The organism is Providencia sp. PROV252, from assembly GCF_033676005.1.
In the GTDB taxonomy this organism is placed as follows: domain Bacteria; phylum Pseudomonadota; class Gammaproteobacteria; order Enterobacterales; family Enterobacteriaceae; genus Providencia; species Providencia vermicola.
Window position 1 is genome coordinate 4,144,538 of sequence record NZ_CP096294.1, and the last position, 115,343, is coordinate 4,259,880.

110 protein-coding genes, 5 tRNA genes and 2 pseudogenes (2 of these 117 running past the window's edge) are annotated in these 115,343 nt (G+C 42.7%); 44 read left to right on the top strand and 73 right to left on the bottom strand.

What is annotated here, in order from left to right; translation table 11 throughout:
• On the top strand, positions 1-287 hold the 3' portion of the coding sequence (locus M1F05_RS19085) for a GNAT family N-acetyltransferase (protein ID WP_206083274.1). The gene continues 208 nt to the left of window position 1, outside the view; only the last 287 of its 495 coding nucleotides appear in the window; its start codon lies beyond the left edge, outside the window; it ends in the stop codon at positions 285-287.
• A gap of 68 nt (positions 288-355) precedes the next feature.
• Here M1F05_RS19085 and rraB read toward each other — a convergent pair whose 3' ends face one another.
• The gene (rraB, locus tag M1F05_RS19090; protein WP_042845698.1) at positions 356-769 is read right to left on the bottom strand and encodes a ribonuclease E inhibitor RraB; all 414 of its coding nucleotides are present in this window, start codon (positions 767-769) and stop codon (positions 356-358) included.
• 162 nt (positions 770-931) lie between these two features.
• Between rraB and argF the strand changes: the two genes are divergently transcribed.
• From argF to M1F05_RS19105, 3 genes are all read left to right on the top strand, one after another.
• Positions 932-1,957, top strand: coding sequence for an ornithine carbamoyltransferase (gene argF / locus M1F05_RS19095; protein WP_206083272.1), 1,026 nt, complete (start codon positions 932-934; stop codon positions 1,955-1,957).
• Between the two features lie 422 nt (positions 1,958-2,379).
• Complete coding sequence (locus tag M1F05_RS19100; protein ID WP_206083270.1) at positions 2,380-2,883, top strand: fimbrial protein; 504 nt, start codon at positions 2,380-2,382, stop codon at positions 2,881-2,883.
• A gap of 103 nt (positions 2,884-2,986) precedes the next feature.
• Positions 2,987-3,499 carry a hypothetical protein gene (locus M1F05_RS19105; RefSeq protein WP_206083268.1) on the top strand — a complete coding sequence of 171 codons (513 nt, stop codon included), beginning with the start codon at positions 2,987-2,989 and terminating at the stop codon, positions 3,497-3,499.
• A 12-nt stretch (positions 3,500-3,511) separates the two neighbouring features.
• Here M1F05_RS19105 and M1F05_RS19110 read toward each other — a convergent pair whose 3' ends face one another.
• Entirely contained in the window at positions 3,512-3,772 is a 261-nt protein-coding gene (locus tag M1F05_RS19110) for a hypothetical protein (protein WP_206083266.1), read from the bottom strand.
• Between the two features lie 74 nt (positions 3,773-3,846).
• On the opposite strand from M1F05_RS19110, the gene pyrB reads away from it, so the two are divergent.
• From pyrB to nrdG, 5 genes are all read left to right on the top strand, one after another.
• On the top strand, positions 3,847-4,782 hold the full coding sequence (pyrB, locus tag M1F05_RS19115; protein WP_206083264.1) for an aspartate carbamoyltransferase: 936 nt from the start codon (positions 3,847-3,849) through the stop codon (positions 4,780-4,782).
• 13 nt (positions 4,783-4,795) lie between these two features.
• Positions 4,796-5,260: an aspartate carbamoyltransferase regulatory subunit gene (gene pyrI, locus M1F05_RS19120; RefSeq protein ID WP_206083263.1), complete on the top strand. Its 465-nt coding sequence runs from the start codon at positions 4,796-4,798 to the stop codon at positions 5,258-5,260.
• Positions 5,261-5,394: 134 nt separating this feature from the next.
• On the top strand, positions 5,395-5,781 hold the full coding sequence (gene ridA / locus M1F05_RS19125; protein ID WP_206083262.1) for a RidA family protein: 387 nt from the start codon (positions 5,395-5,397) through the stop codon (positions 5,779-5,781).
• Between the two features lie 378 nt (positions 5,782-6,159).
• Entirely contained in the window at positions 6,160-8,298 is a 2,139-nt protein-coding gene (gene nrdD / locus M1F05_RS19130) for an anaerobic ribonucleoside-triphosphate reductase (RefSeq protein WP_206083261.1), read from the top strand.
• A 4-nt stretch (positions 8,299-8,302) separates the two neighbouring features.
• Entirely contained in the window at positions 8,303-8,767 is a 465-nt protein-coding gene (gene nrdG, locus M1F05_RS19135) for an anaerobic ribonucleoside-triphosphate reductase-activating protein (protein WP_206083260.1), read from the top strand.
• Here the strand turns inward: nrdG and M1F05_RS19140 are convergent.
• Positions 8,764-9,201 (bottom strand): YhbP family protein, encoded by a 438-nt coding sequence (locus M1F05_RS19140; RefSeq protein WP_241016800.1) that lies wholly within the window; start codon positions 9,199-9,201, stop codon positions 8,764-8,766. The genes nrdG and M1F05_RS19140 overlap by 4 nt on opposite strands.
• Before the next feature lie 293 nt (positions 9,202-9,494).
• Complete coding sequence (locus tag M1F05_RS19145) at positions 9,495-9,746, bottom strand: DUF1471 domain-containing protein (protein ID WP_318825900.1); 252 nt, start codon at positions 9,744-9,746, stop codon at positions 9,495-9,497.
• Between the two features lie 270 nt (positions 9,747-10,016).
• Between M1F05_RS19145 and M1F05_RS19150 the strand changes: the two genes are divergently transcribed.
• Complete coding sequence (locus M1F05_RS19150; protein ID WP_206083258.1) at positions 10,017-10,355, top strand: GIY-YIG nuclease family protein; 339 nt, start codon at positions 10,017-10,019, stop codon at positions 10,353-10,355.
• On the opposite strand, the gene M1F05_RS19155 is transcribed toward M1F05_RS19150, so the two are convergent.
• Both M1F05_RS19155 and ubiT read right to left on the bottom strand, forming a co-directional pair.
• The gene (locus tag M1F05_RS19155) at positions 10,325-10,831 is read right to left on the bottom strand and encodes a GNAT family N-acetyltransferase (protein ID WP_206083256.1); all 507 of its coding nucleotides are present in this window, start codon (positions 10,829-10,831) and stop codon (positions 10,325-10,327) included. The genes M1F05_RS19150 and M1F05_RS19155 overlap by 31 nt on opposite strands.
• On the bottom strand, positions 10,825-11,349 hold the full coding sequence (gene ubiT / locus M1F05_RS19160; protein WP_206083782.1) for a ubiquinone anaerobic biosynthesis accessory factor UbiT: 525 nt from the start codon (positions 11,347-11,349) through the stop codon (positions 10,825-10,827). The genes M1F05_RS19155 and ubiT overlap by 7 nt, the downstream gene beginning before the upstream one ends.
• A gap of 375 nt (positions 11,350-11,724) precedes the next feature.
• Here ubiT and ubiU point away from each other — a divergent pair, with 375 nt between their 5' ends.
• Both ubiU and M1F05_RS19170 read left to right on the top strand, forming a co-directional pair.
• On the top strand, positions 11,725-12,720 hold the full coding sequence (ubiU, locus tag M1F05_RS19165; RefSeq protein WP_206083254.1) for a ubiquinone anaerobic biosynthesis protein UbiU: 996 nt from the start codon (positions 11,725-11,727) through the stop codon (positions 12,718-12,720).
• Between the two features lie 18 nt (positions 12,721-12,738).
• Positions 12,739-13,614 (top strand): U32 family peptidase, encoded by an 876-nt coding sequence (locus M1F05_RS19170; RefSeq protein ID WP_206083252.1) that lies wholly within the window; start codon positions 12,739-12,741, stop codon positions 13,612-13,614.
• Between the two features lie 39 nt (positions 13,615-13,653).
• Here the strand turns inward: M1F05_RS19170 and M1F05_RS19175 are convergent, their stop codons facing one another.
• From M1F05_RS19175 to M1F05_RS19195, 5 genes are all read right to left on the bottom strand, one after another.
• Complete coding sequence (locus M1F05_RS19175) at positions 13,654-13,971, bottom strand: type II toxin-antitoxin system YafQ family toxin (protein ID WP_206083250.1); 318 nt, start codon at positions 13,969-13,971, stop codon at positions 13,654-13,656.
• Positions 13,952-14,239: a type II toxin-antitoxin system RelB/DinJ family antitoxin gene (locus M1F05_RS19180; RefSeq protein WP_206083248.1), complete on the bottom strand. Its 288-nt coding sequence runs from the start codon at positions 14,237-14,239 to the stop codon at positions 13,952-13,954. Before M1F05_RS19180 ends, M1F05_RS19175 begins: the two co-directional genes overlap by 20 nt.
• Before the next feature lie 131 nt (positions 14,240-14,370).
• On the bottom strand, positions 14,371-15,525 hold the full coding sequence (locus M1F05_RS19185; protein WP_206083246.1) for an ABC transporter permease: 1,155 nt from the start codon (positions 15,523-15,525) through the stop codon (positions 14,371-14,373).
• Positions 15,525-16,670, bottom strand: coding sequence for an ABC transporter permease (locus M1F05_RS19190; protein ID WP_206083244.1), 1,146 nt, complete (start codon positions 16,668-16,670; stop codon positions 15,525-15,527). Before M1F05_RS19190 ends, M1F05_RS19185 begins: the two co-directional genes overlap by 1 nt.
• Positions 16,671-16,680: 10 nt before the next feature.
• Entirely contained in the window at positions 16,681-17,652 is a 972-nt protein-coding gene (locus tag M1F05_RS19195) for an HlyD family secretion protein (protein ID WP_318825901.1), read from the bottom strand.
• 592 nt (positions 17,653-18,244) lie between these two features.
• On the opposite strand from M1F05_RS19195, the gene M1F05_RS19200 reads away from it, so the two are divergent.
• From M1F05_RS19200 to M1F05_RS19215, 4 genes are all read left to right on the top strand, one after another.
• Positions 18,245-19,930 (top strand): sensor histidine kinase, encoded by a 1,686-nt coding sequence (locus M1F05_RS19200; RefSeq protein ID WP_206083781.1) that lies wholly within the window; start codon positions 18,245-18,247, stop codon positions 19,928-19,930.
• 18 nt (positions 19,931-19,948) lie between these two features.
• Positions 19,949-20,665, top strand: coding sequence for a two-component system response regulator BtsR (btsR, locus tag M1F05_RS19205; RefSeq protein WP_206083240.1), 717 nt, complete (start codon positions 19,949-19,951; stop codon positions 20,663-20,665).
• A gap of 153 nt (positions 20,666-20,818) precedes the next feature.
• A complete protein-coding gene (locus tag M1F05_RS19210; protein WP_094961647.1) occupies positions 20,819-21,088 on the top strand; it encodes a hypothetical protein in 270 nt (89 codons plus the stop codon).
• A gap of 15 nt (positions 21,089-21,103) precedes the next feature.
• Complete coding sequence (locus M1F05_RS19215; RefSeq protein WP_206083239.1) at positions 21,104-21,448, top strand: type II toxin-antitoxin system RelE/ParE family toxin; 345 nt, start codon at positions 21,104-21,106, stop codon at positions 21,446-21,448.
• An 81-nt stretch (positions 21,449-21,529) separates the two neighbouring features.
• Here the strand turns inward: M1F05_RS19215 and M1F05_RS19220 are convergent, their stop codons facing one another.
• The 16 genes from M1F05_RS19220 to rlmE all read right to left on the bottom strand — a co-directional run bounded on the left by M1F05_RS19220 (position 21,530) and on the right by rlmE (position 39,706).
• Positions 21,530-23,458, bottom strand: a complete 1,929-nt coding sequence (locus tag M1F05_RS19220) for a DEAD/DEAH family ATP-dependent RNA helicase (protein ID WP_206083237.1) — start codon at positions 23,456-23,458, stop codon at positions 21,530-21,532.
• A 171-nt stretch (positions 23,459-23,629) separates the two neighbouring features.
• Positions 23,630-24,547 (bottom strand): lipoprotein NlpI, encoded by a 918-nt coding sequence (gene nlpI / locus M1F05_RS19225; RefSeq protein ID WP_241016799.1) that lies wholly within the window; start codon positions 24,545-24,547, stop codon positions 23,630-23,632.
• A 94-nt stretch (positions 24,548-24,641) separates the two neighbouring features.
• Entirely contained in the window at positions 24,642-26,768 is a 2,127-nt protein-coding gene (pnp, locus tag M1F05_RS19230; protein WP_206083235.1) for a polyribonucleotide nucleotidyltransferase, read from the bottom strand.
• 275 nt (positions 26,769-27,043) lie between these two features.
• Positions 27,044-27,313 (bottom strand): 30S ribosomal protein S15, encoded by a 270-nt coding sequence (rpsO, locus tag M1F05_RS19235; RefSeq protein ID WP_004905890.1) that lies wholly within the window; start codon positions 27,311-27,313, stop codon positions 27,044-27,046.
• A 112-nt stretch (positions 27,314-27,425) separates the two neighbouring features.
• Positions 27,426-28,379 (bottom strand): tRNA pseudouridine(55) synthase TruB, encoded by a 954-nt coding sequence (gene truB / locus M1F05_RS19240; protein ID WP_206083233.1) that lies wholly within the window; start codon positions 28,377-28,379, stop codon positions 27,426-27,428.
• Positions 28,379-28,789, bottom strand: coding sequence for a 30S ribosome-binding factor RbfA (gene rbfA, locus M1F05_RS19245; protein WP_047755882.1), 411 nt, complete (start codon positions 28,787-28,789; stop codon positions 28,379-28,381). Before rbfA ends, truB begins: the two co-directional genes overlap by 1 nt.
• 86 nt (positions 28,790-28,875) lie before the next feature.
• Complete coding sequence (gene infB, locus M1F05_RS19250; protein ID WP_206083231.1) at positions 28,876-31,614, bottom strand: translation initiation factor IF-2; 2,739 nt, start codon at positions 31,612-31,614, stop codon at positions 28,876-28,878.
• A 23-nt stretch (positions 31,615-31,637) separates the two neighbouring features.
• Positions 31,638-33,146: a transcription termination factor NusA gene (nusA, locus tag M1F05_RS19255; RefSeq protein WP_206083229.1), complete on the bottom strand. Its 1,509-nt coding sequence runs from the start codon at positions 33,144-33,146 to the stop codon at positions 31,638-31,640.
• 23 nt (positions 33,147-33,169) lie between these two features.
• The gene (gene rimP, locus M1F05_RS19260; protein WP_206083228.1) at positions 33,170-33,622 is read right to left on the bottom strand and encodes a ribosome maturation factor RimP; all 453 of its coding nucleotides are present in this window, start codon (positions 33,620-33,622) and stop codon (positions 33,170-33,172) included.
• Between the two features lie 260 nt (positions 33,623-33,882).
• Positions 33,883-33,959, bottom strand: a tRNA-Met gene (locus M1F05_RS19265).
• Between the two features lie 59 nt (positions 33,960-34,018).
• Positions 34,019-34,108: transfer RNA gene (locus M1F05_RS19270), tRNA-Leu, on the bottom strand.
• A 115-nt stretch (positions 34,109-34,223) separates the two neighbouring features.
• The gene (secG, locus tag M1F05_RS19275; protein WP_206083227.1) at positions 34,224-34,568 is read right to left on the bottom strand and encodes a preprotein translocase subunit SecG; all 345 of its coding nucleotides are present in this window, start codon (positions 34,566-34,568) and stop codon (positions 34,224-34,226) included.
• A 220-nt stretch (positions 34,569-34,788) separates the two neighbouring features.
• The gene (gene glmM, locus M1F05_RS19280; protein WP_206083226.1) at positions 34,789-36,126 is read right to left on the bottom strand and encodes a phosphoglucosamine mutase; all 1,338 of its coding nucleotides are present in this window, start codon (positions 36,124-36,126) and stop codon (positions 34,789-34,791) included.
• Positions 36,127-36,130: 4 nt separating this feature from the next.
• Positions 36,131-36,967 carry a dihydropteroate synthase gene (gene folP, locus M1F05_RS19285; RefSeq protein ID WP_206083225.1) on the bottom strand — a complete coding sequence of 279 codons (837 nt, stop codon included), beginning with the start codon at positions 36,965-36,967 and terminating at the stop codon, positions 36,131-36,133.
• Positions 36,968-37,033: 66 nt separating this feature from the next.
• Positions 37,034-39,019, bottom strand: coding sequence for an ATP-dependent zinc metalloprotease FtsH (gene ftsH / locus M1F05_RS19290; protein WP_206083779.1), 1,986 nt, complete (start codon positions 39,017-39,019; stop codon positions 37,034-37,036).
• A 57-nt stretch (positions 39,020-39,076) separates the two neighbouring features.
• Complete coding sequence (rlmE, locus tag M1F05_RS19295) at positions 39,077-39,706, bottom strand: 23S rRNA (uridine(2552)-2'-O)-methyltransferase RlmE (protein ID WP_004905912.1); 630 nt, start codon at positions 39,704-39,706, stop codon at positions 39,077-39,079.
• Between the two features lie 135 nt (positions 39,707-39,841).
• On the opposite strand from rlmE, the gene yhbY reads away from it, so the two are divergent.
• Positions 39,842-40,135 (top strand): ribosome assembly RNA-binding protein YhbY, encoded by a 294-nt coding sequence (gene yhbY, locus M1F05_RS19300; RefSeq protein WP_047755891.1) that lies wholly within the window; start codon positions 39,842-39,844, stop codon positions 40,133-40,135.
• Positions 40,136-40,253: 118 nt separating this feature from the next.
• Here the strand turns inward: yhbY and greA are convergent, their stop codons facing one another.
• Entirely contained in the window at positions 40,254-40,730 is a 477-nt protein-coding gene (gene greA / locus M1F05_RS19305; RefSeq protein ID WP_206083224.1) for a transcription elongation factor GreA, read from the bottom strand.
• A 244-nt stretch (positions 40,731-40,974) separates the two neighbouring features.
• On the opposite strand from greA, the gene dacB reads away from it, so the two are divergent.
• Entirely contained in the window at positions 40,975-42,423 is a 1,449-nt protein-coding gene (gene dacB / locus M1F05_RS19310) for a serine-type D-Ala-D-Ala carboxypeptidase (protein ID WP_206083223.1), read from the top strand.
• A 60-nt stretch (positions 42,424-42,483) separates the two neighbouring features.
• Here dacB and cgtA read toward each other — a convergent pair whose 3' ends face one another.
• From cgtA to rplU, 3 genes are all read right to left on the bottom strand, one after another.
• Positions 42,484-43,659, bottom strand: coding sequence for an Obg family GTPase CgtA (cgtA, locus tag M1F05_RS19315; protein WP_206083221.1), 1,176 nt, complete (start codon positions 43,657-43,659; stop codon positions 42,484-42,486).
• Positions 43,660-43,823: 164 nt separating this feature from the next.
• Complete coding sequence (rpmA, locus tag M1F05_RS19320; RefSeq protein ID WP_004905922.1) at positions 43,824-44,081, bottom strand: 50S ribosomal protein L27; 258 nt, start codon at positions 44,079-44,081, stop codon at positions 43,824-43,826.
• Between the two features lie 19 nt (positions 44,082-44,100).
• Positions 44,101-44,409, bottom strand: coding sequence for a 50S ribosomal protein L21 (gene rplU, locus M1F05_RS19325; RefSeq protein WP_004905925.1), 309 nt, complete (start codon positions 44,407-44,409; stop codon positions 44,101-44,103).
• 335 nt (positions 44,410-44,744) lie between these two features.
• Between rplU and ispB the strand changes: the two genes are divergently transcribed.
• A complete protein-coding gene (gene ispB / locus M1F05_RS19330; RefSeq protein WP_206083219.1) occupies positions 44,745-45,716 on the top strand; it encodes an octaprenyl diphosphate synthase in 972 nt (323 codons plus the stop codon).
• 34 nt (positions 45,717-45,750) lie between these two features.
• On the opposite strand, the gene M1F05_RS19335 is transcribed toward ispB, so the two are convergent.
• Together M1F05_RS19335 and M1F05_RS19340 are read right to left on the bottom strand one after the other, a co-directional pair.
• Positions 45,751-46,113: a DNA-binding protein gene (locus M1F05_RS19335; RefSeq protein WP_206083217.1), complete on the bottom strand. Its 363-nt coding sequence runs from the start codon at positions 46,111-46,113 to the stop codon at positions 45,751-45,753.
• 119 nt (positions 46,114-46,232) lie between these two features.
• Positions 46,233-46,595, bottom strand: a complete 363-nt coding sequence (locus M1F05_RS19340; protein ID WP_206083215.1) for a DNA-binding protein — start codon at positions 46,593-46,595, stop codon at positions 46,233-46,235.
• A gap of 514 nt (positions 46,596-47,109) precedes the next feature.
• Here M1F05_RS19340 and M1F05_RS19345 point away from each other — a divergent pair.
• Positions 47,110-47,382 carry a helix-turn-helix domain-containing protein gene (locus M1F05_RS19345; RefSeq protein ID WP_206083213.1) on the top strand — a complete coding sequence of 91 codons (273 nt, stop codon included), beginning with the start codon at positions 47,110-47,112 and terminating at the stop codon, positions 47,380-47,382.
• Positions 47,383-47,470: 88 nt separating this feature from the next.
• On the opposite strand, the gene metC is transcribed toward M1F05_RS19345, so the two are convergent.
• Together metC and M1F05_RS19355 are read right to left on the bottom strand one after the other, a co-directional pair.
• The gene (gene metC / locus M1F05_RS19350; protein ID WP_206083211.1) at positions 47,471-48,643 is read right to left on the bottom strand and encodes a cystathionine beta-lyase; all 1,173 of its coding nucleotides are present in this window, start codon (positions 48,641-48,643) and stop codon (positions 47,471-47,473) included.
• A gap of 25 nt (positions 48,644-48,668) precedes the next feature.
• Positions 48,669-49,955 (bottom strand): amino acid permease, encoded by a 1,287-nt coding sequence (locus tag M1F05_RS19355; RefSeq protein WP_206083209.1) that lies wholly within the window; start codon positions 49,953-49,955, stop codon positions 48,669-48,671.
• 172 nt (positions 49,956-50,127) lie between these two features.
• Here M1F05_RS19355 and M1F05_RS19360 point away from each other — a divergent pair, with 172 nt between their 5' ends.
• Positions 50,128-51,102, top strand: coding sequence for a LysR family transcriptional regulator (locus M1F05_RS19360; RefSeq protein ID WP_206083207.1), 975 nt, complete (start codon positions 50,128-50,130; stop codon positions 51,100-51,102).
• Between the two features lie 77 nt (positions 51,103-51,179).
• Here the strand turns inward: M1F05_RS19360 and mdh are convergent, their stop codons facing one another.
• Positions 51,180-52,118 (bottom strand): malate dehydrogenase, encoded by a 939-nt coding sequence (gene mdh / locus M1F05_RS19365; RefSeq protein ID WP_047756324.1) that lies wholly within the window; start codon positions 52,116-52,118, stop codon positions 51,180-51,182.
• 495 nt (positions 52,119-52,613) lie between these two features.
• Here mdh and argR point away from each other — a divergent pair, with 495 nt between their 5' ends.
• A complete protein-coding gene (gene argR / locus M1F05_RS19370; RefSeq protein ID WP_206083205.1) occupies positions 52,614-53,084 on the top strand; it encodes a transcriptional regulator ArgR in 471 nt (156 codons plus the stop codon).
• Positions 53,085-53,169: 85 nt separating this feature from the next.
• Positions 53,170-53,592 (top strand): DUF6122 family protein, encoded by a 423-nt coding sequence (locus M1F05_RS19375; RefSeq protein WP_206083203.1) that lies wholly within the window; start codon positions 53,170-53,172, stop codon positions 53,590-53,592.
• A 41-nt stretch (positions 53,593-53,633) separates the two neighbouring features.
• Here M1F05_RS19375 and mpl read toward each other — a convergent pair whose 3' ends face one another.
• The gene (mpl, locus tag M1F05_RS19380; RefSeq protein WP_206083202.1) at positions 53,634-55,016 is read right to left on the bottom strand and encodes a UDP-N-acetylmuramate:L-alanyl-gamma-D-glutamyl-meso-diaminopimelate ligase; all 1,383 of its coding nucleotides are present in this window, start codon (positions 55,014-55,016) and stop codon (positions 53,634-53,636) included.
• A gap of 165 nt (positions 55,017-55,181) precedes the next feature.
• Between mpl and fbp the strand changes: the two genes are divergently transcribed.
• Both fbp and ppa read left to right on the top strand, forming a co-directional pair.
• Entirely contained in the window at positions 55,182-56,189 is a 1,008-nt protein-coding gene (gene fbp, locus M1F05_RS19385) for a class 1 fructose-bisphosphatase (protein WP_047756321.1), read from the top strand.
• A gap of 211 nt (positions 56,190-56,400) precedes the next feature.
• Positions 56,401-56,931 carry an inorganic diphosphatase gene (ppa, locus tag M1F05_RS19390; RefSeq protein WP_206083201.1) on the top strand — a complete coding sequence of 177 codons (531 nt, stop codon included), beginning with the start codon at positions 56,401-56,403 and terminating at the stop codon, positions 56,929-56,931.
• Between the two features lie 130 nt (positions 56,932-57,061).
• Here the strand turns inward: ppa and M1F05_RS19395 are convergent, their stop codons facing one another.
• The 3 genes from M1F05_RS19395 to tamA are packed head-to-tail and all read right to left on the bottom strand — an operon-like array spanning position 57,062 to position 62,928.
• A complete protein-coding gene (locus M1F05_RS19395; RefSeq protein ID WP_206083200.1) occupies positions 57,062-57,409 on the bottom strand; it encodes a gamma-glutamylcyclotransferase in 348 nt (115 codons plus the stop codon).
• Positions 57,410-57,412: 3 nt separating this feature from the next.
• Positions 57,413-61,189, bottom strand: coding sequence for an autotransporter assembly complex protein TamB (gene tamB / locus M1F05_RS19400; protein WP_206083199.1), 3,777 nt, complete (start codon positions 61,187-61,189; stop codon positions 57,413-57,415).
• Positions 61,186-62,928 carry an autotransporter assembly complex protein TamA gene (tamA, locus tag M1F05_RS19405; protein WP_206083198.1) on the bottom strand — a complete coding sequence of 581 codons (1,743 nt, stop codon included), beginning with the start codon at positions 62,926-62,928 and terminating at the stop codon, positions 61,186-61,188. Before tamA ends, tamB begins: the two co-directional genes overlap by 4 nt.
• Before the next feature lie 133 nt (positions 62,929-63,061).
• Here tamA and msrA point away from each other — a divergent pair, with 133 nt between their 5' ends.
• Together msrA and M1F05_RS19415 are read left to right on the top strand one after the other, a co-directional pair.
• Positions 63,062-63,703, top strand: a complete 642-nt coding sequence (gene msrA / locus M1F05_RS19410) for a peptide-methionine (S)-S-oxide reductase MsrA (RefSeq protein WP_206083197.1) — start codon at positions 63,062-63,064, stop codon at positions 63,701-63,703.
• Between the two features lie 409 nt (positions 63,704-64,112).
• Positions 64,113-65,480, top strand: coding sequence for a hemolysin family protein (locus M1F05_RS19415; RefSeq protein ID WP_206083195.1), 1,368 nt, complete (start codon positions 64,113-64,115; stop codon positions 65,478-65,480).
• A gap of 78 nt (positions 65,481-65,558) precedes the next feature.
• On the opposite strand, the gene M1F05_RS19420 is transcribed toward M1F05_RS19415, so the two are convergent.
• On the bottom strand, positions 65,559-65,765 hold the full coding sequence (locus M1F05_RS19420) for a DUF1107 domain-containing protein (RefSeq protein ID WP_047756348.1): 207 nt from the start codon (positions 65,763-65,765) through the stop codon (positions 65,559-65,561).
• Between the two features lie 291 nt (positions 65,766-66,056).
• Between M1F05_RS19420 and M1F05_RS19425 the strand changes: the two genes are divergently transcribed.
• Entirely contained in the window at positions 66,057-66,614 is a 558-nt protein-coding gene (locus tag M1F05_RS19425; RefSeq protein WP_206083193.1) for a YtfJ family protein, read from the top strand.
• A gap of 156 nt (positions 66,615-66,770) precedes the next feature.
• Here M1F05_RS19425 and qseC read toward each other — a convergent pair whose 3' ends face one another.
• Both qseC and qseB read right to left on the bottom strand, forming a co-directional pair.
• Positions 66,771-68,123 (bottom strand): quorum sensing histidine kinase QseC, encoded by a 1,353-nt coding sequence (qseC, locus tag M1F05_RS19430; RefSeq protein WP_206083191.1) that lies wholly within the window; start codon positions 68,121-68,123, stop codon positions 66,771-66,773.
• Positions 68,120-68,785: a quorum sensing response regulator transcription factor QseB gene (gene qseB, locus M1F05_RS19435; RefSeq protein ID WP_206083189.1), complete on the bottom strand. Its 666-nt coding sequence runs from the start codon at positions 68,783-68,785 to the stop codon at positions 68,120-68,122. Before qseB ends, qseC begins: the two co-directional genes overlap by 4 nt.
• 177 nt (positions 68,786-68,962) lie before the next feature.
• On the opposite strand from qseB, the gene M1F05_RS19440 reads away from it, so the two are divergent.
• The 4 genes from M1F05_RS19440 (at position 68,963) to mqo (ending at position 72,339) form a co-directional block, all read left to right on the top strand.
• Entirely contained in the window at positions 68,963-69,367 is a 405-nt protein-coding gene (locus tag M1F05_RS19440) for a YgiW/YdeI family stress tolerance OB fold protein (RefSeq protein ID WP_206083187.1), read from the top strand.
• A 129-nt stretch (positions 69,368-69,496) separates the two neighbouring features.
• On the top strand, positions 69,497-70,087 hold the full coding sequence (locus M1F05_RS19445; RefSeq protein WP_206083185.1) for a GDP-mannose pyrophosphatase: 591 nt from the start codon (positions 69,497-69,499) through the stop codon (positions 70,085-70,087).
• 358 nt (positions 70,088-70,445) lie between these two features.
• Entirely contained in the window at positions 70,446-70,835 is a 390-nt protein-coding gene (locus tag M1F05_RS19450; RefSeq protein ID WP_206083183.1) for a hypothetical protein, read from the top strand.
• Between the two features lie 10 nt (positions 70,836-70,845).
• On the top strand, positions 70,846-72,339 hold the full coding sequence (mqo, locus tag M1F05_RS19455; protein ID WP_206083181.1) for a malate dehydrogenase (quinone): 1,494 nt from the start codon (positions 70,846-70,848) through the stop codon (positions 72,337-72,339).
• A gap of 53 nt (positions 72,340-72,392) precedes the next feature.
• Here the strand turns inward: mqo and cysQ are convergent, their stop codons facing one another.
• Both cysQ and M1F05_RS19465 read right to left on the bottom strand, forming a co-directional pair.
• Positions 72,393-73,133 (bottom strand): 3'(2'),5'-bisphosphate nucleotidase CysQ, encoded by a 741-nt coding sequence (gene cysQ, locus M1F05_RS19460; protein WP_206083179.1) that lies wholly within the window; start codon positions 73,131-73,133, stop codon positions 72,393-72,395.
• A 129-nt stretch (positions 73,134-73,262) separates the two neighbouring features.
• Positions 73,263-73,883, bottom strand: a complete 621-nt coding sequence (locus M1F05_RS19465; protein WP_206083177.1) for a peptidylprolyl isomerase — start codon at positions 73,881-73,883, stop codon at positions 73,263-73,265.
• A 219-nt stretch (positions 73,884-74,102) separates the two neighbouring features.
• Here M1F05_RS19465 and M1F05_RS19470 point away from each other — a divergent pair, with 219 nt between their 5' ends.
• Positions 74,103-74,684, top strand: coding sequence for a LysM-like peptidoglycan-binding domain-containing protein (locus M1F05_RS19470; protein ID WP_206083175.1), 582 nt, complete (start codon positions 74,103-74,105; stop codon positions 74,682-74,684).
• A gap of 109 nt (positions 74,685-74,793) precedes the next feature.
• Here the strand turns inward: M1F05_RS19470 and rplI are convergent, their stop codons facing one another.
• The 16 genes from rplI to tsaE all read right to left on the bottom strand — a co-directional run bounded on the left by rplI (position 74,794) and on the right by tsaE (position 90,845).
• Positions 74,794-75,243, bottom strand: a complete 450-nt coding sequence (gene rplI, locus M1F05_RS19475) for a 50S ribosomal protein L9 (RefSeq protein ID WP_206083173.1) — start codon at positions 75,241-75,243, stop codon at positions 74,794-74,796.
• Positions 75,244-75,280: 37 nt separating this feature from the next.
• On the bottom strand, positions 75,281-75,508 hold the full coding sequence (gene rpsR / locus M1F05_RS19480) for a 30S ribosomal protein S18 (protein WP_000135199.1): 228 nt from the start codon (positions 75,506-75,508) through the stop codon (positions 75,281-75,283).
• A gap of 4 nt (positions 75,509-75,512) precedes the next feature.
• A complete protein-coding gene (gene priB, locus M1F05_RS19485) occupies positions 75,513-75,830 on the bottom strand; it encodes a primosomal replication protein N (RefSeq protein ID WP_206083171.1) in 318 nt (105 codons plus the stop codon).
• 8 nt (positions 75,831-75,838) lie between these two features.
• Positions 75,839-76,234, bottom strand: a complete 396-nt coding sequence (gene rpsF / locus M1F05_RS19490; protein ID WP_206083778.1) for a 30S ribosomal protein S6 — start codon at positions 76,232-76,234, stop codon at positions 75,839-75,841.
• 154 nt (positions 76,235-76,388) lie between these two features.
• Complete coding sequence (gene rlmB, locus M1F05_RS19495) at positions 76,389-77,138, bottom strand: 23S rRNA (guanosine(2251)-2'-O)-methyltransferase RlmB (protein WP_206083169.1); 750 nt, start codon at positions 77,136-77,138, stop codon at positions 76,389-76,391.
• Between the two features lie 87 nt (positions 77,139-77,225).
• Positions 77,226-79,694, bottom strand: a complete 2,469-nt coding sequence (gene rnr, locus M1F05_RS19500; RefSeq protein WP_206083167.1) for a ribonuclease R — start codon at positions 79,692-79,694, stop codon at positions 77,226-77,228.
• A 42-nt stretch (positions 79,695-79,736) separates the two neighbouring features.
• On the bottom strand, positions 79,737-80,159 hold the full coding sequence (gene nsrR / locus M1F05_RS19505; RefSeq protein WP_206083165.1) for a nitric oxide-sensing transcriptional repressor NsrR: 423 nt from the start codon (positions 80,157-80,159) through the stop codon (positions 79,737-79,739).
• Between the two features lie 330 nt (positions 80,160-80,489).
• Positions 80,490-81,791: an adenylosuccinate synthase gene (locus tag M1F05_RS19510; RefSeq protein WP_206083163.1), complete on the bottom strand. Its 1,302-nt coding sequence runs from the start codon at positions 81,789-81,791 to the stop codon at positions 80,490-80,492.
• 284 nt (positions 81,792-82,075) lie between these two features.
• On the bottom strand, positions 82,076-83,077 hold the full coding sequence (hflC, locus tag M1F05_RS19515; RefSeq protein WP_206083161.1) for a protease modulator HflC: 1,002 nt from the start codon (positions 83,075-83,077) through the stop codon (positions 82,076-82,078).
• A 2-nt stretch (positions 83,078-83,079) separates the two neighbouring features.
• Positions 83,080-84,288, bottom strand: a complete 1,209-nt coding sequence (gene hflK, locus M1F05_RS19520) for an FtsH protease activity modulator HflK (RefSeq protein ID WP_206083160.1) — start codon at positions 84,286-84,288, stop codon at positions 83,080-83,082.
• Positions 84,289-84,403: 115 nt separating this feature from the next.
• Positions 84,404-85,684: a ribosome rescue GTPase HflX gene (hflX, locus tag M1F05_RS19525; protein WP_206083159.1), complete on the bottom strand. Its 1,281-nt coding sequence runs from the start codon at positions 85,682-85,684 to the stop codon at positions 84,404-84,406.
• A gap of 91 nt (positions 85,685-85,775) precedes the next feature.
• Positions 85,776-86,072, bottom strand: a complete 297-nt coding sequence (gene hfq / locus M1F05_RS19530; protein WP_206083158.1) for an RNA chaperone Hfq — start codon at positions 86,070-86,072, stop codon at positions 85,776-85,778.
• 106 nt (positions 86,073-86,178) lie between these two features.
• Positions 86,179-87,120 carry a tRNA (adenosine(37)-N6)-dimethylallyltransferase MiaA gene (gene miaA, locus M1F05_RS19535; protein WP_206083157.1) on the bottom strand — a complete coding sequence of 314 codons (942 nt, stop codon included), beginning with the start codon at positions 87,118-87,120 and terminating at the stop codon, positions 86,179-86,181.
• Entirely contained in the window at positions 87,113-89,068 is a 1,956-nt protein-coding gene (gene mutL, locus M1F05_RS19540) for a DNA mismatch repair endonuclease MutL (protein ID WP_318825956.1), read from the bottom strand. The genes miaA and mutL overlap by 8 nt, the downstream gene beginning before the upstream one ends.
• Before the next feature lie 11 nt (positions 89,069-89,079).
• Positions 89,080-90,366 carry an N-acetylmuramoyl-L-alanine amidase AmiB gene (gene amiB, locus M1F05_RS19545; RefSeq protein ID WP_206083155.1) on the bottom strand — a complete coding sequence of 429 codons (1,287 nt, stop codon included), beginning with the start codon at positions 90,364-90,366 and terminating at the stop codon, positions 89,080-89,082.
• Positions 90,367-90,380: 14 nt separating this feature from the next.
• The gene (gene tsaE, locus M1F05_RS19550; protein ID WP_206083153.1) at positions 90,381-90,845 is read right to left on the bottom strand and encodes a tRNA (adenosine(37)-N6)-threonylcarbamoyltransferase complex ATPase subunit type 1 TsaE; all 465 of its coding nucleotides are present in this window, start codon (positions 90,843-90,845) and stop codon (positions 90,381-90,383) included.
• 280 nt (positions 90,846-91,125) lie between these two features.
• On the opposite strand from tsaE, the gene queG reads away from it, so the two are divergent.
• Positions 91,126-92,307, top strand: coding sequence for a tRNA epoxyqueuosine(34) reductase QueG (gene queG, locus M1F05_RS19555; protein WP_206083151.1), 1,182 nt, complete (start codon positions 91,126-91,128; stop codon positions 92,305-92,307).
• A gap of 691 nt (positions 92,308-92,998) precedes the next feature.
• Here queG and M1F05_RS19560 read toward each other — a convergent pair.
• The 6 genes and pseudogenes from M1F05_RS19560 to orn all read right to left on the bottom strand — a co-directional run bounded on the left by M1F05_RS19560 (position 92,999) and on the right by orn (position 94,737).
• Positions 92,999-93,074 (bottom strand) — tRNA-Gly (locus tag M1F05_RS19560).
• Positions 93,075-93,116: 42 nt separating this feature from the next.
• Positions 93,117-93,192, bottom strand: a tRNA-Gly gene (locus M1F05_RS19565).
• Positions 93,193-93,232: 40 nt separating this feature from the next.
• A tRNA-Gly gene (locus M1F05_RS19570) sits at positions 93,233-93,308 on the bottom strand.
• A gap of 224 nt (positions 93,309-93,532) precedes the next feature.
• A pseudogene (locus M1F05_RS19575) lies at positions 93,533-93,822 on the bottom strand (type II toxin-antitoxin system RelE family toxin).
• Positions 93,812-94,065: pseudogene (locus tag M1F05_RS19580) on the bottom strand (type II toxin-antitoxin system RelB/DinJ family antitoxin). The pseudogenes M1F05_RS19575 and M1F05_RS19580 overlap by 11 nt, the downstream one beginning before the upstream one ends.
• Before the next feature lie 126 nt (positions 94,066-94,191).
• On the bottom strand, positions 94,192-94,737 hold the full coding sequence (orn, locus tag M1F05_RS19585; protein ID WP_206083149.1) for an oligoribonuclease: 546 nt from the start codon (positions 94,735-94,737) through the stop codon (positions 94,192-94,194).
• Between the two features lie 104 nt (positions 94,738-94,841).
• Here orn and rsgA point away from each other — a divergent pair, with 104 nt between their 5' ends.
• From rsgA to M1F05_RS19605, 4 genes are all read left to right on the top strand, one after another.
• Positions 94,842-95,894: a small ribosomal subunit biogenesis GTPase RsgA gene (gene rsgA, locus M1F05_RS19590; RefSeq protein ID WP_206083148.1), complete on the top strand. Its 1,053-nt coding sequence runs from the start codon at positions 94,842-94,844 to the stop codon at positions 95,892-95,894.
• 181 nt (positions 95,895-96,075) lie between these two features.
• Positions 96,076-96,972: an archaetidylserine decarboxylase gene (gene asd, locus M1F05_RS19595; protein WP_206083146.1), complete on the top strand. Its 897-nt coding sequence runs from the start codon at positions 96,076-96,078 to the stop codon at positions 96,970-96,972.
• A gap of 33 nt (positions 96,973-97,005) precedes the next feature.
• Positions 97,006-100,347, top strand: coding sequence for a miniconductance mechanosensitive channel MscM (mscM, locus tag M1F05_RS19600; RefSeq protein ID WP_206083144.1), 3,342 nt, complete (start codon positions 97,006-97,008; stop codon positions 100,345-100,347).
• Between the two features lie 8 nt (positions 100,348-100,355).
• The gene (locus M1F05_RS19605) at positions 100,356-100,685 is read left to right on the top strand and encodes a hypothetical protein (RefSeq protein WP_206083142.1); all 330 of its coding nucleotides are present in this window, start codon (positions 100,356-100,358) and stop codon (positions 100,683-100,685) included.
• Positions 100,686-100,695: 10 nt separating this feature from the next.
• Here M1F05_RS19605 and M1F05_RS19610 read toward each other — a convergent pair whose 3' ends face one another.
• The 5 genes from M1F05_RS19610 to pldA all read right to left on the bottom strand — a co-directional run bounded on the left by M1F05_RS19610 (position 100,696) and on the right by pldA (position 106,421).
• On the bottom strand, positions 100,696-101,499 hold the full coding sequence (locus tag M1F05_RS19610) for a tetratricopeptide repeat protein (protein ID WP_206083140.1): 804 nt from the start codon (positions 101,497-101,499) through the stop codon (positions 100,696-100,698).
• 251 nt (positions 101,500-101,750) lie between these two features.
• Positions 101,751-102,560: a sugar/pyridoxal phosphate phosphatase YigL gene (gene yigL, locus M1F05_RS19615; protein WP_206083138.1), complete on the bottom strand. Its 810-nt coding sequence runs from the start codon at positions 102,558-102,560 to the stop codon at positions 101,751-101,753.
• 13 nt (positions 102,561-102,573) lie between these two features.
• A complete protein-coding gene (pldB, locus tag M1F05_RS19620; protein ID WP_206083136.1) occupies positions 102,574-103,569 on the bottom strand; it encodes a lysophospholipase L2 in 996 nt (331 codons plus the stop codon).
• A gap of 19 nt (positions 103,570-103,588) precedes the next feature.
• Positions 103,589-105,415 (bottom strand): ATP-dependent DNA helicase RecQ, encoded by a 1,827-nt coding sequence (recQ, locus tag M1F05_RS19625; RefSeq protein ID WP_206083134.1) that lies wholly within the window; start codon positions 105,413-105,415, stop codon positions 103,589-103,591.
• A gap of 112 nt (positions 105,416-105,527) precedes the next feature.
• The gene (pldA, locus tag M1F05_RS19630; RefSeq protein WP_206083132.1) at positions 105,528-106,421 is read right to left on the bottom strand and encodes a phospholipase A; all 894 of its coding nucleotides are present in this window, start codon (positions 106,419-106,421) and stop codon (positions 105,528-105,530) included.
• 156 nt (positions 106,422-106,577) lie between these two features.
• On the opposite strand from pldA, the gene M1F05_RS19635 reads away from it, so the two are divergent.
• The 6 genes from M1F05_RS19635 (at position 106,578) to prfH (ending at position 114,889) form a co-directional block, all read left to right on the top strand.
• Complete coding sequence (locus tag M1F05_RS19635; protein ID WP_206083130.1) at positions 106,578-107,048, top strand: thioesterase family protein; 471 nt, start codon at positions 106,578-106,580, stop codon at positions 107,046-107,048.
• A 169-nt stretch (positions 107,049-107,217) separates the two neighbouring features.
• Entirely contained in the window at positions 107,218-108,111 is an 894-nt protein-coding gene (gene rarD, locus M1F05_RS19640; RefSeq protein ID WP_206083128.1) for an EamA family transporter RarD, read from the top strand.
• 1,052 nt (positions 108,112-109,163) lie between these two features.
• Positions 109,164-110,516, top strand: coding sequence for an APC family permease (locus M1F05_RS19645; RefSeq protein ID WP_206083126.1), 1,353 nt, complete (start codon positions 109,164-109,166; stop codon positions 110,514-110,516).
• A 102-nt stretch (positions 110,517-110,618) separates the two neighbouring features.
• Positions 110,619-112,337 (top strand): amidohydrolase, encoded by a 1,719-nt coding sequence (locus tag M1F05_RS19650; protein ID WP_206083124.1) that lies wholly within the window; start codon positions 110,619-110,621, stop codon positions 112,335-112,337.
• A gap of 807 nt (positions 112,338-113,144) precedes the next feature.
• On the top strand, positions 113,145-114,278 hold the full coding sequence (locus M1F05_RS19660; RefSeq protein ID WP_206083120.1) for an RNA ligase RtcB family protein: 1,134 nt from the start codon (positions 113,145-113,147) through the stop codon (positions 114,276-114,278).
• A gap of 2 nt (positions 114,279-114,280) precedes the next feature.
• Positions 114,281-114,889, top strand: a complete 609-nt coding sequence (prfH, locus tag M1F05_RS19665; RefSeq protein ID WP_206083118.1) for a peptide chain release factor H — start codon at positions 114,281-114,283, stop codon at positions 114,887-114,889.
• Between the two features lie 52 nt (positions 114,890-114,941).
• Here the strand turns inward: prfH and M1F05_RS19670 are convergent, their stop codons facing one another.
• On the bottom strand, positions 114,942-115,343 hold the 3' portion of the coding sequence (locus M1F05_RS19670) for a hypothetical protein (RefSeq protein ID WP_206083117.1). 27 nt of this gene lie beyond the right edge of the window; the window shows 402 of its 429 coding nt (coding positions 28-429); its start codon lies off the right edge, out of view; its stop codon occupies positions 114,942-114,944.

The window sequence follows — 115,343 nt, forward strand, 5'->3', positions numbered from 1 at the left end:
GGGGTGGCGGCGTGTCACAACTGGCAGGCGGTGATGATAAAACAGCTGAACTACAAAAAATGTATTTGTCTTCGGTTCTACGTGGCAAAGGTTTAGCGAAGCAAATTGTGTTGATGTCATTAGAGTTTGCCAAATCACAAGGCTATACTCGCTGCTATTTGGAAACCACAAAAGAACTACAAGCAGCCATTAAGCTGTATGAAAAGTTAGGCTTTGAATTTATTGATGAAGCTCTCGGAAGCACAGGCCATAGCGACTGTGAAATTCGCATGTTGAAGGCGTTATAGTTCTGTCATAAACAAAAAAGGATAGTTTTTAGCTATCCTTTTAAGTATTTGAACGATGTGACTAATAATTAATGAACGCGGTCTTCTGGTTCGATATCGTCACCGTCTTCATCATCATATTCGGCATCTGGGTCTTCAAAATAAGTGCCCCAACCATCGTAGTTGACGCCCATTTTTTCAGCCAGTTTCATTAATTGCTCAACTTGTGCATCAATTAATTCTGCATTTAATGCACTTTCACTGATTACATCACAGCACATTAATGTTTCACCCGTTTCGATTTCGAGCTCTTCTGCGTCTGTCACTTCATAGCCCAGTTTGAACGCTTCAACCGCAGCTTTTTCTAATAACGCAAAGTTATCCGCTGAAAAGTGATGCTCAATGGCATACAATGCGTCAGGATCGCTGCCATCTTCCAGTAATTCTTCGATAATTAGACGAGTTTCTTCGTACTGCGCGTCGAGTTCCGCTTTATCAACCATATCCACACCCCTTATTCCATTATCGCTATTCTCTGCGCCATTCTCCCATAGGGTTAACAGTGAAACCATACTTTTCAGAATAATTCTTTTTCATTGGGGGTTGATTTTGAATTTTTATGAATATAAATTGAATATTAATTCAATCAAAAAAGGCTGCATTTTATGAATCCCCTCTATAGTAAGCATTTTCTAAGATTATTAGATTTCACCTCTAACGAAATTCATTCACTGTTAAAGCTTTCAGCATGGTTAAAATCAGAAAAAAAAGCAGGTACAGAGCAACCTCTGCTTGCGGGGAAAAATTTTGCTCTGATCTTTGAAAAAGACTCCACTCGTACCCGTTGTGCTTTCGAAGTCGGTGCCTTTGATCAAGGGGCTAGAGTCACCTATTTAGGGCCTTCAGGCAGCCAAATTGGCCACAAAGAAACCATGAAAGATACTGCAAGAGTCCTCGGTAGGATGTATGACGGTATCCAATATCGGGGCTTCGCACAAAGCACCGTTGACGTACTAGCCGCACACTCGGGAGTGCCTGTATGGAATGGACTAACTAACGAATTCCATCCCACACAGTTATTAGCCGACCTACTTACCGTACAAGAACACCGACCAAACACCCCATTTTCTGAAATCAAATTTGCATACTTAGGCGATGCACGCAATAACATGGGTAACTCTATGTTAGAAGCTGCCGCACTGACGGGGTTAGATTTACGTTTAGTGGCGCCTAAAAGCTGCTGGCCTGAGCAAGCGTTGATTGATACTTGCCTAGACGTTGCCAAAACCACAGGGGCAAAAATCACGCTCACGGAAGATGTTGCCGAAGGGGTTAAAGGTGCAGACTTTATTTACACGGATGTGTGGGTGTCGATGGGTGAAGCCAAGGAAGTTTGGGCGCAAAGAATTAACCTGTTAAAACCGTATCAGGTCAATATGGATGTAATTAAGTTAACAGGTAACCCGAATGTCAAATTCCTACATTGCTTACCTGCATTTCACAATGAAGACACCAAACTCGGCGCGCAATTGGCGAAAGAATTCAATATGTACGGCGGTTTAGAAGTCACCGAGGACGTGTTTGAATCCCCTTATAGCATTGTTTTCGACCAAGCAGAAAACCGTTTACACACGATTAAGGCCGTGATGGTAGCAACATTAGCACCTGAGTTACCTAATAATATTTTCTAAACTCCCCCCCTCAACGCCAGCTATTGGGTTGAGGGGATAACAACAACCGCATTAGGTCAAAAATCCCCTCTAAAAAAACTATAAGGTTTTTGAATTCTATTTTAATATCGTTTTCAGTTTAAATAAATTAACACATTTAACTTATTTTAAATAACCCATGAAAATTAACCATAAAAGATAAAAATAATACTTACGTAATTAAACGTGCAATTTAAAATTAAATTATTAAATTAAAAAAATATCATTAAGTACTTATGCTAGAAATTTAAACCAACTAATCTACTACAGTTTAAAAAAAGAATTTAACCTTGTATTGCTCATTAAACCAAAAATTATATCTTTATTTTCACTATCTCTCTTCAATAAAAATAATATATTGACTAAAATATTTAATCTTAATATTAATTAAAAGGAATTTTTTCATGAACTTGCTAAAAAAAAGTGGTTTAGCATTGCTTGTCTGTGTCTCTTTACCTGCTCTATCCGCTGTTCAAAATATGCCAATTAATATTAAAGGCACATTCTCTAATGTTACCCAACCTTGTACTGATGCTAAGCTTGAAAGTACCACGGCTTTCGGCGCGATTAACACGCTAGAAAAAGTGGGTGATGAAACATCCTACAGAAGCTCAGGATATTTAAACTTTACCTGCGAATTTCCTGCCAACGCAAAGTTAACGTTCAGTGCCAATAATGCACCAAATGCACCTGATGTATTTAAAACATCGAGTGATGCTTTTGGTGTTAAATTAAAATACAACAGCACTGAAGTAAAACCTGGTCAGTCTAATGATATTAAAATTAGTCAAGGTACTAACCATATTACTTTCCAGACAAGTATGAAACGCTTATCCGCCAACAGTCCAAATGATTTTGGTAACCATACTTTTGATATCATCGGTAATTTAGCTATTACTTACCAGTAATATATCATCTCTACATTTTGAACTGAGTAACATTATCACTCAGTTCAAAATGTTTGATACTAATAAATGAGTAATAACGCTTATTTTATTTGAGATATTTATAATGCATGCCATTAAATTAAAAATATTTATTCCATCTATATTATTATTCGGTATTACACCTTACTCTTTATCTGCAACACAAAATATGCCTATCCGTATTAATGGAACATTTTCAAATGCCCCATTATTGTGTCAAATTACCGATAACTCTTCTTTTTCAAACTTTACTCATGGGCCTATTTCCTCTAAAAAAATGGGGCAAGAAACTGGAACACACAAAATTCCGCTTTCGATTGACTGCAGAACAACAGTGAGTGCGCAGTTATCATTTACAGCCCCTGCAAGTGTCCATTCTAGTCAGCTATTCCAAACTTCGAGTAAAGCGCACGCCGTCAAACTGAGTTGGCAGGGAGAGGCAATCCTACCAAATAAAAGCGTTGCTATTACGATGACTCAAAACCAAAAAATTTATTATCTCGATGCAGCACTCGTGAGAATCGCTCCAAATACTGTTGGAGATTATGGCGAACACTCGTTTAACCTCGCAGGAAATTTGGCGATAGATTACCCATAAATAATTCCCCGACTATAACGACGGTGGAAATTTTTCCATCTTGCTGATTTTTAATTTTTTATCTGCTTGCTTAATTTTCAATCTAAAAACAAAAAATAAAAAAAATTTATTTTTCTTTATGCAAACGCTTGCGTCAGCGAGAGACATGCGTATAATGCGCCACAATTTGTCGGGAGAAACCATGAACGCTGCTGTTGTATTTTTTACACAGAACACCTCCAACGCACTGCCTTCGAGCGGTCTGGACAGCCTGTTTTTCCCCTCCGTATTCATAAAAAAGCCCCTCATTGAGGGGCTTTTTTTTGGCCTATAGACCTAACATGTCTTGCTGACAAAGGAGAACAACCATGCCGAATCCTTTATATCTTCGCGATATTATTTCGATTAACGATTTAGACCGCTCAGACCTTGAGCTTGTGCTCAACGTGGCTGCGTCATTAAAAAAACAGCCACAACCTGAATTTCTAAAACATAAAGTCGTTGCGAGTTGTTTCTTTGAAGCATCAACGAGGACCCGTTTATCATTTGAAACGGCGATCCACCGCTTAGGTGCTTCAGTCGTAGGGTTCTCTGATAGCACAAATACATCGTTGGGGAAAAAAGGCGAAACGTTAGCGGATACGATTTCGGTTATCAGCCAATATGTTGATGCAATCGTGATGCGTCATCCTCAAGAAGGTGCGGCACGTTTAGCTAGCCAGTTTGCTGGCAAAATCCCTGTTATCAATGCGGGCGATGGTTCTAACCAGCACCCCACACAAACGCTACTGGATTTATTTACTATCCAAGAAACACAAGGCCGCTTAGAAAACTTACAAGTGGCAATGGTCGGTGACCTAAAATATGGCAGAACAGTACACTCACTGACGCAGGCTTTATCTAAGTTTGAAGGCAATCACTTCTACTTTATCGCACCAGAAGCACTATCCATGCCAAACCATATCTTGCATATTTTGGAAGAAAAAGGGGCGACTTACAGCCTGCACAATAACATTGATGAAGTCATGCCAGAGTTAGATATTCTGTATATGACTCGCGTCCAAAAAGAGCGCCTCGACCCATCTGAATATGCCAATGTAAAAGCGCAATTTATCTTGCGTGCTGAAGACCTGCACTCGGCAAAATCGAATCTAAAAGTCTTGCACCCACTACCACGTATCGATGAAATCACAGTCGATGTTGATAGCACCCCTTATGCGTATTACTTCCAGCAAGCAGGTAACGGCATCTATGCACGCCAAGCGTTGCTATCACTGGTTTTAAATAAAGAATTGGCTATCTGAGGAGGACAACACCATGACACACGACCATAAACTACAAGTTGAAGCCATTAGCCACGGTACGGTTATCGACCATATTCCTGCTCAAATTGGTTTTAAGCTACTGAAATTATTTAAATTGACCAAAACAGATGAGCGCATAACTATTGGGCTAAATTTACCCTCTAGTAATCTGGGTAAAAAAGATATTATCAAAATTGAGAATACCTTTTTAACCCCTGAACAAGCCAACCAACTGGCGATGTACGCGCCTGAAGCGACCGTAAACCGTATTGAAGATTACCAAGTTGTTGAAAAATTAGAATTAACGTTGCCAGAGCATATTGATAACGTACTGGTATGCCCAAATAGCAACTGCATTAGCCACAATGAACCCGTTTCAAGCAGTTTCCGCGTGAAAAAAGTGGGCAAAGAAGTCGCTCTGACTTGCCGTTTCTGTGAAAAAGAGTTCGATAGAGACGCCGTGATCAATAATCAATAGGTTATTTCAGCGTAGACTTCGGTGTTGTCTGGGCGCAATCCGTGTTTTAATAGCGCCTAATAGCCATAAAAATGTGGCTCAGCCTAGGTTATATTAGGTGAGTCGCTTCTCTTACGTGATGAAACGGAGTAATTATGTCATACGAAATCAATACAGAAAACGCACCCGCAGCCATTGGCCCATACGTTCAAGGCGTTGATTTGGGTAGCATGGTTATCACTTCAGGCCAAATCCCTGTTGATCCAAAAACAGGGGAAGTGCCTGAAGATATCGCTGCACAGACTCGCCAATCACTGGCTAACGTCAAAGCAATCTTAGAAAAAGCAGGCTTAACCGCAGCAGATATCGTTAAAACCACTGTATTCGTTAAAGACTTAAATGACTTTGCAACAGTCAATGCAACCTATGAAGAATTCTTCAAACAACACAACGCACCATTCCCAGCACGTTCTTGTGTTGAAGTTGCTCGTCTGCCAAAAGACGTGAAAATTGAAATTGAAGCCATTGCCGTTCGCAAATAACGCTTAATTCAATATAGACACCCCATGATATCTGTGGGGTGTTGTTCTCCCCAATCCCCTTATTCCTGCTTATTGCCTTTCTCAAATACTGCGTCACATCCATTAACCGCATCGAAACTTAAGTGAAACTTTTTTATTACCCATAAAATTATTTATTTTCAGCGCCGCTTTGGATATTCAGGTACTTAATTATTTTCTTTGTTTTGGATCAAACTAATGTCAGCTAAAAAAAAGCAATAACCTATATATTGTGCTTTAATTACCAACATAGACACAATATGTAGTATTTATTCACATTTTATCCACAGAAAAACGCTCAGTAGGAAGATAACGGATAACGCCGTTATCACTGTGGATAACTTAAAAAGGAGAGAGACAGTGGGAACGGTTGTCATTAAAAGAGATGGTTGTCAGGTCAATTTTGACCTTCCGAGGATTCAAGAAGCCGTAAAGCGCGCTGCCGCTGCGGTGGATGTTAAGGATGACGATTATTGTCTTCAAGTTGCCTCTATCGTCACTGAGCAACTTTGCAACCGTAGCCAAGTGGATATTGGGGAGATCCAAGACGCTGTCGAAAACCAACTGATGGCAGGGCCATACAAAGATTTAGCCCGTGCCTACATCGAATATCGCCATGATAGGGACAGTGAGCGTGAAAAACGCAGTCAACTAACCCATGATATTCGCGGATTGATTGAACAAAGTAATGTTTCCTTGCTCAACGAAAATGCCAATAAAGACAGTAAAGTGATCCCAACTCAACGAGACTTACTCGCAGGGATTGTGGCAAAGCATTACGCCAAACAGCATATTTTACCTCGCGATGTCGTTCTAGCTCATGAAAGAGGCGAAATTCACTACCATGACCTCGATTATGCGCCATTTTTCCCCATGTTTAACTGTATGCTTATTGACCTAAAAGGTATGTTAACTGATGGATTTAAGATGGGAAATGCAGAAATTGAGCCTCCTAAATCTATTTCAACTGCAACAGCGGTAACAGCACAAATTATTGCTCAAGTTGCTAGCCATATTTATGGCGGTACAACCATCAATCGAATTGATGAAATTTTAGCCCCTTATGTGGCGATCAGTTACCAAAAACACTTAGAAGTCGCACAAGAGTGGGGAATTGCAGATGCCGAAGGTTACGCGCAAAGCCGTACCGATAAAGAATGCTACGATGCATTCCAGTCTTTAGAGTATGAAGTGAATACGCTACATACTGCTAATGGCCAAACGCCATTCGTTACATTTGGCTTTGGGTTGGGTACGTCAAAAGAAGCGCGTTTAATTCAGCAATCTATTCTAAAAAACCGTATTGCGGGCCTAGGTAAAAACCGCAAAACCGCCGTGTTCCCTAAACTGGTTTTCGCTATCAAAGATGGCCTAAACCACAAACTTAGCGATCCAAATTACGATATTAAGCAATTAGCATTAGAGTGCGCCAGCAAGCGCATGTACCCCGATATTCTCAATTATGATCGTGTTGTTGATGTCACTGGCTCATTTAAAACGCCAATGGGTTGCCGTAGCTTTTTAGGGATTTATGAAGAAAATGGCGAACAAATTCATGATGGCCGCAACAATTTAGGTGTCATTAGCCTGAACTTACCGCGTATCGCTATTGAAGCACAAGGTAGTGAAGATGCATTCTGGGCACTCTTAGATGAGCGCCTCGCTATCGCGAAAAAAGCCTTAATGACACGCATTGCCCGCTTAGAAACCGTAAAAGCCCGCGTAGCTCCTATCCTATATATGGAAGGTGCGTGTGGTGTAAGATTAAAAGCAGACGACAATGTCGCTGAGATTTTCAAAAATGGTCGAGCATCAATTTCCTTAGGCTACATTGGGTTACATGAAACGATCAATGCACTATTCGGTTCAGAAACCCACGTGTATGACAACGAAAAGTTACGTGAAAAAGCAGTCGCTATTGTCGCTCGCTTACGCCAAGCAACCGATGAGTGGAAAGCACAAACAGGCTACGGCTTCAGCTTATATAGCACGCCGAGCGAAAACTTGTGTGACCGTTTTTGCCGCATCGATACCGCGGAATTCGGCGTCATTAATGGCGTCACAGATAAAGGCTACTACACCAATAGCTTCCATTTAGATGTTGAAAAACAAGTCAATCCGTACGACAAAATTGACTTTGAAGCGCCGTACCCTGCAATCGCGAATGGCGGTTTTATCTGTTACGGCGAATACCCGAACTTGCAACATAATGTCAGAGCGCTAGAAGACGTGTGGGATTATAGCTATCAACACGTTCCTTATTATGGCACCAACACACCGATAGATGAATGTTATGAATGTGGCTTTTCTGGCGAGTTTTCTTGTACCAGCAAAGGGTTTACCTGCCCAGCTTGCGGTAACCATGACACCAACCGCGTTTCAGTGATCCGCCGTGTATGTGGTTATTTAGGTAGCCCAGATGCACGCCCGTTTAATGCAGGTAAACAAGAAGAAGTAAAGCGCCGTATCAAGCATTTAGGCAATGGTCAAATAGGTTAATGGTATGAATTATCACCAATATTACCCTGTTGATGTGGTTAATGGCCCTGGTACCCGCTGCACACTGTTTGTCGCGGGGTGCGTCCACCAGTGCCGCGGTTGCTACAATCAAAGTACGTGGCGAGTGGATTCAGGTGTGCCATTCACTCAAGAAATGGAAGACCAAATCATTCAAGATTTGCAAGATTCCCGCATCCGCCGACAAGGGCTCTCCCTTTCTGGCGGAGACCCTCTGCACCCAGCTAATTTGCCAGCGGTGCTCAAGTTAGTGAAGCGAGTGAAAACGGTTTGCCCAGATAAAGATATTTGGTTATGGACAGGATACATATTGAGTGATTTGACGCTTGAACAACAAAAAGTGGTGAGTTTAGTTAATACCGTGATTGACGGTAAATTTGAGCAGGATTTACATGACCCGCGCTTAATTTGGCGCGGCAGTTCAAATCAGGTGATCCACAAACTACGTTAAATTTGCTGTTCCCAATATAGCTTGGTGCCAAAACCTAATTTATTATCGACCATTTTAATATTCTGCAAGTGAAGCTGCCAAACAGGCAGTTTCGCTACTAATGCCACAGGGAAACGACGCCAGTAAAAACCGCGGGCAAGCCGTTCTTCCTCACCTTCTAATATTTTAATTTCACCTGTAAATTGAATACCTTGTATTGCATTAACAGCTTTGGTCTGCGCTGATATTGTGCCAGCAACTTGCGGGTTAGCCACCATCAATTGCCCATGCCTTGAATTCGGGTCTGTCATTAAAATCAGACACATCGTTTTCGCATCAAATGCATAGTAACAACTGGCAGGCCAAATATCATTGTTATGATGAGTAAAAAGAGAGAAAACGTGTTGGCGGGCAATATAGCGTTGGATGTGTTTTAAAGTTTGTTCAGGCGTCATAGCGGTTTCCATATAAACCCGTTCAGAACAAGCTTTTGGGGGATTCCCCTTAAGCTTGCTTAAACTGTTCTGAACGTAGGCATAAAATTCGCTATTACTATACTCTAACTAGCTGAAATATTAACCTAAATATTTTTAGGTCTATACGCCAACTAAATTCGAGTATTTATTCTAAATAATTCGTGGTACAGCTAGGCGGCAAGTGAACGAGACGCTAGGAGCATACATAAGTATGTGACTAGTGCGAGTAAACGTAGCCAACAACGCTGTAACGTGAATTATGACGAATAAAATTATTTATAAATAGCTGCAGTACCACTCATAGAATTCTCACCGCCAGCAGAAATCACACGGAAAGAAGTTGCACCAGCTTCATCAGCTTTTTTGGCTAATTGTGCTGTCAGGTCATTTACGCTAACTGCACCAGTAACTGAGACATAACCCGCAGCTGGTTGACTAGAATGTTGAACTTCATCAGCCGCCATTAAACCAAATGATACAGCACCCAAAGCTAAAGCAGCAGCAAATAATGTTGATTTTTTCATCGTATGTTCCTTTTTGTAAACTTGATTTTTAATCGGGGTTTTTACTGTCCCCCTGTGATATGGATCATATTATGCGCTTTAAATTAGAATGAAAATTAGCATATTTTGCTATAGTTGTTCAAATAAACTGAATGATAACCTATGTTGAGGTTACAGCTTTGTGACAACTTTATTGCCTTTTTTATTTATATATTAATGTGTTATAAATAACTCCCTTAACGAATATATTCGTCTTTAACCCATTGTTTTTAACTAAAAAAGCAGCACAAAATGACAAATATCACCTCAGAAAAAAGCGAGCTAAAGCAAAATAGCTGGTATATCTACCTAGTGCGAGAGAAAAATAACGCACTTTATTGTGGGATCACGACGGATGTGCAGCGCCGGTTTGAGCAACACAAAGCAGGAACGGGGGCAAAAGCATTGAGAGGGAAAATGCCATTAACATTAGCATTTTCATGTCTGATCGGTTCGCGTTCAGCCGCATCCCAAATGGAATATAAGGTGAAGCAACTGAGTAAAAAGACAAAAGAAAGGCTGGTCATCGACCAGCCCAGCGATTTGACCGCTTATTTAACTCAGGTCAAATTATCAAAATGTGAAGAATAGACCACATCACCTTGCTGCTCGCCTATCCCACCATTTTCTAACCCACAAATTAAAAAGTGAGCTTGTAGCTCTGGCCATTGGCAACGAATATGATGTTTAGAAGCAGGGACAAACCCAAAGCGTGAATAGTAACGTTCATCGCCAAGCACAACGACTGCAGCATAACCAAATTCATTCAGGCTATCTAACCCCTCATAAACCAGTTTCTCTGCAATGCCTTGCCCTTGATGAGCTTTATTAACAGCTAAAGGTGCCAACCCTACCCACTGTACATCTTCACCATTTAGGTCAACAGGCGTGAAACCAACATAACCTATCACTTCGCCATTATCATTCGTGGCAACAACCCCCAATGTCAGCAAACCATCTTCACGTAAATGCTGAACAAGGTTAGCTTCCGCTTCAGTTGGGAAGGTTTCACGCAGCAATCTATCAATGCCCATGGCATCAACAGGAATTTCAACCCGAATTAGCATGAGGTCAACACAGGCGTTTTATGCTCTGCGTCCTCGTTGTCTTGTACCGTTTTTATCACTCCAGCGAGTTGCAATAATGCAAACCGCAATGGCGCTGGCATATTTTCGAGCTCAAAAGCATCCATCAAGTTTTTCACGTATAACCCTAACTCGGTATCCCCTTCAATTACCAAACGGCGTTGAAAAAACAATGTATCTGGGTCTTCTTTGCGAGCCGCGATCAGTACTAAATCATTGGCATTACCGCTGACGCTGACATCTTCTTCTGCATGTTTCTTAACCACAAGCTGGCCGTCTTGCAAGCTGATAAACCACACCAACGCTAAATCGTAGATCTCGACTTTGAGCCATTTATCTTCTAGAAAATCAAGCTCCCCTTCTTTTACTGACTCACGAAACTGCCAACTTAACAGTTGTTCAAGTACCTGACGCTGCACAGCAAATGGGGTCACTTTTAAAGGCAATTTCAAAAGTGAAGGGCCTTTTGTGATGAGTTGAGAACGAATTTTACCTAACACAATACTGACTCCCGTATTCATTGTCTGCCCGTTTTCGTGTAACTACCTAATCAGAGTAGCAGCTCGAAGTAATTAGGGTAACATGTTGTCTATACACACAATTTAAAAAAATTCTAACAATCAATAATCACATTCATTGATATTATTGATGCGTTATTTGGGTTATGATAAGTATCTTGCCAAAAAATAGGGTCATGAGTCTGATCCTATATCAATTTTTGCCCATCTCGCCAATATTTATTTTTTATCTACCTGTTTTGCTATTTGCTTAACGAATACAAACATCCATTAACAATTTCTCTGCTCTAAATCAAAATCTATAACAGTTCCCTTGACTAAAATAGCGGCTATCAAAATTTATACAGGGATAGGTCAATGGAATTACTCTGCCCAGCAGGAAACTTACCTGCTTTAAAAGCCGCCGTGGATAATGGGGCTGATGCGGTGTATATCGGGCTAAAAAATGATACTAACGCACGCCATTTTGCAGGTTTAAATTTTACGCAAAAAAAACTGCATGAAGCAGAACGTTATATTCACAGCCGCAATCGCAAACTACATATCGCCATCAATACATTTGCTCACCCAGATGGCTACCAAAGGTGGCAAGATTCGGTAGATCTTGCCGCTGACCTTGGCGCTGATGCCCTGATTATCGCCGATATCGCGATGCTAGAGTACGCCGCCACTAAATATCCGCACATTGAAAGACATGTTTCTGTTCAAGCCTCTGCAACCAACACCGAAGCGATCCGCTTTTACCAACGCAACTTTGATGTTCACCGTGTGGTGCTGCCTCGCGTACTCTCGATTCATCAAGTTAAACAGCTGGCAAAAAATAGCCCTGTTCCCCTCGAAGTGTTTGCATTTGGCAGCCTGTGTATTATGGCTGAAGGGCGCTGTTATTTATCCTCTTATCTAACGGGAGAATCCCCAAATACCGTTGGAGCCTGTTCCCCTGCCCGCTTTGTGCGTTGGCAACAAACGGCTGATGGCATGGAATCACGCCTAAATAATGTACTTATCGACCGCTATAAAGCCGATGAAAACGCAGGTTACCCCACTTTGTGTAAAGGGCGCTATTTGGTGGATGAGCAGAAATACCATGTTCTCGAAGAGCCCACCAGCTTGAATACGATTGAATTATTACCTGAGCTAATGGCGGCGAATATTGCCTCCGTGAAAATTGAAGGTCGCCAACGTAGCCCCGCTTATGTTTCTGAAGTGGCACGTATTTGGCGCCAAGCCATTGACCGTTATAAAGCCAACCCCGATAACTTTGTCACCGATCCTAAATGGATGAAAGCGCTAGGAAAGCTTTCTGAAGGAAGTCAAACCACATTGGGTGCTTATCATCGCAAATGGCAATAATTAAAAGGTAAAACTATCATGCAGTACTCTTTAGGATCAGTGCTTTATTACTGGTCAAAACAGACATTAAACGACTTTTATCAACTCGCTATGCAAAGTGAAGCTGATATTATCTATCTCGGTGAAATGGTGTGTAGCAAGCGCCGTGAAATGAAACCCAATGATTGGATAGATCTTGCCCAGCAATTAGCTAAAAGTGGCAAGCAGATTGTATTGAGCTCCCTTGCTCTACTGCAAGCACCTTCAGAACTAAAAGAAATAACAAAATTAGTCGATAACGGCGAGTTTTTACTTGAAGCGCACGACTTTGGCGTGATTAACATGTTAGTGGATAGAAAACTGCCATTTGTGGCTGGGCATGGCCTCAACTGCTACAACGCCCAAGCGCTGAATATTCTACTGCGCCAAGGAATGACCCGTTGGTGCATGCCTGTTGAGCTCTCCCGTGATTGGCTGATTAACTTACTCAATCAATGTGAAGAAATCGGTATTCGTCATAAATTCGAGGTGGAGGTCATGAGTTACGGTCATCTTCCCCTTGCCTATTCTGCACGCTGCTTTACCGCACGTTCAGAAAACAAACAAAAAGATGATTGTGAAACCTGCTGTATTAATTACCCTCAAGGGCGCAAGGTGCTTTCCCAAGAGCAACAACAAGTGTTTACCTTAAATGGTATCCAAACACTCAGTGGTGACTGCTATAACCTCGGGAATGAGTTGGCATCGATGAAAGGTTTGGTGGATATTGTGCGCATTTCCCCTGAAAGCGTTGAGTCCTTAGATATACTTACTCAGTTTAAAGCCAATGAAGATGGCATGGTGCCATTGCGTATTGAAAACCAGAGCTGTAACGGCTACTGGCGACAAATTGCGGGCTTGTTGATGGTGCCTTGATATACAATAGGTAATGAGCTCGAACTATGGCTCATTACCTTAACCAAATAGTTCACTGTGCGAACCAATATCAACGAAAGTGATTAAATTACCCTTATCTGACAAGCGATAAACCAGTAAGAAATCACCACCAATATGAAGCTCCCTAGCCCCTTGCCATTCATGACCTTCTAATTCATGATCAAAATATTCTTTTGGTATCATTTTTTGAGAAAACAGAAGTTCCATAACAAGAATAGCCGCATTCATGTCCCTACGACCTGCTCGATTATATCGTTCCCATGACTTTTTAAACGTCGGTGTATAAGCAACCTGCCTTGGTTGCTTAGCTCGCTTATTATTTGGCTTTTGAGTCAACTTTGCTTAACTCCGCCATCATTTCGTTAATTGAATCGTAATGCTGCTCAATAACTTTAGCTTCTTTCAACGCTAGTGTCGTTTTTAGCGAAGGTTGTTTACGCTTGATTTCAAAAGGAACTCTTTGCTCTTGAACCACTTGCTCTAAAAACAAGCGGATAGCTGCGCTAATAGTCAAACCACAGTCTTGTAATACACTTGCGGCTTCCGCTTTTAATTGTTCATCAATTCGACTACGAACATCAGTTGTTTTCAATAGTGTTGACATATCATACCTCACACATGCTAAATGTAGCTACATTGTGGCTACATTATGGCTTAGTATAGCATTTGCCGATAAATTAGTCACACACTCTCTCTAAGTTACCTTTTCCAATAAACCATAAACACTATTAAATATTAATGCCGATGCCTGCGCCAGCGGTTATACATATGGCTAATATGACGTAACTCCCCATCACGCAGCATACCAATAAAGACCCCGATGACGGTATAAATCACGCCTAGCGTCAGCATCATCACAATATCCATAAGTACATCACTAAACGGTAAGCCCATTTGGTTAAGGCCAGCCATGGCATTTGTTGCCCATGTAGACGGCAGTGCAGAGGCTATCATTCGCACCCAATCGGGCATGGCTTGTAACGGCCAAATCGTACCTGACATATAAAACACGGGTGTAGTGATAAACGCCAATGTTAAGTAAATCATTTCCACACTGCGTAAGCATTCCGTGACCAACTTGCCAAGGCCAAGCACAGCTAACAAGAATGGGAAAGTAAACAACCAAATCACATACAGTGGCGCTTCTTGTCGGAACCCCAATACCCATGGCCAAAGGGCAAAAAATACCGTTGATAAAAACAGCCAAATCGGGATCAACGCCGATAATGCCCCTAAATAAACAGCTAACGGCGGTTTTCCTTTAGGTGTAGAACGAACAGCAATACTGACTCGCACGCAAGCAATCAACAAGGAGTGTTGTAACAGCATAACCAACAAGCCTGGGAAAACAATCGCCGCAAAGCTAACACCTGGGTTATACAAGGGCTCTGTTTCACTACGCACAGGGGTAATAATGACCTTGGCTTGTTCTTGGCTATAACCCGCTTTGGTTAATAATTGCGTGTTATAGGCATTAAGCAATGTTTGGTACGCCTTAGAAAGCTCCTGCTGAATTTGCCCACTCGCCAAGCGGTTTGTTGCATCCCCATACACAGGCACGGTAATATTTTTACCACTTAATAAATGTTGTTGAAAATCTGTTGGAATGATAATTATCGCAAATAATTTTCGAGCAATCATATCTTGGCGAGCTTGCGCAAGATTATCATAACCGTGCAACTGCACTTTAGGGGTCGCATCTAAATCACGGATCAATTCGCGGCTCGCCGTGCTGTGATCCATATCAATCACCGCAACAGGTAAGTCCCATAATACGGGTCTCGCATACACCAAACTCATCACACACAGTGAGACCAAAAGGAGCAGCCACATAGGTTTTTCTAGCATCCCAAGTAACACTTTCCGGAAGGTCGCAAAATACACAGTCATTATGCAGCGCCTCCTTGGGTTTCCAATCGTTTCACCAAACGCTTACGCACTAAAAAAGCGGTAACAACAGGGTAAATCAGTAAAAACAAACAGACTTCGACTATCCGACCAAACGAAATTTCTCGTAAGAAAATATCAAACATGGCATTAAGCGTATGAGTTAACGGCTCGATATTCGAAATAATCTGCGCAGGCAAAATCATCGCTAATTCAGGCACAGCCATCCCAGAGAAAGCTAATGCGATACTCACTAGCATCCCGATTAAGCTGTAAGCCATGATGGCGCTCGAGGTAAAGCTAAAGAGCAACAACCCGATACTTTGCGCCGCTATCACATAGAAGAAACCAACCACAATCATATACAGCGGGTTCCCTATCACTTTGGCGTCAAAAATTGTGACTAATGCTGCCAGTTCAATGGATAATAATGTACTGAAAAATAACGTATAAGGTGCCATTTTACCTAACAAAGCAGTGGCAAAAGGCTTGACACTCTGCAAAGTCGTACCGCGCGACATCGTGTAAATTGTCGCCGTTACCACAAACAGTTGGAGCATATGGATTGTCGCGGCAAACTGTTGATAATAAATATAACTACCACTTGGATTGAACAAGCTGTCATAGGAAAGTGTCACTTGCGCTAACGGCGGCAAGGCTTTTCCCATCGACTTTGCCATTTCTTGACGGTATTTCGCATTGAGTTCTGCCACCAGCCCACTAAAGTCCTGAATAGCGTAACTCCCTGACGCGTAAAATAATGCATTGTAATACATCCGTAATTCAGGCTGACGCCCGCGAAGAACATCCTCTTCGAAATTATGGGGAATATACAATAATGCGTAGTCTTTTGAGCTCCCCAGCCTTTTAATGGAGGTACTGAGGTTATCGTCCACCGTTTTTACATCTGCATGAGGTCCCGCATTCAGATCGCGAATAATTTGCCGAGACACTGGGCTATGGTTATCATCCACCACCGAAACAGGCAGATCCATCAAAGTTCCCTCAGAAAAGTTAGCGCTAACTAACGTAAACAACATCAGCGGGAACAACCAGCTCAACCAATGAAAAACAGGGCTACGGATAGCCATTTGTGTTTCGCGGCTAAAAGCATGTTCAAAGCCGTGCCAAGCGAACTTTAATTTCATGGCAACACCTTTACTTATCCCAGTGCCATAACACACTCATACCAGGTCTTAACCCATCGATTGGCTCAACAGGATATAAACGAATTTCAAAGGTTTTTAAGTCAAAATCCCCTGTTGCACGCGTCGCTCGTTTCGTCGCATAATCCCCTTTTGGTGCAATATAACGAATTTCTGCCTCAACCATTTTATTACCTAAAGCGGGGATATCGAGCTGAACTTTATCGCCTTTTTTCACACCCACTAAAATATCTTCGCGCAGATTATAAATAAAATATGCTTGCGGTAGGCGGATCAGTGATACCAGCGGGCTCCCCGCATTGAATAACTCACCAATTTCGGCAGGAATGGGGCCAACTTCACCATCGACAGGGGCTTTGACCTGTAAATCATCAATTTGTACTTGGATCTCAGCCAGTTTTTGCTCTGCTTGCTGTAAAGCCGCCTCATATTGGTGACGCTGCTCAATACGATCCCCATGTTGCCCTTCATCTAAACGGGCTTTTGCCCCTTGGACTTGTGAGAAAGCAACCTCTTTGGCTTTACGTGCATTATCCAGCTCATTTGCTGAAACATAGCCTTTGCTTTTTAAATTACTTAAACGCGCATATTCCCGGGATGCATTTTGGTATTGCGAATTGGCTTGCGCTAACAATGCTTGTAAGTCGCGAATAGTTTCCGCTCGTGTCCCATTTAGAGATTGGTCAAGTTGTGCTTTGGCTTGGTCTCTTGCTGCTTTGGCAGCTTCATACTGTGCTTGCAGTTCAGGGCTTTCAAGGGTTAACAATAATTGTCCCTGTTTAACATCATCGCCACGCTCTACATGCCGTTCCATCACACGTCCTTTGGCTTTTGAAGTCACAATCACTTCAGGCGCATCCACTTCTCCCTGTAACAATAAATATTGATTATGGGAATGAAACAACGCCGCTGCTGCAATTAAGATAAGCATCAGCAAAATCAGTACTATTGTTCTTTTTTTCATTATTTATGCGAACCTTAAATAATAACGGGGGAAACTATCATCCCTAGAGTATGACAAGAAAATTAGGTATAGCGTTAATATATTCGTGCGCAAGATCACGAAAAGGCAGGTCTTTGTCTAATATTGAATCGATTTTTTTCTTATGTCAAATAGTGATGAAACACCCTAATTCAAATGTCGATTACTTAACCAATGACTTACGGTATAATTACGAAGAAAATAAATATTAAAAATAGATAGCCCAAGTGAATAATTCCGCTCATACACAGCGCTAAAAAGTCTGTCGTGAAATCGCCGAATTCTCCACTTACCACAATGCAAAATTTAACGAGCCATGCTCTAAATAGTTCGCATTGTGGGTAGGCGACCAGAGAGGATATCTTGGGGAACATACATCAGTATGTGACCCAAGTAGCCGAGTGCGGCCAACACCCCCGCAATGTGAAACACGACGAGCCATGCTCTAAATAGTTCGCATTGTGGGTAGGCGACTAGAGAGGATATCTTGGGGAGCATACATCAGTATGTGACCCAAGTAGCCGAACGCAGTCAACACCCCCACAATGTGAAATATGACGAGCATATGACAAGCATGTACGAATTTGATTTAATTTTACTATTACTCCAACAAATGTGCGTCTATCTGGTTATTGCTTGGGCCCTTAGCCGCACTCCGCTCGTCATTCCATTATTAAAGGTCACTATCCGCTTACCTCATAAGGTGATGTGTTACCTGATTTTCTCTGTGTTTTGTATTATTGGGACGTATTTCGGCCTGCATATCAATGACTCCATCGCTAACACTCGTGCTATTGGTGCGGTATTAGGCGGCTTACTTGGTGGCCCTGCTGTTGGATTTGCTGTCGGTTTTACAGGTGGGATCCACCGCTATTCATTAGGGGGAATGAGTGCATTTGCCTGTATGGTTTCGACGATTGTGGAAGGGCTAATTGGTGGGTTGGTGCATCGTTACTATATGAAACGCGGTGAAATTAATAAAATTTTTAACCCTGTTACCGCCAGTTGTGCCACGTTTGTTGCTGAAGTCCTTCAGATGCTCATTATCCTGTTATTGGCTCGCCCCTTCGATGAAGCGGTTGAACTGGTGAGAAGTATTGTCGCACCAATGCTGGTCGCGAATACCATTGGCGCTGCCATGTTTATTCGTATTCTGCTCGACAGACGTGCGATTGTGGAAAAATACACCACAGCCTTTTCTGCACAAGCCCTTAAAATCGCCTTAACCACTGAGGGTATTTTACGCAAAGGCTTCAATGCAGATAACAGTATGAAGGTCGCCAAAATTATTTATCAAGAACTCGAAATTGGCGCGGTTGCAATTACGGATCGAGAAAAAATACTCGCCTTTATTGGTATCGGTGCAGACCATCACCGACCTGGCACACCAATCTCATCCAATCAATCCAGACAAGCCATTGATAATAACGAAGTTGTTTATGCTGATGGCAATGAAACACCCTATAAGTGTTCTCTGTGCCCAACGTGTAAACTCGGCTCTGCTCTCGTCATCCCCTTACGGGGAGAAAATGACCGAGTCATTGGCACCATAAAGCTTTATGAGGCCAAAAATAGCTTATTTAGCTCAATTAACCGTACATTAGGCGAAGGTATTGCCAGCTTGTTTTCTGCACAAATCTTAGCGGGTCAATACGAACGCAATAAACAGTCACTACTGCAATCGGAAGTGAAACTACTCCATGCCCAAGTGAATCCTCACTTTTTGTTTAATGTACTCAATACGTTGCAGGCCGTGATCCGCAAAGACAGCCAACAAGCGGGGCAGTTGGTTCAATATATTTCGACCTTTTTCCGTAATAACCTCAAACGTCCAGAACAAAGCGCTACCTTGGGTGAGGAAATCGAACATATCAATGCCTATTTGCAGATAGAAAAAGCGCGTTTTCAAGATAGCTTGCAAATCCATATTGAAATTCAAGAAGAAGCTAAACACGTCGAACTGCCCGCATTTACCTTGCAACCCCTTGTTGAGAATGCAATTAAACACGGCACCTCACAGTTATTAGAGACAGGATATATTACAATACGCAGCTATATCGGCAGTGAACATGTATATATCGAAATAGAGGACAATGCGGGGTTATATAAACCAGCAAAACAAAGTGATGGTCTTGGGATGGGCTTGGTCGATAGACGCCTGCGCTTAAAATATGGCGAACAATATGGCATTAACGTAGAACATGAACCAGAAAAATTTACCCGAATGAAAATCCGTCTGCCGTACTTGGCGGCACCCTAATAATGATAATGTAACCCTATGAATGTATTAATTGTTGATGATGAACCCCTTGCGCGGGAAAACGTCCGTTGCTTACTCGAAGAACACGATGATATTGACATTATTGGTGAATGCGCGAACGCCATCGAGGCAATAGGCATCATTCATAAAAAAAAGCCTGATGTGGTCTTTCTTGATATCCAAATGCCGCGACTAACAGGCTTAGAAATGGTGCGCATGTTGGATCCCGAAGACCGCCCTTATATTGTATTTCTGACCGCCTTCAATGAATTTGCCATCCAAGCATTCGAAGAACATGCGTTTGATTACCTGTTAAAACCCCTTGAACCTGAACGACTCGAAAAAACCTTAAATCGCTTACGCCAAGGTAAGCAAAAGCAGAACCTTGAACTTCTGGGCAACAATGAGCCGCTGAAATTTATCCCGTGTACAGGCCATAGCCGTATTTACTTGATGAAGCTTGATGAAGTTTTGTATGTCACATCGCGTATGAGCGGTGTTTATGTGATGAGCACACAAGGACAAGAAGGTTTTACTGAGCTGACACTACGCACATTAGAGATGCGTACCCCGCTGGTGCGCTGCCACCGACAATATTTGGTGAATATGACCCAACTGAATGAAATTTTGTTTGGTGATAGCGGGCAAGCCGAGTTGGTGCTCAGCTCTGGTGAACATATTCCTGTCAGCCGCCGCTACCTAAAGCCGCTAAAAGAAGCGCTGGGGTTGGTTTGAGTGACGCTTCAACTTCCTACGCACAAACTTGGTGTATAAATTAATAATAAATTTGTACATCTAACTGATTTTTTCTATAATCAGAAATATAAGTTCAAAAAATACACAATACGTTATTCTGGGTTGTGTGTTCACTATTTATAGGAACAAAATATGTCTAATACAATGTCGCAAAAAGCAGCACGTGAAGGCCTTGGTAACCCTGAGCTCTTTAAGGGCGGCGTTTTTGTAACAAAAAATGGGCAATCTGAGCTGTTTATCCAAACAAGTGAAGAACGTGAAATAGAGCTAAAAGAAAGGGAAAGAGAGCGCCAAGCAAATGCGCTGCTAAAATTGGTGATGGCAGCAAAAGATGATGTTAAAAATAAAAGAACCTTATCACCAGAAGAAGCGCTAGAAAAATTACGTGCAGCAAGAAAATAATGAAAGGAAATTGTGATGGAACACCCCTATACGGTCACCCTCGCAGAAACTGCATTATGGTCACTACAGGATGTAGAATCGTTTAAAATCAATTTTATGAGCAGTGTTCAAGCAGCCGCGTTTGTTGATGAGCTACTTTTATCATCCGTTAGAGCAATATCAGAAGATCCTAAGCGTTATCGCCCAAATCAAATGTTAGCCGATAATGGTCTACTAATTCGGGAGCGAATCGGTATAACTAGCCAGTATCGTTGTTTATATGAATTTGATATGCAAACAAATCACGTTGTTATCCTACTTTTTATCAGCACAGCACAAGATTTAGAAAAAACGCTTTATCGCTACTACATACTTAGGTAAAAATGGCTAACAAAAAACCCGCATTTCCAAGAAATGCGGGTTTTCATTTTATTAGGGAATAACTTCCCTAAAACCTAGCAATTACGCGTTATGACTGCTGCTACGACGACGAGGTGCCGCATTCGGGCCATCTTGGCGTGGAGCGGAATTACCACGGTCACGGTTACCACCACCACGACGTTCACCACCACCACGGCGCTCACCGCCACGGTCATTACGACGACCTGCACCGAAACCACCTTCGCTACCACCTTCACGGCGTGGGCCACCACGACGCTCACCGCCACCGCGGCGTTCGAATGGCTGTGCATCACCGATCAGTTGCATTTGCGTTGGTTTATTCAAAATACGCGCACGGCTTAAGTGAGTTAGCACATCTGTTGGCATACCTTTTGGTAATTCAATTGTCGAGTGAGTTCCGTACAATTTGATATTACCGATATAACGGCTGCTGATATCCGCTTCGTTAGCAATCGCACCAACAATGTGACGAACTTCCACACCATCATCACGACCAACTTCGATACGGTACATTTCCATGTCACCAACATCACGACGCTCACGACGGCCACCACGTTCGCCACGCTCTGCACGGTCAAAACCGTTGCCATTGCTATTACGGTCACGACGGTCACCACCACGGCGGTCATCACGGTCATTGAATTCACGACGTGGACGACGCGGTGCATCTGGTGGCAGGATCAGAGCACGTTCACCTTGAGCCATCTTCAATAACGCCGCAGCTAACGTTTCCATATCCACATCTTCTGATGGAGACATTTTCGCTAACAGTGAACGGTATTGGTCTAAATCACTGCTTTCTAATTGCTGTTGAATTTTCTCAGCGAATTTCGCCTGACGACGTTGGCTCAGCAGATCAGCATCTGGCAGCTCAACCTCAGGAATAGTCAGCTTCATGGTACGTTCAACGTTACGCAGCAGACGGCGCTCACGGTTCTCAACGAACAGTAATGCACGACCTGCACGACCTGCACGGCCAGTACGACCGATGCGGTGAACGTAAGACTCTGCATCCATTGGGATGTCGTAGTTAACCACTAAGCTAATACGCTCAACGTCCAGACCACGCGCTGCAACGTCAGTCGCGATCAAGATATCCAAACGGCCATCTTTTAAGCGTTCTAAAGTTTGTTCACGCAGTGCTTGGTTCATGTCACCGTTTAGTGCCGCACTGTTGTAGCCATTGCGTTCTAACGCTTCAGCGACTTCTAATGTTGCATTTTTGGTACGCACGAAAATAATCGCTGCGTCAAAGTCTTCTGCTTCTAAGAAACGTACTAACGCTTCATTTTTACGCATGCCATACACAGTCCAATAGCTTTGAGCAATATCTGGACGAGTTGTAATGCTAGCCTGAATACGAATTTCTTTCGGGTCTTTCATAAAACGACGTGTAATACGACGAATTGGCTCAGGCATTGTTGCAGAGAACAGCGCAGTTTGGTGTTCTGCTGGAATTTGGCTCATGATGTTTTCAACATCTTCAATGAAGCCCATACGCAGCATTTCATCAGCTTCGTCTAAGACTAAGCCTTTTAATTTAGATAAATCTAACGTGCCACGTTTCAGGTGATCAAGCAGACGACCTGGTGTACCCACAACAATTTGTGGCCCTTGGCGCAATGCACGTAATTGCACGTCATAACGTTGACCACCATACAGGGCAACAACGTTCACGCGGTTCATATGTTTAGAGAAATCGCTCATTGCTTCAGCAACTTGTACAGCCAACTCACGAGTTGGTGCAAGCACTAAAATTTGCGGAGCTTTCAAGTCTGGGTCAATGTTTTGCAGTAATGGCAAGCTAAATGCAGCGGTTTTACCACTACCCGTTTGTGCCATACCTAATACATCGTTGCCATCCATTAACAATGGAATACATTGTTGCTGGATTGGAGAGGGTTTTTCGTATCCCAGGTCGTTCAGTGCTGTCAAAATAGATGCTGATAAACCTAACTCAGCAAAAGAAATATCGGTCTCAGTAGTCATGTAAAGGTGCCTCATACATAGTGGCAGCCAGTTTACATAACCATCGGAAAATCATTTCGGTCATTTTCATTTAAAATGTGAACTGGCTCAAATTGTGTTTATTAAACGAACAAATAGGCCTTCACCCCGAGGGATGATGACTTAAAAATTTTTCAATGAAATGTTCGTCAGCTATTGCTGGCCCGATTCTAAAAGGTCGTCTTGTTCTTGGCCTAACAGCGCCAATTCCAACAATGCATAGCGGTGTTCAACAAAGCTGTGAGCGTTGTTAGCTACCGTCAGTTTGAATAACGCAAGTGCGCTATCCTTATCCCCCAGACTTAGGTAATGTTTACCTAAATAGAAGTTAGTTTCACTGAGATGCTCAGCGAGCGAAGTGTTATCCGTAGATGTTTCTTTCAAACGCGCCATCAATGTATTTTCATTGATATTGCCAAGATAGAATTCTACGATATTCCAGCCCCATTGCCCTTTCTCCGCTTGGTTGTAGCGGGCAGCAAGATTATCTTGCGCCATACGCGGGTCTATGTCTTTCTCGACGAGATAAAGCCACAGAGTACGAAAAGGATCATTTGGATCTATCTGATAATACGCCAGCAGATCATCCTGCGCTAGTTTGTACCGTTCACCGTAATATAATGCGATGCCACGATTCATCCGCGCGAAATTGTAAGTTGGATCAAGCTCTAAAACAGAATCAAACGCTTCATAGGCAGCATCATAATTGCCTGCCTGCGTAAAATATATCCCTAAAAAATTAAAAACTTCAGGAATATCAGGACGTATGGCTAACGCAGTCGAAAAATCGTTACGTGCCAGCGCCCTTAAACCGAGACTATCATACAACACACCGCGCTCATATAAAAGCTGTGCGTACTCATCATCGGTTAAAGATCGGCTCGCAAGGATTTGTTCCATACGAGCCAATATCACTTCTTGCTGTAATGAAGGTTGAAGAGGAACGGCAAATACCTCGTTCTTTCGCCAATCTTTGCTACTACATCCAATAATAACAAAAAAGATAAGCGCCAAGAGCACACGCGGGAGCGTGCGATAATCTCTCACCCGAAGACAGATACTGTTCAGCATACTCCGTCCTTACATTACCACGCTTTACAAATTATGGTTTCAGCCAATTGGCCGATAGCACCCTACAATGTAGGGTGCTGTTTTTTAGGTCAGCTTACTCTGCTGAGTCCTGTGGCTGTGCACCTGACTCTTCAGTTGGTGCAACGGCTTCTTTCATGCTCAGGCGAATACGGCCTTGACGGTCGATTTCTAATACCTTAACAGGAACTTCTTGACCCATTTGCAGGTAATCAGTCACTTTCTCTACGCGTTTATCCGCGATTTGAGAAATATGTACCAAACCTTCTTTACCGCCACCGATTGCAACAAATGCACCGAAATCAACGATACGCGTCACTTTACCTGGGTAAATGCGACCAACTTCAACTTCAGCGGTGATGTCTTCAATACGACGAATTGCTTCTTTCGCTTTCAGGCCATCAGTTGCTGCAATCTTCACAGTACCATCATCTTCGATTTCAATCGTTGTGCCAGTTTCTTCCGTTAATGCACGGATCACTGAACCACCTTTACCGATGACATCTTTGATTTTGTCTGCATTAATTTTGATTGTATAAATGCGTGGTGCAAATTCAGAGATTTCTTCACGTGGACCATTAATCGCTTGTTCCATTGTACCAAGAATGTGCAGACGCGCACCTTTTGCTTGGTTCAGAGCAACTTGCATGATTTCACGTGTGATACCTTCGATTTTGATGTCCATTTGCAGTGCACTGATACCTTCACGGCTACCTGCAACTTTAAAGTCCATATCACCTAGGTGGTCTTCGTCACCTAAGATGTCAGACAGAACAACGAAATCGTCACCTTCTTTCACCAGGCCCATTGCAATACCAGCAACAGCGGCTTTGATTGGTACACCTGCATCCATCAGTGCTAATGATGCACCACAAACAGACGCCATTGATGATGAACCATTGGATTCAGTAATTTCAGAAACAACACGGACTGTGTATGGGAAATCAGCGTGATCTGGCATCACCGCTAACACACCACGCTTCGCTAAACGACCATGACCGATTTCACGACGTTTAGGTGAACCTACCATGCCTGTTTCACCAACAGAGTATGGAGGGAAGTTGTAGTGGAACAAGAAGCGATCAGTGTATTCGCCCATTAATTGGTCGATAACTTGCGCATCACGTTCAGTACCCAGAGTTGCCGTTACCAGCGCCTGAGTTTCACCACGCGTAAACAGTGCGGAACCGTGAGTACGTGGTAAAACACCCGTACGAACGTCCAGTGCACGAACCATGTCTTTCTCGCGACCATCGATACGCGGCTCACCACGGATAACACGAGTACGAACAACTTGCTTTTCTAAGTTAGCTAAAATATCTGACACTTCAGATACATCAACGTTTTCGTCTTCCGCAACTAATACTGCAGTGACTTCTTCTTTGATTAAATCAACTTGTGCGTAACGCTCTTGTTTCTCAGTGATACGATAAGCATCACCCATGCGGCTTTCTGCTAATGCAGCCACGCGATCATGCAGGGCTTGGTTAACTGGCTCTGGCTGCCAATCCCATTTCTCTTTGCCCGCTTCTTTAACTAATTCATTGATGTTCTGAATAACAACTTGCTGTTGGTCATGGCCAAATACCACTGCACCTAACATTTGCTCTTCACTTAACAGCTCAGCTTCAGATTCAACCATCAATACTGCGTTGTCAGTACCTGCAACGACTAAATCTAAGCGGCTTTTTTTCAGTTCATCAGCCGTTGGGTTCAGAACATATTGGTCATCGATAAAACCAACACGCGCAGCACCGATTGGGCCATTGAATGGAACACCTGACAGTGCTAATACTGCAGATGCACCGATCATCGCAACGATATCTGGGTTAACTTGTGGATTAACAGACACAACGGTTGCAATAATTTGGATTTCGTTCAAGAAACCTTCTGGAAACAGAGGACGCAGTGGACGGTCAATCAAACGAGCGATTAACGTTTCACCTTCACCAGGACGACCTTCACGGCGGAAGAAACTCCCTGGGATACGGCCAGCAGCGTAAGTACGCTCTTGATAGTTAACCGTTAAAGGGAAGAAATCTTGGCCTTCTTTAACTTTTTTCTGTGCCACGGCAGTCACAAATACTGCGGTGTCATCCATGTTAACCATAACTGCGGCTGATGCTTGACGAGCAATCATGCCTGTTTCAATCGAGACGGTATGTTGACCGTACTGGAATTTACGAACAATAGGATTTAACACAATAATACCCTTTTTGTAAGGCTACCTGAGCATCTCGGGTAGCATTGGCTTATTCTTCCTACAGCCTCGCGACTAATGAGAAGATTGATATTCCAGTCATCAACGTTCTCATTAGCCGCGCGAATCGGATGTAGCGAAGAGGCATACTAAAACAGTTAATTACGACTTATAGCTTAACATTTAAGTTAAGTACAATTCGAGTATTACTTCAACTTTCAAAATAACTTTTAGAAGAAAAGGGGCCATTTGGCCCCTTTCCTCTGAAACTGACAAGATTAACGACGCAGACCCAGACGCTCGATCAGAGCTGTGTAGCGTGCGATATCTTTACCTTTCAAGTAAGCTTGTAAGCGACGACGCTGAGCAACCATACGCAGCAGACCACGACGGCTGTGGTGATCTTTTTTGTGCTCTGCAAAGTGGCTTTGCAGGTGGTTGATTTGTGCAGTCAGCAGAGCGATTTGAACTTCGCTTGAACCAGTGTCATTTTCACCGCGGCCGAACTCAGCAACGATTTTAGCTTTCGCTTCATTACTTAGAGACATAATAAACTCCAAAATGATTAATGTAAGTGATGAGAGCCAATCTCTAATTTAGCATCTCAAGATTAAGCGCCGCTATTCTACGCTGCTTAACGCCGCAAAGCAATAAGAGCCACTATGCGGATTGTTCATTTTCCACGACCAAACGCTTCGGTGCAAGGCGGCCATCTTCGCTGATAAGCGCAATACCAATAAACCGTTGCTCTTCACCACAGGTGACACGAATCATGCAACCAGCTTCAAGGCCTTGAACTGCAGCTCGCACAGGTTGCCCCTGCTTGAAATAAGCCGCTGTTTCCTCTGTAATATTCACCGCGGGAAAATGAACAACTGCGGTATCCATCGGTAGCAATAAGGCATCCAGCAAGGATTCAAATGACCCTTCTTCTGCATCCACTTTCGCTCTCAATGCCGCCAATTGTTCTAATGTTACCATGCGTTCGTAAGGGTAGTTCGCCACTTGTAATCGACGCAAATAAGTGACATGCGCACCACAACCTAACATCTCACCTAAATCATCAATGATAGTGCGAATATACGTGCCTTTCGAACAATGAACTTCAAGTTCTAACTCATTATTTTCTAAACGAATAAACAGTAATTCATAGACGGTAATTGGACGCGCTTCACGTTCGACAGTAATGCCTTTACGTGCATATTCATATAATGGACGACCTTGGTGTTTCAACGCCGAATACATTGAAGGAACTTGCAATGTATCACCACGGAAAAATTCTAAGGCATCATCCAGTTGCTGCTGTGTAAACTCTACGTTACGCTCACTGATAATTTCGCCGTGTGAATCCGACGTGTCAGTACGTTGCCCAAGACGAGCAATCACGCGATAACGCTTATCTGAATCGAGTAAAAATTGGGAAAATTTCGTTGCTTCACCAAGGCAAACAGGCAGCATACCTGTCGCAAGTGGGTCTAGTGCCCCCGTGTGTCCAGCCTTGTTAGCATTAAAAAAGCGCCGCACTTTTTGCAGCGCATCATTTGAAGAAATATCCGTGGGTTTATCCAGCAGCACTACGCCGTCAATATTACGGCCGCTACGACGACGCCCCATTATTTTTCCTCTTTATCACTAACATCCGCACGACGTTTTTCATCATCACGGATCACGTTTGACACTAAATTAGACATCCGCATGCCATCAACAAGGGAGTTGTCATATTCAAACGTTAATTCAGGAATAATACGTAAGCGCATTGCTTTCCCAATTAACGAACGAATAAAACCAGCGGCTTCATTTAATGCTTTAATACCATCTGCCACCATTTCCTCTTCGCTTTTATCATTAGCGATATTGAAGAAAGTGACAAAGACTTTACCGTATGCAAGGTCGCGAGATAATTCGACACCTGAAACGGTCGCCATGCCAATACGTGGGTCTTTAATCTCACGTTGTAAAATGATCGCAATTTCTTTTTGCATCTCTTGCGCAACGCGCTGAGAACGACTGAATTCTTTTGCCATCGTTATGTCTCCTGACAATAAAGGGGGCAATCGCCCCCTTATTAACACTATTTTGTAGTCACGATACTTCGTGGGCTCTCACAAAATTAACCGTCGATAGAACGTTTAACTTCAATGACTTCGAAGACTTCGATCATATCGCCGACGCGGACGTCGTTGTAGTTCTTAACGCCGATACCACATTCCATACCGTTACGAACCTCACTGACATCATCTTTAAAGCGACGCAGAGATTCTAACTCACCTTCGTAGATAACCACGTTATCACGCAGGACACGGATTGGGTTGTTACGTTTAATGGTACCTTCTGTAACCATACAACCAGCAACTGCACCAAACTTCGGTGATTTAAACACATCACGAACTTCTGCAAGTCCAATGATTTGCTGTTTGTATTCAGGCGCCAGCATACCGCTCATCGCTTGTTTGATTTCATCAATCAGACTATAGATGACGGAGTAGTAACGTAAATCAACGCTTTCACTTTCGATGACGCGACGAGCCGATGCATCTGCACGAACGTTAAAGCCAAGGATAATTGCATTAGATGCCGCAGCCAGTGTTGCATCTGTTTCGGTGATACCACCAACGCCAGAACCGATGATTTTCACTTTAACTTCATCTGTTGACAGTTTCATCAGAGAGTCAGTGATCGCTTCACACGTACCTTGAACATCCGTTTTCAGTACGATGTTCAGTTCAGAAACTTTACCATCTTCCATGTTAGCAAACATGTTTTCCAGTTTAGATTTCTGCTGACGTGCTAATTTAACATCACGGAATTTACCTTGACGATACAGAGCAACTTCACGCGCTTTTTTCTCGTCACGAACAACAGTCGCTTCGTCACCAGCAGAAGGAACGCTAGACAGACCTAAAATCTCAACAGGCATTGATGGACCTGCAGATTGAACATCTTTACCGAGTTCGTTGCGCATTGCACGAATACGGCCATATTCAAATCCACAAAGTACGATGTCACCTTTATTCAGAGTCCCTTCTTGAACAAGGATTGTTGCCACTGGGCCACGACCTTTGTCTAAGTATGACTCAACAACCACACCGCTTGCCATGCCTGTATAAACCGCTTTCAGCTCTAAAACTTCTGCTTGCAGTAACAGCGCATCAAGTAAATCGTCAATACCAGTACCCACTTTCGCAGAGACACCGATAAATTGAGTGTCGCCGCCCCACTCTTCAGAAATAACACCGTACTGAGACAGTTCATTTCTTACGCGGTCAATATCAGCTTCTGGCTTATCAATTTTGTTCACAGCAACAACGATCGGCACACCCGCTGCTTTCGCGTGTTGGATAGCTTCGATAGTTTGTGGCATTACGCCATCGTCCGCTGCAACAACCAGAACAACGATATCTGTTGCCTGAGCACCACGAGCACGCATAGATGTAAACGCGGCGTGACCTGGGGTGTCTAGGAAGGTAATCATACCTTTGTCAGTTTGAACGTGGTAAGCACCAATGTGCTGAGTAATACCACCCGCTTCACCTGATGCCACTTTCGTTGAACGAATGTAGTCAAGTAAAGAGGTTTTACCGTGGTCAACGTGACCCATGATGGTCACAACGGGTGCACGTGGTTCTTGTGCCGCAGAGCCAGTGTCACGGTCATTCATTACCGATTCTTCTAACTCGTTCTCACGACGCAGAATAACTTTATGACCCATTTCTTCTGCCACTAATTGTGCAGTTTCTTGGTCAATAACTTGGTTGATGGTTGCCATTGCACCCATCTTCATCATGGTTTTGATGACTTGAGAACCTTTAACCGCCATTTTGTTAGCCAATTCGCCAACAGTAATGGTTTCACCGATAATGACATCGCGGTTTACGGCAGCGGCTGGTTTAGTAAAGCTTTGCTGTAAAGAACTCCCTTTACGCTGTTTACCTTTCGTACGACCAGAACGACCTGCTGCACGCTCTTCTTCGCGATCAGCTTTCTCAGAAAGTTTGTTACCTTTTTTCTGACGAGGTGCTTTCGCTGTACGGTTACGTGAACGACGGCCTTCTTCTTTCTCATCACTTTCATCTTCTGCAGCACGAGCGTGCGTAGAGGTGGTTGTGTGATAATCACTGTCTTCTTCAGTTTTCGTTTCAGCCGTCCATTTTTCGCCGTTTTCTTCAGCCATTTTACGAGCTTCTTCAGCAACGCGGCGCGCTTCTGCTTCAACTTTACGCTGAGTTTCTTCTTCCGCTTTGCGTTTTAATTCCGCAGCTTCGGCTTCACGGCGTTGTTTGTCGGCATTGCTTTCTGGCGCTTTGCCTGCTTTTTGTTGATTTTCGCTTGGTTTCACTTTTTCTCTTTCCGCTACTTCGCGCGTCGCTTTATCTGCTGCTTCACGTTTTGCTTTCTCTTGGGCGTCACGTTTTGCCAATTCATCCGCTTCGCGTTTTGCAGTCTCTTCTGCTAAACGTTTAGCTTGTGCTTCACGTTGTGCCAGTTCTTCAGCTTCGCGCTGTGCCTGCTCTTCCGCTTCACGCTGCGCCTGTTCTTCCGCTTTAGCTTCTTCAGCATCACGGTTCACATAAGTGCGTTTTTTGCGGACTTCAACATTTACCGATTTGCTTTTGCCACCGGTGACGGGGACGCTCAGCGTACTACGAGTTTTACGCTGTAGTGTCAATTTGCTTGGCTGACCCGCTGCTCCGCCTTGTTCACGGTTTAAGTGGTTCAGTAAAGCTTCTTTTTCAGACTGACTAACAGAGTCATTCTCACTTTTTGTGATCCCTGCTTCAGCAAATTGCTGTACCAGGCGATCAGCAGTAGTTTGAATTTCCGTTGCCAATGATTTTACAGTTTCTGTCATGCCGTTCCTTCCTGCTACAGTGTTTACGCATCGTTACCGAACCAGCAAATATTACGTGCGGCCATAATGAGCGTACCTGCTTTCTCATTATCCAGACCTTCAATATCAATCAGGTCGTCGATGCCCTGCTCAGCAAGATCTTCCAGTGTACAGATACCACGAGTTGCCAAATTATAGGCCAGAGTACGATCCATACCTTCAAGATTCAACAATTCTTCTGCTGGCTGATTATCACCAAGACTCTCTTTTTGAGCCAATTCAATGGTGGTGAGGGCCGCTTTCGCTCTTTCACGTAGAACTTCAACGGTATCTTCATCAAGACCGTCAATTTCCAGAAGTTCATTAATAGGCACGTAAGCCAGTTCTTCTAACGTCGAGAAGCCTTCTTCAACAAGTGCAGTGGCGAACTCTTCATCAATATCAAGATGCTTGGTGAATGTGTCAATAGAAGCGTGTGCTTCTGCCTGATGTTTTGCTTGCAGCTCTTCTGCGGTCATGACGTTGAGTTCCCATTTGTCATCACCACGGTGTTTCTTCAGTAACTGAGCCGCTAAACGCACGTTTTGTCCGTTACGTCCAATTGCTTGGGCTAAGTTGCTGCTTTCTACGGCAACATCCATCGTACATTTGTCTTCATCGACTACGATAGATGCAACATCAGCCGGAGCCATTGCATTAATAACGAATTGAGCTGGGTTATCATCCCATAACACAATATCAATTCTCTCGCCGCCTAATTCACTTGAAACGGCTTGAACTCGCGCACCACGCATACCAACACAAGCACCCACTGGGTCAATACGCTTATCGTTGGTTTTTACTGCGATTTTGGCACGAGAACCTGGATCACGCGCGGCAGCTTTAATTTCAATAATTTCTTCGCCAATTTCTGGCACTTCAATACGGAATAATTCAACCAGCATTTCAGGGCGAGAACGCGTAACGAAAAGTTGTGCGCCACGAGCTTCAGGACGTACATCATACAGGACTCCGCGGATGCGGTCACCTGGACGGAAGTTTTCACGTGGCAACATATCTTCACGCAAAATAACCGCTTCAGCATTGTTACCTAAGTCTAATGTGATGTTTTCACGGTTAACTTTCTTCACTTGAGCGGTGATGATTTCACCTTGATGCTCACGGAATTGGTCAACAACCATCGCACGTTCTGCTTCACGTACTTTCTGTACGATAACTTGTTTTGCTGTTTGCGTCGTAATACGGTCGAACACAACAGATTCAATTTGATCTTCAACATAACCGCCTAATTGCAGTTCTGGATCTTCAAATTGTGCTGCCTCTAACGTGATTTCACGCGTTGGCATTGTCACTTCATCAACAATTAACCAACGACGGAAAGTGTCGAAATCACCTGATTTACGGTCAATTTCAACACGGACATCGATTTCTTGCTCGTATTTCTTTTTGGTCGCCGTCGCTAATGCAGTTTCCAGAGCCTCGAAGATTTTTTCACGAGGGAGGGATTTTTCGTTAGAAACCGCTTCTACAACAGCCAGAATTTCTTTATTCATCCTAGTTGCCTCATTGAACTTTATTAAAAGTGGGGTACCAAGTTAGCTTTCTGGATGTTGCCGAGGGCGAACACCTCATCCTTACCATCTACAGTAACCGTAATCATTTCACCGTCTACGGATTTGATAATACCTTGCCATCTACGGCGGTTCTGCATCGCTATACGTAAAGCCAGAGCAACCTCTTCACCGATAAAACGCTCATAGTGAGCAACGGTGAATAATGGGCGTTCAAGCCCTGGTGACGATATTTCCAGGTTATAAATCACGGAAATTGGGTCTTCGACGTCCAATACCGCACTCACCTGATGGCTGACATCAGCACAATCATCAACAGTGATGCCTTCTTCACTATCGATGAAGACACGCAGTGTCGATGTGCGACCACGGACAAACTCTAAGCCAACAAATTCAAAGCCTAGTGCCTCCACCGGTGCTGAAATCATCTCTGTTAATTTCTGTTCTAATGTGGACAAGCCCACCCCCAGACATAAAAAAAGGGCATATAGCCCAGTTAATTCGATTGTCAAATAACAAAAAACCCCGAAATTCGGGGCTTTTGTAACTGGACCCTGTAGTGCACGGGTTCACCATGTTCTTATTATACCTTTAAAGTCTAGAGAAATCGATGAGAAATTTGAGCGCTAGGTTTGATAATAAACCTTATTACTGCATGATGACTACATCGGATAACTGTTATTGACTATGATACTAACAAGGTATGTTAAATAAGAAATGGTTGCGGGAGCTGGATTTGAACCAACGACCTTCGGGTTATGAGCCCGACGAGCTACCAAGCTGCTCCATCCCGCGTTCGAAAACGTGACATATTCTACACAGATAACCTGTAAATCACAAGCTATCTAAAATAATGGTGCCGAGGACGGGACTTGAACCCGTACGCCCGTTTTGTAGGCACTACCACCTCAAGGTAGCGTGTATACCAATTTCACCACCTCGGCACTGAGGCGAGGTTACCAATGGGACATCAATAACCTCAAATTTTTAACTTCTTACTCATTTCTGAGTTTACTGCTTAATGATGGCATAATTGCCTTCATTCGGAATCTTTAACACTTAACGAGGAATGTCGCTCGTTGGTGTAGCTGGTGCTGCCGGAACGTCTGTTGGTTGCTCGACTTTTGTAGGTTCACTAATGTTTTCCCACTTACTACCACTACCAGTTCCATACTTATTCGCAGTCATGTTGCCAAGTATTAAACTGACGATGAAAAACACAGCAGCCAAGATTCCAGTCATACGGGTCATGAAGTTACCTGAACCCGATGAACCAAACAGTGTTGCAGAAGCGCCCGCACCGAATGATGCACCCATGTCAGCACCTTTACCTTGCTGTAACATAATCAGACTAATCAGGCTGATAGCTGCTATCAAGAGGATAATTAAAAGAGCTACGTACATTTGAGTTACCTATTCAGTTGCGGTGCATAGCCTTTGCTATGACCTCTATTACTGCACACCTACTCATTCACTGCGATAAAGGAAAGCCCTTACAGGATTGAGCAGGTGCGAATACTAACCAAAGCTGAGCCGACAAGCAAGTCTATTTTGAGCTCATTTGCTTATTTGCAGAAAAAAACAACAAATCAGTGAAATATTACTCAACCTAACTTAACCGCAATTAACCTGCCGCTTTTACCGCATCAGCAATACGATTTGCCATCGCAGTGACATCAGCTTCATTTTCGCCTTCAACCATGACGCGAATTAACGGTTCAGTTCCTGATTTTCTCAGCAATACACGGCCTTTGCCTGCCAATTGTTTTTCAACTTCTTCATTAGCAGCAACCACGGCATCACTTTGCAAAGGATCGTGCTTACCTTTAAAGCGTACGTTGACTAACACCTGTGGCAATAATTTCATACCGCTGCACAAGTCGTGAAGGCTCATATGATTGCGAACCATGGCGCTCAGCACCTGTAAACCCGCAACGATCCCGTCACCTGTAGTCGTTTTATCCAGCAAAATCACGTGGCCTGAGTTTTCAGCCCCCATGCGCCAGCCTTTTTCCTGTAGTTTTTCGAGTACATAGCGGTCACCCACTTTTGCACGTTCAAATGGAATGCCAAGCTGTTTCAGGGCGATTTCTAACCCCATATTACTCATCAATGTACCAACAACACCGCCTTTTAATTGACCTTGGCGTAGTGCTTCACGAGCAACAATAAAGAGGATCTGGTCGCCATCAACTTTTTCGCCGAGGTGGTCAACCATAATAATACGGTCACCATCACCATCAAACGCTAAGCCAACATGGGCTTTTTCTTCTAACACTTTTTGTTGCAACTGGCGAACATCTGTTGCACCACATTCTTCGTTGATATTGATACCGTTTGGATCGCAACCAATCGTGATAACTTCAGCACCTAATTCGCGAAATACGTTTGGTGCAATATGGTAAGTCGCCCCATTTGCGCAGTCGATGACAATTTTTAAGCTAGAGAGACTTTGTTCGTTCGGGAACGTCCCTTTACAGAATTCGATGTAACGCCCCGCCGCATCCACGATACGGTTTGCACGGCCTAATTCGGCAGATTCAACACAAGTAATCGGTTTTTCCATTTCGGCTTCAATAGCTTCCTCTACTTCATCAGGAAGTTTTGTCCCATCAATAGAGAAAAATTTAATGCCATTATCATAATAAGGATTATGAGAAGCCGAAATAACAATCCCCGCTTCAGCGCGGAAAGTACGAGTCAAATAAGCAACAGCAGGGGTTGGCATTGGACCCGTAAAAGAGGCCGATAAACCCGCGGCAGCTAAACCTGCTTCTAAGGAAGACTCCAACATATAGCCAGAAATACGCGTATCTTTACCGATGATAATCTTACGTGAACCGTGACGAGCTAGCACTTTTCCTGCAGCCCAACCTAATTTTAAAACAAAATCAGGGGTAATTGGGCTGTCACCCACTTTGCCACGAATACCATCAGTACCAAAATATTTACGAGAGCTCATACGCTTATTTTTCCTTTTCTGACAGAGTCATCTGTACCACTTGCATCGCTTGTACGGTTTCTTTCACATCATGGACACGAATGATATGTGCCCCTTGCATTGCTGCAATCACTGCACAAGAGAGGCTGCCCGCGAGGCGTTCTTGCGGTGGAACATTCAATAATTGTCCAATCATAGATTTACGTGACATCCCTGCCAATAGCGGTAGTCCGAAATTATGAAATTGTTCTAAGTTTGCCAATAATTGGTAATTATGCGACAAGTTCTTCCCAAATCCAAAGCCTGGATCAAGGATTATTTGCTGCCGCTCAATTCCCGCGGCCATACAACGGGCAATTTCGCCTTCAAGATAGGTTTGTACTTCGTGTACCACATTTTCATAATTAGGTGCTTCTTGCATCGTTCTTGGCTGACCTTGCATATGCATAATGCACACGGGCAACCCCGTTTGCGCCGCCACGCGTAATGCGTCTGGTTCATGAAGTGAACGAATATCATTAATGATATGCATACCTGCTTTTGCTGCTTCAGCCATGACTTGCGCTTTCGAAGTATCAACAGAAATCCATACATCAAACTGCTTAGCAATGGCTTCCACAACAGGAACAACACGGTCTAATTCTTCATTCACTGATACCTCAGCGGCACCAGGGCGTGTTGATTCGCCACCGATATCGATAATCGTTGCACCTTCTTGTACCATTTTAGCAACATGCTCTAGCGCATCATGATAAAGATTATGGGTGCCACCATCTGAAAATGAATCAGGAGTAACATTCAAAATCCCCATCACTTGCACAGTAGATAAGTCAAGGAGGCGGCCTCTGGCTTTGATATGCATATTTATTTTTCCTTAACGAAAAAAACCCCAGCGAACTGGGGCTTTATGATTTATTTTAACGACAGCTTATTGTGGCTTGTTATCGTTATTATCTGATGGGTTTGATTCACCAGAATTATTACTTGGCTCTTCAGCACTGTTCTGTGGTTCTTCAGATTGAGGTTTTTCAGCTGTTTTCTCAACATTTGATGGACCTTTACCAAATGTTCCTGTCACATTGCTGACTTTTTTGTCCTCATCCCAACCCGCAGGTTCACGTACTGGACGACGATTCATTAAATCATCAATCATTGGCATATCGATAGTTTCATATTTCAGTAATGCATCTTTCGTTGCATGCAGAATATCAATATTGTCTTCCAATGTTTTGTATGCCAATTGGTAACAGTGATCTAAGATTTTCTTGATTTCTTCATCGACAATACGCGCTGTTTCATCAGAAATTCCTGAACCATTACCAGAAGAACGACCTAAGAATGCAGGACCTTCTTCTTTCGAGTATTGCATTGGGCCTAAACGGTCTGAGAAGCCCCACTGCGTGACCATGTTACGTGCTGTATTGGTGGCAAACTGAATATCGGAAGAAGCACCTGTGGTGACTTTTTCACGACCGTAAATCAGTTCTTCAGCAATACGACCTGCATAAGCTGTTGCAATCATACCTTCGAGTTTCAAGCGGCTACGGCTCACTTCATCACCTTCTGGTAAGAAGAATGCCACACCTAACGCTTGACCACGAGGAACGATAGTTACTTTATGAACAGGGTCATGTTCTGGCATCAAATGACCGATAATCATATGGCCACCTTCGTGGTAAGCCGTTGATTCTTTTTGCTCTTCGGTCATCATCAGAGAACGACGCTCTGCACCCATCCAAATTTTGTCACGCGCTTTTTCAAATTCAACCATGGAAACGACACGCATATTTGCACGAGCCGCAAACAGAGCTGCTTCGTTAACCAAGTTTGCTAATTCAGCACCAGAGAAACCTGGTGTTGCACGCGCAAGAATGAATGTGTCTACGCTTGGGTCGATAGGCACACGACGCATATGCACTTTCAGAATTTGTTCACGGCCACGTACGTCTGGTAAACCAACCACAACTTGACGGTCAAAACGACCTGGACGTAATAACGCTGGGTCAAGAACGTCTGCACGGTTAGTTGCCGCGATAACAATAATCCCTTCGTTGCCTTCGAAGCCGTCCATCTCAACCAGCATCTGGTTCAGGGTTTGTTCACGCTCATCGTGACCACCACCTAAACCAGCACCACGTTGACGACCCACGGCATCGATTTCATCAATAAAGATGATACAAGGCGCTGCTTTTTTCGCTTGTTCGAACATATCACGAACACGAGAAGCACCCACACCCACGAACATTTCGACGAAATCGGACCCCGAAATAGTGAAGAATGGCACTTTTGCTTCGCCTGCGATAGCTTTCGCAAGTAAGGTTTTACCTGTACCTGGAGGGCCTACCATCAGGACGCCTTTAGGAATTTTACCACCCAGTTTTTGGAAGCGAGCGGGTTCACGCAGGAACTCGACTATCTCACCCACTTCTTCTTTGGCTTCGTCACACCCAGCAACGTCTGCAAATGTTGTTTTGATCTGATCTTCTGTCAGCATGCGGGCTTTACTTTTGCCGAATGACATTGCCCCTTTGCCGCCGCCACCTTGCATTTGGCGCATAAAGAAAATCCAGACACCAATCAACAGAAGCATTGGGAACCAGGAAATGAAAATAGATGTCAGTAAGCTAGGTTCTTCTGGTGGTTCACCAACGACAGTCACATGCTTATTCAGCATGGTGTCTAACAGCTTCTCGTCCTGCATAGGAAGATAAGTTGTATAGCGGCTATTATCAGCCTTTCTGACGTTCAATTCACGACCTGTGATACGAACTTCACGTACCTGATCCTGGGCTAACTCATTGATAAACGTAGAATAATCAACTCTGCGACTATTCGAATCGCTTGGGCCAAAACTCTGGAACAAGGACATCAGAACAACTGCGATGACTAACCAGAGAATCAGGTTTTTCGCCATGTCACTCAAGGGATTAACCTCATATTACAACTGTGTTAACAAATAACGCTCAGGGTACTATAGTTTTAGTCCTGTCGCTACAATGTATACTTCACGCGATCGAGCCCGCGAAGATTCAGGTTTACGAACTTTTACTTTCGTAAACAGGGAACGGATATCCCTAAGGTAGTCATCAAAGCCTTCTCCCTGAAACACTTTGACAATGAAACTTCCTCCAGGTGCCAATACTGCACGGCACATATCCAATGCTAATTCAACTAGATACATAGAGCGAGGAATATCAACAGCCGGTGTCCCACTCATATTTGGCGCCATGTCAGACATGACCACCTGTACTTTTTTGTCGCCAACTCGTTCGAGCAAAGCGGCGAGCACTGCTTCGTCACGAAAATCCCCTTGAAGGAAATCCACGCCAACGATTGGGTCCATCGGTAATAAGTCACATGCAATCACTCGACCATTATGACCTATTTGACTAACAACGTATTGTGACCAACCCCCTGGGGCGGCACCTAAATCAACAACGGTCATACCTGGTTTAAAAATTTTATCACCTTGCTGGATTTCCTCCAGTTTAAACCATGCACGTGAGCGTAACCCTTTCTTTTGTGCTTGCTGAACATATTTATCACTAAAATGCTCTTGCAACCAGCGACTTGAGCTTGCCGAACGTTTTTTATTGGCCATTGTGCTTTCCAACTATACTAAAAGATCTACAACGATATTGCTGCTTCTTTACCATCGAACAGATATAATTGATGGTGATAGATATCAGATGGCGGTAGAATAAGCCATTTTCAATACTAACCAAGCAAAAAATCGATGAATCTTAATAAAAAACAAATTCAGCACCTTAAAAGTCTCGCTCACCACTTAAACCCTGTTGTTATGATTGGCAACAACGGATTAACCGAAGGTGTCTTGGCTGAGATTGAAATCTCACTAGCACATCATGAGCTTATCAAAGTCAAAATCGCAGGCGAAGATCGTGATACTAAAAATTTGATCGCTGATGCGATTGTTCGCGAAACTGGTGCAGTAAATGTACAAATTATCGGTAAAATTCTTGTTATCTATCGCCCGTCGGCAGATCGCAAAATCATTTTACCTAAATAATAACCCATCATTTATATAAAAATGCCATTGAAAGCACGTTTTATATGAAGAAAAAGGCCGCCTGCGGCCTTTTTCGTTAAATCAGGGAAATAATATAGCTAATTCAGGGAAATAGGAATCAGATATACTCAACTTTAAGAATTTCGAACTCAACGTCTCCGCCTGGGGTTTTGATTGAGACCACGTCATCGACCTCTTTCCCAACCAAACCACGCGCTATTGGTGAGTTAACAGAAATTAAATTCACTTTGATATCCGCTTCGTCATCACCCACAATACGATACGTCAGCTCTTCATCAGTATCAACATTCAATACCGTTACTGTTGCACCGAAAATTACACGGCCATTGTTGACCATTTTGGTCACATCAATGACTTGTGCGTGTGAAAGTTTCCCTTCGATTTCTTGAATACGGCCTTCACAAAAGCCTTGCTGCTCACGAGCTGCATGATATTCCGCATTTTCTTTTAAATCACCATGTTCACGCGCTTCAGCGATTGACGCAATGATTTCTGGACGGCGGACCGATTTCAGGAACTCAAGTTCCTCTCTTAGTTTGTCCGCACCAAATACCGTCATCGGGATCTGTTTCATTAATAAATACCTCGGTTTCAATCCTATCTAAAAACAAGTATCTTCCTGATTTTGTAACAACAGTACACCGAGCACCTCTGAATACCAGGGGGCTCCAAGTAAATAACTCAATCAGACTCATGTACTCATTTATCTTATCATAATGTACGTTATTTTAACTGAGACTTAATAACGGGTCATCGTTTACTTTATAAGGCATTACACTTTAGTATGTGCAGTATGTCCACTTTAATGCGTGAAATCTATGTCATTACTTAACTTAACCAGAAAATGGATACTCACTTTCGGGATTACCTTAGCCAGTAGTCAAGTTCTTGCTATCCCCATTGATGAGTACAAGCAACACCTGCCAGACGGCACTAACCTCGCTCTGGTTGCGCAGAAAGTGGGAAGTAACACCCCATTAATTGATTATAACGCACAACAAATGGCGCTCCCTGCAAGTACACAAAAAGTGGTTACTGCACTCGCCGCCTTATTGCAATTAGGGCCTGATTACCGTTTTGTCACCAATTTCGAAACCAGCGCCAAATTGAATAATAATACATTGTCGGGGGATTTAGTCATTCGCTTTAGTGGCGACCCAACACTGACCCGCCAACAAATTCGCAATATGGCGAATGCATTGAAACAAATTGGGATCCATAAAGTTGACGGGGACTTAATTGTCGATATTTCTGCATTCGCTAGCCACGATAAAGCACCTGGCTGGGTGTGGAATGATATGACTCAGTGTTTTAGTGCTCCTCCAGCAGCCGCAATTATTGACCGAAACTGTTTTTCTGTTTCCCTTTACCCTGCTGAGCGTGCTGGCGATATGGCGTTTATCAAAACTGCCAATTTTTACCCTGTGAATATGTTTAGTGAGGTCAAAACGCTCGCTAAAGGCTCACCTGAGGCGCGCTACTGTGAGTTGGACGTCGTACCTGGGGAGTTAAACCGCTATACACTAACAGGCTGCCTGACTCAACGTAGTGAACCACTTCCCCTTGCTTTTGCCGTACAAAATGGGGCGAGCTATTCAGGGGCGATTGTCAAAAATGAATTAAAAACTGCGGGTATTGAACTGACTGGTAATGTGAAAAAACGCACGCAGCCAACCACACAGTCACAAGTGTTGGTTAAAACGGAATCTAAGCCTCTTCATGATTTACTCAAGGTGATGCTTAAAAAATCTGACAATATGATCGCCGATACTGTTTTTCGGACGATTGGTCGCGAATATTATGGCGTTCCAGGTACATGGCGATCAGGATCCGATGCTGTTAGACAAGTGTTAAAACAAAAGGCAGGGATCGACCTTGGTAATACAGTGATGGTGGATGGATCTGGGCTTTCGCGCCATAACTTGATCACGCCAGCAACGATGATGGAGATCCTTCAGTTTATAGCCAAAAATGATCAACAACTTGATTTCATTTCCATGCTCCCTCTCGCTGGACATGATGGCACATTACGCTACCGTGGAGGCTTCGATGAAGCAGGCGTAAATGGAAAAGTTTCAGCGAAAACAGGTGCATTACAAGGGGTGTATAACCTCGCAGGCTTTATTACCACCGCGAGCGGGCAACGCGTTGCATTTGTGCAGTTTATCTCTGCTTATGCGGTTCCACAAAGCCAGCAACGTAGCCGCCGAGTACCATTAGTTCGTTTCGAGAGCCGGTTATATAAAGACCTGTATAAAAACAACTAATTGCTAAGTTTCATTCATTAAAAAAGGCGCTTTTGCGCCTTTTTGTATTTCTAAGATAAATTATTTTTGGTAAATGATTTCGACACCTTCATCGTCATCTTCATCCCAATCATCATCCCAGTCATCGTCAACGTCTTCAGCACCTGAAAGTTGCTCTTTGTGGTAATCATCCCACATAAACTCGACTTTCTCTGGCTGTTGGACATCTTCAGTCGTTGCCATATCACGAGGTTGAGTATTCATAAATTCCATGATATCCCAGCACAGTGCTTTCACACCTTCATGGTTAACCGCTGAAATCATGTAGAATTTATCTTCCCAGCCCATTGCTTTGGCAATTTCGGCTGCACGTATTGCAGATTCTTCTTCGCCTAAGATATCAATCTTATTGAAGACTAACCAACGTGGTTTCGCTGCCAATTTTTCACTGTATTTTTCTAATTCGCTGATGATGATCTGCGCATTTTCAACAGGATCTGACTCATCGATCGGGCAAATATCGATCAGGTGCAGCAAGACGCGGCAACGTTCTAAATGTTTTAGGAATTGGATCCCAAGCCCTGCACCTTCCGCAGCGCCTTCGATCAACCCAGGAATATCCGCGACAACGAAGCTTTGTTCGTTGTCCATACGCACCACGCCTAGGCTTGGTACTAATGTGGTAAACGGATAATCTGCCACTTTTGGTTTTGCCGCGGAGACAGAACGAATGAATGTGGACTTCCCTGCATTAGGCATTCCCAACATCCCAACATCTGCTAACAGCATCAATTCTAACAGTATTTCGCGAGTCTCACCTTTCGTACCCATAGTACGTTGGCGTGGAGCACGGTTTACTGATGATTTAAAGCGAGTATTCCCAAGGCCATGGAAACCGCCCTTAGCGACCATGTGGCGCTGTTCATGGCGCGTCATATCACAAAGTACTTCATTAGTGCCAAGATCGCGTACACGCGTACCGACGGGCACCTTCACTGTGATATCTTGACCACGTTTACCTGTACATTCACGGCTTTGGCCATTTTGACCACGTTCTGCACGGAATGATTTTTCAAAACGGTAATCGATTAACGTGTTGAGGTTTTCGTCTGCTTGTAAGTAAACATCCCCACCATCGCCACCGTCACCACCGTCTGGCCCCCCTTTCGGGATATATTTTTCACGGCGGAAGCTGACACAACCATTGCCACCATCTCCTGCCACGACCAATATTTTGGCTTCATCTACAAATTTCATATTTCTCTCTCCGCTTCTGAGCCGCATAACGCTGGATGGCTGTTCTACTCAGAGATGGTGTATCTTTAATATGTGTGTAGTTCATTAAAGATCAAATATCTGAATATAAAAAGCCCCGCAAAAAGTTTTGCAGGGCTTTAAGTCTGAATTAAAGATCAGAAAACTTATTCAGCTTCGATGCTGATAAATTTACGATTGTTAGGACCTTTAACTTCAAATTTCACTTTACCATCCGCTAATGCGAACAGAGTGTGGTCACGGCCACAACCTACGTTGTTACCTGCGTGGAACTTAGTACCACGTTGACGAACGATGATGCTACCTGCTAATACAGCTTCACCACCAAAACGCTTAACACCTAAACGTTTTGCTTCTGAGTCACGACCGTTACGAGTCGAACCACCAGCCTTTTTGTGTGCCATTAATCTGCTCTCCTAAATCTTAAGCGATGACAGTGATCTTAACATCAGTGAACCACTGACGATGACCCTGTTGTTTACGGCTATGTTTACGACGACGGAATTTGACGATTTTTACTTTCTCGCCACGACCGTGTGCAACCACTTCCGCTTTCACTTTAACGCCTTCAACGACAGGAGCGCCGATTTGGATCTCATCGCCATTAGCAACCATTAAAACTTGATCAAATTCAACAGTTTCACCTGTTGCGATGTCCAGCTTTTCTAGGCGGACAGTTTGACCTTCGCTAACTCGGTGTTGTTTACCACCACTTTGGAAAACCGCGTACATATTAACTCCGCTTTCCGCGTACTCGCTAAATATTTCAATTCCAGAGCACGCTATAAAATATTCACAATAGGGCGCGAATTCTACGCAAAAAAGCATCAGAACACAAGCCAATAATGCGGTTAGATGACAAAAAATACGACTTTTTTCTCAACAACCTCTTTTTAGTACTGATTTGGTACTAATTACTCAAATTGTTACTTATTTAAACATTTTTTGCATCACACCTGATAATCTTATTATTAATAATGTTATGCTAATGGTATAAGTGTTCTATTCGGTCTCCCATTTTGTTATTCAGGGAATGAACCAAAAACTAATAATATGAATAAATTACGATGAATTTAGAATCTATTATTGAACTAACAACTGAGGATATGTCAGCAGTAAACAAAGCCATCCTCAGTCAATTGAATTCAGATGTTGCACTAATTAACCAGCTTGGTTATTACATTGTCAGTGGTGGAGGCAAAAGGATCCGCCCAATGATCGCGATACTGGCAGGAAGATCCTTAGGCTACGCGGGGCATAAACATACCCAAGTCGCAGCATTGATCGAGTTCATCCATACCGCAACATTATTGCATGATGATGTTGTTGATGAATCGGACATGCGTCGTGGAAAACAAACCGCAAATGCCGTGTTTGGTAACGCTGCAAGTGTATTGGTGGGTGACTTTATTTATACACGATCCTTCCAAATGATGACGGATCTTGATTCGATGCGAGTCCTTAAACTCATGTCCGAAGCCACTAACGTGATTGCAGAAGGTGAAGTTTTACAACTCATGAACTGCAATGATCCTAATATTACTGAAGAAAACTATATGCAGGTGATCTACAGCAAAACAGCACGTTTGTTTGAAGCAGCGGCTCATGCATCCGCTATTTTAGCGAATGCAACACCTGAGCAAGAAAAAGCATTACAAGATTATGGTCGTTATATCGGCACAGCCTTCCAGCTGATCGATGATTTACTGGATTACGATGCTAATAACGCCCAGTTAGGCAAAAATACAGGTGATGACCTTGATGAAGGTAAGCCCACGCTTCCTCTTCTTCACGCCATGCAAAATGGGAATGAAGAAGAATCAGCATTGATTCGCCAAGCGATAGAACAAGGTAACGGCCGCCATTTGTTAGAGACCGTTTTAGCAACGATGAAGCGCTGTGGCTCACTTGAGTACACTTATATTCGTGCACAAGAAGAAGTACAAAAAGCGATTAATGCGCTAAATGTCATTGATGATTCTATTTATAAAGAAGCTTTAATTGGACTTGCTCACATCGCCATCCAACGTCATTCCTAAAACTCGCTATAGGCTGTTTAAGAAAAGGGGAAAATTATTTTTCCCCTTTTTCGTCTTCAGCTATCTGTGCAAGTAGTGAAGATAGACCATAACGCAAAATGTATTTTACGATTTTATTACGTTCAGTCTCTGTCAGTTGATAATAAGCTTCTGACCAGATCTGTAATGCATCTGTTCTTTGGCTTTGATAAGGCACTGACGGCTCGCATAAGCTTAATTGGCCTTGGATCTCTCCTGGTAGGCTTTCAATATAATATTCAACAGCTTTACCTTGGACACCTCGCTTTCGCCGATGTTTCCAGCCCTCTCTTCTTGCCATCAGGTTAACACCCTGTGGCGAGGTTGGCAGTCCTTCTAGCCCTGCGAGCTCTTTCGCAGTGAACCACAATTTTTTCATATCTTCACTTTCACGCTTATATTATGAAACCTGCTATTGCAGCTTTACCGAATCGTCATCTGTTAAAAAAGATTTAGACTGAATATAATATTATTTTTATATAATTAATTATTCACAACTTAAGTATTTGTAAACGACTTTTTATTAATTAAATCAATTAGTGCTAAAGCCCCTTCCCGTATAATGAATGCCAAGATCACCTCACGCTCATCATTAGAGAGTTGGTTATAAGCTTCTTGCCAAATAAACGAATTGTCATTTCGTTTTACCTGATAGCTTGGCAAAGCTTCGCTAACAAATTGACCGTCAAAAATATCTATCGATATCGAACTAATGTGGTATTCCAACGCTTTTCCTTGGATACCTTTCCTTTTGCGGCAAGTCCAATTTTCACGCCTAGCCATGGCATTAATACCCTGAGTCGTCATTGGAAGCCCTTGCAACCCAACTAACTCTTTTGCTGTTAGCCATTCCTTGTACATACTGACCCTCCTAGTCCTGATGACAACGCACTTTCAGTTGCTGAAAACTATCTATACTTTCTTAAAAACAGTTAAATCATTCATTTTATTAATAACAGGAAATAATAATATACAAATCATATATGTTATTTGCATTTTAATTTCTTTTAATAACAGACAATTAAATAATTTACTCGCTAATAATTTAAGTAATTTTGTTGAGTAATTTAGATATATTACCAATACAAGTAACGGGTAACAGTAAATACGCCATTCCCAATACTAACTCGAAAGAGTTAGTTTTATTTTCAAAGTTTTATCTTAATTCACAGTTATTAATTCTAACTTTCCATTTAATTTCACAAAAACCACGATAGTTTCATAAAATAGAATTTTTAGAAAAAACCAGAAATTATTTTGGAAAATTTCTGTTATTTTATTTCCAATAACAGGGAGATTGTATTGAATGTATCACAATATCCCGTTACTCGTACCATTAACTCTACATGATTCTGAATGAAAAAAGGACTAAAAAATGATTTTACGGAAGTCAGACTGGCACCCAGCAGACATCATCGCAGCATTACGTAAGCGTGGAACAACACTTGCTGCTATTTCACGTGAAGCAGGGCTGAGCTCTTCAACTCTCGCGAATGCCCTTTCACGTCCATGGCCTAAAGGAGAATGGATTATTGCCAATTTTTTAGGAATTCACCCATCTGAAATCTGGCCAAGCCGATATTACGACCCGATAACAGGTAATTTATTAGAAAGGAAAGTGAGAGAAAAAACACCAATGGAAGATTAAAATCGAATGAAAATAGTTATAAAGCCGTGAATAATAACTTTATTGATCCACGGCTTTATCTTTTTATCATTACTCAATAAAGAAAATATTATTTCATACGCGCAAAACCGTCAGACAGATCCTGCTTTAAATCATCCAGATTTTCTAAACCAATCTGAAGTCGCAGTGTTGGGCCACCTGGCTCCCAATGTGTGACTGTACGGTATTCAGCGCAATTAAATGGAATAATTAAGCTTTCAAAACCACCCCATGAGTAGCCCATACCAAAAATGGATAGCCCATCTAACATGTTCGCAATATCAGTCTGGGTGTATTTCGGGTCTAACACGATGGAAAATAACCCTGATGACCCTGTAAAGTCCCTTTTCCATATTTCATGCCCAGGACAATCAGGAAATGCGGGGTGTAAAATTCGAATAACTTCAGGGCGTTGCTGTAACCAGTGGGCAATATTTAGCGCTCTTTCTTGGGCTTCTTTTAAGCGAATAGGCAACGTTCTCATACCACGTAAAGCCAGAAAACAGTCTTCCGCTCCAGGCAACATCGCCATGTAGTCATAAGTTTCACGTAGTTTTGGCCACCATGCTTGATTTGCAGACACAATCCCCATCAGCAAATCAGAGTGACCACCTAAATATTTTGTTCCTGCTTCGAGTGAAATATCACAGCCCAGTTCATGCGCTTTAAAAAACAACGGTGTTGCCCATGTGTTATCGATGATGGTGGCAATATTATGCCGTTTCGCAACATCAACAATCGCAGGAACATCTTGAATTTCAAAACTTTGAGAACCTGGAGACTCTAAAAAAATGGTGCTGGTATTTGGCTGCACAAGTGTTTCAATCTCTGTACCGATCATCGGATCGTAATAAGTGGTCTCAATCCCCATTTTATCCAATAACCCGTGGCAAAACTTACGGGTTGGCCGATAAACACTGTCTGGCATCAGTAGGTGATCACCCGATTTCAGTGTCGTTAACAAGGCTAGGACTATTGCTCCTAATCCTGACGGTGACAACACCGTCCCCTCTGCCCCTGCGAGAACAGACCACGCCTGTTCAAGTTGCTTAATGGTTGGCGTGCCCGCTGTACCGTAGTTAAATTCGGCTCTATCGTTGATTAAGGCATCAACCGTTGGGAACACCACCGTCGAACCACGATAAACTGGGGCATTCACGAACCCTGATTGCTTCGCAGGGTCTCTTCCAAGCTGGGTCACTTGTGTATCAACATGAAACTCAGAAACTGCTTTTTTCTTCATGAGATCCTCTCATCAACATCATTATTTATTCGAAAAACTTAAAGAATGGTGACAGACACAACAGCACACCAAAGAAAATGATAAACCACACTGTTGGGCCTTTAAATTTGTGCAGTGCTGGGACTTTGTAAACCAGATAACATGGGATCAAACAAGAAACGATACCAAACAATGGACCACCTAACTGCATAAAAAACAGGATTGAGAATCGTGTTGAAACCCAGAACCACAGTGCGATAATCACGCCTAAGCATACGCCATAGTGCAGTACCGTTTGGTTAATGCGCTCTTCAGGCATGAATCGAGTGAGAATATTCACCACAATGCCTTTTATCGCTTCTTGGAAGCCCAAGTAAATCCCTAAGAATGCCGTTAAGATTGCAAAAATATTCAATAATGCCGTCATCACTTTCACCACAGCACCTGGTATCACCTGCGCAGCAATCGCTAATGCAGAAATATTTTGCTCGAAAGCGGATACCGCTTGTTCATGGCTAATTGAAAAGGTAAACGAAAATGCAAAGAATAATACGGCGACGGCTAAAATAATATAGGCAACGCGGTTAGCCCGTATTGCACGGTAAGTCGCAATGCGTTTATCGCTTTCTAACTTACGATAAGCAATATTCATTGGGCTCAAAATTTGCACAAATAAAATAGAAAACAACGTAAATGGTAATGTTAAGAAAACATCTCGCATAAATGGGAGAAAATCAGGAAAGGCAGTGATATTCGCAAAATTCCAATATGGCACCATGACAACACCAAGCAGAACAATAATCCCAAATTTCACAATAACCATTGGGCCTGACACTTTAAACAGTAGCCTCTCTCCTTGCGCCGCTATCGCGACCAATACGGAAATAATAATCAACCCATACCAAATAGAGTCAGATAATAACCCTTCGGTTAATCCAAAGGTTTTAATATACGAGGCGCTGTCGAAGGTCACGGCTAATGAATAAGAAAACATACCGTGCAATAGCATTAAAAAGTAAGCTATCCCTAATGCTATCCCCCAATTTTTACCCAAGTATTGCGTAATAACACTCGCATAATCATTGCATTCTTCAGATTCAGATAGCGTTCTAAGATATAAATTTTGTAACCAATAAATGGCTGGATAAGAAAGCATGGTTGCGGCAATAAACACCCAGATGCCTTTAATACCAATTTGCACAGGCATAAATACAATTCCTGAGCCAATCGCCATCCCGATACATAAAATCACCCAACCTACATCATATTTTGTAAAAGGGATCTTTTTGGTATCAATAGGATTACCTGCACTTGCCTGAATACTATTAGACATAGTCTATTCCTCAACGTTATAGATTTAATTATTAAAAAAGTTAGGAACAACATTATTTGTAGGCGTTAATTTTTCATTATCGCCGTTTTTTAATACTGGTGTGGCTCGAGCAAACTGCGATAAATTCACAATTATAGTATGCTGGAATAAATGGGTTTGATAGGGCGGGACAATGCTAATAAATAAAAACACTTTTGCGTTCAAAGCAAAAATTGACAGCTACGCGATTTTTCGACATTTAGAGTTATTTATCAAAATCGTCGAATGTAATAGCTTTAGCCTAGCGGCGAAGAAGCTGAATGTAACGCCGTCATCCGTCAGCCGAGGGCTACAGCAGCTAGAAGATCAATTGGGTGTAGTCTTGCTAAAACGAACAACCCGAAATTTTATTTTGACCGATGCCGGGCGCTATTTATTGCAGAGATCGCAAAACTTATTGGCTGATCTTGATGACTCTCTGATCAATACCGCAAGTTTCTACCAACATGCTCAAGGGCAATTAAAGATCACCTGTTCCATTGCATTTGGTGTCTGCCATTTAATGCAAATCTACAGTGAATACCGCGAAACGAATCCCAAAGTCAGTTTATCCGTTGACCTTAATGATGAGCTAATTAATTTAAATGAAGTGGATTTTGATATTGCATTACGTATTACTAGTCACCCGCCTGAGAATTTTGCGCTACGAAAAATTTGCAACATTAACTGGGTATATTGTGGTAGTCGGACGTATTTTGAGCGTTATGGTATTCCTCAGTCCCCCGCCGATATTGCATTACATAATTGCTTAATTAACCCGAATATTCCTGACACATGGCGAATGACGGATAAAGATGGTAGCGCTTATCCTTTGGAAATTAATAATATGATTGAGGTGAATAGTAGCTTAGGTTTATTAGAAGCTGCACGTTGCCACCAGGGCATTGTTTGCTTACCCACATATATGTTAGGCAATTATATTGAAAATGGCGAGCTGATCCCTGTCTTGCTGGATTATGACCCCAAATCGACACCATTTGCACTGTATGCGTTATATCACCCAGCTCATACACACTCACCGAAAATCAGAACATTTATTGATTTTTTAGTGGAAAAAATACCGTCAGATCCACACTGGGATCATTGGATGCGACAGCATGCCTCGTAGTCGTCTCATAGAAATTAAAAAGGTTGAGTTCTATAAAAAGAAACTCAACCTTTTCGATTAGAAAAAATTAATTAGCATTAGCCATTAATGAATTTTTCACCTAATTCGATATCCGCTTTCAGGACATCTAACATGTCTTTCAGCGCTTTTTCTTCAAATGCGCTTAATTTGCCAATTGGCAGGTGTTTTTCGATACCGTTTTTACCTAAAACAACAGGTTGTGCGAAGAAACGTGCATGTTGGCCTTCACCTTCAGTGTAAACACACTCAACCACGTTGCTTTCACCTTGCAGACCACGAATTAAAGATAAACCTAAACGTGCTGCTGCTTGTCCCATAGACAGTGTCGCTGATCCGCCACCGGCTTTTGCTTCAACCACTTCAGTACCTGCATTTTGGATACGTTTAGTTAATGCTGCGATTTCGTCATCAGAGAAGCTTACACCTTCAATTTGTGATAACAGAGGCAGGATCGTCACGCCAGAGTGACCACCGATAACTGGAACTTCGATATCGTTGACGTTTTTGCCTTTTAATTCCGCAACAAAAGTATTAGAACGGATGATATCTAATGTTGTCACACCGAATAAACGGTTTTTGTCGTATACACCTGCTTTTTTCAGAACTTCGGCAGCGATTGCAACAGTTGTGTTCACTGGGTTAGTGATAATACCAATTAATGCTTTCGGGCAAGTTTCTGCGATTTGTTGAACAAGGTTACGAACGATGCCTGCGTTAATGTTAAACAGGTCTGAACGGTCCATGCCAGGTTTACGTGCAACACCCGCAGAGATAAGAACAATATCCGCACCTTTCAGTGCAGGTTTCGCATCTTCACCAGCAAAACCAGCCACTTTAACGTCTGTTGGGATGTGGCTTAAGTCAGCAGCAACACCTGGAGTAACGGGTGCGATGTCGTAGAGGGAGAGTTCTGAACCAGCTGGAAGCTGATTTTTGAGAAGAAGGGCGAGAGCCTGACCGATACCACCTGCTGCACCTAGGACTGCAACTTTCATTCTGAAACTCCTTAATTTGTACTTTAAAAAAATATGACTTTATTTGGTTATGCACTAAACGCATTACGTATAAAAAACAATTTCTTAACAGATAGAGAGAGAGTTTAACGCTAGAGAATTTGTTGACTAATTCCCCCTATTCTAAACAAATTCCTTATCTGTTAATGAGATAACGGACACTTTTTTAACAAATAGTTTTTCTCACTATTGCTTTTCGCACAATAAGTTGTTTTTACTGTTCATTATTCAAGCACAAACCCTTTTATTAACAATAAACTTACAACTTTAATAAGCTAAATTCATTGATATATTATGCTAATTTTCCACACTAACAATTTAAGATAAATTGACTTTTAGCGCTGTAAATAAAACAACATAAAACCTAAAAGATTCCATTATCATTGATTATTAAATCATCATAACGCAATTTTGTTGCATAAAAATGCACTTTTACGGATAATACAACTTAGTTTAATGCCGATGAATGGGTTAATTATGCGTACTCCGTCTAAACAAGAAGACTTAGTTAAGGCTTTTAAAGCCCTACTCAAAGAAGAAAAATTTAGCTCTCAGGCTGAAATTGTCACGGCTTTGCAGGAAGAAGGCTACGAAAACATTAATCAATCTAAAATTTCCAGAATGCTCACCAAGTTTGGCGCTGTTCGCACTCGTAATGCGAAAATGGAAATGGTGTATTGCTTGCCAAGTGAGCCTGGTGTGCCAACCGCCACCAGTCCATTGAAAAACCTCGTTTTGGATATCGATTACAACCCATCAGCTGTGGTAATTAGAACTAGCCCAGGCGCAGCTCAATTAATTGCTCGCTTACTAGACTCATTAGGTAAAGCCGAAGGTATTTTAGGGAGTATTGCAGGGGATGATACGATTTTCTCTACACCAGCGAATAACTTCACGACGAAAGAGCTATACGAAGCGATTTTAGCGTTATTCGAGCAAGAGCTCTAATTGACATCAATCGTTTGATGCCAAACTAAGGGGGAAAGTATCGACTTTCCCTTTTTTATTTAAGCCAAAGATTAGGGGCTTTACCGTGCTATTCGAAGTTTTTCGCAATATTGTGCATTACGGCTTTCATTTTTTGATGCCAATTTTGTTCGCCTATCTATTTTGGCGAAAAAATTGGAAGTTAGCCGCATTGATTATGATTGCAACAATGGCTATCGATTTAGACCACTTATTAGCAGACCCTATTTTTGACCCTGATCGCTGTGGCATTGGCTTCCATCCCCTTCATTCCCTTTGGGCCGCGATTGCCTATGTCATTTTACTGTTTATGCCATCTTGGAAGCTTAAAGCTGTGGCTGTCGGGTGCTTATTCCATCTTTTTACCGATTCACTCGATTGCTATATGGGCAGCCTAAAAAAAGAAATGAATAACCCAGTAACATTAAGCTGGGTGATAGACCAATGCCCATTCGATACATCAGACATTAAAAAACCCCAGCAATCTTAATGAACACTGGGGTCTATCTAGACTATTATCAGTAGGCTTAATTACTCATCTACTTCAGTTTCCGCTTTCGCTTTCAAACCCGCTAGCAATTTCCCATGGATGCCCTCAAAGCCACCATTGCTCATGACAAGTATATGGTCACCAGGCTGTGCAGCTTCAATCACCATGTTCGTCAGTGTGTCAATATCCGCGCTCCAGCGAGCGGGCTGAACGCACTTTTCAGCGATGTCAGTGACCATCCACGGAATATTGGTTGGTTGGAATAAAAAGACTTCATCTGCACGGCCTAAAGCAGGCGCAATGTCATTTTTATTCACCCCCATTTTCATGGTATTTGAACGGGGCTCTAACACAGCAATAATTCGTGAAGTCCCACCCACTTTGCTACGCAACGCTTCGAGTGTTGCCAAAATTGCGGTTGGGTGATGCGCAAAATCATCATAAACGCTGACACCATTTTCCACACCACGCAATTCAAGGCGACGACGTGCATTGATAAATTTACCCAATGCAATACAAGCCTCTTTAGCAGGTACACCAACATGGTGAGCAGCTGCAATCGCCATCAAACCATTTTGGATATTGTGGTTACCCACTTGTGACCAAGAGACTTCGCCCACTTTTTCTTGCTGAAAATACACTTCAAAGTGGCTACCATCGTGGTTTAGCTTCACCCCTTGCCATTCGCCATGTTCACCGCCCACCAGCTCTTGCTCACTCCAACACCCCATGCCAATCACTTGTTTTAAATGATTGTCATTGTCTGGGGTAAAGATTTTTCCACTGGCAGGGACGATACGAACAAGGTGATGAAATTGTTTTTGAATTGCTTCGAGATTTTCGAAAATATCCGCATGGTCGAACTCAAGGTTATTCAAAACCAAGGTTTTTGGACTGTAATGCACAAATTTTGAGCGTTTATCGAAGAATGCACAATCATACTCATCGGCTTCAATCACAAAAAATGGGCTTTCGCCAAGTTTAGCGGACACATCAAAATTGCCTGGCACACCACCAATTAAGAAGCCTGGCTTATAACCGCAGTCTTCTAAGATCCACGCTAACATTCCTGCTGTCGTGGTTTTACCATGTGTTCCCGCCACAGCAAGTACCCAACGCTCAGGTAATACGTGGTCATGTAACCATTGAGGGCCTGAAGTATAAGGTAAACCTCGTTCTAATACAGCTTCAACACACGGGTTACCACGCGTCATGGCATTGCCAATCACCACCATATCTGGGATCGGTTCAAGCTGAGCAGGATCATAACCTTGAATAAGCTCAATGCCTTGATTTTCAAGCAATGTGCTCATTGGTGGATAAACATTTGCATCTGATCCCGTCACTTTATGGCCTAAAGATCGCGCCAATATTGCTAAACTTCCCATAAAGGTACCGCATATACCTAAAATATGTATGTGCATTCTTTTTCATCCAATTAGCATGAGGTTTGTCACTATTCTACCCATCAATAGCAGGTTTATAAATGCATTAACCTATTAATCTTTTTTTTATTTAGTTAAACTCTCCCCCGCGCGGGGTATAATCGTCCCGCAAAACCTTTGTCAATTTTATTCAGGACCTTCGTCATGAAAACATTAGGCGAATTCATCGTCGAAAAGCAACAAGATTTTCCTCATGCAACAGGTGAGCTGACGTCACTGCTGTCAGCAATTAAACTGGGCGCTAAAATTATCCACCGTGATATTAACAAAGCTGGACTCGTCGATATTCTTGGCACTAATGGTGTTTCGAATATTCAAGGTGAAGTCCAGATGAAGCTTGACCTGTATGCAAACGAAAAACTGAAAGCGGCCCTAAAAGCACGCGGAGAAGTCGCTGGTATCGCCTCTGAAGAAGAAGACGAAATTGTCATTTTCGAAGGAGACCGTGCAGAAAACGCAAAATATGTCGTATTAATGGACCCACTAGATGGTTCTTCGAATATCGATGTAAACGTTTCCGTCGGGACAATTTTCTCAATTTACCACCGTATTACACCAATTGGCCAACCTGTGACTGAAGCAGACTTCCTGCAACCAGGTAACCGCCAAGTTGCTGCAGGTTACGTTGTTTACGGTTCATCAACCATGTTGGTTTATACCACAGGGGTTGGTGTGCATGCGTTTACTTACGACCCATCATTAGGCGTATTCTGCTTATCTCATGAGAAAGTCATGTTCCCATCGGAAGGCAAAATGTACTCCATTAACGAAGGTAACTATATCAAGTTCCCTATGGGTGTTAAAAAGTACATTAAATACTGCCAAGAAGAAGATAAAGCAACTAACCGCCCTTATACCACGCGCTATATTGGCTCTTTAGTGGCAGACTTCCACCGTAATTTGCTCAAAGGGGGTATCTATATCTACCCAAGCACAGCAAGTCACCCAAATGGAAAACTGCGCCTACTGTATGAGTGCAATCCAATTGCATTCTTAGCTGAACAAGCTGGCGGTAAAGCAAGCGATGGTGCGAACCGTATTTTAGATATTATTCCAAGTGAATTACACCAACGTGCTCCGTTCTTCGTCGGAACCGAATCTATGGTGGAAAAAGCTGAATCATTCATGCGTGAATTCCCAGACGCTGAATAATCTAATTCACTAATGCTCAGGCGGGATTTCCCGCCTTTTTTGTCCCTTTTTTTCGCCAACTAGTGAGTTTTTCCCCTTTTTGCGGCTATAATGTCCCCCACGCTATCTACCCGAAAATGTGAGCGGCTTGAAAGTCGATAACTAACACTATTTAATCAGTACGTTAATAGTAAACGGGTAAATTCATTATTCACACAAAGGATACATTTAAATGGGCCTGAACAATGTACCGGCAGGTAAAGATCTGCCAGAAGATATCTACGTTATCATCGAAATTCCAGCTAACGCAGATCCTATCAAATACGAAGTTGATAAAGAATCTGGCGCGCTGTTTGTAGACCGTTTCATGTCAACAGCAATGTTCTATCCATGCAACTACGGTTACATCAACAACACACTGTCTTTAGATGGCGACCCAGTTGACGTGTTAGTCCCAACACCATACCCATTACAACCTGGTTCTGTTATTCGTTGTCGCCCAGTTGGCGTCCTGAAAATGACCGATGAATCAGGTGAAGATGCGAAATTAGTGGCTGTTCCACACACTAAACTGAGCAAAGAATACGACCACATTAAAGATGTGAACGATATCCCTGAGTTACTGAAAGCACAAATCACTCACTTCTTTGAACATTACAAAGATTTAGAAAAAGGTAAGTGGGTTAAAGTTGATGGTTGGGATAACGCAGAAGCTGCTAAAGCGGAAATTATCGCCTCTTTCGAGCGCGCTGCGAAAAAATAATTTTCCCCTTCAGGAAATATTATTGAAGGCTCTGGTTAACCCCAGAGCTTTTTTTATGCCTTTAAATGTAAAAACGCCGGCAATATTGCCGGCGTACTGCACATTGCCCACTCAACAAAATAGTGTGTGGTTATTTTTCTTCATCACGTTTGAGCCAGTCGCCGCTTTTAATTTGGCGCAGGCCATCAACCGAATGCTTATACAGATAAATCCAAGCGTTGCCATATGGCGTTGGGATCAACTCTCTTACATAATCCTGGGAGTTTTTCTTTAGCTCATCTAGCTCGGTCAAAATCGATGGGTTGATGCGGTACACTTCGCACTCAATGGCTCCATCGCCTTTCACCACAGCGGGATAAAATCCAAGATCATACAGTTCATAGCCTTCTAGCTTGTGCTCGCCTAACAATTGAGCATAAGTCATCCAGTGATGATTTCCTTGCTTTTGTCTTAAGCTGCCATAAACAATTACACGCATAATCTAAAACTCAAATTGGTAAAGGAGATCCAAGGCCTGGTTCACACCAGACACAGCTTCTAAATACAATTTTGGCATTAACCGATAGCGTAAGGTCAAGGTTGCCAATGAGTCAAAGATACCAACTCCATACTTCACTTGTAAATCATTGGTTATCTTACCGCTCACCACAACTTGGGAACCATCGCCCACACCTTGAGTATCGAGTGCCAGATCAGAAACCCCGAATGTTTCACCTATCTTACCTACCAGTTGCCCACTTTGAGCCACACCTAAGCCGATAATCATCGATGTCATTTGGGAGCCATTTGCGTCACCACTTTCTAAGCCTTCCCCTCTTAACAGATAGGAAAGCGCTTCTTGTTGTGTCTTGGCTGGCTCAGAGAATATCTCGACTTTCGGTTTGTCTGCAAGCCCTGTGACCTTAACACCTGCAATAACATCATCTGCCGTGTTCTCTGGATTACGAATCGCCTCTAAATTTAAGAACGGTTGATCCGCAGGTCCTGAGAACTGAATTTGCCCTTTACGGACAATTAAGTCCTGACCATAAGCACGGAAACGCCCCGCAGGAATGTCAATCTGCCCATTCAAGCTGAGCCCTTGCTTATTCTGCAATACCTTCAGTAAGCCCGTTAACCGCGCTTTTAGACCAAATGCATCTAGCTGTACATCATTACCAATTTTAATATCTAAATTGGTTTGAATCGGAATAGAAGGCGCTTTTTCTTCTATCGGCTGCAAGTTGTTATCCAACATCACCACATCAGAAGACGCACTAACTGCTGACTCAGGCAGCTCTTGAACCGTAATTCTTGCCCATGGAATAGTCACAGAACCACTTAACGTTAAGAGCGATGGCGAAGCATTAAACACAATATCAGGTTGCACATCAATTTTAATCATCGGTGGCATGGACACACGCAGGTTGTTCCCGCGCGCCATGACTTTCGCACGCCACGCATTGATATTTCGCCAATCCGCATCACCATCAATGTTCAGATACCCTTCAGGGGTATTGATCTGCCCATTCATTACCGAACTCGTGCCATTGAAATTAATGCCTAAATGACCGCTTTTAATATCAAACGGGATCATAGCAGATTTAATTTCTAAGCTAGAAAGTGATAAGTTCCCATTTAACAGCGGGTTATTCGCTGAACCACCTAAACGAAGGTTTGCATTTAAACGGCCATTCGCCACTTCTTTTTGACCAAGTAACGGTTTGATTAAATCCAAGGTAATCGAGTTGATTTCAACATTTCCCGATAACAAACGGCGTTTTTCAATATCTGAAACTTGCAAGTTTCCACGCATCTGCCCGTTATTGGCGAGGCCAAATAACCAATTAAGGTCTGCTTTACCATTTTTCAAGGCGGCGCTGAGAGTTAACGTATCGAATGCGATGGGTAAACGCGTCCCTTCAACAAACTGGGTCGCTTTCACATCATTGCCACGTAGATCGACCTGCACTTGCGGCATGCTACCATCCGCTTTCCAGCTCGCGTTCGCTTTACCACTGAACACACCACTAACACGGGTATCTTTTGGCATAAACGGTTTTATCATTGCTAAGTCGAAACGCTCTAACACAATGTCCGCACTGCCGCTTTTTCCTGCTTTAATAGGTTTTGGCACACACAAACGCGCGTTTGGATTTACCCAGCAATGGCTGCCAATCGTCACTTCTTGCGTTTGGTTTGCATAATTGAGTGACATAGCTTGGTTTAAGCGCCATTCGCCAACCACCGTATCAAATAACGTATTTGATAACGTGCCTTTCCACACCTCAGTTTGGCGATCAAACCCACCCGCTAATGCTAACTGGCCAGAAACAGGTTCACCTTTCATATTTAATTTCAGGGTATGCTGTTTTTCGCTACCTTTGGCATCTAACGTCAGGTTGCTAACGACTAAATCCCCTTGTCTTAACTGACGTAAAACAACAGATAAATCCCCTTTGATTTGCTCACCAGTCGCAACATTACCTTTGATAGCAACATTTTCGATAGCGAGATCATTTTGCCATTTCACGCCTCGTGCAGTCAGGTCAACCAACGCTTCCGGCGTTTGTAAATTACCGCGTAATTTCACATCCCCTGCAATCACGCCACCAAGCCCTGGCAATAACCCGTTTAGTGCGGGCGCACTAATTTTGGCATCAAGGTTCCATTTCTCGGCAAGAGAGCCCTTAACGTCTACATTATTCTTGCCTAAAGCTAAATTAAAATGAGGGATATCCCATTGGCCTGCGGCATTACCTTTCGCCTGCCCACGGGCTTTGAGTAAGTTATTTTTAACATTACCATCGAGCATAATTTCAGGGATATCTAACTGCCAACTACCGCCGTATAAACTACCACGGGTAGCAATCTTACCGTCCACTTTTGCAGGCCATTCTGGATACTGTTTTGCTGTATTGATCCCAGACAAAGTCAGTATTGCATTCCAGCTAATGGCTTTGCTCCAATCAGCAACACCCGTGATATCCGCATTTCCTTGCAACGCGGCAAGGCGTAAACGCGTTAAATTGATTTGCGCTTCGTTACCTTTTGCATCTAGCATCAAGGTCGATGGGGGTAAATCTTGCCCCGTGATTGCAGAACGCAACGACAAATCATAAGCTGATGGACGACCGTTTAAACGCAGGCGCGTGCCATCTAATTGATATTGCGCATCCCCAACTAACGGCCACGCAAGTTTATCGCTTTCAAGGGTGAGTAAAATTGGCAAATCTGCTTGGGATAAGTCAGTTTCTGCATCAAGCGTAGCATTAATTGGCCCTTGTAAATTAAGTGCCAATTTCAATTCATCAATCAACCCACCTTTAAGGGATAAATCGACTTTCTGCCCATCCAAATCATCTAAACGACTTTCCCCAATAACCGACAATGAAACTGGCCATTTATCTTGCAGCGTTGCAGTACCCGATAACGACACATTGCCTTGCGGCGCATCCACTTTGAGCTGTTTAACCAATACTTGCTGCCCTTGATTGGATAAACTGAGGTGCAATTGGTTGATTTTAACGTCAGTACTGCCCGTTAATTGGAAATTCGAGGCATTAATCCCTTCCACATTTAAATCAACAGGGAGAATAACTTCTGGTAATTCGGCTAGTAATGGCTTCGAAAATAACGCCTTAAGCTCATCCGCAAGGGATTTTTGCTCATTGATTGGTGTCAAGTCTGGCTGTTTTTCTTCTTCAGGCTTCACATCCGAGCTTTCAGGAATATTAATTGCCAGATTAATAATATCCGTTGGAGCGAGGGTAATCGCCTTCCCTTCCCATGTTGCCCCAGTGGTAAATTTTGCTAAATCGATAGCCATGCCATCCACAATGACATGCGTTTCCACAAATGACAGCTGACTTAAACGGATAGTTAAAGGCGCTTTTAGCTCTGTCAACGGCTCAGAAGGCGGAGTCTCTTCCGATGGCGGAAGCTGTGAGGTATCAACGTTAACCGTGACATTTTCCGTACCTAATGTGTTAATACACAGTTCACGACTAGTCAAACACCCTAGTTTCACGGCCAAATGCAGTTTCCCTGCATTCACATCTATACCTGGCATTTGGTATTTCACACCCGTTAAGGTGAGGTCACGAATATCACCATCAATGCCATCAATAGTTAATTCAGGGACAAAGCGTGTTACCGAATTTAAGGCAAAGTGAAAACCTGATTTTGTGCCAATTACCCAGCTAAGCGCACCAATCACCAGAACCAGAATGAATAAAATGGCAAGACTGACCCATTTTAACCACTTCAACCACCTCATAATTCTGTCCCCAAGCCGATGTAAAACTGTATTTTGTCATTATTGGAGTCGCCAATCGGTGTTGCGAGGTCAAATTTAATCGGCCCAACAGGAGAAACCCAACGCACACCAACACCAGCCCCCGTTTTGAAGTCACTGGTTTTAATGTCATTGACGGCTTCGCCGCTATCCACGAAGGTCGCCCCCCACCAGTTTCCCGTAAAATTATATTGGTATTCAATTGACCCAACGACTAGCTTTGATGCCCCTGTGAGCTTACCGCGACTATCCTCTGGTGAGATTTTTTGGTAACCATAACCACGAACACTACCATCCCCCCCTGCGAAGAAACGTAAGTCAGGTGGCACTTTGTCAAAGTCATTGGTTTCAATCCAACCTACATTACCACGCACAACGAAACGGTGGCCCTCCCACGGCGTTCTGATCCACACATTTTTGGCTTGTAAAACTGCAAAGTCGATATCAGAACCCCAAATTTTATTTGAGTAATCAATGGAATAACGCTGGCTATCGCCCCACGTCGGCATAACACCACCCCGCTGACGAATGCGACTAACATAAGCGCCTGGATATAACAGCATGGTGGTATTAGTGACGTTAGCTTGAGTAAAGTTACTCAGCATCCAGCGCATATTCACGCCATACTGCCAACCCGATGAATACTCCCAGTTACGAGATACATTCAGCGTCGTCGTATTCGCTTGGGTATCATTCAAATCCGTACGTTTAAAGCCACCTTGCACTGCATAATATTGCTCAAGTGGATTGGCTTTTAAGGGAATTTTATAGCTAGCATCAATCAATTGCTCAGGCTGGGACAAGCTGATACTTGACGTTAAACTTTGGCCTCGTGAATTAACCCACGGTTTATTCCATGTCGCTTTCACGCGAGGCCCAACGTCCGTTGCATAGCCGCCACCAAGCTCGATAAAGTTCCTCGCTCGAGGCACCATAACCCCTTCCATTGGCAATACATCTGAACCATCATCGCGTGCTTTAGCAATATTTGGCGTCACAATCGCCGAAGAAAACCAACCTGTTTCCGCTAAGCGACGGTTAAACTCAGCAAGTTGCTCTGACGTGTAATATTCCCCTTCTTTAAAGGGTGCGAGGTTATTGAGGTAATCTGAGCGAATTTGCGAACCTTGATAAGAAATAGAGCCAAACCGATAACGTTCGCCACTATTAAAATCAAAATCCCAATATGCGGCATGGTGATCGAGGGAAATCCCTAGCTGGCTCTTTTCCATCACTGCGTCGAAATAGCCTTTACGAATCGCTAAACTACTAAAGCGGCCTTTAAAATCTTCATAGTGACCATCGTTTTGCACGATATCGAGCCTTGGTGTGAATTTCCACACCATCTCTTTAAAATCTGGATCTGTTTTTGCCCCACCTTGAAGTTCGACCTTCACGCCTTTCAGTAAGATAGGCTCACCTGGATTCACCTTTGCGGTTAATATCGAGCGTGCGGGCGGTGTTTTTTCTTCATAACTAAATTCAACAGTCGGTTCGTAATAACCCAGCGGCTTTAAACCTTCCTGAATTGCTTTCTCGACACGCGCTCGAAAACGGCCATTGGGCACCACTTCGTCTTGGGATATATTAGAAAGCTGTACTCGAACGTTTTGATTAAGTTGTCCTTCAAGTCCTTCTATATTAAGGCGAAGATTAGCTGCATATACCACTGGCACAGCCGCAGTTAAGCAGAGAAAACAGATTAGAGGGTATTTCGACACGCCTGCTCCTAAGGTGGTAAAAAGATTGACTAAAGGCTTCATATCAATTTATTTTGAGTAAAATTAGCGCGAGACACAAGTTTTTATCCTAATTTTTAGCTTATTTGTGTGGTCAAGACCAATAGGAATCATTATGCCTTTTAATAAATTTCACTCTGCAAATATTTCACAGCCTCTGCATGGCAGAACCAGCGCACTTTCTTATTCACCATATCACGCTGTTAGCCATCATTCGATTGAGATTATTCCTAAGAATATGGAAATAGCTTATTTTGCAATGGGTTGTTTTTGGGGAGTAGAACGATTATTTTGGCAGCAACCGGGGGTTTACACGACCTCTGCAGGCTATTGCGGGGGGGTGACACCTAACCCAACCTATGAAGAAGTTTGTTCAGGCCGAACAGGCCACGCAGAAGCTGTACGCGTTGTTTTTGATCCACAAGTTATCAGTTACGCTCAACTATTAACGCTATTTTGGGAAAACCACGACCCCGCCCAAGGCATGCGCCAAGGGGGCGATATCGGTAGCCAGTACCGTTCAGGCATTTATACATTAACAGAAGAACAAGACCAGCAAGCGATGAAAACGTTGCAGGCCTACCAAGAAGCCATGAAGGCACAAAACGATATTCGCCCAATCACTACAGAAATCACGCCATTGGAAACCTTTTATTTCGCTGAGGATTACCACCAGCAGTATCTGTATAAAAATCCAAATGGTTATTGTGGCTTAGGCGGTATCGGTGTTTGCATGCCACCGTCTTTAACTATTTAGCACATAACTGATCCTTCTTTTATTTAATTTTTTTATTCTTTAATTTAGGTTCCCACAATAAATATATATTCAAAATTATTCGTACTGTAGGTAGGCGGCAAACGAGGATAGCTTGGGGAGCATACATAAGTATGTGACCCGAGTAGCCGAGAGAAGCCAACACCCCTACAGCGCGAAGAATGAAGAATATTGACCCGAGTAGCTGAGAGAAGCCAACTCCCCCTACAGCGCGAAGAATGAAGAATATTGACGAATATCTCGCCAGCCATCTATACTAACGACACATATCAACAATTTGCGCATGTCGCGCACCGTATATTTGCTTACTCAATATATTTTAATATTCGAGACTATGCCTTTAAAGATTTCTGAATTTTATAAATTCACCCTTTGAAAGGCTGGATAACTTATGCTCAACAGTTTACTGATCGTCCTTTTATTATGTGCTATTAGCGCATTTTTCTCTTTGTCAGAAATTTCACTGGCTGCTTCCCGCCGTATAAAACTCAAGTTAATGGCCGATGAAGGTAACATTAATGCGGCTCGTGTTCTGAAATTACAAGAAATGCCTGGTATGTTTTTTACCGTGGTGCAAATTGGCTTAAATGCGGTTGCCATCCTTGCTGGTATTGTTGGCGAGTCTGCATTTTCCCCTGCTTTATATGATGTTTTCATTCAGTTTTTATCCCCTGAGTGGGCACAAAAAATTGCCTTTGTCCTCTCATTTACTATCGTGACCAGCCTATTTATCTTAGTGGCTGATTTAACCCCAAAACGCGTTGGTATGGTGAAACCAGAAGCCATCGCAATCCGCATTGTTAATCCAATGCGCTTTTGTTTAGTGGTATTAAGCCCCCTTGTTTGGTTCTTTAATGGCCTAGCTAACCTATTTTTTAAACTATTCAAACTACCTATCGCACGTAATGAAGATATTACTTCTGATGATATTTTTGCGGTGGTAGAAGCGGGTGCCGTTGCAGGTGTTTTGCGTAAACAAGAGCATGAATTAATTGAAAATGTGTTCGAATTAGAATCGCGCACCGTACCATCGGCAATGACACCGCGTGAAAGCATTATTTACTTCGATAAAAACGAAACTGAAGACAGTATTAAACATAAAATTTCCACTCAGCCACATTCAAAGTTCCTCGTTTGTGAAGGGGATATTGACCATGTTATTGGTTATGTCGATTCCAAAGAGTTACTTAATCGTGTACTGAATGGGCAAAGTTTAAACTTAAATGATGGCGTACATATCCGTAGCACTCTGATGGTGCCAGATACACTCTCGCTATCAGATACACTAGAAGCCTTTAAAAATAACGGTGTCGATTTTGCTGTTATTCTCAACGAATATGCCTTAGTGATGGGGGTCATTACCATCAATGACGTTATGATTACCCTAATGGGGGATTTAGTCGGATCAGGACAGGAAGAACAAATCGTCGTTCGTGATGAAAACTCGTGGCTAGTCGATGGGGGAACCCCTATCGAAGATGTACAACGTATTTTAGATATTGATGATTTTCCAGACTTTAGTAATTATGAAACTATCGCTGGTTTTATGATGTACCGTTTGAGAAGAATGCCAAAACGTACGGATTACGTGAAATACGCAGGCTATAAGTTTGAAGTGGTGGATATCGACAACTACAAAATTGACCAGTTGCTTGTCACACGGATTACTTCTACCCCTTCCCCCGTCGTTGTACAGCCAGGAAAAAGTGCCATTGAAACGGCTGACGCAAAACAGCAAACAAAAAATACTGGCCACTAGTGCTTACTCGCGAAGCCGTTTCTTTCAATGCGCCACCTTCTGTGGCGCTTTGTTAATCAATAAACAATATTGATTAACCTATCCTAATTCAGCCTGTAGTAATAAAACGTGTTTGTTAACCTCACTCATCACACTGTAATGGCGTTTATCACTGACTTTTGGCGGTAAAATCTTCCCATAATTAAACTCGAATGCCCCAAAATCCTTTATATAGAGCCGACCACTGAAAAGTGTTTTAACATAAAGAGCAATTTTAGATGGGTTATAACGGTTAAAAATTTTCATTAGAACTTTTCCTCCCCTTTGTTCTTACGTACGGCATCTCATAATGCATACCGTACAATAATCATAGACCAGAAATTTCGACTTTGGTTCTAAAATTGCAGTTTTATTCAATTTGCTGACATAACATGACACTGTCAAATAACTGTTAAATCCCCTTTAAACGGTGTATTTATTCTGAATTTTAAAAAATTGTTAAATTTCACATTGAAACTCATCCGATGAGCTATGCTATAAATACACGAAGAAAAATAATCTTCGGGCTCAAACCACATTACAATTCAAGGGGCTTTTATGTTTAAAAACGTCTTCATTTCCATTTGCTTACTCAGCTTATCCACGCTAGCGGCAGCTGCTAATATTCAAATAAATCAATCTGTTCCTGCAGTTTCAGTCACAGATAAAGGCGAACTAATTCTTAATAAAGAAAACAAACTCGATTACCAGCCATGGAAAAGCCAGCAATTAGTGGGTAAAGTGCGCACTATTCAGCATATTGCTGGGCGTTCATCCGCAAAAGAACTCAACGCACCTCTCATCGAAGCCATTAAAAATGCTAGATTTCCGCACGATACCTATCAAACCACGACGATTATTAATACGGATGATGCAATTTTTGGAACGGGCGTTTTCGTTAAAAACAGTGTCGAAGACAGCAAAAAAGAGTTTCCCTATTCTCAATTTATTGTCGATAGCGATGGTGTAGTCAAAACAGCATGGGGATTAAAACCTGAAAGTTCTGCGATTATCCTATTGGATAACCAAGGAAAAGTGCTATTTTTCAAAGATGGTGAGTTAAATTCGCAAGAAATTGAGAAAGTCATTGGCTTACTCATTTCCGCTTTAAAATAGTCGCGCAATTAATCCCTTCACTTAGCCAGATAAATGAAGGGATTAACTTATCATGGTATTTTTCAAAAATAGTGAGTTATTCTAAAATGCCCTTATAGTAAATATGCATAATTATTTTCATTTTGCTAATAATCAATCACTCTAACTAAGGGTATTTTAGTGTGCCCAACGAATTTTGACACAGAAACCACCCAGTTCACTATGGGTAAAAATAACGTGCAGATTATGCAGCTCAGCAATGCGCTTAACAATAGACAATCCCAGCCCGCTTCCTGTTTTTTCTTGCCCTGGCGGGCGATAAAAACGCTCCCCTAAACGCTGTAACACATCTGGGGTTACACCCTCGCCATCATCTTGGATTTCAAGGCGATCCGCATATAATGAAAGTTTAACTTCGCCTTTTTCTTTACCATAACGAATGGCATTATGAAGTAAATTGCGTAATAACACGCTCAGGAGCAGTGCTTGCCCTTGAAAAGGCTTTGGCGTTGAAACAACTGTTTGAATAATGTGAGTTTCGTGGCGCATCGCATCTGGCTCAATCTCTTTCACTACCGCGTTAATTAATGCCTCCCACGTAAGTTCATTGGAATCTTCTAGCTGCGCAGAAGATTCTAATCGTGATAAGGTCAGCAATTGGTCGACAAGCCGAGTGGCTCTATCAATACCTTCCGTTAAATTTTCAACAGCATGACGACGTATTTCACGGTTATCTCCTGCAATTTGAACAACTTCTGCCTGTACTTTTAACGCAGCAAGAGGGCTACGTAGCTCATGGGCTGCATCAGACGTAAATTGCCGTTCGCGCATAAACATTTGGTTAATGCGACCAAACAACCCATTCACTGAGTCGATAATAGGCCTCGCCTCACTGGGGATCCGTGTCACTTGTATTGGTGTTAGCTCATTGGGCTTTCGACGATACAACTGGTTGGCAACATCTTTAAGCGGGCGCAAGGCACGAGTTAATAACCATAAAAATATCAATAACATCGCAGGTAATGCCACTAACCATGGCATAAATTGGGCAACCATAATATCTGTCGCCATCTCTTGGCGATATTCCCACTCTTGCCCTACTGCAATCACATATTGTCCATCCTGAGATTTTAACCAGACAAATCGCCAAGGGTCATCACTCCCCTTCATCATGCCATCTGAAAAACCTTCTCGTGTGAACTCAAAACTAATATCACGACCATTATCGCCATCATTGAGCACCTGTTCCCCTTCAGGAGTAAACACAGCAAACGCCAGCGCATCATCGTCTTGAGACCCGCGGTTCTTCCGTAATAATTTTTTTGTTTTGGTTAGTGAGGGTTTCGTTAACTCAAGATCTGAAGGCAATACCGATAACCGCTTGGCAAAAGCCATCTGCTGTGTATCAAATAACTCATTGATTGTTTTATAGGTTTGGTACCATGCTAACGAGCTGGCAACTCCCCACGTCAGCAACGCAAGAAATAATAATGTTAAGGTGAGTTTTAGCCGCAAACTAAACGTTTTCATTGTTCATTATCACCTAATCGATAACCGACACCGTGAATTGTTCGAATAAACTTATTCCCCAATTTGCGCCTTAAATGATGAATATGTACCTCGACGGAATTACTCGATACTTCCTCATCCCAGTTATAAAGCTTTTCTTCAATCAACGCACGGGACAACACTTTGTTTGGATTGTGTAAAAAGAGGGACAATAACGCCAGTTCCTTGCCTTTGAGTTGAACGGATTCGCCATTCACCGTCACTGTCATCGCAACAGGGTCCATTTCAACCACACCATGGCTAAGTTTGGGAGTGAGTTGTCCACTTCTACGGCGGATCAATGCTTGCAAACGCGCCATCACCTCCATCAATGCGAAAGGTTTGCATAGGTAATCATCTGCACCTTGTTGCAAGCCTTGAATTCGTTGGTCAAGGGCATCTCGCGCGGTCAGAATTAACACGGGTTCATCCCGCCCTTCTGTACGCCAGTACTTTAAAATATCCATACCATCAATATTTGGTAGGGATAAATCCAGAACGACTGCATCATAAGGCGCATCAAATAACGCAAGTTGCCCCTGTTTACCGTCCATAAACCAGTCAACCGTAAACCCAAGCTGCGTTAAACCGACTTTTAGCCCGTCACCAATGAGTCTGTCATCTTCAATTAATAAAATACGCATAATTCCCCCATATCGGAATATTATTATATTTATCCCATACGCAATAAGATGACTAGCTATTATTAAGCAAATTAAAAATATAATACATTATGAGAATTTCTTAAGATCCTGTTAAGATTTACCTGCTTTAATACCCTCCATACGAACCAGTTAATGCTTTATTTGGAGATAACGACGATGAAAAAATTACCTTTAATTGCTTTAGTTGCCGCTCTTGCTTCTGCACCTGTTTTTGCTGCTAATGGCGGTTTTGATGGCCCAGGTGCTGTTGCCAATACAGCCACACAGAATACCCAAGCAGGTGGCTTTATTGGCCCAAATAGCGGGGAAATGACTGTCGCAAAAGCACTTGATATGTCAGATGATAGCTGGGTTATCCTACGCGGTAATATTGTTAAACAGCTTGATCATAAACATTATGAATTCACTGACGGTACAGGCACCATTAACCTTGAGATCAGCGAAAAACGCTGGAATGGCATTAATGTCACGCCAAAAGATAAAATCGAAATTCGCGGTAAAATCGATAAGGATTGGAACTCAAGGGAAGTTGAAGTTAAACAAATCCAGTTAATCAAATAATTGAGCTCACCAGTTATATCGCCAGCTTTCAGCCCTTAGCAAAAAGCTGGCTTTCCTCAAAATCTTATTTCTTGCTATTTTTAACAGTGCTAAATTAGCCTTAAATACAATTGTCGCTAAGGCTATACAATGACTGTTAAACAACCGAAACTGCGTAATATTCAAGAAAGACTCCTTTCAGATAATTGGTATATTTTAAAAAAATACACCTATGAATTACAAAGACGCGATGGAAGTTGGCAACAACAAGAACGCGAAGTGTATGACAGAGGAAACGGCGCCGTTATTTTGTTATACAACAAAATTAAAAACAGCATTATTCTCATCCGCCAATTCCGTATGCCGATGTATGTCAGTGGCTACCCGAAATTTTTAATCGAAGCTGCCGCAGGCTTACTTGAAAATGCCTCTCCAGATGCACGTATTATTGCCGAAGCAGAAGAAGAAACGGGCTTTAAAGTTGATAAACTGGAAAAAGTCTTTGAAGCCTTTATGAGTCCAGGCTCTGTCACAGAAAAACTGCATTTTTATATCGCCGAGTATAACGATAATAACCGTAGCAATGCAGGCGGAGGGCTGGTAGAAGAAGGCGAAGATATTGAAGTATTAGAGTGGCCATTCCCTAAAGCACTCGAAGCTATCAAAACAGGAGAAATCGTCGATGGTAAGACAATTATGTTAATACAGCACCTCGCCTTAAATTCAATTCTTAAAAGCTAATTATTTTATCGACTCACTGTAATTGAACTACATTACGGTGAGTTTTATTTTATATTCTCTATTTTAACAACCTAATTATTTATTTCCTTCATTAAAAGAGGTATTTGGCTCACGCCAATCAATAAACGACAATCAAAACAAGATAAAAATAAACCTTATAATTCAATTAAATACAAACATACCATCTTTACTATAAATAAAGACACTTTAACTTTGACCTGCCACTTAAAAAACCTTAAATTAAAAACATTATATATTTTCGCCGTTTTAATATTGTCATTTTACGAACCCTAATTTTATCACTAATGAATCTAAATTAATTTCAAGTCATACCATTTTCATTAAGGAGCTAAATAAGATGATACGTTGTGTTCGTATGTGGACAGGTGAAGATGGAAATTCCCTGTTTGAAGAAGGCACACTGGAACTGGATAGTGTTGCCCGTGGAGATAGTCAAACCCCAGCCATTTCAGTCAGCGAACTGACTTTCCGTGAAACTGTCTCAGGTGGATCTTGGGATTGGCATAAAGATCCTGTCCCTCGTTATGTGATCACCCTCACTGGCACCTTAGAATTTGAAACCAAAGATGGTTCAAAATTTATCATTAATCCAGGTGATATTTTACTCGCACAGGATAATACTGGAACAGGCCATAAGTGGCGATTGATCGGTGACGACCCATGGCGACGTGCTTATGTTGTCTATCAAGAAGGCACTGATCTGTGCTTCATACCGACCAAAAAATAGAGGCTTTTTTATGACTAAACCTATAGCAGAAAACGTTGATATTGCGCTGATCGGTGCAGGGATTATGAGTGCGACACTCGGTACTTTATTAAAAGAACTCGACCCATCACTGACGGTTACGGTTTTTGAACGCTTAAATGATTGTGCACAAGAAAGTTCACATCCGTGGAATAACGCAGGAACAGGCCACGCTGCAAACTGTGAAATGAACTACACCCCGCCGAATCCTGATGGCACGGTCGATATCAGCAAAGCCCTTGAAGTTAATACAGAATTCGATTTATCTCGCCAGTTATGGTCATACCTTGTCACGAAAGGAAAAATTAAAAATCCACGCGATTTTATTCACCCTTGCCCCCATATGAGCTTTGTTTGGGGCGCCGACAATGTCAAATTTTTACAACAACGCTTTAAGCAAATGTCAGCTCACCACTGCTACCACAACATGGAATACAGTGATGACCCAAAACAAATTAATGATTGGGCACCGTTGTTGATGGAAGGTCGTGACGATGACAAAAATATTGCTGTCACCCGTGTAGTTACAGGGGCAGACGTCGATTATGGTGCATTGACGCATTTATTAATGGCACAACTCAGCGAACAGTCTGGTTTTACTCTTCACTATAAACATGAAGTCGTTGATGTCACTCAAACCTCTGATGGGCGCTGGAATGTGGAAGTCAAAAATTTATTGACCCATGAAAAACACGTCACATCCGCAAAATTTGTGTTTGTCGGTGCAGGAGGGCGTGCTATTGAATTACTGCAAAAATCAGGTATTCCTGAAGGAAAAGGCTATGGCGGCTTCCCTGTCAGTGGAATTTGGCTACGTTGCGATGATGAAAAAGTGGCTGCAAGGCACCATGCAAAAGTGTATGGCAAAGCAGACAAAGGTTCTCCACCGATGTCAGTTCCACATTTAGATACTCGTATTATTGGCGGCAAACGCTCCTTACTGTTTGGCCCATATGCAGGCTTTTCCAGTAAATTTTTAAAACACGGCTCTTATTTAGACCTGTTTGAATCCATTCGCCTCAATAATATTGAGCCGATGCTGGCTATCGCAAAAGATAATTGGTCGTTAGCTGAGTACCTTGTCGGGCAAGTGCTGCAAACCTCTGCACACCAATTTGCCACACTGCAAAAATTTTACCCAGATGCACAACATGAGGATTGGAAAGAAGTCGTTGCAGGCCAGCGTGTGCAAATTATCAAACCTGATCATGATAAAAAAGGTATTTTAGAATTTGGTACCGAGCTGATTACCAGTGCAGATAAGTCATTTACTGTATTGATGGGAGCCTCGCCAGGGGCATCAACCGCCGCCTTTATTGCGCTAAATGTCCTAAAAGATTGTTTTGCCAATCAACTTAAAGCGGATGGCTGGGAAACTAAGTTAAAAGACATTATTCCAACTTATGGTATTGATTTAAAACAGGACGCAAAAGCGTGTTTAGATATTCGTACTGCAACCGCTAAAGTGCTGCAATTAGATAATTAGCTACAGATAAGGTTGGGAAATGACTTCCATGACTTCCCAACCTTATCTGATTATTAGAATAAAATCACTCGAAAGCCAGGGTTCAAAAATGACTCTCTCGGTGTATAGTCTAAAGTTTTTCCATTCCAATCAACCACTTTCGCACCTGCCCCAATCGCAATCGCATGACCCGCTGCAGTATCCCAAATATTCGTCGGTCCAAAACGTGGGTAAAGCTGCGCTTTTCCGTCCGCGACAAAGCAGAATTTCAGTGATGAACCAATTTCTACGGTCGTATGCTCCCCCATTTGCGCCAAGTAATCCATTAACTCGCTGTCTTGATGAGAACGGCTTATCACAATGACAGGAGGTTTTCCATCATACACATGGATTTGCTGCTTATGACCGCCTTCTTCTTTCCACGCTTGGTTTCCCTCTGCATAATAAAGCAACCCTTTTGCAGGAGCATACACGACCCCCATAACGGGTACCCCATTTTCAATTAACGCAATGTTAACGGTAAAATCCCCATTGCGGTTAATAAATTCTTTGGTGCCATCAAGAGGGTCAATCAACCAATAGCGTTGCCAATGCTGTCTTACTGACCACTCCGGAGGATCTTCTTCAGAAAGTTGTGGAATATCAGGGGCAATGCGGGTGAGGCCAGCAGCAATAATATGGTGTGCGGCAATATCCGCCTCCGTGACAGGGGAGTTGTCACTTTTATGATCAACCCGCAACGGTTCTTGCGCATTGTAGGTTTCCATAATGGCATAACCCGCTTCTTGAGCAAGTTCGCAAATTTGTTGTAGCATGTTATTCACCTCTCTCCCGTTGACCTTTACAGCAAGAGTAGCAAGTGTGTAAAATTTACGCCATAAAAAATGCCTTAGTGAATAAAAACACCAAGGCATCAATTCAAATAGTGATTAAAACCGCTATTCTTATAAGATTTCTAACAGCTCAACTTCAAAAACGAGTGTGCTAAATGGTGGAATTGATGCACCTGCACCGCGCTCACCATAAGCTAATTCATGAGGGATATACAGCTCCCATTTCGAACCAACAGGCATCAGCGTTAATGCTTCAATCCAACCAGGGATCACGCCGCTAACTGGAAATTCAGCTGGCTGGCCACGTTGAACAGAGCTATCAAACACAGAACCATCAATTAAACGGCCAGTGTAATGAACACGGACACGATCAGAGCGAGATGGGATCGCACCTTCGCCTTGGTTGATCACAGAAAATTGCAAACCAGATTCAGTCGTTGAAACGCCTTCACGTTTTTGGTTTTCATCGAGGAATTTTTGGCCTTCTTCTGCCATTGCAGCTTGGCGAGCAACACGGACTTCATCTGCACGCTCATGAACTTCACGTAATGCTTTGTGCAGGGTTTCAACAGGCACTGATGGCATGTTGCCTTCTAAAGCATCAACCAGACCCGCTAAAATTGCGTTTGGTACTAAGCCTTCTAGCCCTGACTCTAATAATTGTTGGCCAACTTGTAGACCAATACCGTAACTCGCTTGAGCTTCTACTGAATCAAAATTTTGGTTTGCCATTAAAATACCCATATGGTTTTTGATAAAAACCAAGAATAACAGCCCCCCTGCTATGGGTAAACCCAAACCGTCAATCTAAATAATAAATTACCCCGATAGCGTATAAATTTGCTCAGTGTTCTCCGAAAAATCATATCAAGCACTTAAATTACCCAAAAACAGTGTTAGTATGCGTATAAATACGCCCAAGTTAATGCATTGCCTCATCAAGGAGGAGTGATGGTTAAACTGTCTAAATTTCATCGCTATGGTATCGCCGTATTAGCACTGATTGTTGTGGTTGCCCTGTTTTGGCCAACTGGCGATAAACCTTTGAATAATACGCCGCAAAATCAGCCTATTGTCATTCCCCCACCAACAACACCTGAGATCATTCCTGATCCTATTCAGACGCCATCTGGTCAAGAACCTGAAGGTAATATAGAGGAAATACCAACAGAACCTGAAATTGTGCCTGAGCCCATAGAACCTGTGCCAACAGAGCCACCACCAACAACACCAAATACACAAGAGCCTCAGGTCACAAGCCCATCGGCAAATAAGTGGCAAAATTACCGCGTTCAAAAAGGGAAAACACTGGCGCAATTATTCCGTGATAATAATGTGCAGGCTAACGATGCCTTTATCATGGCTCGCGTTGAAGGGGTTGAAAAACCGCTAAGTAATTTACGTCAGGGGCAAAAAATTCGCTTAAAAGCAAATGAGAAAGGGGAAGTTCAGTTGCTGGAAACTACGGCTTCTGATGGAAAAACATATAGTTTTGCACGGTTAAGCGACGGCAGTTACTATCGTACACCTTAGGCGTTAATCATCGCTAAAATGGAATACTAGAAAACAAAAAACACCGGACTTAGCCGGTGTTTTTTATTGGTATTGCCGATAAGTCGACAATACCTACCATCATTATTGATTACTCAGCAACGATGATAACGTTCAGCTCTGCGAAAACATCACTGTGTAACTGGAAGTGAACTTCGTGGTCACCAGTAGTACGCAGAACGCCGTTTGGCAGGCGAACTTCGCTTTTCGCGATTTTAACGCCAGCTGCAGTTACTGCATCAGCGATGTCACGAGTACCGATTGAACCGAACAGTTTACCTTCGTCACCAGCTTTAGAAGCTAAAGTAACAGAACCCAGTGCAGTAACAGCTGCTGCACGAGCCTGTGCTGCTGCCAGAACGTCAGCTAATTTAGCTTCCAGTTCAGCGCGGCGAGCTTCGAAGAATTCGATGTTTTTCTTAGTTGCAGGAACAGCTTTACCCTGTGGAACTAAGAAGTTACGAGCATAGCCCGATTTAACGTTAACCTGATCACCCAGGCTACCTAGGTTAGCTACTTTATCAAGCAGAATAACTTGCATTACCTTATCCTCTTAAGTCGTTAATGGACTGTACCAATTACTGATGACGATCAGTATATGGTAACAGAGACAGGTAGCGAGCGCGCTTGATAGCACGAGCGAGCTGACGCTGATATTTTGCACGAGTACCGGTGATACGGCTTGGTACAATTTTACCACTTTCAGTGATATAGTTTTTCAGCGTTGCGATATCTTTATAGTCGATCTCTTGAACGCCTTCCGCTGTGAAACGGCAGAACTTGCGACGACGGAAATAACGTGCCATATGGCTAGTCTCCAGAATCTATCAAATCAATCTGCTCGGCATGGAGGACTATTTTGCTAATTCCATTGCGCCCTTGATGGGTACTAATGAAACCGCTAACTGTAATCCAACTGCCGACCGTTAAACTGTGAGTATGAGCTTGTAAGGTTTGTCCGCTAACAATAATGGGCATTCTGCACCATGCTTGCCTTGACAATCCCGCTTCCAGTTGTTGTGAACGATGTTCTAAAACAAACTGACAATGTGGAATGCCCGACGGACTCACTTTTCGAATCAATGCTTTACAGACTGTGCCTGTTAGCACCAAACGATTAGTGGACACCTGCGCAATTACTCTTCAGAATCCCCAGTTTCTTCTACTTCTTCATCCTGATATTCATCAGAAAGGTCACGGCCACGACGTTCGTCTTTAGCTTTAACCATTGGAGAAGCTTCTGTTACTGCGTGTTTTAAGCGCATAACCATGCTGCGGATAACGGCATCGTTGAAGCGGAAGTTAGTTTCCAGCTCATCAATCGCTTCCTGCGGTGCTTCTACGTTCAGCAGAACATAGTGAGCTTTGTGCAGTTTGTTGATTGGGTAAGCCAGTTGACGGCGGCCCCAGTCTTCCAGACGGTGAATCTGACCTTGTGCGTTAGTGATTACTGCACTGTAACGCTCGATCATGCCCGGAACCTGTTCGCTTTGGTCAGGATGGACCATAAAAACGATTTCGTAATGACGCATTAGTAGTTGCTCCTTACGGATTATTAGCCTCCTGTCTGGGTTAACCGCGGCCCGCGGAGGCAAGGAACTTGTTGAGTGCGGCTAAAAAATTGACGCGTAACTATACCCACCCCTGAGATAAAACTCAAGAGATGGATGCAGTTTTACACAAATATTATTTTTCACCTGAAACAGGTAAGCGCTGGCGTACGGCTTCAAACAAGCAAACCCCTGTCGCCACTGACACATTCAGAGAGGAGACTGAACCTGCCATCGGGATGCTGATTAATTCATCACAATGCTCGCGGGTTAAACGGCGCATGCCTTCACCTTCTGCTCCCATCACTAATGCGATAGAGCCTGTCAGTTTGCTTTGGTATAAATTATGGTCTGCTTCACCCGCCGTCCCCACAATCCATACGTTGTATTCTTGCAATAAGCGCAATGTCCTTGCTAGGTTCGTCACACGAATAAGAGGAACATTTTCTGCTGCACCGCAAGCTACTTTTTTTGCAGTTGCATTCAATTGCGCCGATTTGTCTTTCGGAACAATCACTGCATGCACACCTGCTGCATCTGCGCTACGCAAACAAGCCCCTAAATTGTGGGGATCCGTCACACCATCAAGTACCAGTAAAAATGGTGACGGTGTGCTTTCTAATAAATCGGGCAAATCACCTTCTTGGTATTGCTTACCTGGTAATACTTTCGCAATGATCCCTTGGTGAACAGCACCTTCAGTTTGGCTATCCATCCACTGGCGATTCGCGACTTGGACAACAACGCCTAGTGCTTCAATTTCATGCACGATAGGCATCAATCGGCGATCTTCACGCCCTTTTAGGATATACACTTCTTTAATGCGTTGCGGAGAACGCTCAAGCAAGGCTTTCACTGCGTGAATACCGTAAATAATTTCGCTCATAACAGTCTTATGTTTTAATCTAAATGAGGAAAGTGGCGCAAACACGCCACTTTCGTTAATTAACAAAGCACTACGCTAGCAAAAATATTAGCCCTCTTGTTTTGAGGATTTCTTCGCAACGCGTTTTGCTTTTAGTTTTGCTGTAATTTTCTTAGTTTTATCGGAAGGTTTTTTTCCCTTTCCTTTCCCTTTTGCATCAGCTTGTGCTTCGCTTTTTTTCCCTTTTTTCTCAGAACGGCGAAATGCAGAATCAGGCTCGAAGTTTTTATCTTTGCTCCCTTGCGCTTTACGGCGAGCTGGCCGCGTAGCATTTTTTACTTCTTGCTTCATTTTATCCCGTGCAGTTTTGCCAGGGGCTTTCGCTTTACGAGTTGTTGAAATTAACGCGAAATCAATGGTGCGTTCATCCATATGCACCGCTTCCACACGAATTTCCACTTCATCACCAAGTCGATAGGTCGTGCCTGATGATTCACCAATTAAGCGCTGGCCGACAGCATCATAACGGTAGTAATCGTTATCAAGGGTAGAAATATGTACTAAACCGTCAATAAACAAGTCATTGAGGCGAACAAAGAAGCCAAAGCCTGTCACACTGGTAATTAACCCCGTGAAAATTTGACCCACTTGGTCTTGCATAAAGTCACACTTCAACCAGTCAGCCACATCGCGCGTTGCTTCATCAGCACGACGCTCTGTCATCGAACAGTGTTCACCCAGTTGCAACATGCTGTCCATATCAGAGTGCCAGCCGCCTGTTTCTGTCCAGCGCTTATCTGAATGGCCATATTCTTTTGCCAACAAATATTTGATACCACGGTGCAACGTTAAGTCAGGATAACGACGAATTGGCGAGGTAAAGTGCGCATACGATTTCAGCCCTAGACCAAAGTGACCGCGGTTTTCAGGGTCATAAATCGCTTGTTTCATCGAACGCAAGATCATGGTTTGCAGCAATTCGTGATCAGGGCGCTCAGCCACTTCATTCATCACTTGTGCATAATCTTTTGGCTCTGGCTTCATACCACCAGGCAATGTGAGCCCTAACTCGCTAAATACTGAACGTAAATTCATTACGCTCTCTTCTTTTGGACGATCATGCACACGGTATAACGCAGGCTCTTCGTTTTTCTCCACAAATCTAGCCGCCGCAATGTTAGCTAAAATCATGCATTCTTCAATTAATTTGTGTGCATCATTTCGCTCGACAGGTTCAATACTTTCAATACGGCGCTCTGCATTAAAAATAAATTTCGCCTCTTCCGATTCAAAGGATATCGCCCCACGCTCAATTCGTGCCGCATCTAATGCTTTGTATAACTGATGTAAATGTTCAATATGTGGAACCAATGCTTTGTAATGTTCACGCAGTTCTTCATCACCTTCCAAGATTTTCCATACTTTTGTATAGGTCAACCTTGCATGGGAATTCATCACTGCTTCATAGAATTTATAGGAAGACAGCTTCCCTGAGGCCGATACCGTCATTTCGCACACCATACACAGGCGATCGACCCCTGGGTTCAATGAGCAAAGGCCATTAGAAAGAACTTCAGGCAACATCGGCACAACTTGAGATGGGAAATATACTGAGTTACCACGGCTACGCGCCTCAGTATCTAACGATGTTTGCGGGCGTACATAATAGCTAACATCCGCAATTGCGACCCATAAACGCCAGCCACCGCCTTTTTTCGGCGCACAATGAACAGCATCATCAAAATCGCGAGCATCTTCACCATCGATAGTGACCAATGGTAAATCACGCAAATCCATACGCCCTTTTTTCGCAGACTCAGGCACATGTTCACTTAAATCAGCGACTTGTTTTTCAACTTGTGGCGGCCATGAATGAGGAATTTCGTGAGTACGCAGCGCGATTTCAACCGCCATACCCGTTCCCATTGTTTCCCCAAGCACTTCGATAATATTCCCGACTGCTTGAGAACGGCGTTGTGGGCGAGTCACTAACTCAACAACCACCACGTTACCCATGCGAGCACCGCAAATACGGTCTTTCGGGATCAAGATATCAAAACTGAGACGACTATCATCTGGCACCACAAACCCCATGCCCGACTCAATAAAATAGCGGCCTACAATTTGGTTGTTTCTTGGCTCTAATACGCGAACCACGCGCACTTCAGTACGACCTTTACGGTCTTGCCCATATGGCTGTGCTAAAATCACGTCGCCGTGCAGCGCACGTTTCATCTCATCTTGAGATAAATAATAATCTTCTTTTTTACCCTCAACACGCAGAAAGCCGTAGCCATCGCGATGGCCAATAACCTTTCCTTTTAATAAATCTAAACGCTCTGGCAATGCATAACATTGACGGCGTGTGAACACGAGTTGACCATCACGTTCCATTGCTCTTAAACGGCGGCGTAAAGCTTCTAATTCATCTTCCGTAGAAAGATTAAGTAACTGGGCGATTTCTTCGCGATTAGCTGGGGCAGTACGTTTCGAGATTAAGTCGAGGATGAATTCTCGGCTTGGAATTGGGGATTCGTATTTTTCTGCTTCTCTTTCCTGAAAAGGATCTTGTGACATCGTTACCTCCGTTGTCATCAGAATTCATAACTACTGCGAATATTAATCAAGCAGTAATTGATAGAGCGGGGTGTTATCTTTCACCATGTCCGCCAGCGTATATTGATCAAGTTCTTGTAAAAACTGCTGTATTGCTTGGTGTAGCACACCTTTTAAACGACACGCAGGTGTTATGTGGCAAAACTCACCACTACAATTAACAAGGGTTAGGGGTTCTAATGCTCTAACAACATCCCCTATACGAATTGATTCTGCTGGTTGCCCTAGTGTAATCCCGCCATTTTTGCCACGAGTGGCTTTTATATAACCTAAATGACTGAGCTGATTGATAATTTTAACCATATGATTACGTGAAACGCCATAAACGTCCGTCACCTCTGTAATACTGGTCATCTTCCCTTCACCCAGAGAAGCCAGATAAATAAGCGCTCGTAATCCATAGTCGGTAAAACTCGTCAGTTGCACAATCACCTCAAAATTTTGGCTTTTACTTATACGACCAAAATGAGTTGGTCGAAAATTTTCTCACGTATTTTAATTGCAAATAACCTAATTTGAACCTAAATCCCACTTGGTTATGCACAAAATATAGCATGCAAATAAATTATGTGTTCATAAATACAGTTTAGCGTATTACGTATCGCAAATATGCATCTAATTGCACAGAATCTGCACACAAAAGTAACTTAGTTCAATCATTATGGGGAATTTTGACTGTTTTATCAAAGAAGTTGCATCGCGGAGGGAGGTAAAGCAGTAAAAAAACTGCGCCTGTATTAGGCGCAGTCAATGTTATTACTCAACGTCAAACGGGTCACGCAGGATCATTGTTTCAGAACGATCTGGACCAGTTGAAATAATATCAACAGGAATACCCGTTAATTCTTCAACACGTTTGATGTAGTTCAGCGCTGCTTGCGGCAGTAATTCTCTTTGCTTCACACCAAAAGTGGTTTCTTTCCAACCAGGCATGGATTCGTAAACTGGCTCTAAACCATCCCACTCATCCGCAGCTAAAGGCGTTGTTTCAAGCACTTTGCCATCTGGACGACGGTAGCCCACACAGATTTTCACTTCTTCTAAACCGTCTAAAACGTCCAGTTTAGTCATGCAGAAACCTGACAGTGAGTTGATTTGTACCGCGCGGTTGATTGCAACGATATCTAACCAACCAGTACGACGTTTACGACCCGTCGTTGCACCAAATTCTTGGCCTTTTTCACGCAGGAATTCGCCCACTTCGTCAAACAATTCGGTTGGGAATGGACCCGCACCAACACGTGTTGAGTAAGCTTTGATAATACCCAGTACGTAATTAACATAACGAGGGCCTAAACCAGAACCTGTTGCAACACCACCCGCGGTGGTATTTGAAGAGGTTACATACGGATAAGTACCGTGGTCAATGTCCAATAATGTGCCTTGTGCACCTTCAAACATCACAAATTCGTTGTTCTGGCTTGCTTTGTACAGCAGATCAGACACATCGATTACCATGCCTGTCAGGATATCGGCCACTGCCATGATATCATCCAGTGTTTTTTGGTAATCAACAGCAGGTTCTTTATAGTAATTAACGAGTTGGAAGTTATGGTATTCGACGATTTCTTTTAATTTTTCTGCGAAAGTTGCTTTATCGAATAAGTCACCAACACGTAAGCCGCGACGAGCAACTTTATCTTCGTAAGCAGGACCAATACCACGACCCGTTGTTCCAATCGCTTTGGAACCACGTGCTTTTTCACGGGCGTTATCTAATGCAACATGATAAGGCAGGATCAGTGGGCATGCTTCTGAAAGACGTAAGCGTTCGCGAACTGGAACACCGCGGTCTTCCAATTCTTTCATCTCTTTCATTAATGCGTCAGGCGCAAGAACAACGCCATTAGCGATAATACTGATGACATTTTCACGAAGAATACCGGATGGAATTAAGTGGAGAACGGTTTTTTCACCGTTTACAACAAGCGTATGGCCAGCATTATGGCCGCCCTGATAGCGAACTACATATTTAGCGCGCTCTGTCAGCAAGTCGACGATCTTGCCCTTCCCTTCGTCACCCCATTGGGTGCCCAGTACGACAACGTTCTTACCCATTTCGAAATACACTCGGTTGCTTAAAAATGAATTCTACCATCAAAAATGAACTGTTCCAGTGATATTTTGGCATTACTAAAATTTTTTTCTGGAAAGCAAGTTAAATGGTATTTTTATTTCTGCCGTAAACCCAAAATGAATGTAACCAGTTGAGCAGCTTAAATTTTCCCTGAAAAATCCTATACTTAAAACGACAGGCGAAAAAAAGCCCACCGAAGCGGGCTTTTCTTTAATAGATTAACAGTTATTTTGCTAGGTTGCACGCAACTTAGTCTGATTATTTATTAATCTGTTGCACGAAGCTTAGTTGGTGCTTTCATGAAGCGGAAGAAGTCTGTGTCTGGGCTTAATACCATCACGTCTTCACCACTCTTGAAGCTTTGCTCGTAAGCACGCAAGCTACGAATAAACGCATAGAACTCTGGATCTTGGTTGAATGCATCAGCAAACAGTTTTGTTGCCATTGCATCGCCTTCACCTCGGTAGGTCAGCGCGGTACGCTCTGCTTCTGCCAGTGTTTCAGTTACAGTTTTATCTGCAACCGCACGGATCTTAGTCGCTTCTTCTTGACCTTGTGAACGGTGCTGACGTGCAACCGCTTCACGCTCTGCACGCATACGTGCATAGATAGCTTCAGAAACTTCGTTTGGCAGTTCGATACGTTTAATACGCACGTCGACAACTTCGATACCTAACGCCGCCATACTGTTTGCATTCACAACCAGTGGCTTCAAGTTAGTTTCTTGTTCTACACGTTTTGCGGCATCCGCAATCGCTGCATCTGCTTCTTTTGTCGCATCATCAATTGCCGTACCTTTGTTCAAGGCATCACGTACATCAACGGTTAAACGACCACGTGAATCAGTAATGATATCTTTAACGCTTAAACGACCAAACTCAGAACGTAAACGGTCACTAAATTTACGTTTTAACAGGGTTTCTGCTTGATATGGGTTACCACCGCCAGTTGCTACATAGTAGCGACTGAAATCAGTAACACGCCATTTCAGGTAGGAGTCCACCATTAAATCTTTGTTTTCGCTTGTCAAATAACGGTCAGCTTGGATTTCCAATGTCTGAATACGTGCATCTAACATTTTCACAGTTTCAATAAATGGCACTTTGAAATGCAAACCTGGCTCATAAATGATCGGTTTGTTTTCAGAATCACGCAGAACCTTACCAAAACGCAATACAATGCCGCGGTCAGTTTGAGGAACAATAAAGATAGATGCGTATGCAACTGCCAAGATGGCAATAACGATAACAATTAGCGATTTACGCATGATTATTGTCTCCCTACTCTAACAGCATCACCACGAACAGCGCTGTTTGGCTGTGCAGGCGTTGCAGCAGATGATGACGAATTAATGCTTGGCGTCGCCATTCTTGCTGACGGATTAACTTTTGATGTTGAAGCCGCATCTGAATTTGTACCACGCATGATTTGGTCAAGCGGCAACACTAACATGCTGTTGCTCTTATCATTCGCAATAACTTTACGTGTATTACTTAACACACGCTCCATCGTATCGATGTAAAGACGCTCACGAGTGATTTCTGGTGCTGCACGGTATTCAGGTAGCATTTTCGCAAAGCTTGCGACCTCACCCTCTGCTTTGAAGACCACACTCGCTTTATACGCTTCGGCTTCTTCAATCAGGCGTTGTGCGTTACCTTTTGCCAGTGGAAGAACTTCATTTCGATAAGCGTGCGCTTCACGAATAGTTTTTTGTTCTTCTTCCCTTGCTGAGATTACGTCATCAAATGCTGCTTTAACATCTTCAGGTGGACGCGCTGCTTGGAAGTTGACATCCAGCAGTGTGATACCCATTTTGTATGGTGCAATTGTCGCTTCAAGCTCTTTTTGTGTCACATCACGGATAAAGGCTCGATTCGTAGTCAATACTTGCTCCATGGCAGATTGACCAATAACACCACGCACAGCACTGTCTAACGCCTGACGCAGACTGTTGTCTGGGTTAGTCACGCTAAATAAATATTGCGCAGGGTCAGTCACACGGTATTGAACGTTCATTTCAACGCGGATCACGTTTTCATCTGACGTCAACATCATGCCGTTAGTCGCTTGCTCACGTACAGTTTCTACGTTGACAGGCACGACTCTATCAATGAATGTTGGCTTCCAGTTCAAACCTGGCCCAACAATACCACTGTATTCACCAAAACGTAACACTACGCCACGGTCACTTTCTTTGATGGTGTAGAAGCCTGAACCTGCCCAGACAACTACAATAGCAGCAAGTGCTAACATCCCTAAACGACCACTGATTTGTGAAGGCTGTTTGTTATCGCCATCACCACCGTTGCCGCCTTTGTTCCCACCTAGCTTGCTGCCTATTTTACGAAAGAGATCGTCGAGATCATAAGCCCCACGTTTTCGACCACCTTTGTTTCCGCCAGAGTTGCCGCCTTTATTGCCGCTTCCCCACGGATCGCGGTCTTGTCCGTCATTACCGGGCTGATTCCACGCCATGTTTTAGCTCCATTCTTTATGATTGATTTTCAGGGCTAAGAGCTCCGCTCAACACACTGGAAGTATGCTGAGTTTGTGTGTCTCTTAATATCAATTCCATTGCCTGGCTACGTTGTTAAACCACGTAGTCAGATAATTGCTGCTCTTGTTTACACAAACGTCGCCAATCCACCATTGGCATACGCACCTCAAGGCCGATTGAACCGTCATCTTCCAACCATTCACGTTCGATTGACTGGAGTTGATAAAAACGGCTACGCAAACGACCTTCGTTTGGTGGTAAACGCAATTCATAATGTGCGATTTCACCAGAAAGGCGTTCCGTCAATGCTTGTAACAGCAATGGGATACCTTCACCTGTTTGCGCCGAAACCCAGACACGAACAGGGTTGTTATCCTCATCTCTGTCAATACGCGGGACAAAATCTTCCAGCATATCAACTTTGTTCATCACTAAAAGTGCTGGTATTTCATCCGCTTCAATTTCTTCCAACACGCTTTCAACCGCATGGATATTTTCATCCAAGCGAGCATCTGCTGCATCGATAACGTGCAGCAGTAACGTTGCTTCACGAGTTTCTTGCAGGGTTGCTTTAAATGCGGCAACCAAATCATGTGGTAAGTGGCGAATAAAACCCACGGTATCTGCTAAAACGACAACACCGACATCTTCGACATTAATACGGCGAAGCGTTGGGTCAAGTGTCGCAAATAGCTGATCTGCAGCATAAACATCTGCAGACGTCATACGGTTAAATAAACTCGATTTACCCGCATTGGTATAACCCACGAGAGAAATTGTCGGAATATCCGCTTTACTTCTCGCTTGACGCCCTTGTTCACGCTGTTTTTCTACCCGGCTAAGCCGCGATAAAATCTGTTTGATTTTATCCCTTAATAACCGACGGTCTGTTTCAAGTTGAGTTTCACCAGGACCACGCAAACCAATCCCGCCTTTTTGGCGCTCAAGGTGTGTCCATCCTCTCACTAAGCGAGTGGATAAATGACGTAACTGTGCCAATTCAACTTGAAGTTTACCTTCATGCGTACGCGCCCGTTGAGCAAATATATCTAAAATTACCCCTGTACGGTCAACCACCTTACATTGGCAAATCCTTTCGAGATTACGTTCTTGAGCAGGGCTTAGCGTGTGATTAAACAACACCACATCTGCGCCACTTTCCTCAACGGCTTGGGCTATCTCTTCAGCTTTTCCTTCCCCAACAAAAAACTTTGGGTGAGGTGCCTTACGACTGCCTGTGACTATTTGTACTGGCTTTACCCCAGCAGACGTCACGAGTGACTCAAACTCTGCCAGATTATCAACGTCTTTTTCTTGGGAAAAAAAGACATGGACTAACACAGCAAGCTCACCGCCTTCATACCTATCAAACAAGGTGCAACCTCTTAGGCTAAACAATAATTGCAAAGGAAAACACAGGTACAGTCTCCCTACCCATGCTTTCCTTGTCTTTTAGCGTACAAACTTACTCAGTTACTTCGCCATCCTGCGATGCAGGTGCACCCGAATGGTAATTACCATTACCTGCGCTACCACCTGTTGTGCCACTGTGGTGAGAAACAGGACGTGCAGGGACAACAGTAGAGATAGCGTGCTTATAAACCATCTGGCTAACTGTGTTTTTCAATAAAATGACAAATTGATCAAAAGATTCAATTTGCCCCTGCAATTTGATGCCATTAACGAGATAAATAGAGACCGGAACCCTTTCACGACGTAATGCGTTCAGGAACGGATCTTGCAAAGATTGCCCCTTAGCCATTCTATGTTTTCCTTATTTTGTTGTTTTTAAAAGAGAATCTTTATGATTCCAAAAGTAACTACTCAAAAATTGCGCTTAACGTTCTAATTGTACACAAACATCAGTCCTATGCACGTACTACCTGCATAACTGTGTCAAGCGCCTGCTGAGGTTGCTCACTATCTAACCACTGAACATTATCCCAGCTTCTTAACCAGGTAATCTGGCGTTTTGCCAATTGGCGTGTTGCACAAATTCCCCGATAAACCATTTCATCATGGCTAATTTCGCCGTCCAAGTATGACCACATTTGCCGATAGCCCACACAACGAATGGCGGGAAGATCAACATGTAAATCACCTCGGTGGTAAAGAGCACGGACTTCCTCTTCAAAACCCGCGTCTATCATCAGATGAAAGCGTTGTTCTATGCGTTCATGTAAAATTTTACGATCTTGTGGCGCAATAGCAAACTGAAACACATTATAAGGCAATTCTTCCCCTGCTGTTTGTGTCATTTCAGTCAAAGTTTGTCCTGAAATGAGATATACCTCTAAAGCACGGGATAATCTTTGTGGATCATTAGGATGGATCCTAGCCGCAGCAACAGGGTCGACCTCCGCTAAACGGCGATGGATTTCACTCCATCCATGTTCTTGCGCTATCTGTTCTATTTGGGTGCGCACATTTGCATCAGCAGAAGGTAATGGTGAAAGTCCTTCTAACAATGCTTTGAAATACAACATAGTACCGCCAACAAGTAACGGTATTTTACCCTGAGCAGTAATCTCACTCATTACTTTTAATGCGTCACGACGAAAATCAGCAGCAGAATAAGGTAGAGCTGGATCGAGAATATCAATCAAACGATGAGGGGCTTGGCTGAGTTCCTCGGCTGTTGGCTTTGCTGTACCAATATCCATTCCACGGTAAATTAACGCCGAATCGACACTAATAATTTCCACAGGCAAATGCTTGCGAAGTTCTATCGCTAAAGCGGTTTTACCTGAAGCAGTCGGCCCCATAAGGAATATTGCATCAGGTTTTTTCTGAGTTACTAAATCACTCATTTGTTAGTGTAGCTACCACGGATTGTAAATTAATTAATTGTAATAATGTTGGTGGGGGATTTTTTACCCACTGCGGACAAATCCGCTCAACATCAGCCAGCAACTGAACAGCCTGTGCTAAACTCCAACTTTCTTCTGTTTTCACCTGTGAAACCGCTTTGGCTAGCCATTGTGCGATATCTTGTTGTGTGATGCTTTCTTTTGTCGATAAAAAACCGATCAAATCTGAAAAAAGTTGCGATAAATTTTGTGTTCTTAATGGTAACGATACCGTATGAATTGTTACTTTTCCATGAAATATCGTGGCTTCGATACCAAATATTGCCAATTGTTCCTTGTACCGCTGTAAAACCTCTATTTCATCGTTTTTAAGTGACAATTTTAGCGGTATCAAAAGAGGTTGTGGCTTGAGGTTTTCACCCTCTGGCGACAATTGCGCTAATCTCAATAAATAATTAGCTTCCGTTAAGGATAACAGGATTAGTCCCAACGAAGACTCAATTAATGCAAAGTTTTTTGAGTAAATTGTCAATACTTTACCAAAAAGGTAGTTATCCGCATTTTTTGCTACAGGTTGTGAAGAAACTTGAGACGTATCCACAGGTTGGCGCTCAGGAAAAAGCGGTTTTTTCTCCGTTTCAGGAACTGGAATTGACATCAAGCTTTGGTAAAGGTCTCCCGCTTTTTTATCGTAGTTAGTGCCGTAGTTTTTCTGCTCTACATTCCCGACGAATTGTGATGCGGATTTGGGCAGGGAAGAACTCGATGTCGCCGTGGTTGCAGGCTTATAAGCGACCTGCGGTTCACGAGCGGTTCTCTCAGCCTGTGGCAATGATTCGGTATAATTTGGTTTCGAAGTTGATGTTGGGGAAGAAAAATAATTCCCTCCTGCTGAAGACCGGTTTTCGAGCTCAGCATGTACTGGCTCTATTCCTGGTAATTCACTTATTGATGCCGCTTCAAGGAGTACTGTACGTACGGCTTGATAAATAAAATCATGTACTAACCGCGCTTGGTGAAAACGTACCTCATGTTTCGCTGGATGGACGTTTACATCCACTTGTTTCGGATCAATGGTTAAATACAAGACATAAGCGGGCTGTTGATTGTCTTCTAAATAGCCTTCAAATGCTTGGCGGATAGCATGGTTAATTAACCGGTCGCGCATCATCCGTCCATTCACATAGCAATACTGAGTTTCACTCACAGGAGTATTCGATGGGGAAACCACCCAGCCTTTAATTGCCAGGTCGCTGTGCTCCCAAGATAACGCTAATGCGCCTTGCATAAAGCCAGTACCGCAAATAGTCCCAAGCCGCCTTTCTTGCTGCACTTCATCATGGGCAGCACGGTACTGTTTCACCAGTTTTCCGTTATGAGTCAAATTAATAGACACATCAGGGCGCGATAATGCAATGCGGCGAACCACTTCATCAATATGGCCAAATTCGGTTTTTTCAGTGCGCATAAATTTGCGCCTTGCAGGGGTATTATAAAAGAGATCGAGGACTTCAACCGTCGTACCATTAGGATGCGCTGCAGGCTTTACTGTGACTTCCATATCCCGCCCTTCAGCGTAAGACTGCCACGCTTCGGTTTGTTCCGCGGGTTTTGACGTCAACGTTAATCGTGAAACAGAGCTGATGCTCGCTAATGCTTCACCGCGAAAGCCCATACTCATAATGGCTTCAAGGTCATCGAGCGTCGCAATTTTACTGGTCGCATGGCGCGCAAGGGCGAGGATTAATTCATCTTTGTTAATCCCACAGCCATTATCACGAATACGGATCAGTTTCTCTCCACCACGCTCAATATCAATATCAATGCGTGTTGCCTTGGCATCAAGACTGTTCTCAACCAGCTCTTTTACGACAGATGCAGGCCTTTCGACCACCTCACCCGCCGCAATTTGGTTCGCTAATTGAGGAGAGAGAATATGTATTGCCATCGCTCAATTCCTTATTTAGGTGCAGCTTGAATCGGATTCGCAAGGAAATATTGGCGCAATCCTAAGTGAATGGCCTCAGCCACTGCATCTTGGAATTCATTGGATTTGAGCAGTTGCTCTTCCGCTGCATTACTGATGAAGCCTGTTTCAACCAAGATTGACGGAATGTCGGGAGAACGCAGAACCCCAAGGCTGGCATGCTCTGGCGTTTTTTTATGGATATTACCCACTTTTCTCAATTGCTGAATAACTTGAACAGCGACATCATAGCCCACGCGCTGAGAGTGGCCGAACTGCAAATCCAATACTGCTTGGCTTAAATACGGATCTGCGCCACTGAGCGCATCCCCTGCACCGCCTAATAATTCAGATTGTTTTTCACGTTGTTCTAACCAGCTACCTAACTCACTATTTGCACGACGATTTGATAATACCCAAACAGAGGCACCTCGTGCGCTGCTGTTAGGGGCTGAGTCCGCATGGATGGATACCAACATGTTCGCGCCTTTTTTACGAGCAACATCGGAACGTCCACTAACAGAAATAAAGTAGTCGCCATCACGCGTCATAGCGGGTTTGAACATAGGGTCAGCTTCAAGACGCTGATAGAGTTTTTTCGCAACACTCAGAGTCACATCTTTCTCTTTATAACCATTTTTCCCAATCGCGCCAGGATCTTTACCACCATGCCCTGCATCAATAGCGATCACCACCTGTTTGCTGCCTTTAGGCATATTTTTGTATTTTACAGGGGCAGGCGTTGAAACAGGCGCTGGATTATTCATTTTTAACGGTTTGTCCTGTGTGTTATTGACCACAGGAGCAACATTATTATTGGTGCGATTAAATGACGTTGAACTGGTTGAGTTACCTGCTGAAATCGTCAGAACTAATTGATATTCGCCACCCACTTGCTTTAAAACAGCTTTGGTTTTTGCGACGCGGGATAGCTCCATCACCAGACGTTTATGTTGGTTATCAGAAGGTTGGCTTGAACGCACCACTTTTACCAAATCCCCTGCAGGCACTTTTAGTGGCAAGCCAAGGATTTCACCTCGTTGCTTTACATCAACAACCAGTCGCTCAGGTGAATGCAAGGGAAAATAAGAGTAATCAGGCTTACCGTCAATAAAGCTTAGTGTGACCTCAGCTTGTGATGGGCTATTATTCACTTGAATATTAGACAGTGTTGCGGCTTGTGCTTGCATAGCAAAAAGCCATGCGAATGAAAGCATAAAAAGGACAAAAGCCGCCAAAAAACCCTTTCTTGTTATTCTGTGCATTGATGCATTCAACATGAGCAATAAGTTCCTTAGAATTGGGGTAATGCTTCTAACAACGACTCCCCATTTGCAGACAAAGCAACGATGTGAGCCTGACGCCCCTCATCTTGATATGTGAGATGGAGCTCAAGATCCGCTTCAGGTAAAAAACCTTTACCTTGTTGCGGCCATTCAACCAAGCAGATCGAGTTTTCAGAAAAATAGTCACGAATACCCATAAATTCAAGTTCTTCAGGATCTGCTAGACGATAGAGATCAAAGTGAAAAACATAACGATCCGCTAATTCATAAGGTTCAACCAGTGTGTAAGTTGGACTTTTTACATGGCCTTGATGACCCAAAGCTTGTAAGAAACCACGACTAAACGTGGTTTTTCCCGCACCGAGATCACCATACAGGTGAATTACCACACCTTGATGGCAAGCACCTGCAATTGCGCGACCAAGCGCAACAGTTTGCGCTTCATCAGCAAGTTGTATTCTACGTTCTTTCATAGTGTTCTTTTGTGGCATTATTGATGGGCTGTGTCGCCAAATTATTGTCTAATGACTGTTATCAGTATCCGAGAGGAAGCCTGTTTCAGTTCTTCCAAATACCATTGACTATATTAACCTAAGCGCCGTCATTTTTCTTAATTAACATTGCTGAAACTATCAGATCAGAAATATCTTATAATAGATCTGAACACCGAAAGGCACTCTTTTCATCAATTTTGAGAAAAAACCGCTTCCATGGTAGAGTGCCAGCCGTTTTATTTTACTGTGACAGGATCTGATGGCAGCATTTCTCGATCTCAACCTTCTCGCTCAACTTATCAAACAATGGGGCATTGAAGCAGGCTTCCAACAGGTGGGGATCTGCGATACTGACCTGTCCGCGGAAGAACCCAAACTGCAGGCATGGCTCGACAAGCAATACCACGGTGAAATGGAATGGATGAACCGCCACGGAATGATGCGGGCACGTCCCCATGAGCTCCATCCTGGCACTTTACGGGCCATCAGTGTTCGCATGAACTATTTGCCCGCCAAAGCGGCGTTTGCCAGCACACTGAATAACCCTGAGCTCGGGTATGTTAGCCGCTACGCCCTTGGTCGCGACTATCATAAGCTATTAAAAAAACGCTTAAAAGCCCTTGCAGATCGTATTTTAGCTTACTGCCGTGAATTTGATGGGGCGCTCCTTGCGGATGGTACAACCGTTGAGGATCTTAATTTTCGTCCATTTGTTGACTCTGCGCCAATCTTAGAGCGGCCTCTTGCCGTTAAAGCTGGCCTAGGGTGGACTGGAAAGCACTCATTGGTATTAAATCGTGAAGCAGGCTCGTGGTTTTTCCTTGGAGAACTGCTGATCAACCTACCTGTTCCTGTCGATAAACCCATTGAAGATGACTGCGGCCGCTGCGTTGCCTGTATGACAACCTGCCCAACAGGCGCCATTGTTGAGCCTTATACTGTTGATGCAAGACGCTGTATTTCCTATTTAACAATTGAACTTGATAGCGCGATACCTGAAGAGTTTCGTCCATTAATGGGTAACCGAATTTATGGTTGTGATGACTGCCAATTAATTTGCCCATGGAACCGTTTCTCCCAACTCACTGACGAAGAAGATTTTAGCCCAAGGCAAGCGCTGCATACGCCAGAGCTTCTTGAATTATTTTCGTGGGATGAAGACAGGTTTTTGAAGGTAACCGAAGGCTCTGCAATCCGCCGTATTGGCTATATTAAATGGTTAAGAAACATCAGTGTTGCACTGGGCAATGCGCCTTATCAAGATAGTATTGTGCTTGCATTACAAAATAGGTTGGGGATCAATGAAATGTTAGACGAGCACTTTCATTGGTCTATACAACAACAGCTTAGCCGACGTCTTGAGAACCAAGTGACAATTCAAACTTCACAACAAAAACGCCTTGTACGGGCGATTACTAAAGGTTTACCTCGCGACGCCTAAAAAAAGGCCTGCTATATAACTGAAATCTATAATTGTCAAATCGATGTGAATAAAATAAAAAATCGCTTTGCAGACAATAGGTAAAGAATTTGCAAGTTGTGCTTAGCACATTTTCAAAAAATAAATTCATCGACTATAAATCAATGAGTTACAGATAAGAGTTCTGATTATCTTTACCTGACAGTAAGAAAAGAATAGTGAAGTTAGCCTGTGGATAACTCTGTGCAATAAGTTATTTCAAATTGGCATATAGATGGGGCGCAACTCAACAAGCTGTGGATAACTTTTTGATGCTGAATTGTGAAGAAAAATGCTGATTTTACGTTAACTACTCGAAAAAAGTTGCCAAAAAACTAGGTTAAAACGAAAATTTGCCTGAGTTAAATAAAAAACACATTTTTGTTTATTATTTAAACTTTTACCTTAAGGACATAAATACCTTTAGAATGCCCTATTACTGAGGGGTGGCTATTCTATGGTGACCCGAAGTTGAATGCAAGCAAAAATCCAAATTAGATCCAAGAAAGATCGGCGAAGGCGTGTGGATCCTAGCTTAGCAAGGGTACCAACAATAAAATTACGTACAAAAAACCGTTAGATGAAATTAGTAATTCCACTTAATGCTTTAATACTAAAATATCATTTGGATTGAAATTACAAAGAAAAAATTTAGATGGTATAAACAAGAGATTGGAGCGGGAAACGAGACTCGAACTCGCGACCCCGACCTTGGCAAGGTCGTGCTCTACCAACTGAGCTATTCCCGCATTTGGTGGGTACTGCAATTTTACTAAAACACTAAGAAAGTTTGGAGCGGGAAACGAGACTCGAACTCGCGACCCCGACCTTGGCAAGGTCGTGCTCTACCAACTGAGCTATTCCCGCATCACGAAAATAGTGCTTTAGCTAAAACATCAAGAAAGCTTGGAGCGGGAAACGAGACTCGAACTCGCGACCCCGACCTTGGCAAGGTCGTGCTCTACCAACTGAGCTATTCCCGCATACCATTTCTGGATGTTTTCCGCGCCGATATTATTACAAAAACTTAATCGGTACGGGGAGCGCATTATACGAAAAATTCAGAGACTAGCAAGCCTTTGCACTCAAATTTTTTATTTTTTTGTTCGTTTGTCGACAAAATAGTCACAATGGTGATTTTATCAACACACGTTGTAAAAACCTGATTTCAATACATTAACATTGGTAACTTACTCAACGATAATATTTATATCAGCCTATGGGTCGCAGATTTATAAACCTTTTCATTTTCACTTTTACCAACTGCGACAACAAAAATAACAATTTCATCATCGATAACTTGGTACACAAGGCGAACCCCTGATGCCCTTAATTTGATTTTATAGCAATTCGATAACTCTCCGTGTAACCGCAAAGATTCTATGTAAGGGTTTAATTGTAATTTTTTTAACTTCTTTTTAAATTGTTCTCAGATACTGTAATCAAGCTTTTTCCATTCCCTTAAAGCACGCCATCAAATGCAATATCAAATATCATCAATATTCACTCTTATTCGTTTAGCTGGTTTTTTAAACGATTACGCACAACAGCTAAAATATCCTCATCTTCATCCGCCTCACTCACAACAATAGAAACCTCAGAAAACGGAAGCTTTTCATTCTCTGCAACATAACGGAGAAATAGCCTTAGCGCTTCGGATGGAGAAAGGTTTAATTTATCAAATGCTTGATACGCATCTTTTTTTAGCTGTTCATCAACTCTAATTTGTATAGTACTCATCATAATTTCCTTTCAGGATCTACTGTTAGGGTGATGTAATGACAAATGTAATGCAATGTGTAATGCAGTATCATATTTAAAGACAAAAAAGCCGCCTCAAGGGCGGCACCTTCGTTAATTCAACATTTATTCTTTGATAAATGTTTCTCGATAATAAGCCAGCTCAGCGACTGATTCGCGAATATCATCAAGCGCTTGGTGGGTATTTTTCTTCGAAAAACCCGTTAAAATTTCAGGCTTCCAACGACGAGCAAGTTCTTTCAATGTGCTCACATCTAAATAACGATAATGAAAATAACTTTCTAATTCAGGCATATAACTAAATAAGAAGCGTCTATCTTGCCCAACGCTGTTACCACAAATTGGCGATGCTCCTTTAGGCACCCATTTCTCAAGGAACTCAATCGTGGCTAGCTCTGCTTCACGTTCGCTTACTGTGCTTTTACGTACACGTTCAACTAAACCGCTTCCTGTATGCGTATTCACATTCCATTCGTCCATCAGAGCCAATTGCTCATCCGTCTGATGAACTGCAATCACAGGGCCTTCTGCTAAAATATTAAGATGGCTATCTGTTACAATGGTCGCAATTTCAATAATGCGATCACGAACGGGATCGAGGCCAGTCATTTCTAAATCGATCCAAATTAAATTATTCTCATTCTTTTGCATGATATACCCTAACTGCATTCTGTGAAGTTAGGGTATGATAGCACTCTTCATGCCTTAATGCGTGAGTGATATTCCAACGACAGCCAATAGTGAAGAGAGGACAGGTGGCTAAACAGAAACTTTCGAAAGGCCAACAGCGCCGAGTTCAAGAAAATCATCAAAAAAGACTCAAAAAACAAAAAACAGTTGAAATCGATGATAGCCAATTAGGTGAAGCACAAGAAGGCTTAGTCATTAGCCGCTTTGGGCAACATGCTGATATTGAAGCGAACGACGGCACCATTCAACGCTGTAATTTGCGCAGAACTATTTCATCCCTCGTCACAGGGGATAACGTGGTGTGGCGCCCTGCGTTGAATACACAAACTGAGATCAAGGTTAATGGCATTGTCGAAGCTGTTCATGAGCGCCACTCTGTACTTACTCGCCCTGATTATTACGATGGTTTGAAACCAATCGCTGCAAACATCGACCAAATTGTCGTTGTTTCTGCAATTTTGCCAGAACTTTCGCTCAATATTATCGACCGCTATCTTGTCGCCTGCGAAACAATTGGCATTCAACCGATTATCGTCCTTAACAAAGTTGACCTACTTGATGACGAAAACCGTGAGTGGGTGAGCGACTTGATGACAATTTACAGCGAAATTGGCTACCAAGTGTTAGAAGTCTCCAGCCATACTAATGAAGGAATGGAAGCACTTACTAACGCGCTAGCAGGGAAAGTTTCAGTATTTGTGGGTCAATCAGGTGTCGGTAAGTCCAGCCTACTCAATGCATTGCTCCCGCATAACGAAGAAACCATTTTAGTTAACGATGTTTCAGATAACTCAGGTCTGGGGCAACATACCACAACGACTGCCCGCTTATACCACTTCCCACTCGGTGGCGATGTGATTGACTCCCCTGGCGTTCGTGAATTTGGTTTGTGGCATTTAACCACGGAACAAGTGACGAAAGGATTTGTCGAATTTAAAGATTACCTTGGCGGTTGTAAATTCCGTGACTGTAAACATTTAGATGACCCAGGTTGTTTGTTACGTGAAGCCGTAGAAACAAACAAAATTGCAGAATCGCGCTTTGAAAATTACCATCGCATCTTAGAAAGCATGGAACAAGTGAAGCCGCGCGGCAATTTCACTGGAAAAGAGAAATAAAGTTAGTAAGTACTTACAATTTTATTACTCAATTCTTTGCTCTAATTGACGCTAATTTGCGCTAAATAGTTCAAGCTATCGCTGGGTAATAGCCCCTAACGCGACAGTTTGAAATACAACGAGTAAACTGTGTACAATAGCGGCCTTTTCGCTAACATACCTTTAAAAATCAGAGGTTAACGTGCTAGACAAAATTAAAATTCGCTTGCAATATATGCTTCCAAAACAATGCCTTACTGAATTTGCAGGCTGGTTTGCAAGTCGCAACGCTGGGTTTATGACGCAATGGGCAATTAAACTATTTGCTAAAGCCTATAAAGTGAATATGAATGAAGCGCAAAAAAGCGAACTCACCGCATACGCAACCTTTAATGACTTCTTTATTCGTCTACTCAAAGAAGACGCTCGCCCAATTGTTGAAAAAGACAACCAACTAGCACAGCCAGCTGACGGCGCAGTGAGCCAATTAGGTTCTATCCATGATGACCAAATTTTCCAAGCAAAAGGCCATAACTATACCGTTGAAGCCTTACTGGCAGGTCAACACCAATTAGCAGAGCGTTTTCGTGGCGGTGAATTCATTACCACTTATCTTTCGCCAAGTGACTATCATCGCGTCCACATGCCTTGCGATGGCTTACTTAAAGAGATGATTTATGTTCCAGGTGATTTATTCTCTGTAAATCCATTAACGGCACAAAACGTCCCAAACCTGTTTGCCCGTAATGAGCGCTTAATTTGTGTCTTTGATACCCCTGTTGGTCTGATGGTGCAAATTTTAGTCGGTGCCACTATTGTGGGTAGCATTGAAACGGTTTGGAGTGGTTGTGTAAATACCTGCCGTGAAGGCGTAATCAAACGTTGGGTTTACCCTGAATTAAATTCTGAAGGCGCTGTTTTCCTGAAAAAAGGGGAAGAAATGGGCCTGTTTAAGTTAGGTTCTACCGTCATTAACTTGTTTGAACCAAACAAAGTGACCTTTAATTCATCACTCATCCCAGGCTATGCAACACGCATGGGTGAATTACTCGCCGAGACGGTTTCGGTTGAGACTCATAACGAATCTGTCGGCGTTTAATTTACGGTTATGTCCTTGAAGGAGCTCCTCACTGTGCGTTTGATTATCAGTTTTGTACTTAGCTTGTTAATCGCTTTTTCTTCTGTTGCGGCGCCCATAGCATCGCAGGATGAAGCACAGATTAAGCAGGAGCTCAAACAACTTGAATCGAGTACTAACCCAAAAGACGCGGAAATTGCGCAGGCATTGCAAGGTGCGCTCAATTGGATGAGCGAAACCCGCGATTCCGATGCCAAAGTAAAGTCTTACCAAGAAGCCATTGATAACTTCCCTAAAATTATCAAAGAAATACGCCAAAAATTACTTAATGAAAACGATGAACCTGCCCCTATCCCTGTTGGAATTAGCTTAAGTGAACTTGAGCAACGCATTATCCAACTAAGTAGCCAATTACTAGATCAAAGCCGTTTAACACAGCAGGAACAAGATAAAGGCCGTGAAATCAGTGAATCATTGAGCATTTTGCCTCAACAATTGTCTGAAGCAAGGCGCTTACTCACGGAAGCAACATCCCGCTTCCAGTCGTTAAGTACTGCATCAACACCTTTAGCTGATGCCCAATATACCTTGGCTCAAGCCGAAGTAAGTGCTCGCAAATCTACAGTAAACGAACTGGAAATGGCGCAGCTTTCCGCCAATAACCGCCAAGAAATTTCACGCCTGACGTTGGAGCTGTATAAAAAACGCTATCAACGCATGGAACTTGAGCTACAAAACCTACGTGATTTCCAGAATACTCAGCGCCAGCAAAAAGCAATTTTGGCGCTAGAACACACGGAAATGTTGGCTGCTCAAGGAGAGCTGACCCCCTTCTTAAAAGAAGAATTAGATATTAACCGCAAGATGTCTCAGGAGCTGACTCAGCAAGCTCAACGTATGAGTGCGATTAATACCAGTCAAACCGAAATGTCCACCAGCATTCGCGATGCACGCCAAGCGCTGACAACAATCCGTGAGCAAGCTCAGTGGATCAGCAGTTCAAGTACCCTTGGTGAAGCTCTAAGAACGCAATTATCTCGCTTGCCAGATATTCCCAAAAGCCAACAGCTAGACCGCGAAATGGCAGATTTACGTGTTCAGCGCTTAAATTACGAAGATGCCCTTGATAGATTAGGTAAAATTGATACCACCGAGCAAGAAACTGAACATGCCCTCAACCCAGCGCAAGTTCAAGTATATCAATCGCTGATCAAAACTCGCCGAGAGCTCCTTACCTCATTGATTTCAGGCCTTGATGCCGAAATGTTGGAACTGACTAAGCTCAATGTGGCTACAGGGCAGCTCACTGATGCGCTTAAAGAAGTCAAAGATGCCTCAAACCGCTATCTATTCTGGGTGGCTGATGTCCCCCCTATTAATATTAAATATCCAGTCTTATTAGTTACTGATATTACACAGTTGCTATCACTGGATACGCTTTCCCAAGTCGCTGGTGCACTGAATGTGATGCTCACCACGCAAGATACCTTTTTGTATCTTTTGGGTTCTATCATTTTGGTTATCTTCAGCGTGAGTACACGCAAGCATTATCAAGCCTTTCTTGATCGCTCCAGTTTACGTATCGGTAAAGTGACGCAAGACCGCTTTTATTTGACTATCAGAACTATCTTTTGGTCAATTATCGTGGCTCTGCCATTACCCATGATGTGGTCTGCTATTGGTTATGGGCTACAGAGCGCATGGCAATATCCGATGGCAGCCGCCATTGGCTATGGTGTCAGCGCGACTACACCGCTATTATGGCTATTTATGATCAGTGAAACGTTCTCTCGTCCAACAGGTTTATTTATTGCGCATTTTGGCTGGGATAAAGACGCGGTAAAACGGGCGATGCGTTATTACCGTATGGCGATATTTGTCATTGTTCCATTGGTTATGTCAATTATTACCTTCGAACACTATAGCGACCGCGAGTTCGCTGCCAGTGTCGGCCGTTTTTGCTTTATTTTCCTCTGTATCGCTTTAAGCTTAATCACCAATAACTTACGCCGTTCTCAGATCCCACTCTATTTGGATAGGCACAGTTCAGGGGATAATGTTGTTAATAAAGGCCTATGGTGGATGATCTTGCTTGCCCCAATTGTGGCGGCATTTTTCTCTATCCTCGGCTATTTCTCCACATCACAAGCGTTACTTGCTCGCTTAGAAACCTCTGTAGCGATTTGGTTTGTGATTTTAATTGTCTATCACACCATTCGCCGTTGGATGTCGATGCAGCGCCGTAAACTGGCCTTTGAACGTGCGAAACAGCGCCGTGCTGAAATCCTCGCACAACGAGCAAAAGGGGAAGACGATAATGCGCAATCAAGCGGCAGTAGCGAAGGGAATATTGATATCGAGGAACAGGTTATCGACCTTGATACTATTAGTACCCAATCTGTTGGCCTAGTGCGCTCAATTTTAACCATGATAGCCTTGGTTTCCTTAATTTGGCTGTGGTCTGAATTGCATACGGCGTTTTCTTTCCTTGAAAATATTCGCCTCTGGGATGTGACCTCCACTGTCAACGGTGTGGACACCGTGCAGCCGATTACGATGGGATCCATTTTTATTGCGATTTTAACGATTATTGTCACCGCACAGTTGGTAAGAAACCTGCCTGCATTGCTTGAATTAGCCGTATTACAGCATTTGGACTTAACACCAGGTACTGGCTACGCCATTAGCACACTGACGAAATACACCATTACGATCATTGGCACGATTGTTGGTTTCTCAATGTTAGGGATCGAATGGTCAAAACTGCAATGGTTAGTTGCTGCGATGGGGGTTGGGCTTGGTTTTGGTTTACAAGAGATCTTCGCCAATATTATTTCAGGTTTGATGATCCTATTCGAAAAGCCTATCCGTATTGGCGATACCGTTACAATCCGCAACTTAACGGGCAGCATTACCAAGATCAACACCCGTGCGACGACCTTAACGGACTGGGATAGAAAAGAAATCATCGTGCCAAATAAAGCCTTTATCACTGAGCAGTTTATCAACTGGTCGCTCTCCGACACCGTCACTCGTATCGTGATGACTATCCCTGCGCCATCTGATGCAAATAGCGAACTAGTCACCAATACAATTTTGCGTGCGGCAAAACGCTCCACAATGATCTTAGACAACCCAGCTCCTGAGGTTTATTTGGTTGATTTGCAACAAGGTATTCAAATATTTGAATTGCGGGTGTATGCAGCAGAAATGGGGCACCGTTTACCCGCTCGCCATGAAATTCATCAAAATATCTTGGCTTCCTTCGCAGAACAAGGCATTACCTTGCCGTTTCCACCATTCCAAGCAAGGGTGGATGTACGCGATAACTCGCTGCAAAGTGCAACTAACAACCTTTCTGCGCGTAATCCTTCACGTAAATCTGGTGAGCTGTAAACCGTATTATGGCGCAAGGTTTAAATGATAAAGACGAAGGTATTATATTGCGGATCACTCAACTCGAACGGGTTGGGTCGATTCTCTTCTTTTTGATCCCATTAATTATCTTATTAATTATTGGAAAGGCATTCGCTTTCAACACTCTCTATCTCTGGCAAATCTATTGCCTGGTTTATATTGGGGTATTTCGAATGCTTGCAGCCAAGCTTTCATCAAAGCCATTGCAACTAGAGATCCGACGTGGGTGGGGATATAACCGCTTTTACCGATTGAGTTGGGGCTACCTTATTGTGTCCATAATCATCATGGCGGGAGCCCAGTTGTTCTCCCGCTAATCAATAAGAATTAACCCGCTTTATGCCCGTAAGACTTGATATAACCTTCTGCCAGTTTTTGTGCTTGCTCCAGTTCCGCTGAGCTTAATTGAGCGGCGATTTTATTTTGTAGGCGATGGCTTTCCGCATTACCGCTATACACCGCGGTTGACAGCCAAGCATAAGCTTGCGATAGGTTTTTTTTCACACCTCGACCTTCAGAATACATCACGCCAAGGCGGTCTTGAGATTTAGCATCTTGCTGTTTAGCCGCTTTGCGAAACCAGAACACGGCTTTTTCATCATCTAAATCAACACCACTACCAATTGAATACATTTGACCAATATGGAATTGTGCGATCACATTTCCACCTTGTGCTGCCTTTCTAAACCAAAATGCCGCTTTTTCTAAATTCTGCGTCACACCAAGGCCTTGCGCATACATCATTGCCATATTGGTTTCTGCACGTGTGTCGCCGTTATCTGCAGCTTGTTCATACCACAGCATCGCTTTGTCATAGTCGCGGCGAACGCCAAAACCATTCACAAACATGGTACCAAGGCGAAACTGAGCATCAGAGTTACCTTGGTTTCCAGCCTTAATAAACCACTCAGCAGCAATTTTAGAGTCTTGGGAAACACCTTGGCCTTTGAAATAACGTTCACCCAGTTGAAATTGAGCGTTTGGGTCACCTTTTTGCGCTAACTGTGTAATTTGCTCAAGGGTAGGCTGCTGTGTTGATGAAGCCGCTGTCGGAGCAACAACAGGCTTAGCCGTTAAAACAGAACTAAAACAAACAGAACCCAACAACAGTGCTAACGCAACTTTTTTCATCCTAAGGAACCCTCAACAGTGCAATCTGCTAACTGTGAACACAGTGCTATCCATTAATATCGACTCAAACACCCATTCCCCTAGTGTAAATTCAGTTTAAGTAGGAAAAAATAGGAAAAGTGACCTAATTTTCACAAAAAGCACGTTTCGCTGCATAACACACGGGTTATTCTGATTTTTAATCCAGAAATACAAAAAAACCAGACAAACATGGGGTCTATCTGGCTTATTTATATCATAAAAATAGATTGTTACTGATTAAGGTATTGATGTCTTAAATAACGTGCAACGGCGTCATCCGCATTTGAACCAATGACCTCCATTTGTGGTAAGGCATCTTTAAGTAATTGATGGGCATTTTGCATAATGCAGCCTTTTCCTGCGACAGTCAGCATCTCTTTGTCATTCATGCCATCGCCAAACGCAATACTGTCATTGGCCATTAAGCCATGCAGCGCCGCAACCTGCTTGAGAGCCTCTCCCTTAGAAACCGCTCCCGCCATGACTTCCAAGCAACTGCGTAGAGAAAACGTGACATTCACGCGGTCTTGCCAACGGTTTTGAATGCGCTGCTGTAAATCCACCAGCAAATCGTGATCTTCACTCGTGAAATAGACTTTGCAAACTTCAGATGTTGCAAAGTCATGGCGATCAAATAACTGGTAATTAAAAACTGACTCTTTAAAAAATTCTTTTTGTTCAGGGCTTTCTCGGTTAATAAACCAGTCATCACCGTGATAATAATTGGTGATAAGTTCTGGATTATCAAATTCCATCAAACAAAGTTCATGCGCAATTTCAGCATCCACATTATGCTCAAAAATTAAATCCCCATTGGTATTATGGATCCTTGCCCCATTCGAGGTAATCATATAGGCATCAATGCCTAACCCATCACGGATTTGTGCAACATCCACATGATGGCGACCCGTTGCAAACACAAAACGGACATCTTGTGTTGTAATGAGTTGTTTTAAGGTGTCTTTAGTATAAGACGTTAAATCATGGTTGGGCGATAACAGTGTCCCATCCAAATCGGAAGCCACTAACGGATATTTCATATTCGAACCCTAACTAATACTGGTCAAAAAAATCACAGATAGCATTGAGTGCCATGGCCCTTAATGCATCCACTTCAAATAGGATTTCATGGTGAGCCCCTTCGATAATGAGGGGTAATTTTTCTTCTCGTCCTATTTGCGCTTTTTGCCGACTTTGACAAAAAGCTTGTAGCTCTTTATTGCTGACCACTTTTTCTTCACTTGCTTCTAACACCATCAGTGGTACATCAATTTCTCCCGCTTTTGCAATTAGCGCATCACCAATCGCAAAACTTTCACGCAACCAGTGGTATGTTGGGCCACCAAGTCGCAATTCAGGGTAGTCCGCATAGTAACGTAAATAGCGCCGATAACGCTCTGAACTATGGGTTAATACGTTGATTAAATACGGTAAAGGTTGCCACTTGCCCGTTGAAGCGGCGTAATCATTACGCACACTCTCACGTGATTCGGCTCTATCAACGATAAAACTGGCCATCCAACGTGGCATCGGTAAATTGATACCAATCATTGGTGCACATAACGCGGCTGCATCAAAGGTCACATGGTCCCGCAGCAAATAACCCGCTAAAATGGCACTCCCCATTGAGTGCGCCAATGCATAACACTTCAGGTAGTGGCGATATCTGACTTCTAACTCAATAAACTTTTCAAAATCATCGATATAATCAGTAAATTTTTCGACATGGCCTTTTTGGGGATCGGCTAACATGCGCCCCGAGCGCCCCTGCCCACGATGATCAAGAATAAAAACATCATAACCTAAGTGATAAAAATCATACGCCACTTCAGGGTATTTCATGTAGCTTTCACTACGACCAGGAGAAATGACAATAGCTTTATGATGCTTCGGATGAATAAAACGAACATAGTGGATAGGAATATCATCGACGCCCTGAAAATGCAGTTCTTCACGACGCTGCCAGAAGTCTAAAAGCGGACCATTCGCAAAAGCTGAAAACTGAGTTTCTCGCGTTAACCAGCGCTTTTTTAGGCTTTCAGGCGTCATCCTACAGTTCCTTATTTATTCATTCATAACCTTCAAGGTGGTCTCGGATGAGAGTCATAAACGACTCGCCAAAACGCTCCAGTTTGCGTTCACCAACACCATTAATTAGCAACAATTCTGCGGAAGTTGTCGGAACATGTTCTGCCATTTCGATTAATGTAGCATCGTTAAAAACTACAAATGGCGGGATATTGTCCTCATCTGCTATCGACTTACGTAATTTTCGCAGTTTGGCAAACAGCTTCTTATCATAGTTGCCATGGTAAACTTTGTTTTGCTGATTACGGCTTTTTGTGACTAAAACCCGTGGTACGGCAAGCTGTAACGCAGATTCCCCGCGTAAAATGGGCCTTGCCGCTTCCGTTAACTGCAGCGCGGAAAAATGAGTAATGTTTTGAGTGATCATCCCTAAGTGGATCAATTGACGGATCACACTTATCCAATGTTCATTGCTTTGCTCTTTGCCGATACCATAAACAGGTAATTTATCATGGCCTAAATCACGAATGCGTTGGTTATTTGCCCCGCGCAATACTTCAACAATATAGCCGATACCAAAGCGCTGACCAACACGATAAATGCAAGAAAGTGCTTTTTGAGCATCAATTAACCCATCGTATTGCTTTGGTGGGTCTAAACAAATATCACAGTTACCACAAGGCTGCTGACGGTTTTCGCCAAAGTAGTTAAGTAGAACTAAACGACGACAAGTTTGCGCTTCAGCAAAGGCAGCAATGGCATTAAGTTTGTGCCGTTCAATATCCTGTTGCATGCCTGCGGGTTTTTCTTCAAGACAACGACGCAGCCACGCCATATCCGCAGGGTCATAAAATAAGACAGCTTCAGCTTCAACACCATCGCGCCCTGCTCGCCCAGTCTCTTGGTAGTAAGCCTCGATATTACGTGGGATATCAAAGTGCACCACAAAACGGACATTTGATTTGTTTATCCCCATACCAAATGCAACTGTCGCAACGACAATCTGTAAATTATCTTTTAAAAATGCATCCTGTACCCACTCACGCTGTTGGCTATCTAACCCTGCATGGTAAGCTGCAACACTTAATCCACGTTTTTGCAAACGTTCCGCGGTTTCTTCCACTTTGCTACGGCTATTACAATAAACAATACCTGCTTTGCCTTTTTGGCCTTTAATGAAAAACCAAAGCTGATCTAAAGGCTTATATTTTTCGACCAAGGTGTAACGGATATTCGGCCTATCAAAACTACTGATATGAACGAGTGGATCATGGAGTTCCAATAAGCGGATAATATCGGTTCGTGTGGTTTCATCGGCCGTTGCGGTTAGTGCCATAACAGGCACATTGGGTAACGCTTGGCGCAACTGCCCTAATGCACGATATTCAGGCCGAAAATCATGTCCCCATTGAGAAATGCAGTGAGCTTCATCCACCGCTAATAACGTGATGTCCCAGCTTGAAAGCTGATTGAGAAAATAATCAGTTAATAGCCGCTCAGGGGCAACATACAACAATTTGATCTCACCACTGCTGCATAACTCCATGATTTGACGCTGTTCTAACGGAGTTTGAGATGAGTTTAAACAGGCCGCATTCACACCATGCAAACGTAGCTGGTCAACCTGATCTTTCATCAAGGAAATAAGCGGTGAAACCACCAACGTCACGCCTTGCTTTACAAGCGCAGGGACTTGATAACACAAGGACTTTCCACCACCCGTTGGCATTAATACTAAACAATCACGGTTATCTAAAATAGCACCGATGACCGCATCTTGGCCTGGACGAAATGACTGATAACCAAACGTGCTATTAAGCACGTTTTCAGCCAGTGAAAGTTGGTTAATGACACAAGCAGTGGACACAAACTTCCTCTATTTCTAAAACAAGTCGCTGCCCATGTGAGCAGCGAAATTGTTGGTTTATGACACGGCAATTTAGCCTTGTCAGATAATATGGGGCGATGGGGAATCTAAACTACATCATATCGTTTAGCATAACACCAATACCAAAACGTGTTTGGCGATAATTGTAGTCTATCATTGACTCACCATAACCGCTAAATAACTGGGTATAAAATCGCACATGTTTACTGATTGGATAACTCCAACCTAATTCTGCACCACCATACCCTGTATTCCAATTATAACGACCAGTAGTAGTAAAGACACTGTCCCCCAACGCATAGCCGACTTTTACACGGTAATATCCCATGTATTTTGTGATGTCTGAGTTATCATCACTGCCTTCACTTTCATGAATGCGATACCACGGTTTGAGATCAACCTGCCAATTTCCATTTTGCGCCATGGCTCGTGCATAAATACGGTTCCAACTGCGGGATGTAGGGTCAGAGCGACCATTGGATTCATGGTTAAAACCCGTTTCAAATTCACGTAGGGTCCAGCCTGCAAATTGATAATCAGTTAACCAACCGACAAATACTTGGGGCTCGTAATTAGTTTCCCTAAAAGGGGAGGATTCTTGTTTATTACTCAGCTGCCACCAAGAACGCTGAGTATACGAAACCGCTAAAATAGAGTCATCCCCAGCAATACCCGCCCAAAGTGGAAATGCTAAGCTTAATTGAAATTTAACTTCATCCTTTAACGCATCATCACCCCAGTTATAACTGGAGATTGCGTTTTTATTCATCGAAGAGGTATAGGTATAAATAATGTAATTAGATTCATAAGGATACAAAACAAATGGATTATCATAATTTTGCAATAAACCAGAAATAATGCTACCGCGAATTGGCGTGTTATCCTTTATATTCTGATCAGCTTGAACATCCGTATTTTCAGTAGCAAACAGTGAAGCAGACCAAAAACAGAGCACTGCACTTATCAACATCGGTAAAGCGCGCATTAGTCATTCCTATTTTCAGTGTCATAAAAATAAAGTTTGTCCTATTTTACACACAAAACTGCTTTGCTGTTGAAAGATTATTCATATGTTTGTTAGAGACATAGTTAATACATAATGCTAACGTTCTATTTACATATTATTTAAGGGATGAAACCGATGAATGACCGTACTTATTCTTTAGAAGAAGCCAGTGAGCTAATGAGCCACGCATTTATCTATAAAATGCCTTTTAATCAGCTAATCGGTATTAAACTGGCACACATTAACGATGATTTTGTTCAACTCACCATTGAGAATCGCCAAGAGTTGATCGGCAATTTTACGCAAAATATTCTACATGGTGGCGTGATTGCTTCTATTTTGGATGTTGCTGGCGGGATGGTGTGCATTAACCGCATTTTACAGCGCATTAATCCGCTCACTCATTCTGAAATTGTCGATAAAATGTCTCGCATGGGCACCATTGATTTACGTGTCGATTATTTGCGTCCAGGTCGCGGAGAGGTATTTACAGCGAGTGCAAGCTTATTGCGGGATGGTAATAAGATTGCTGTCACGCGTTGTGAATTACATAATGAAAATAATCAACATATTGCAACGGCAACGGCAACTTATCTCGTAGGATAAACCAATCTTGTAAATAATTAGTTACCTAGTAAACTAATAGCTTGTAAAAAAACATGAGCAATGTCACATTAGAAGCATCAAAAATCGAGCCGCATGATCTGCATAATCTACGGCTCGTTATCTCTGTATAAGTTTCTTTTTTGTCTTTAATTCAATTTCAGAGCCAACAATGAGCCAGCAAAATACTACCAAAGGCGTGTTATGTGCCTTAGGCGCCTATTTTATTTGGGGTGTCGCCCCTATTTATTTTAAAAGCATCCAAGAAGTGCCCGCAGAAGAAATCCTGACTCATCGTATTATTTGGTCATTTTTCTTTATGCTTTTGTTATTAACTGTAACACGGCACTGGAGTTATCTACGCCAAGTTATCAAGCAACCAAAGAAAATATTAATTTTAGGTGTTACCGCAACCACGATTGCCTGTAACTGGCTGATCTATATTTGGGCTGTCAATAATGGTCATATGCTACAAGCCAGCCTTGGCTATTTTATTAACCCGCTCGTTAACGTCTTATTTGGGATGCTATTTCTACAAGAACGTTTCCGCCGCATGCAATGGATAGCCGTAGGTCTCGCTTTAACTGGCGTTTTAATCCAATTGTGGCAATTCGGTTCTGTTCCCGTGATTGGCTTAAGTCTTGCTGTAACCTTCGCAACTTATGGATTATTACGTAAAAAATTAGGGGTTGATGCACAAATTGGAATGACCTTTGAAACACTTTGGTTACTCCCTGTCGGCATTATCTTCCTGTTATTCTTTGCAGACAGTCCGACTAGCAATATGGCAATGAATGATTGGCATCTCAATGCATTATTAATTGCTGCTGGGGTTATTACTACGGTGCCATTACTGTTATTTACTGAAGCGGCTAATCATTTAAGACTATCAACATTAGGCTTCTTCCAATACATGGGGCCAAGTATTATGTTCTTATTGGCAGTGTTTATGTATGGCGAAGTCATGACATCTGAGTTGCTAATCACCTTTGGTTTTATCTGGGTTGCATTAATTTTATTTACATTAGATGCATTATATACTCAACAAAAACTGAGAAAAAAATAACGCTTATTGTATTTTTGTATCTCAATTAGCTGTTCATTAGCCCTAAACTCAAACACCAGCGTCCGTTTTATATTTAAATCGGTGTTGGTGTTTCATTATATGGAACCAAAACAATTAATTTAATTAATGAAAGAGATTTCATGAATTTAATTTTCAATGTCCTATGTCTTTTATTTTTAAATAACCGTAAATAAAATAGATTAATTATCATTAAATATCCTTACCTCTCTTCCGTAACCAACAATATGACATAAAAATCAAAGAGTTAGACCCGACTAATTAAGCTTGATTTTCTTCTTAAAATGATTATTATTTAACTTATCTTAAATTCACTTCAATTAATATCTCATCTACTAAACAACTTATTGAAATAAAAGTAGTTGTTTATTTTTTTCAATTAATGATTGCTTAATAGGAACTTGGTAATTATATTGTACGCCGTTTGTATTCACCCCAGCGGATGGTGATGGTCCGATTCATCACTGACGTTTCATTAAAGTGCGCACGATGACATTCAATTTAAGATGTCCTGGTGCGAGGTTTTCTGAAATTGAATACAGCCGGCTCTAAAATTTAATTTAATACAATCATGTAGCGGTAAGGCTCTAAATAATTCGGAAACACAACTAGGCGGCAAGCAAGAGAGTCGCTAGGAACATACAAAAGTATGTGACTAGGGCGAACGCGCAAAACCACAATCTTGTGATTCGAAGTATGACGAGTGTGACTCTAAATAATTCAGAAACACAACTAGGCGGCAAGCAAGAGAGTCGCTAGGAGCATACAAAAGTATGTGACTAGGGCGAACGCGCAAAACCACAATCTTGTGATTCGAAGTATGACGAGTATGACTCTAAATAATTCGGAAACACAACTAGGCGGCAAGCAAGAGAGTCGCTAGGAGCATACAAAAGTATGTGACTAGGGCGAACGCGCGAAGCCAACAACGTTGTGATTCGAAGTATGACGAGTACGGCTGCATTTTAGGTTCACTCCGCCTGTGCATTCAGACAGAGTTGACGTTGTTAAGGGCTTTTGGGAAGGGCTTCAAAATGCAACAGAATACCGTTCAAATGAAACGCGTACTGACCACTCCTGCGTTAGTTTTTTTCGGGCTGGCCTATATGGTGCCACTCGGGATTTTCACCACCTATGGGCAAGTCACTGTATTAAGTGAAGGGCATCTCCCTGTCGCTTATTTAATTACATTAGCTGCCGTCTTCTTCACTGCTATGAGCTATTGTCGTATGACTAGCGCACTCCCACTTTCGGGGTCGGCCTATTCTTATGTGCAAAAAACCTTTGGCGGCACACTCGGCTTTTTAGTGGGTTGGGCGCAATTGCTCGACTATCTATTTCTACCGATCATCAACTACATTGCCATTGGGATCTTCGTTCATGAAGCTTTCCCTGATATTCCAATGTATGTGATTATTTGCAGTACCATCACTATTGTTAGCATTATGAATATTTTGGGAATTAAGTTAGTTTCCTCAATGAATATGCTAATCATTTTGATGCAAATTGTGTTTATTGGCGTGTTTTTATACTTAAGCTTTAAAACATCATTTGTATTGGATACTGATGCCTTATTAGCGCCAATTACAGTCATGGCAGATCAAGTACCAGGACTCTTTGCGGGAGCCGCCGTCTTATGTCTAGCATTCTTAGGCTTTGACGCGATTTCAACCATGGCGGAAGAAACCAAAGATGCACGTAACGCATTACCAAAAGCGATTTTATACACTGTATTTATCGCTGGTACCTTATTTGTGGTTATTTCCTATGGTGCGCATTTAGTGTACCCAATGTGGCAAGATTTCATTCCGAATACAGATATTGCTAGCCTTGCGGTGATGAAACAAGTTGGCGGTGCGATGATGGCATCCAGCTTTATTACCGCTTATGTGATTGGTGTTTTTGCTTCTGCGATGACATCACAAGCCAGTATCGTGCGGATTTTCTATGCAATGGGCCGTGAGGGTGTACTACCTCGTTCACTGTTTGCTTATTTGCACCCAAGGCTTAATACACCAATTTATTCAATTATCTTTGTTGCGGTTGCGTCCTTGCTTTCGCTAGTACTGTCTTTAAGCATGGTCGCCTCGATGATCAGCTTTGGTGCCCTTATTGCATTCACCTTCGTGAACTTATCGGTCATTAAGCATTTTTATATTGATCGCAAAGCGTCATTAGATAATACAAAAATTATTACCTGCCTTATCATGCCTTCCATTGGTGTTGTTCTCACCTTATGGTTATGGACAAGCCTTGATAGCGAAGCCTTTAAGGTCGGTTTATGGTGGTTAGCAGCAGGTGCCGTTTATTTGGCATTGCTCACCCATGGCTTTACTCGTCGTCCACCTGCAATTTCTGACGATGAAACTGAGATGATTATTAACTAATCATTCAAAGCCTAATAAATGATTACGGGGAAAGCATTAGCCTTCCCCGTTGTTTTTTTAGCTCTGGCTCTTCTCAAGCGCCACTGATACAGACGGTTTACAATGAATAATCAATTTGCTGACGTTATTTATTTTAACGGTTATATCTATACCGCAGATACTCAAGACCGCATCGTTGATGCGATTGCTGTTCGTGATGGTTATGTCTTAGCCACAGGCTCGTCTGATGAGCTTCATCAATTCGTTGGGCCAGAAACGGAAAGTATCGATTTAGAAGGCAAAATGATGATGCCTGGCATCATTGATGGCCATATGCACCCTTTTTGGGGGGGAATTCAATTATTCGGCTGCCATTTAAACTATGAATCACTGACCATTAATCAAATTCTCGAACGTGTACAAGATCACTTAGATAAAGACCCACGTACGGGTGAAAATGATTGGTTAAAAGTCACTGCTTGGTTACGCCAAGGCATGATCCCCGCAGGTATTGATATGTACCGCGAAGACATGGACAAACTGAATACCAAACGCCCTGTCGTGCTCTTTTCGAACGATTGCCACACATTGCTTGCCAATAGCCGTGCTCTCGAGCTCTTCGGTATTACCAAAGACACCCCTGAGCCACCAGATGGTAAAATTGGTAAATATGAAAATGGTGAACTTAACGGTATTTTAGAAGATGCCCCTGCGATGCGTGCTGCTGATAGCATCCCTTCTATTCGTGATGACCAAGCGATTGAAGTTGCAGAGCTCGTGCAAAAAGTGCTTAATCAGCAAGGTGTTACCATGGTGATGGACGCCCGAGTTTCTGAGCAACAACTCGAGGCATTTGCACAATTACAACAACGCGGTGACCTCACAATTCGTTTCCAAGCGGCTCGTGAAATCACGCCAGATGAAACGCCTAATGTGGCCTCTGTTGCTGCTGCAGTTGAGAAAGCGGTTGCCTTCGCTAAAAAATGGCACCAAGCTGATTGGACTCCAACACCAGGTATCGGTTTAAATAATATTAAGATGTTTGTCGATGGTGTGATGCAATTTCCAACCATGACGGCGTCATTATTACAGCCTTATCGCATTAACCAAGGTACCGATGATGCACCAAATTGGGTTGAAACCGACAACTATGGCGACCTCTATTTCACTGCTGAAATCCTCGATGAGCTAATGGAAAAAATTGCAGCGGCAGGCTATGACCCACACTTGCATACCGTTGGCGAAGGTGCCGTTTCGATTGTTTTAGATGCCATCGAAAAAATGCGTGCAGCTCACCCTGAAAAAGATATTCGCCCAGGCCTAGCACACAACGAACTTGTTCATGCGGATGATTACGCACGCTTTGCTCGCTTAAAAACCATTGCTTGCTTGTCTTTCCAGTGGGCAGCACCAACACCTGAGTTGGCTGCATTTGAAAAGAATATGCTGGGTGAAGAACGTTTTGAGCAATTAGAGCCAATCGCTAAATTTGTTGATGCTGGTGCAGTTGTCGCATTTGGTAGCGACTGGCCTATCGATGACTTTGATGAGTGGTATGACTTAAAAGTGGCAGCAACACGCCGAGGCCGTGATATTAATGGCCAACAAGCACCACGACTAGATAATGACCGAAACCTGACTGTGACTGAAGTTCTTCGCAGCGCAACGATTGACTCGGCTTATGCACAGCACCGAGAAGACGTCCTTGGTTCATTAGAAGCAGGTAAATTCGCAGATATGATTGTATTGGATCGTAATGTATTTGAAATCCCTGCGGATGATATTGAAAATGTAAAAGTACTGCGTACGATTATCGGCGGAAAAACGGTTCATATTGCTTAGTAGTTGTCTTTATTTAATTATTTAAAATAAAGCGATGACAAAATAAACACCCCATGGATTAAATAAAACCTTGGGGTGTTTTTAATTGAGTGCTTAATTCCAAAACCTAACACAATTAAAAAGAGAAATTACGAGGGAATTAACGCCTTCGTAATACAACATTATTCTTAGTAAGAAAATATTGTCTGAACAACCGTATTTCGATGACTAATCACGACATAACATACTCTGTCGCGTATTAATAACGAAATACCTAACACGGTAATACACGCCGATATAAACGCAATCACTGCGAACTTGCTCATTTCCCTTGACCTCTTAATTAATTCTAACTGTCTAGGTTTGGATTGGGCCTCGTTGGTGAATAACAACAACGGGGCTTTTTCATTTCTGATCCAAAATAAGTTACTTGAACCAGAAAGGCTCAAGCACCCAACAGTAGAGTAGCAAAATTTTATATTTTTAGCACATTTAATCTCAGAAAAGCATTTATTCAAAACACTTGATTTAGATATTAAAAAAAATAATTAAATATCGATTTAAATAAAAATCTATTTTTAACTTGTTATTTAAGTTATTAACTTTAGGAAAAAGGCTAAATTTTTCATTAAAAAAAATAACGCTTGCAAAAAAAAATATATCTCGATAATATCCGCAGCGTTTTCTATTCAATAACAAACTGCAAGGAGGTTTATCATGACAACAACTAATCACACTCTTTGCGGGCATACTCAGTACTAGATTTTTTCTATTCAGTTTTGCCTGCTAATTCACCTTATTTTTTAATTAGAAATGAGTTAATGACTTATGGGCAATACCTTTCATTCTGTGAGCGAACACGTGAGTTATATCGCCACAGAAGCAACATGGATTGAAAGTAAAGCAATCCAACAATTACAAATTACTGCTAACTTACCTGATATGGTATCCGTTGTTGGCATGCCAGATCTCCATCCTGGCCGTGGATACCCAGTTGGTGCAGCATTTTTTTCCGCCAAACGATTCTACCCTGCCCTTGTCGGCAATGACATTGGCTGCGGAATGAGTTTGTTTCAAACAGATATCAAAAAATCTAAAGTTAACCTCGATAAACTGGAAAAACAGCTTTCTGAAATGCCAGACCACGCCCCGTTAGCATGGCTTGATGAGCATGTCCCTAATGACATGCAATCACATGATTTTATGGCATCACTAAGTTCTATTGGTGGCGGTAATCATTTTGCTGAATTTCAATCAATCGATGAAATATTACAGCCTAAATTATTTGCCGAAAGCGGTTTAAATAAACAACAGTTGCTGTTACTCGTTCACAGTGGCTCCCGTGGTTTAGGGCAAACTATCTTACGTCAACATGTGGAACGTCACAGCCACAACGGACTTTATGAAGACTCTGATGATGCAAAAGAATACCTACATGCGCATCAGTGTGCACTCAATTTTGCACAGGTAAACCGACGTTTAATTGGCTTACGCCTGTTGCAACAAGTTAAAGCAACAGGGGAGCTGAGCTTAGATATCAACCATAATTTAGTTGAGCCCTATAATATCAACGGGATTGATGGCTGGCTTCATCGTAAAGGCGCAACGCCTTCTGATCGAGGTTTTGTTGTAATCCCAGGCTCACGAGGGGATTACAGTTATTTAGTCGCCCCTCAGCCGAATGAAGCTTGTCTTAATTCTCTTGCTCATGGCGCGGGTCGCAAGTGGATGCGAACTGAATGCAAAGGACGATTATCACACCGTTATACACCGCTTCAGCTCTCTCGAACTGCATTAGGTAGTCGTGTTATTTGTGCAAATAAACAGTTGATTTACGAAGAAGCCCCACAATCTTATAAGTCTATTGATACCGTGATTGAAAGTATGGCGAATATGGGTGTTATTCAGGTCGTGGCTCGGCTAAAGCCCGTTATCACGTATAAAACCAGTGGAGAATGTTAATTATGTTATTACAATTTTCCTCTGCACAAGGCCCTGCAGAATGCTGCATTGCGGTTGAAAAAGCCCTAGCCTGTTTTTTACAAGAAGCAACAAATCTTCGGGTAACCATTGATATTCTAGAGTCATTCCCCTCCAGACATGGGTTAAAATCCGCTTTGCTTTCTCTTGAAGGAGAGCATGCGGAACAGCTACTCCAAACTTGGTGTGGAACGGTGCAATGGCAATGCCAGAGCCCTTTACGCCCTCGTCACAAACGAAAAAATTGGTTTATGAGTGTGACCACTTTTTCACCAATTCAACCGATTGAAGACAATGAAATCGAATTTGAATTCACTAAAGCTCAAGGTGCTGGAGGGCAGCATGTGAATAAAACCTCATCTGCTGTTAGAGCAAGGCATGTTGCAACGGGGATCACCGTAAAAGTTCAATCTGAACGTAGCCAACATGCGAACAAAAAATTGGCTAAACAGTTGATACAATGGAAGCTTAATGAGCATCAATCACAACAATTAAATGCATTGGATAAGCAGCGCCATCTTTCTCATTACCAAATTGAGAGAGGAAATGCGACCATTATCTTTGAAGGTAAAGAATTTAAGCGATTGATATAAAATAAAAATTAGTCACCCTTGATTTATAGGGTGGCTAATTGGACAAACTTAACTATGCTCTACACAACATCGAGTATGTCTCTACAGATTGCCTTGCAATAGAACTCTCTGTTCCACCCAATGTGACCCCGTCTTGTAATGGAAAGCTGGCTATTTGCTCTCTTAGCATTACATCACTGCTTGATTGCTGAACAAAGCCATTATTCATTAACTCATTTTTAAAGTCATAAGATGTGTGATAAATTAATTCAAAAGCTGATTCAATTTCTTCTATTTTTTTATTCACCGCATCGAGCGTCACTTGATAATCTTTGTTTTCTGCTTCAAGATAGTTAATTAAATTCTCATCTTTATTATCTGATTTAATTTCATTTTTTATTTGTTTTTTATTAAAACCGATTAAGCCTTCAAGTTCTTTTCGATATTCTTTTTCTTCATTTAAAATATTTAGATA

Bases quoted from the DNA above. Each gene is read 5' to 3' on its own strand.
- rraB (WP_042845698.1), bottom strand. From the start codon at position 769: ATGGTTGATAAAGCGGAACTCGACGCGCAGTACGAAGAAACTCGTCTA.
- argF (WP_206083272.1), top strand. From the start codon at position 932: ATGAATCCCCTCTATAGTAAGCATTTTCTAAGATTATTAGATTTCACC.
- M1F05_RS19100 (WP_206083270.1), top strand. From the start codon at position 2,380: ATGAACTTGCTAAAAAAAAGTGGTTTAGCATTGCTTGTCTGTGTCTCT.
- M1F05_RS19105 (WP_206083268.1), top strand. From the start codon at position 2,987: ATGCATGCCATTAAATTAAAAATATTTATTCCATCTATATTATTATTC.
- M1F05_RS19110 (WP_206083266.1), bottom strand. From the start codon at position 3,772: ATGAATACGGAGGGGAAAAACAGGCTGTCCAGACCGCTCGAAGGCAGT.
- pyrB (WP_206083264.1), top strand. From the start codon at position 3,847: ATGCCGAATCCTTTATATCTTCGCGATATTATTTCGATTAACGATTTA.
- pyrI (WP_206083263.1), top strand. From the start codon at position 4,796: ATGACACACGACCATAAACTACAAGTTGAAGCCATTAGCCACGGTACG.
- ridA (WP_206083262.1), top strand. From the start codon at position 5,395: ATGTCATACGAAATCAATACAGAAAACGCACCCGCAGCCATTGGCCCA.
- nrdG (WP_206083260.1), top strand. From the start codon at position 8,303: ATGAATTATCACCAATATTACCCTGTTGATGTGGTTAATGGCCCTGGT.
- M1F05_RS19140 (WP_241016800.1), bottom strand. From the start codon at position 9,201: ATGACGCCTGAACAAACTTTAAAACACATCCAACGCTATATTGCCCGC.
- M1F05_RS19145 (WP_318825900.1), bottom strand. From the start codon at position 9,746: ATGAAAAAATCAACATTATTTGCTGCTGCTTTAGCTTTGGGTGCTGTA.
- M1F05_RS19150 (WP_206083258.1), top strand. From the start codon at position 10,017: ATGACAAATATCACCTCAGAAAAAAGCGAGCTAAAGCAAAATAGCTGG.
- M1F05_RS19155 (WP_206083256.1), bottom strand. From the start codon at position 10,831: ATGCTAATTCGGGTTGAAATTCCTGTTGATGCCATGGGCATTGATAGA.
- ubiU (WP_206083254.1), top strand. From the start codon at position 11,725: ATGGAATTACTCTGCCCAGCAGGAAACTTACCTGCTTTAAAAGCCGCC.
- M1F05_RS19170 (WP_206083252.1), top strand. From the start codon at position 12,739: ATGCAGTACTCTTTAGGATCAGTGCTTTATTACTGGTCAAAACAGACA.
- M1F05_RS19180 (WP_206083248.1), bottom strand. From the start codon at position 14,239: ATGTCAACACTATTGAAAACAACTGATGTTCGTAGTCGAATTGATGAA.
- M1F05_RS19185 (WP_206083246.1), bottom strand. From the start codon at position 15,525: ATGACTGTGTATTTTGCGACCTTCCGGAAAGTGTTACTTGGGATGCTA.
- M1F05_RS19190 (WP_206083244.1), bottom strand. From the start codon at position 16,670: ATGAAATTAAAGTTCGCTTGGCACGGCTTTGAACATGCTTTTAGCCGC.
- M1F05_RS19195 (WP_318825901.1), bottom strand. From the start codon at position 17,652: ATGAAAAAAAGAACAATAGTACTGATTTTGCTGATGCTTATCTTAATT.
- M1F05_RS19200 (WP_206083781.1), top strand. From the start codon at position 18,245: ATGTACGAATTTGATTTAATTTTACTATTACTCCAACAAATGTGCGTC.
- btsR (WP_206083240.1), top strand. From the start codon at position 19,949: ATGAATGTATTAATTGTTGATGATGAACCCCTTGCGCGGGAAAACGTC.
- M1F05_RS19210 (WP_094961647.1), top strand. From the start codon at position 20,819: ATGTCTAATACAATGTCGCAAAAAGCAGCACGTGAAGGCCTTGGTAAC.
- M1F05_RS19215 (WP_206083239.1), top strand. From the start codon at position 21,104: ATGGAACACCCCTATACGGTCACCCTCGCAGAAACTGCATTATGGTCA.
- M1F05_RS19220 (WP_206083237.1), bottom strand. From the start codon at position 23,458: ATGACTACTGAGACCGATATTTCTTTTGCTGAGTTAGGTTTATCAGCA.
- nlpI (WP_241016799.1), bottom strand. From the start codon at position 24,547: ATGCTGAACAGTATCTGTCTTCGGGTGAGAGATTATCGCACGCTCCCG.
- rpsO (WP_004905890.1), bottom strand. From the start codon at position 27,313: ATGTCTCTAAGTAATGAAGCGAAAGCTAAAATCGTTGCTGAGTTCGGC.
- truB (WP_206083233.1), bottom strand. From the start codon at position 28,379: ATGGGGCGTCGTCGTAGCGGCCGTAATATTGACGGCGTAGTGCTGCTG.
- rbfA (WP_047755882.1), bottom strand. From the start codon at position 28,789: ATGGCAAAAGAATTCAGTCGTTCTCAGCGCGTTGCGCAAGAGATGCAA.
- infB (WP_206083231.1), bottom strand. From the start codon at position 31,614: ATGACAGAAACTGTAAAATCATTGGCAACGGAAATTCAAACTACTGCT.
- nusA (WP_206083229.1), bottom strand. From the start codon at position 33,146: ATGAATAAAGAAATTCTGGCTGTTGTAGAAGCGGTTTCTAACGAAAAA.
- secG (WP_206083227.1), bottom strand. From the start codon at position 34,568: ATGTACGTAGCTCTTTTAATTATCCTCTTGATAGCAGCTATCAGCCTG.
- glmM (WP_206083226.1), bottom strand. From the start codon at position 36,126: ATGAGCTCTCGTAAATATTTTGGTACTGATGGTATTCGTGGCAAAGTG.
- folP (WP_206083225.1), bottom strand. From the start codon at position 36,967: ATGCATATCAAAGCCAGAGGCCGCCTCCTTGACTTATCTACTGTGCAA.
- ftsH (WP_206083779.1), bottom strand. From the start codon at position 39,019: ATGGCGAAAAACCTGATTCTCTGGTTAGTCATCGCAGTTGTTCTGATG.
- rlmE (WP_004905912.1), bottom strand. From the start codon at position 39,706: ATGGCCAATAAAAAACGTTCGGCAAGCTCAAGTCGCTGGTTGCAAGAG.
- yhbY (WP_047755891.1), top strand. From the start codon at position 39,842: ATGAATCTTAATAAAAAACAAATTCAGCACCTTAAAAGTCTCGCTCAC.
- greA (WP_206083224.1), bottom strand. From the start codon at position 40,730: ATGAAACAGATCCCGATGACGGTATTTGGTGCGGACAAACTAAGAGAG.
- dacB (WP_206083223.1), top strand. From the start codon at position 40,975: ATGTCATTACTTAACTTAACCAGAAAATGGATACTCACTTTCGGGATT.
- cgtA (WP_206083221.1), bottom strand. From the start codon at position 43,659: ATGAAATTTGTAGATGAAGCCAAAATATTGGTCGTGGCAGGAGATGGT.
- rpmA (WP_004905922.1), bottom strand. From the start codon at position 44,081: ATGGCACACAAAAAGGCTGGTGGTTCGACTCGTAACGGTCGTGACTCA.
- rplU (WP_004905925.1), bottom strand. From the start codon at position 44,409: ATGTACGCGGTTTTCCAAAGTGGTGGTAAACAACACCGAGTTAGCGAA.
- ispB (WP_206083219.1), top strand. From the start codon at position 44,745: ATGAATTTAGAATCTATTATTGAACTAACAACTGAGGATATGTCAGCA.
- M1F05_RS19335 (WP_206083217.1), bottom strand. From the start codon at position 46,113: ATGAAAAAATTGTGGTTCACTGCGAAAGAGCTCGCAGGGCTAGAAGGA.
- M1F05_RS19340 (WP_206083215.1), bottom strand. From the start codon at position 46,595: ATGTACAAGGAATGGCTAACAGCAAAAGAGTTAGTTGGGTTGCAAGGG.
- M1F05_RS19345 (WP_206083213.1), top strand. From the start codon at position 47,110: ATGATTTTACGGAAGTCAGACTGGCACCCAGCAGACATCATCGCAGCA.
- metC (WP_206083211.1), bottom strand. From the start codon at position 48,643: ATGAAGAAAAAAGCAGTTTCTGAGTTTCATGTTGATACACAAGTGACC.
- M1F05_RS19355 (WP_206083209.1), bottom strand. From the start codon at position 49,955: ATGTCTAATAGTATTCAGGCAAGTGCAGGTAATCCTATTGATACCAAA.
- M1F05_RS19360 (WP_206083207.1), top strand. From the start codon at position 50,128: ATGCTAATAAATAAAAACACTTTTGCGTTCAAAGCAAAAATTGACAGC.
- mdh (WP_047756324.1), bottom strand. From the start codon at position 52,118: ATGAAAGTTGCAGTCCTAGGTGCAGCAGGTGGTATCGGTCAGGCTCTC.
- argR (WP_206083205.1), top strand. From the start codon at position 52,614: ATGCGTACTCCGTCTAAACAAGAAGACTTAGTTAAGGCTTTTAAAGCC.
- mpl (WP_206083202.1), bottom strand. From the start codon at position 55,016: ATGCACATACATATTTTAGGTATATGCGGTACCTTTATGGGAAGTTTA.
- fbp (WP_047756321.1), top strand. From the start codon at position 55,182: ATGAAAACATTAGGCGAATTCATCGTCGAAAAGCAACAAGATTTTCCT.
- ppa (WP_206083201.1), top strand. From the start codon at position 56,401: ATGGGCCTGAACAATGTACCGGCAGGTAAAGATCTGCCAGAAGATATC.
- M1F05_RS19395 (WP_206083200.1), bottom strand. From the start codon at position 57,409: ATGCGTGTAATTGTTTATGGCAGCTTAAGACAAAAGCAAGGAAATCAT.
- tamB (WP_206083199.1), bottom strand. From the start codon at position 61,189: ATGAGGTGGTTGAAGTGGTTAAAATGGGTCAGTCTTGCCATTTTATTC.
- msrA (WP_206083197.1), top strand. From the start codon at position 63,062: ATGCCTTTTAATAAATTTCACTCTGCAAATATTTCACAGCCTCTGCAT.
- M1F05_RS19415 (WP_206083195.1), top strand. From the start codon at position 64,113: ATGCTCAACAGTTTACTGATCGTCCTTTTATTATGTGCTATTAGCGCA.
- M1F05_RS19420 (WP_047756348.1), bottom strand. From the start codon at position 65,765: ATGAAAATTTTTAACCGTTATAACCCATCTAAAATTGCTCTTTATGTT.
- M1F05_RS19425 (WP_206083193.1), top strand. From the start codon at position 66,057: ATGTTTAAAAACGTCTTCATTTCCATTTGCTTACTCAGCTTATCCACG.
- qseC (WP_206083191.1), bottom strand. From the start codon at position 68,123: ATGAAAACGTTTAGTTTGCGGCTAAAACTCACCTTAACATTATTATTT.
- qseB (WP_206083189.1), bottom strand. From the start codon at position 68,785: ATGCGTATTTTATTAATTGAAGATGACAGACTCATTGGTGACGGGCTA.
- M1F05_RS19440 (WP_206083187.1), top strand. From the start codon at position 68,963: ATGAAAAAATTACCTTTAATTGCTTTAGTTGCCGCTCTTGCTTCTGCA.
- M1F05_RS19445 (WP_206083185.1), top strand. From the start codon at position 69,497: ATGACTGTTAAACAACCGAAACTGCGTAATATTCAAGAAAGACTCCTT.
- M1F05_RS19450 (WP_206083183.1), top strand. From the start codon at position 70,446: ATGATACGTTGTGTTCGTATGTGGACAGGTGAAGATGGAAATTCCCTG.
- mqo (WP_206083181.1), top strand. From the start codon at position 70,846: ATGACTAAACCTATAGCAGAAAACGTTGATATTGCGCTGATCGGTGCA.
- cysQ (WP_206083179.1), bottom strand. From the start codon at position 73,133: ATGCTACAACAAATTTGCGAACTTGCTCAAGAAGCGGGTTATGCCATT.
- M1F05_RS19465 (WP_206083177.1), bottom strand. From the start codon at position 73,883: ATGGCAAACCAAAATTTTGATTCAGTAGAAGCTCAAGCGAGTTACGGT.
- M1F05_RS19470 (WP_206083175.1), top strand. From the start codon at position 74,103: ATGGTTAAACTGTCTAAATTTCATCGCTATGGTATCGCCGTATTAGCA.
- rplI (WP_206083173.1), bottom strand. From the start codon at position 75,243: ATGCAAGTTATTCTGCTTGATAAAGTAGCTAACCTAGGTAGCCTGGGT.
- rpsR (WP_000135199.1), bottom strand. From the start codon at position 75,508: ATGGCACGTTATTTCCGTCGTCGCAAGTTCTGCCGTTTCACAGCGGAA.
- rpsF (WP_206083778.1), bottom strand. From the start codon at position 76,234: ATGCGTCATTACGAAATCGTTTTTATGGTCCATCCTGACCAAAGCGAA.
- rlmB (WP_206083169.1), bottom strand. From the start codon at position 77,138: ATGAGCGAAATTATTTACGGTATTCACGCAGTGAAAGCCTTGCTTGAG.
- rnr (WP_206083167.1), bottom strand. From the start codon at position 79,694: ATGTCACAAGATCCTTTTCAGGAAAGAGAAGCAGAAAAATACGAATCC.
- M1F05_RS19510 (WP_206083163.1), bottom strand. From the start codon at position 81,791: ATGGGTAAGAACGTTGTCGTACTGGGCACCCAATGGGGTGACGAAGGG.
- hflC (WP_206083161.1), bottom strand. From the start codon at position 83,077: ATGCGTAAATCGCTAATTGTTATCGTTATTGCCATCTTGGCAGTTGCA.
- hflK (WP_206083160.1), bottom strand. From the start codon at position 84,288: ATGGCGTGGAATCAGCCCGGTAATGACGGACAAGACCGCGATCCGTGG.
- hfq (WP_206083158.1), bottom strand. From the start codon at position 86,072: ATGGCTAAGGGGCAATCTTTGCAAGATCCGTTCCTGAACGCATTACGT.
- miaA (WP_206083157.1), bottom strand. From the start codon at position 87,120: ATGAGTGATTTAGTAACTCAGAAAAAACCTGATGCAATATTCCTTATG.
- mutL (WP_318825956.1), bottom strand. From the start codon at position 89,068: ATGGCAATACATATTCTCTCTCCTCAATTAGCGAACCAAATTGCGGCG.
- amiB (WP_206083155.1), bottom strand. From the start codon at position 90,366: ATGTTGAATGCATCAATGCACAGAATAACAAGAAAGGGTTTTTTGGCG.
- tsaE (WP_206083153.1), bottom strand. From the start codon at position 90,845: ATGAAAGAACGTAGAATACAACTTGCTGATGAAGCGCAAACTGTTGCG.
- queG (WP_206083151.1), top strand. From the start codon at position 91,126: ATGGCAGCATTTCTCGATCTCAACCTTCTCGCTCAACTTATCAAACAA.
- orn (WP_206083149.1), bottom strand. From the start codon at position 94,737: ATGCAAAAGAATGAGAATAATTTAATTTGGATCGATTTAGAAATGACT.
- M1F05_RS19605 (WP_206083142.1), top strand. From the start codon at position 100,356: ATGGCGCAAGGTTTAAATGATAAAGACGAAGGTATTATATTGCGGATC.
- M1F05_RS19610 (WP_206083140.1), bottom strand. From the start codon at position 101,499: ATGAAAAAAGTTGCGTTAGCACTGTTGTTGGGTTCTGTTTGTTTTAGT.
- yigL (WP_206083138.1), bottom strand. From the start codon at position 102,560: ATGAAATATCCGTTAGTGGCTTCCGATTTGGATGGGACACTGTTATCG.
- pldB (WP_206083136.1), bottom strand. From the start codon at position 103,569: ATGACGCCTGAAAGCCTAAAAAAGCGCTGGTTAACGCGAGAAACTCAG.
- pldA (WP_206083132.1), bottom strand. From the start codon at position 106,421: ATGCGCGCTTTACCGATGTTGATAAGTGCAGTGCTCTGTTTTTGGTCT.
- M1F05_RS19635 (WP_206083130.1), top strand. From the start codon at position 106,578: ATGAATGACCGTACTTATTCTTTAGAAGAAGCCAGTGAGCTAATGAGC.
- rarD (WP_206083128.1), top strand. From the start codon at position 107,218: ATGAGCCAGCAAAATACTACCAAAGGCGTGTTATGTGCCTTAGGCGCC.
- M1F05_RS19645 (WP_206083126.1), top strand. From the start codon at position 109,164: ATGCAACAGAATACCGTTCAAATGAAACGCGTACTGACCACTCCTGCG.
- M1F05_RS19650 (WP_206083124.1), top strand. From the start codon at position 110,619: ATGAATAATCAATTTGCTGACGTTATTTATTTTAACGGTTATATCTAT.
- M1F05_RS19660 (WP_206083120.1), top strand. From the start codon at position 113,145: ATGGGCAATACCTTTCATTCTGTGAGCGAACACGTGAGTTATATCGCC.
- prfH (WP_206083118.1), top strand. From the start codon at position 114,281: ATGTTATTACAATTTTCCTCTGCACAAGGCCCTGCAGAATGCTGCATT.